Source organism: Microbacterium sp. NPDC008134, from assembly GCF_042957055.1.
In the GTDB taxonomy this organism is placed as follows: Bacteria; Actinomycetota; Actinomycetes; order Actinomycetales; family Microbacteriaceae; genus Microbacterium.
The window spans coordinates 110194-221896 of the sequence record NZ_JBIBHO010000002.1 but is presented as its reverse complement, the minus strand read 5'-3'; the positions used below and the strand labels follow the sequence as shown (position 1 = coordinate 221896).

General features: G+C 69.4%; 110 protein-coding genes, 4 tRNA genes and 1 other RNA gene (2 of these 115 running past the window's edge). 29 read left to right on the top strand and 86 right to left on the bottom strand.

Translation table 11 applies throughout. The features are described from left to right. From ACFY9N_RS11615 to ACFY9N_RS11550, 14 genes are all read right to left on the bottom strand, one after another. On the bottom strand, window positions 1-404 hold the 5' portion of the coding sequence (locus tag ACFY9N_RS11615) for a helix-turn-helix domain-containing protein (RefSeq protein ID WP_391478742.1). Its footprint begins 232 nt before the window's first position; 404 of the gene's 636 nt are visible here — the first part of the coding sequence; the start codon lies at window positions 402-404; its stop codon lies off the left edge, out of view. Next, the gene (locus ACFY9N_RS11610) at window positions 401-1300 is read right to left on the bottom strand and encodes a PD-(D/E)XK nuclease-like domain-containing protein (RefSeq protein WP_391478740.1); all 900 of its coding nucleotides are present in this window, start codon (window positions 1298-1300) and stop codon (window positions 401-403) included. The genes ACFY9N_RS11615 and ACFY9N_RS11610 overlap by 4 nt, the downstream gene beginning before the upstream one ends. Then, on the bottom strand, window positions 1297-1461 hold the full coding sequence (locus tag ACFY9N_RS11605; RefSeq protein WP_391478739.1) for a hypothetical protein: 165 nt from the start codon (window positions 1459-1461) through the stop codon (window positions 1297-1299). The genes ACFY9N_RS11610 and ACFY9N_RS11605 overlap by 4 nt, the downstream gene beginning before the upstream one ends. After that, entirely contained in the window at window positions 1458-1640 is a 183-nt protein-coding gene (locus ACFY9N_RS11600) for a hypothetical protein (protein WP_391478737.1), read from the bottom strand. The genes ACFY9N_RS11605 and ACFY9N_RS11600 overlap by 4 nt, the downstream gene beginning before the upstream one ends. Next, on the bottom strand, window positions 1637-1816 hold the full coding sequence (locus tag ACFY9N_RS11595) for a hypothetical protein (RefSeq protein ID WP_391478736.1): 180 nt from the start codon (window positions 1814-1816) through the stop codon (window positions 1637-1639). The genes ACFY9N_RS11600 and ACFY9N_RS11595 overlap by 4 nt, the downstream gene beginning before the upstream one ends. Beyond that, entirely contained in the window at window positions 1813-2070 is a 258-nt protein-coding gene (locus tag ACFY9N_RS11590) for a hypothetical protein (protein WP_391478734.1), read from the bottom strand. The genes ACFY9N_RS11595 and ACFY9N_RS11590 overlap by 4 nt, the downstream gene beginning before the upstream one ends. Continuing rightward, window positions 2067-2426 (bottom strand): hypothetical protein, encoded by a 360-nt coding sequence (locus ACFY9N_RS11585; protein WP_391478733.1) that lies wholly within the window; start codon window positions 2424-2426, stop codon window positions 2067-2069. The genes ACFY9N_RS11590 and ACFY9N_RS11585 overlap by 4 nt, the downstream gene beginning before the upstream one ends. Next, entirely contained in the window at window positions 2426-2629 is a 204-nt protein-coding gene (locus tag ACFY9N_RS11580) for a hypothetical protein (RefSeq protein WP_391478732.1), read from the bottom strand. Before ACFY9N_RS11580 ends, ACFY9N_RS11585 begins: the two co-directional genes overlap by 1 nt. A 35-nt stretch (window positions 2630-2664) precedes the next feature. After that, window positions 2665-3207, bottom strand: coding sequence for a hypothetical protein (locus ACFY9N_RS11575; protein ID WP_391478731.1), 543 nt, complete (start codon window positions 3205-3207; stop codon window positions 2665-2667). Beyond that, window positions 3197-3346 carry a hypothetical protein gene (locus tag ACFY9N_RS11570; RefSeq protein ID WP_391478729.1) on the bottom strand — a complete coding sequence of 50 codons (150 nt, stop codon included), beginning with the start codon at window positions 3344-3346 and terminating at the stop codon, window positions 3197-3199. The genes ACFY9N_RS11575 and ACFY9N_RS11570 overlap by 11 nt, the downstream gene beginning before the upstream one ends. 165 nt (window positions 3347-3511) lie before the next feature. Further along, window positions 3512-4102: a hypothetical protein gene (locus tag ACFY9N_RS11565; RefSeq protein WP_391478728.1), complete on the bottom strand. Its 591-nt coding sequence runs from the start codon at window positions 4100-4102 to the stop codon at window positions 3512-3514. Continuing rightward, entirely contained in the window at window positions 4099-4302 is a 204-nt protein-coding gene (locus ACFY9N_RS11560) for a hypothetical protein (RefSeq protein ID WP_391478727.1), read from the bottom strand. The genes ACFY9N_RS11565 and ACFY9N_RS11560 overlap by 4 nt, the downstream gene beginning before the upstream one ends. Before the next feature lie 575 nt (window positions 4303-4877). Then, window positions 4878-5096 (bottom strand): hypothetical protein, encoded by a 219-nt coding sequence (locus tag ACFY9N_RS11555; protein WP_391478726.1) that lies wholly within the window; start codon window positions 5094-5096, stop codon window positions 4878-4880. Continuing rightward, window positions 5093-5269, bottom strand: a complete 177-nt coding sequence (locus tag ACFY9N_RS11550; protein ID WP_391478725.1) for a hypothetical protein — start codon at window positions 5267-5269, stop codon at window positions 5093-5095. The genes ACFY9N_RS11555 and ACFY9N_RS11550 overlap by 4 nt, the downstream gene beginning before the upstream one ends. A 246-nt stretch (window positions 5270-5515) precedes the next feature. Between ACFY9N_RS11550 and ACFY9N_RS11545 the strand changes: the two genes are divergently transcribed. After that, window positions 5516-5950, top strand: coding sequence for a hypothetical protein (locus ACFY9N_RS11545; RefSeq protein ID WP_391478723.1), 435 nt, complete (start codon window positions 5516-5518; stop codon window positions 5948-5950). Then, window positions 5947-6393, top strand: coding sequence for an ImmA/IrrE family metallo-endopeptidase (locus tag ACFY9N_RS11540; RefSeq protein WP_391478722.1), 447 nt, complete (start codon window positions 5947-5949; stop codon window positions 6391-6393). Before ACFY9N_RS11545 ends, ACFY9N_RS11540 begins: the two co-directional genes overlap by 4 nt. 10 nt (window positions 6394-6403) lie before the next feature. Here ACFY9N_RS11540 and ACFY9N_RS11535 read toward each other — a convergent pair whose 3' ends face one another. The 12 genes from ACFY9N_RS11535 to ACFY9N_RS11480 all read right to left on the bottom strand — a co-directional run bounded on the left by ACFY9N_RS11535 (window position 6404) and on the right by ACFY9N_RS11480 (window position 17524). Then, window positions 6404-6826 carry a DUF2510 domain-containing protein gene (locus ACFY9N_RS11535; RefSeq protein WP_391478720.1) on the bottom strand — a complete coding sequence of 141 codons (423 nt, stop codon included), beginning with the start codon at window positions 6824-6826 and terminating at the stop codon, window positions 6404-6406. Between the two features lie 10 nt (window positions 6827-6836). After that, on the bottom strand, window positions 6837-8111 hold the full coding sequence (locus ACFY9N_RS11530; RefSeq protein ID WP_391478719.1) for a tyrosine-type recombinase/integrase: 1275 nt from the start codon (window positions 8109-8111) through the stop codon (window positions 6837-6839). Window positions 8112-8237: 126 nt separating this feature from the next. Beyond that, window positions 8238-8313: transfer RNA gene (locus ACFY9N_RS11525), tRNA-Thr, on the bottom strand. Between the two features lie 81 nt (window positions 8314-8394). Then, window positions 8395-9954: an alpha/beta hydrolase gene (locus ACFY9N_RS11520; RefSeq protein WP_391478717.1), complete on the bottom strand. Its 1560-nt coding sequence runs from the start codon at window positions 9952-9954 to the stop codon at window positions 8395-8397. After that, the gene (locus tag ACFY9N_RS11515; protein ID WP_391478716.1) at window positions 9951-11108 is read right to left on the bottom strand and encodes a DNA polymerase III subunit delta'; all 1158 of its coding nucleotides are present in this window, start codon (window positions 11106-11108) and stop codon (window positions 9951-9953) included. The genes ACFY9N_RS11520 and ACFY9N_RS11515 overlap by 4 nt, the downstream gene beginning before the upstream one ends. 68 nt (window positions 11109-11176) lie before the next feature. Beyond that, window positions 11177-11806, bottom strand: coding sequence for a dTMP kinase (gene tmk, locus ACFY9N_RS11510; RefSeq protein ID WP_391478715.1), 630 nt, complete (start codon window positions 11804-11806; stop codon window positions 11177-11179). Beyond that, window positions 11803-14616: a type I DNA topoisomerase gene (gene topA, locus ACFY9N_RS11505; protein ID WP_391478713.1), complete on the bottom strand. Its 2814-nt coding sequence runs from the start codon at window positions 14614-14616 to the stop codon at window positions 11803-11805. Before topA ends, tmk begins: the two co-directional genes overlap by 4 nt. Window positions 14617-14695: 79 nt before the next feature. Next, window positions 14696-15025, bottom strand: coding sequence for a helicase (locus tag ACFY9N_RS11500; protein ID WP_391478712.1), 330 nt, complete (start codon window positions 15023-15025; stop codon window positions 14696-14698). Beyond that, entirely contained in the window at window positions 15025-15381 is a 357-nt protein-coding gene (locus tag ACFY9N_RS11495; protein WP_391478711.1) for a TadE family type IV pilus minor pilin, read from the bottom strand. Before ACFY9N_RS11495 ends, ACFY9N_RS11500 begins: the two co-directional genes overlap by 1 nt. Continuing rightward, the gene (locus ACFY9N_RS11490; protein WP_391478709.1) at window positions 15381-15578 is read right to left on the bottom strand and encodes a DUF4244 domain-containing protein; all 198 of its coding nucleotides are present in this window, start codon (window positions 15576-15578) and stop codon (window positions 15381-15383) included. The genes ACFY9N_RS11495 and ACFY9N_RS11490 overlap by 1 nt, the downstream gene beginning before the upstream one ends. 45 nt (window positions 15579-15623) lie before the next feature. Then, complete coding sequence (locus ACFY9N_RS11485) at window positions 15624-16514, bottom strand: type II secretion system F family protein (protein WP_391478708.1); 891 nt, start codon at window positions 16512-16514, stop codon at window positions 15624-15626. After that, a complete protein-coding gene (locus tag ACFY9N_RS11480; protein ID WP_391478707.1) occupies window positions 16511-17524 on the bottom strand; it encodes a TadA family conjugal transfer-associated ATPase in 1014 nt (337 codons plus the stop codon). Before ACFY9N_RS11480 ends, ACFY9N_RS11485 begins: the two co-directional genes overlap by 4 nt. 360 nt (window positions 17525-17884) lie before the next feature. Here ACFY9N_RS11480 and acs point away from each other — a divergent pair, with 360 nt between their 5' ends. Continuing rightward, window positions 17885-19852 carry an acetate--CoA ligase gene (acs, locus tag ACFY9N_RS11475; protein ID WP_391478705.1) on the top strand — a complete coding sequence of 656 codons (1968 nt, stop codon included), beginning with the start codon at window positions 17885-17887 and terminating at the stop codon, window positions 19850-19852. Between the two features lie 63 nt (window positions 19853-19915). Here the strand turns inward: acs and ACFY9N_RS11470 are convergent, their stop codons facing one another. After that, window positions 19916-20374 carry a RidA family protein gene (locus ACFY9N_RS11470; protein WP_391478704.1) on the bottom strand — a complete coding sequence of 153 codons (459 nt, stop codon included), beginning with the start codon at window positions 20372-20374 and terminating at the stop codon, window positions 19916-19918. Beyond that, window positions 20371-20595 (bottom strand): hypothetical protein, encoded by a 225-nt coding sequence (locus ACFY9N_RS11465; RefSeq protein ID WP_391478703.1) that lies wholly within the window; start codon window positions 20593-20595, stop codon window positions 20371-20373. The genes ACFY9N_RS11470 and ACFY9N_RS11465 overlap by 4 nt, the downstream gene beginning before the upstream one ends. Window positions 20596-20684: 89 nt before the next feature. Between ACFY9N_RS11465 and ACFY9N_RS11460 the strand changes: the two genes are divergently transcribed. The 6 genes from ACFY9N_RS11460 to ACFY9N_RS11435 all read left to right on the top strand — a co-directional run bounded on the left by ACFY9N_RS11460 (window position 20685) and on the right by ACFY9N_RS11435 (window position 26491). Next, entirely contained in the window at window positions 20685-23222 is a 2538-nt protein-coding gene (locus ACFY9N_RS11460) for a transglycosylase domain-containing protein (RefSeq protein WP_391478702.1), read from the top strand. Then, window positions 23219-24154 carry a metallophosphoesterase gene (locus ACFY9N_RS11455; RefSeq protein WP_391478701.1) on the top strand — a complete coding sequence of 312 codons (936 nt, stop codon included), beginning with the start codon at window positions 23219-23221 and terminating at the stop codon, window positions 24152-24154. Before ACFY9N_RS11460 ends, ACFY9N_RS11455 begins: the two co-directional genes overlap by 4 nt. A 53-nt stretch (window positions 24155-24207) precedes the next feature. Then, a tRNA-Pro gene (locus ACFY9N_RS11450) sits at window positions 24208-24284 on the top strand. Window positions 24285-24364: 80 nt separating this feature from the next. After that, a complete protein-coding gene (locus tag ACFY9N_RS11445; RefSeq protein ID WP_391478700.1) occupies window positions 24365-24841 on the top strand; it encodes a VanZ family protein in 477 nt (158 codons plus the stop codon). Next, window positions 24838-25593, top strand: coding sequence for an HAD-IIB family hydrolase (locus ACFY9N_RS11440; RefSeq protein ID WP_391478698.1), 756 nt, complete (start codon window positions 24838-24840; stop codon window positions 25591-25593). Before ACFY9N_RS11445 ends, ACFY9N_RS11440 begins: the two co-directional genes overlap by 4 nt. Before the next feature lie 55 nt (window positions 25594-25648). Beyond that, window positions 25649-26491, top strand: a complete 843-nt coding sequence (locus tag ACFY9N_RS11435; RefSeq protein WP_391478697.1) for a DUF1295 domain-containing protein — start codon at window positions 25649-25651, stop codon at window positions 26489-26491. Window positions 26492-26532: 41 nt separating this feature from the next. Here ACFY9N_RS11435 and ACFY9N_RS11430 read toward each other — a convergent pair whose 3' ends face one another. From ACFY9N_RS11430 to ffs, 16 genes are all read right to left on the bottom strand, one after another. Beyond that, complete coding sequence (locus tag ACFY9N_RS11430; RefSeq protein ID WP_391478696.1) at window positions 26533-27813, bottom strand: alpha-hydroxy-acid oxidizing protein; 1281 nt, start codon at window positions 27811-27813, stop codon at window positions 26533-26535. Window positions 27814-27823: 10 nt separating this feature from the next. Then, window positions 27824-28570, bottom strand: coding sequence for a FadR/GntR family transcriptional regulator (locus ACFY9N_RS11425; RefSeq protein ID WP_391478695.1), 747 nt, complete (start codon window positions 28568-28570; stop codon window positions 27824-27826). Window positions 28571-28679: 109 nt separating this feature from the next. Further along, on the bottom strand, window positions 28680-29339 hold the full coding sequence (locus ACFY9N_RS11420; protein WP_391478693.1) for a thymidine kinase: 660 nt from the start codon (window positions 29337-29339) through the stop codon (window positions 28680-28682). Between the two features lie 9 nt (window positions 29340-29348). Then, window positions 29349-30818: a malate:quinone oxidoreductase gene (locus ACFY9N_RS11415; RefSeq protein WP_391478692.1), complete on the bottom strand. Its 1470-nt coding sequence runs from the start codon at window positions 30816-30818 to the stop codon at window positions 29349-29351. A 141-nt stretch (window positions 30819-30959) separates the two neighbouring features. Further along, window positions 30960-32024, bottom strand: a complete 1065-nt coding sequence (locus tag ACFY9N_RS11410; RefSeq protein WP_391478690.1) for an aspartate-semialdehyde dehydrogenase — start codon at window positions 32022-32024, stop codon at window positions 30960-30962. A 129-nt stretch (window positions 32025-32153) separates the two neighbouring features. Then, complete coding sequence (locus ACFY9N_RS11405) at window positions 32154-33434, bottom strand: aspartate kinase (RefSeq protein WP_391478688.1); 1281 nt, start codon at window positions 33432-33434, stop codon at window positions 32154-32156. A 105-nt stretch (window positions 33435-33539) separates the two neighbouring features. Next, complete coding sequence (locus ACFY9N_RS11400) at window positions 33540-34463, bottom strand: DMT family transporter (RefSeq protein WP_391478687.1); 924 nt, start codon at window positions 34461-34463, stop codon at window positions 33540-33542. Window positions 34464-34485: 22 nt separating this feature from the next. Next, a complete protein-coding gene (recR, locus tag ACFY9N_RS11395) occupies window positions 34486-35079 on the bottom strand; it encodes a recombination mediator RecR (protein WP_391478685.1) in 594 nt (197 codons plus the stop codon). Continuing rightward, entirely contained in the window at window positions 35079-37481 is a 2403-nt protein-coding gene (locus ACFY9N_RS11390; RefSeq protein WP_391478684.1) for a DNA polymerase III subunit gamma and tau, read from the bottom strand. Before ACFY9N_RS11390 ends, recR begins: the two co-directional genes overlap by 1 nt. 69 nt (window positions 37482-37550) lie before the next feature. Beyond that, entirely contained in the window at window positions 37551-40058 is a 2508-nt protein-coding gene (locus ACFY9N_RS11385) for a glycoside hydrolase family 65 protein (protein ID WP_391478683.1), read from the bottom strand. Continuing rightward, on the bottom strand, window positions 40055-40816 hold the full coding sequence (locus ACFY9N_RS11380; RefSeq protein ID WP_391478681.1) for a beta-phosphoglucomutase family hydrolase: 762 nt from the start codon (window positions 40814-40816) through the stop codon (window positions 40055-40057). The genes ACFY9N_RS11385 and ACFY9N_RS11380 overlap by 4 nt, the downstream gene beginning before the upstream one ends. Before the next feature lie 105 nt (window positions 40817-40921). Then, window positions 40922-42142, bottom strand: coding sequence for an acetate/propionate family kinase (locus ACFY9N_RS11375; RefSeq protein ID WP_391478680.1), 1221 nt, complete (start codon window positions 42140-42142; stop codon window positions 40922-40924). Beyond that, a complete protein-coding gene (gene pta, locus ACFY9N_RS11370; protein ID WP_391478679.1) occupies window positions 42139-44256 on the bottom strand; it encodes a phosphate acetyltransferase in 2118 nt (705 codons plus the stop codon). The genes ACFY9N_RS11375 and pta overlap by 4 nt, the downstream gene beginning before the upstream one ends. A gap of 61 nt (window positions 44257-44317) precedes the next feature. After that, window positions 44318-44884 (bottom strand): hypothetical protein, encoded by a 567-nt coding sequence (locus ACFY9N_RS11365; protein ID WP_391478678.1) that lies wholly within the window; start codon window positions 44882-44884, stop codon window positions 44318-44320. Window positions 44885-44994: 110 nt separating this feature from the next. Continuing rightward, window positions 44995-45591, bottom strand: coding sequence for a rhomboid family intramembrane serine protease (locus tag ACFY9N_RS11360; protein WP_391478676.1), 597 nt, complete (start codon window positions 45589-45591; stop codon window positions 44995-44997). Window positions 45592-45632: 41 nt separating this feature from the next. Then, window positions 45633-45729: signal recognition particle sRNA small type (ffs, locus tag ACFY9N_RS11355), an RNA gene on the bottom strand. A 50-nt stretch (window positions 45730-45779) separates the two neighbouring features. Here ffs and ACFY9N_RS11350 point away from each other — a divergent pair. The 4 genes from ACFY9N_RS11350 to ACFY9N_RS11335 all read left to right on the top strand — a co-directional run bounded on the left by ACFY9N_RS11350 (window position 45780) and on the right by ACFY9N_RS11335 (window position 53237). Further along, a complete protein-coding gene (locus tag ACFY9N_RS11350) occupies window positions 45780-48671 on the top strand; it encodes a DEAD/DEAH box helicase family protein (protein WP_391478675.1) in 2892 nt (963 codons plus the stop codon). Window positions 48672-48786: 115 nt separating this feature from the next. Further along, window positions 48787-49770 (top strand): AAA family ATPase, encoded by a 984-nt coding sequence (locus ACFY9N_RS11345; RefSeq protein WP_391478673.1) that lies wholly within the window; start codon window positions 48787-48789, stop codon window positions 49768-49770. A 7-nt stretch (window positions 49771-49777) separates the two neighbouring features. Next, window positions 49778-50968: a DUF58 domain-containing protein gene (locus ACFY9N_RS11340; RefSeq protein ID WP_391478672.1), complete on the top strand. Its 1191-nt coding sequence runs from the start codon at window positions 49778-49780 to the stop codon at window positions 50966-50968. Continuing rightward, the gene (locus ACFY9N_RS11335; protein ID WP_391478670.1) at window positions 50955-53237 is read left to right on the top strand and encodes a DUF3488 and DUF4129 domain-containing transglutaminase family protein; all 2283 of its coding nucleotides are present in this window, start codon (window positions 50955-50957) and stop codon (window positions 53235-53237) included. Before ACFY9N_RS11340 ends, ACFY9N_RS11335 begins: the two co-directional genes overlap by 14 nt. Window positions 53238-53293: 56 nt before the next feature. Here ACFY9N_RS11335 and ACFY9N_RS11330 read toward each other — a convergent pair whose 3' ends face one another. Beyond that, entirely contained in the window at window positions 53294-54184 is an 891-nt protein-coding gene (locus tag ACFY9N_RS11330) for a rhodanese-related sulfurtransferase (RefSeq protein ID WP_391478668.1), read from the bottom strand. 92 nt (window positions 54185-54276) lie between these two features. Between ACFY9N_RS11330 and ACFY9N_RS11325 the strand changes: the two genes are divergently transcribed. Beyond that, on the top strand, window positions 54277-54513 hold the full coding sequence (locus ACFY9N_RS11325; protein ID WP_391478667.1) for a hypothetical protein: 237 nt from the start codon (window positions 54277-54279) through the stop codon (window positions 54511-54513). A 19-nt stretch (window positions 54514-54532) separates the two neighbouring features. Next, window positions 54533-54620, top strand: a tRNA-Ser gene (locus ACFY9N_RS11320). 61 nt (window positions 54621-54681) lie between these two features. On the opposite strand, the gene ACFY9N_RS11315 is transcribed toward ACFY9N_RS11320, so the two are convergent. The 8 genes from ACFY9N_RS11315 to ACFY9N_RS11280 form a co-directional block, all read right to left on the bottom strand. Beyond that, window positions 54682-55284: a GNAT family N-acetyltransferase gene (locus ACFY9N_RS11315; RefSeq protein WP_391478665.1), complete on the bottom strand. Its 603-nt coding sequence runs from the start codon at window positions 55282-55284 to the stop codon at window positions 54682-54684. Window positions 55285-55293: 9 nt separating this feature from the next. Further along, window positions 55294-55959, bottom strand: coding sequence for a phosphatase PAP2 family protein (locus ACFY9N_RS11310; RefSeq protein WP_391478664.1), 666 nt, complete (start codon window positions 55957-55959; stop codon window positions 55294-55296). A gap of 52 nt (window positions 55960-56011) precedes the next feature. Then, window positions 56012-57382 carry a multidrug effflux MFS transporter gene (locus tag ACFY9N_RS11305; protein ID WP_391478663.1) on the bottom strand — a complete coding sequence of 457 codons (1371 nt, stop codon included), beginning with the start codon at window positions 57380-57382 and terminating at the stop codon, window positions 56012-56014. A gap of 85 nt (window positions 57383-57467) precedes the next feature. Beyond that, a complete protein-coding gene (locus tag ACFY9N_RS11300) occupies window positions 57468-58622 on the bottom strand; it encodes a cystathionine gamma-synthase (RefSeq protein WP_391478662.1) in 1155 nt (384 codons plus the stop codon). A gap of 55 nt (window positions 58623-58677) precedes the next feature. Continuing rightward, window positions 58678-60054 (bottom strand): cystathionine beta-synthase, encoded by a 1377-nt coding sequence (locus ACFY9N_RS11295; RefSeq protein WP_391478661.1) that lies wholly within the window; start codon window positions 60052-60054, stop codon window positions 58678-58680. Window positions 60055-60139: 85 nt separating this feature from the next. Next, window positions 60140-61111 (bottom strand): carbohydrate ABC transporter permease, encoded by a 972-nt coding sequence (locus ACFY9N_RS11290; protein ID WP_391478659.1) that lies wholly within the window; start codon window positions 61109-61111, stop codon window positions 60140-60142. Beyond that, complete coding sequence (locus tag ACFY9N_RS11285) at window positions 61111-62451, bottom strand: carbohydrate ABC transporter permease (protein WP_391478658.1); 1341 nt, start codon at window positions 62449-62451, stop codon at window positions 61111-61113. The genes ACFY9N_RS11290 and ACFY9N_RS11285 overlap by 1 nt, the downstream gene beginning before the upstream one ends. 109 nt (window positions 62452-62560) lie before the next feature. Next, window positions 62561-63886: an ABC transporter substrate-binding protein gene (locus ACFY9N_RS11280; RefSeq protein ID WP_391478656.1), complete on the bottom strand. Its 1326-nt coding sequence runs from the start codon at window positions 63884-63886 to the stop codon at window positions 62561-62563. Window positions 63887-64190: 304 nt separating this feature from the next. Here ACFY9N_RS11280 and ACFY9N_RS11275 point away from each other — a divergent pair, with 304 nt between their 5' ends. Further along, window positions 64191-65195 (top strand): LacI family DNA-binding transcriptional regulator, encoded by a 1005-nt coding sequence (locus ACFY9N_RS11275; protein WP_391478655.1) that lies wholly within the window; start codon window positions 64191-64193, stop codon window positions 65193-65195. A 70-nt stretch (window positions 65196-65265) separates the two neighbouring features. Here ACFY9N_RS11275 and rplL read toward each other — a convergent pair whose 3' ends face one another. The 3 genes from rplL to ACFY9N_RS11260 all read right to left on the bottom strand — a co-directional run bounded on the left by rplL (window position 65266) and on the right by ACFY9N_RS11260 (window position 67545). Further along, entirely contained in the window at window positions 65266-65649 is a 384-nt protein-coding gene (gene rplL, locus ACFY9N_RS11270; RefSeq protein WP_391478654.1) for a 50S ribosomal protein L7/L12, read from the bottom strand. Between the two features lie 48 nt (window positions 65650-65697). After that, window positions 65698-66186, bottom strand: coding sequence for a 50S ribosomal protein L10 (rplJ, locus tag ACFY9N_RS11265; protein WP_391478652.1), 489 nt, complete (start codon window positions 66184-66186; stop codon window positions 65698-65700). A gap of 372 nt (window positions 66187-66558) precedes the next feature. Then, window positions 66559-67545, bottom strand: a complete 987-nt coding sequence (locus tag ACFY9N_RS11260) for a hypothetical protein (RefSeq protein WP_391478651.1) — start codon at window positions 67543-67545, stop codon at window positions 66559-66561. A 245-nt stretch (window positions 67546-67790) separates the two neighbouring features. On the opposite strand from ACFY9N_RS11260, the gene ACFY9N_RS11255 reads away from it, so the two are divergent. Then, on the top strand, window positions 67791-68471 hold the full coding sequence (locus tag ACFY9N_RS11255; protein WP_391478650.1) for a YqaJ viral recombinase family protein: 681 nt from the start codon (window positions 67791-67793) through the stop codon (window positions 68469-68471). A gap of 27 nt (window positions 68472-68498) precedes the next feature. Here ACFY9N_RS11255 and ACFY9N_RS11250 read toward each other — a convergent pair whose 3' ends face one another. The 5 genes from ACFY9N_RS11250 to ACFY9N_RS11230 are packed head-to-tail and all read right to left on the bottom strand — an operon-like array spanning window position 68499 to window position 71650. After that, complete coding sequence (locus ACFY9N_RS11250; protein WP_391478649.1) at window positions 68499-69035, bottom strand: hypothetical protein; 537 nt, start codon at window positions 69033-69035, stop codon at window positions 68499-68501. Continuing rightward, complete coding sequence (locus ACFY9N_RS11245; protein WP_391478648.1) at window positions 69032-69706, bottom strand: LPXTG cell wall anchor domain-containing protein; 675 nt, start codon at window positions 69704-69706, stop codon at window positions 69032-69034. Before ACFY9N_RS11245 ends, ACFY9N_RS11250 begins: the two co-directional genes overlap by 4 nt. Continuing rightward, window positions 69703-70317 carry a signal peptidase I gene (locus tag ACFY9N_RS11240; RefSeq protein WP_391478647.1) on the bottom strand — a complete coding sequence of 205 codons (615 nt, stop codon included), beginning with the start codon at window positions 70315-70317 and terminating at the stop codon, window positions 69703-69705. The genes ACFY9N_RS11245 and ACFY9N_RS11240 overlap by 4 nt, the downstream gene beginning before the upstream one ends. A gap of 33 nt (window positions 70318-70350) precedes the next feature. Then, window positions 70351-71007 carry a SipW-dependent-type signal peptide-containing protein gene (locus ACFY9N_RS11235; RefSeq protein WP_391478645.1) on the bottom strand — a complete coding sequence of 219 codons (657 nt, stop codon included), beginning with the start codon at window positions 71005-71007 and terminating at the stop codon, window positions 70351-70353. 7 nt (window positions 71008-71014) lie between these two features. Continuing rightward, window positions 71015-71650, bottom strand: a complete 636-nt coding sequence (locus ACFY9N_RS11230) for a SipW-dependent-type signal peptide-containing protein (RefSeq protein WP_391478644.1) — start codon at window positions 71648-71650, stop codon at window positions 71015-71017. Between the two features lie 281 nt (window positions 71651-71931). Here ACFY9N_RS11230 and ACFY9N_RS11225 point away from each other — a divergent pair, with 281 nt between their 5' ends. Together ACFY9N_RS11225 and ACFY9N_RS11220 are read left to right on the top strand one after the other, a co-directional pair. Then, complete coding sequence (locus tag ACFY9N_RS11225; protein ID WP_391478643.1) at window positions 71932-73629, top strand: MDR family MFS transporter; 1698 nt, start codon at window positions 71932-71934, stop codon at window positions 73627-73629. Next, window positions 73616-74140: a MarR family winged helix-turn-helix transcriptional regulator gene (locus tag ACFY9N_RS11220; protein ID WP_391478642.1), complete on the top strand. Its 525-nt coding sequence runs from the start codon at window positions 73616-73618 to the stop codon at window positions 74138-74140. Before ACFY9N_RS11225 ends, ACFY9N_RS11220 begins: the two co-directional genes overlap by 14 nt. Here ACFY9N_RS11220 and ACFY9N_RS11215 read toward each other — a convergent pair. Continuing rightward, window positions 74131-75009 carry a LysR family transcriptional regulator ArgP gene (locus ACFY9N_RS11215; RefSeq protein ID WP_391478640.1) on the bottom strand — a complete coding sequence of 293 codons (879 nt, stop codon included), beginning with the start codon at window positions 75007-75009 and terminating at the stop codon, window positions 74131-74133. The genes ACFY9N_RS11220 and ACFY9N_RS11215 overlap by 10 nt on opposite strands. Window positions 75010-75079: 70 nt before the next feature. Between ACFY9N_RS11215 and ACFY9N_RS11210 the strand changes: the two genes are divergently transcribed. Beyond that, complete coding sequence (locus ACFY9N_RS11210) at window positions 75080-75733, top strand: LysE/ArgO family amino acid transporter (RefSeq protein ID WP_391478639.1); 654 nt, start codon at window positions 75080-75082, stop codon at window positions 75731-75733. Between the two features lie 24 nt (window positions 75734-75757). Here the strand turns inward: ACFY9N_RS11210 and ACFY9N_RS11205 are convergent, their stop codons facing one another. The 8 genes from ACFY9N_RS11205 to ACFY9N_RS11170 form a co-directional block, all read right to left on the bottom strand. Beyond that, window positions 75758-76585 (bottom strand): amino acid ABC transporter ATP-binding protein, encoded by an 828-nt coding sequence (locus ACFY9N_RS11205; protein ID WP_391478637.1) that lies wholly within the window; start codon window positions 76583-76585, stop codon window positions 75758-75760. Beyond that, window positions 76572-77237: an amino acid ABC transporter permease gene (locus ACFY9N_RS11200; RefSeq protein WP_391478636.1), complete on the bottom strand. Its 666-nt coding sequence runs from the start codon at window positions 77235-77237 to the stop codon at window positions 76572-76574. Before ACFY9N_RS11200 ends, ACFY9N_RS11205 begins: the two co-directional genes overlap by 14 nt. A gap of 3 nt (window positions 77238-77240) precedes the next feature. Continuing rightward, complete coding sequence (locus ACFY9N_RS11195; RefSeq protein WP_391478634.1) at window positions 77241-78059, bottom strand: amino acid ABC transporter substrate-binding protein; 819 nt, start codon at window positions 78057-78059, stop codon at window positions 77241-77243. 210 nt (window positions 78060-78269) lie between these two features. Next, entirely contained in the window at window positions 78270-78959 is a 690-nt protein-coding gene (gene rplA / locus ACFY9N_RS11190; RefSeq protein WP_391478633.1) for a 50S ribosomal protein L1, read from the bottom strand. An 11-nt stretch (window positions 78960-78970) separates the two neighbouring features. Then, window positions 78971-79402, bottom strand: coding sequence for a 50S ribosomal protein L11 (gene rplK, locus ACFY9N_RS11185; RefSeq protein WP_050722550.1), 432 nt, complete (start codon window positions 79400-79402; stop codon window positions 78971-78973). A gap of 215 nt (window positions 79403-79617) precedes the next feature. Beyond that, window positions 79618-80643, bottom strand: a complete 1026-nt coding sequence (nusG, locus tag ACFY9N_RS11180) for a transcription termination/antitermination protein NusG (RefSeq protein ID WP_391478631.1) — start codon at window positions 80641-80643, stop codon at window positions 79618-79620. A gap of 42 nt (window positions 80644-80685) precedes the next feature. Continuing rightward, window positions 80686-80958: a preprotein translocase subunit SecE gene (gene secE / locus ACFY9N_RS11175; protein ID WP_391478630.1), complete on the bottom strand. Its 273-nt coding sequence runs from the start codon at window positions 80956-80958 to the stop codon at window positions 80686-80688. 39 nt (window positions 80959-80997) lie between these two features. Beyond that, window positions 80998-81070: transfer RNA gene (locus ACFY9N_RS11170), tRNA-Trp, on the bottom strand. A gap of 190 nt (window positions 81071-81260) precedes the next feature. Here ACFY9N_RS11170 and ACFY9N_RS11165 point away from each other — a divergent pair. Both ACFY9N_RS11165 and ACFY9N_RS11160 read left to right on the top strand, forming a co-directional pair. Continuing rightward, the gene (locus ACFY9N_RS11165) at window positions 81261-83093 is read left to right on the top strand and encodes an HSP90 family protein (protein WP_391478629.1); all 1833 of its coding nucleotides are present in this window, start codon (window positions 81261-81263) and stop codon (window positions 83091-83093) included. 22 nt (window positions 83094-83115) lie between these two features. Continuing rightward, window positions 83116-85926 (top strand): hypothetical protein, encoded by a 2811-nt coding sequence (locus ACFY9N_RS11160; protein ID WP_391478627.1) that lies wholly within the window; start codon window positions 83116-83118, stop codon window positions 85924-85926. Between the two features lie 112 nt (window positions 85927-86038). On the opposite strand, the gene poxB is transcribed toward ACFY9N_RS11160, so the two are convergent. The 7 genes from poxB to gabT all read right to left on the bottom strand — a co-directional run bounded on the left by poxB (window position 86039) and on the right by gabT (window position 96163). After that, window positions 86039-87763 (bottom strand): ubiquinone-dependent pyruvate dehydrogenase, encoded by a 1725-nt coding sequence (poxB, locus tag ACFY9N_RS11155; RefSeq protein WP_391478626.1) that lies wholly within the window; start codon window positions 87761-87763, stop codon window positions 86039-86041. 215 nt (window positions 87764-87978) lie between these two features. Continuing rightward, on the bottom strand, window positions 87979-89343 hold the full coding sequence (locus ACFY9N_RS11150; protein ID WP_391478624.1) for an NAD-dependent succinate-semialdehyde dehydrogenase: 1365 nt from the start codon (window positions 89341-89343) through the stop codon (window positions 87979-87981). A 22-nt stretch (window positions 89344-89365) separates the two neighbouring features. Continuing rightward, the gene (locus ACFY9N_RS11145; RefSeq protein ID WP_391478622.1) at window positions 89366-90841 is read right to left on the bottom strand and encodes an NAD-dependent succinate-semialdehyde dehydrogenase; all 1476 of its coding nucleotides are present in this window, start codon (window positions 90839-90841) and stop codon (window positions 89366-89368) included. Between the two features lie 24 nt (window positions 90842-90865). Next, complete coding sequence (locus tag ACFY9N_RS11140) at window positions 90866-92425, bottom strand: APC family permease (protein WP_391478621.1); 1560 nt, start codon at window positions 92423-92425, stop codon at window positions 90866-90868. Continuing rightward, window positions 92425-93309 carry a universal stress protein gene (locus ACFY9N_RS11135; protein WP_391478619.1) on the bottom strand — a complete coding sequence of 295 codons (885 nt, stop codon included), beginning with the start codon at window positions 93307-93309 and terminating at the stop codon, window positions 92425-92427. The genes ACFY9N_RS11140 and ACFY9N_RS11135 overlap by 1 nt, the downstream gene beginning before the upstream one ends. Further along, entirely contained in the window at window positions 93306-94685 is a 1380-nt protein-coding gene (locus ACFY9N_RS11130) for a flavin monoamine oxidase family protein (RefSeq protein WP_391478618.1), read from the bottom strand. Before ACFY9N_RS11130 ends, ACFY9N_RS11135 begins: the two co-directional genes overlap by 4 nt. Window positions 94686-94801: 116 nt before the next feature. Beyond that, window positions 94802-96163: a 4-aminobutyrate--2-oxoglutarate transaminase gene (gene gabT, locus ACFY9N_RS11125; RefSeq protein ID WP_391478616.1), complete on the bottom strand. Its 1362-nt coding sequence runs from the start codon at window positions 96161-96163 to the stop codon at window positions 94802-94804. A gap of 95 nt (window positions 96164-96258) precedes the next feature. On the opposite strand from gabT, the gene ACFY9N_RS11120 reads away from it, so the two are divergent. Then, window positions 96259-97797, top strand: a complete 1539-nt coding sequence (locus ACFY9N_RS11120; RefSeq protein WP_391478615.1) for a PucR family transcriptional regulator — start codon at window positions 96259-96261, stop codon at window positions 97795-97797. Window positions 97798-97812: 15 nt separating this feature from the next. Here ACFY9N_RS11120 and ACFY9N_RS11115 read toward each other — a convergent pair whose 3' ends face one another. Genes ACFY9N_RS11115 through ACFY9N_RS11090 form a run of 6 tightly spaced genes read right to left on the bottom strand, consistent with a single transcriptional unit; the run spans window position 97813 to window position 102779 of the window. Next, complete coding sequence (locus tag ACFY9N_RS11115) at window positions 97813-98670, bottom strand: MurR/RpiR family transcriptional regulator (protein ID WP_391478614.1); 858 nt, start codon at window positions 98668-98670, stop codon at window positions 97813-97815. Then, the gene (gene phnE / locus ACFY9N_RS11110; protein ID WP_391478612.1) at window positions 98657-99472 is read right to left on the bottom strand and encodes a phosphonate ABC transporter, permease protein PhnE; all 816 of its coding nucleotides are present in this window, start codon (window positions 99470-99472) and stop codon (window positions 98657-98659) included. Before phnE (ACFY9N_RS11110) ends, ACFY9N_RS11115 begins: the two co-directional genes overlap by 14 nt. Next, window positions 99469-100281: a phosphonate ABC transporter, permease protein PhnE gene (gene phnE, locus ACFY9N_RS11105; protein ID WP_391478610.1), complete on the bottom strand. Its 813-nt coding sequence runs from the start codon at window positions 100279-100281 to the stop codon at window positions 99469-99471. Before phnE (ACFY9N_RS11105) ends, phnE (ACFY9N_RS11110) begins: the two co-directional genes overlap by 4 nt. Beyond that, window positions 100278-101102 (bottom strand): phosphonate ABC transporter ATP-binding protein, encoded by an 825-nt coding sequence (gene phnC, locus ACFY9N_RS11100; RefSeq protein ID WP_391478609.1) that lies wholly within the window; start codon window positions 101100-101102, stop codon window positions 100278-100280. Before phnC ends, phnE (ACFY9N_RS11105) begins: the two co-directional genes overlap by 4 nt. A gap of 1 nt (window position 101103) precedes the next feature. Further along, the gene (locus ACFY9N_RS11095) at window positions 101104-102093 is read right to left on the bottom strand and encodes a phosphate/phosphite/phosphonate ABC transporter substrate-binding protein (protein ID WP_391478608.1); all 990 of its coding nucleotides are present in this window, start codon (window positions 102091-102093) and stop codon (window positions 101104-101106) included. Window positions 102094-102140: 47 nt separating this feature from the next. Further along, window positions 102141-102779, bottom strand: coding sequence for an HAD family hydrolase (locus tag ACFY9N_RS11090; protein WP_391478607.1), 639 nt, complete (start codon window positions 102777-102779; stop codon window positions 102141-102143). A gap of 118 nt (window positions 102780-102897) precedes the next feature. Between ACFY9N_RS11090 and ACFY9N_RS11085 the strand changes: the two genes are divergently transcribed. After that, window positions 102898-103551 (top strand): amino acid deaminase, encoded by a 654-nt coding sequence (locus tag ACFY9N_RS11085; RefSeq protein WP_391478606.1) that lies wholly within the window; start codon window positions 102898-102900, stop codon window positions 103549-103551. A 12-nt stretch (window positions 103552-103563) separates the two neighbouring features. On the opposite strand, the gene ACFY9N_RS11080 is transcribed toward ACFY9N_RS11085, so the two are convergent. Together ACFY9N_RS11080 and ACFY9N_RS11075 are read right to left on the bottom strand one after the other, a co-directional pair. Next, on the bottom strand, window positions 103564-104595 hold the full coding sequence (locus tag ACFY9N_RS11080; protein ID WP_391478605.1) for a DUF6226 family protein: 1032 nt from the start codon (window positions 104593-104595) through the stop codon (window positions 103564-103566). Between the two features lie 28 nt (window positions 104596-104623). Beyond that, window positions 104624-106066 (bottom strand): helix-turn-helix domain-containing protein, encoded by a 1443-nt coding sequence (locus ACFY9N_RS11075; protein ID WP_391478603.1) that lies wholly within the window; start codon window positions 106064-106066, stop codon window positions 104624-104626. Window positions 106067-106230: 164 nt separating this feature from the next. Here ACFY9N_RS11075 and aceA point away from each other — a divergent pair, with 164 nt between their 5' ends. The 3 genes from aceA to ACFY9N_RS11060 all read left to right on the top strand — a co-directional run bounded on the left by aceA (window position 106231) and on the right by ACFY9N_RS11060 (window position 109724). Next, a complete protein-coding gene (gene aceA / locus ACFY9N_RS11070; RefSeq protein ID WP_391478602.1) occupies window positions 106231-107559 on the top strand; it encodes an isocitrate lyase in 1329 nt (442 codons plus the stop codon). A gap of 30 nt (window positions 107560-107589) precedes the next feature. Beyond that, a complete protein-coding gene (aceB, locus tag ACFY9N_RS11065) occupies window positions 107590-109215 on the top strand; it encodes a malate synthase A (protein ID WP_391478601.1) in 1626 nt (541 codons plus the stop codon). A 77-nt stretch (window positions 109216-109292) separates the two neighbouring features. Further along, complete coding sequence (locus ACFY9N_RS11060; protein WP_391478600.1) at window positions 109293-109724, top strand: hypothetical protein; 432 nt, start codon at window positions 109293-109295, stop codon at window positions 109722-109724. Window positions 109725-109745: 21 nt separating this feature from the next. Here the strand turns inward: ACFY9N_RS11060 and ACFY9N_RS11055 are convergent, their stop codons facing one another. Further along, complete coding sequence (locus ACFY9N_RS11055) at window positions 109746-110264, bottom strand: Lrp/AsnC family transcriptional regulator (RefSeq protein ID WP_391478599.1); 519 nt, start codon at window positions 110262-110264, stop codon at window positions 109746-109748. Between the two features lie 107 nt (window positions 110265-110371). Between ACFY9N_RS11055 and ald the strand changes: the two genes are divergently transcribed. Further along, window positions 110372-111457: an alanine dehydrogenase gene (ald, locus tag ACFY9N_RS11050; protein WP_391478597.1), complete on the top strand. Its 1086-nt coding sequence runs from the start codon at window positions 110372-110374 to the stop codon at window positions 111455-111457. 85 nt (window positions 111458-111542) lie between these two features. Continuing rightward, on the top strand, window positions 111543-111703 hold the 5' end (the start) of the coding sequence (locus tag ACFY9N_RS11045) for a pyridoxal phosphate-dependent aminotransferase (RefSeq protein ID WP_391478596.1). It continues 1060 nt past the right edge of the window; the window shows 161 of its 1221 coding nt (coding positions 1-161); its start codon is at window positions 111543-111545; its stop codon lies beyond the right edge, outside the window.

Genomic DNA, 111703 nt, shown 5'->3' with positions numbered 1-111703 from the left:
TCCGGCTCATTCGGCTTCGGTGCCGTCGCGAGGATGCCGAGGTTCCGGATCGCGCGGGAGATCGCCGAGGTCTCGGCCGTCTCCTGCGCGTACCGTCGCACGTACTCGTCCTCGTCGCGCTCGCTCCGCGTGGCGTGGGCGACGACATCGGCACGCTCCGAGCTGGCGTCCTTTCGGACGTACGCGCGGGCGGTGTAGCTCCGATAAGGGATGCCGTCGGCGTCGGCGAGAGTCTCGATTTCGACCTCGGGGAGGATCGAGCCGTCCGGATGCTTCTCCCAGAAGGCCTCGATGCGGTCAGCGGCCCGAATGACGTCGTCGGGCGTCTCGGCGCGCGGAGGGCGGTTGATCCGGGACTGTCGGTCGTCGATCGGGAAGTGGATGTCGTCTTCGGTGATGCTCATGCTGCTGATCCTTCGAAATCGTCGATGTACTGGTTCACGTGCCACACGGGCGCGCGGAGGATGCCGATCGGGCTGTCGCCGCGGTTTCGGTAACCCGGCCACTTCCCCGTCTCGAGACCGCGTGCGTAGCGCTCGCGCGCCTCGCGAGCACGACGTCGCGCCATCAGCAACTCGTCGTCGCCGAGGCGGAACACGTTGGTGAGGAAGGGCGCGGACGACTCGACCACGACCCAGAGGTACGGCAGGGTCTCGCCGGTGATGAGGTGGTAGAGGTGCTCGTAGTGGGCGAGCTGGACGTCGTACCCCAGGCGGAAGATCGCCTTGCCGAACGCCTCCTCCGAAGCGTCGTCGCCGGTCGTCTTGAGATCGAGGATCATCCGGCCGAGCCAGTCGAGCCGGCCGCGGTTCAGCGTCCCGGTAGCGGGGTCGGTCGCGAACATCGACACCTCGGGCGCGCCCGTCTCGAGGAGCTTCTTCGCGGTCGGGTTCGCGAGCACCGACTCGACCATCCGGTCGACGGTGAGCGTCGTCGCGCGCTTCACGGGGATGAGTCCACGTTCGCGGGCGTCCGCCTCGAACGCCTTCGCGGCCTTCGTGCTCGCCGCGCCGTTCGAGCCGAGCACGTTGTCGAGCTCTTTCTCCTCGAACTCGAACGTCTCGTCGCCGGTGCCGTCCGGGTAGATCGCGGTGTACGCGCCGACGCCGAGCACCTTCGAGTGCACCGCGGAGCCGAGGTCGAACTCTGCGCGCGGCTCCTCAGGGTGCGTCGCGTAGTGGTGGAAGTGCGCGGGCGACCGGAGGATGCGCTTCGCGCCGGTCGAGCTGAGGCCGGGGAGACGGTGGTAGGTCGCTTCGTCGAGGCCGTGGACGAGGCCGTCGTATTCGATGTCGGTCATGCTTCCTCGTTCTGTCGGTACTTCGGCCACTCGACGACTCCGTTGAGCCAGTCGACGTCCTCGGGCTCCCAGGGGAATCGGCTTACGATCCACGGCCCTCCCGGCTCGTCCTGGTACTCGATCACTGCGGTGGTCTCCTTCGATGCGGTCGACGCGCTCACGGGGCACCCGCGATCAGGTAGGCCGAGCCCATGCCGACGATCGCCAGCGAGGCGGCGGCGATCGCGAGCGTCGCGCCCATGGCGGCCCGCGAGACGCGTGTGCGCCCCATCGGGAGCGGGGTGCTGTCGGTGCGCGGTGCGTTCACGGGCGGCGATACTTCGATCGCTGTGTCGGTCATCGCTTCTCCCCCTCAGGACGGTGGACGATGATGTTGTACTCGCCGCGTGCGGTTCGACCGCGCTTCACGCTGCGGACGATCATGATGATGAGCGCGGCGAGGAACGCGATGACGGCGAGCGAGGCGATGGCGATGACGACGGCGAGCGCCCAGAGCATGATGTCGAACGGGGTCACGATTCTTCCCAGGTGATTCGGGCGCCGGAGGGCGCGGTGATGGTGGTGCCGTTGGCGAGGTAGTAGATGCTGTTCGGGCCGTCGTGGACGATCCGGGCGATGCGCTCGGCCGGCGAGAACTCGATGGCGAGGCCGAGCGACTGCATCGACTGGACGCGATCGTTCTCGGCGGGTTGAGCGACCGAGCGCGCGCCTACCCAGCCCGTGCGCACGGTGCGCTCCCGGAAGCGGGAGGGGCGACGTGGCGCGGTCATGTGTCGTCACCCTGCATGTGCGCGGTGATGCGCGCGTGGGCGCTGAGTGGCTCGGCGGCGAGTTCGATTCGCTCCGCTCCGCCCCACCGGATGCCGGTGCCGCGGAGGACCCCGATGTGCTTCTTCATCTGCGAGGCCCGCTTGTGCACGCTGTAGAACGCGACGATCGGCCAGTCGTTCTTCGCTCGACGGGACTGGTAGACGTGCTCGAGTTCGGCGGGCGTCTGCGGGCCGAGCTCCTCGAGGAGGTCGACGATCGCGTGCATCACCTTCTCGGTGTTCGTGCCGGTGAGGCTGATCGCCGCGGTGCGGGAGACATCGGGGTCGTCCGAGTGGACGAGTGCGTTGGTCTTCATCACTGCTCCTGTTCTTCGGTCTTCGAGGTGAGGTAGCGGCCGCTGAGTGCGCTCCGGCGCGCACCGGTGACGCGGTAGGTGCCGCCGCCGAGGTCTTGGAATGCGGTCGGGGCCGCCCGAACGCCGGTGCCGCCGCAGTCGAGGCAGTCGCGCTCCTCGTCGGGGTCTTTCGAGACGGAGTAGAAGCCCCACCCCTGACACATCGGGCAGGGATTCTCGACGCCGGGCCGCGGGGCGCTCACACCCCCCCGCTTCGCTCTGGGCGCGGGTTCTGCTCCCAGAGATCGCTCGTGGCCCACATGATCGTGCGGATCACGTTGATCCCCTGGTCCGTCTCGGCGACCGCGACGATGACGCGCCCGCGCACCCACATCCACGACTCGTGCGTCGGCGACCAGAGCACCTGCTCGGGAAACCTCAGCGCGTCGCCGATCTCTCGGCGATCGAGGCGCGCCTGCGTCGCCATGAGTTCGAACCGGTCGTTGGCGTGCCGGGACATGGCGATCGTGTCGGCGTTGATGTCGGGCGCGCCATCGCGCTTCATCGCCGAGCGCAGCGGGTCGTCCTTCGGCCGGATGTCACGCGTCGCGTATCGCTCCTGGACGGAGACGAGAATCGCGCGGGCGCGGCCGGGCATGACGTCGGCCGGCACATACTGGACGCCCCCGTCGGGGAAGATGTAGCGCGTGCCGCCGGGGCTTCGATCGAGGCGACGACCGCCGAGCGCACGGAACTCGCGATCAAGACGCTTCGTCGGCTGACGGAAGAACTCACTGCCCATCGGACGCCGCCCATGCGCGGCCGAGCGCGTTCCCTGCGGGCACCGTGGCTACGGGCTGGCAGAACACGATGCGACCGTCGAGGTACAGGGTGACTTTCGGCTTCCGCTGACGCGTCTTACCGACCTTCCATGTGCGCATCGGCACTCCTCTCATAGAAAGGCCCGGGCGGTTTCACCTCGCCCGGGCCTGATTCCTCGGTTGGCGATCCGTTCGACGGAGGATCAGTCCGACCAGTCGCGGCGATGCCGTTCCTGGGTTTCGTGCCCATGGGCGATCTGCGAGCGCACGCACGGGCTGAGTGAGTCAGAGGGACTCGAGCAGGGCGACCGTTGACTCAGCACGGCGAAGCTGGTTCGCGTAGTAGTCGTCCTCGCCCTTGCCGTACTGCTCGATGAACTCGGCACGCTCCTGCAGGTGGCTCTTGGCTCGTGCGACAGCTTCCGAGCGCTCGCTCTCGGTGAGAACGTCCCAGAGAGGCGGCTTGACGATGTCTCCGTCCCCGTAGACGAGGTGGAGGGCGATGTCGCTACCGACATACTTCACGTGCATGTTCGCCCAGCGGTCGTAGTACGCGGCCTTGTAGCCGATGCTCACGCGCTCGACGCCACGCTCGTCCTTGATGACCGAGTACATCGAGTGATCGGTGGGTTCCTTCGTCCAGCCGTCCGGTATGGTCGCGTACACGAACAGGTCGTCGCCGGGTACTGGGTCGCCCTTGGTGAACCCGAGCGCGGTGAGCGCATCCCAGTCGGCTTCGGTCGGGAGCTGCTCGCTCGCGACGACCTGCGCCTGACCGCGCGCCTCTTGAGCCTCGACGAATCCGCCGGGATTCCCCAGCGCCTCAGCGAAGAGGATCAACGGATCGGTCGCGCTGGTGTTCTCGATACCGGTCACGACGCGCTCGCTTCGTTGCCGGTCTCCTTCGTGACCGAATCCCAGCGCCCGGGCGCGAAGATGGCGACGATCGGCGATGCGAACGTTCCACCATCTTCGGCGACGTGCAGTTCGCCGTTCTCGGTATAGATCGCCGCGCCATCCACCTTGACGGTTTCCGTCGGGGTCTCGACGATCCACTTGTTCTGCGTATCTGACATGCGGTTCCTCCTGGGTTGCGGTGATGGAAGTGCCCGCCGTGGACTGGCCCACGGTGTACTGCCTGGTTCGGGCGCCGGCGATATCTCGTCGCCGGTCGGAAATCAGTGGGCTTCCCTTCGATGAGTCACCCGCGTCCTGTTCAGCGCTTCGCGCGTCACGGTCGCTGCGGGGCGTCGGCGCGACATAGCGTCTCCCCCGCTCGAGCGCACCTTCTCGGCTTGACCTTCGGCGCGCGTTCCCCCCGCACAGTCGTCCTCCGCATCGTCTCGGGCCTGCCACGGCCCGCCGAAGCGAGTGCATGAGGGGTCGCAGCATCGTGGCGTCGACTGGCCCCTCGTATCCCTGTGCGGGATTCGGTCTGTGTGGAGTTGAGTTGGTGCACGTGCTGATCCCCTCGCGGAGAGCGCACTAAGTACCGGCCCTGTCGCATGCGGCAGGGATCGCGGCGACCCGGTTTAGCGACGCGGGCGGTCAGAGGTGGCGCGGAAAGCGCGGATCAGGCGGAAGGAGAGGTCGGCCCAGAGCACGACACCGAGCGGGAGCCAGAACCAGACCGGGAGGGTGTCGGGCGACATCAGCGGCCCTCGGCGTCCCGCTCGGGGAGCGAATCGACGTAGCGGTCGAGTTCGGCCTTGGTGAACTTCACCCGCTTCCCGTCGCCGACGGGGATGAGTTCCCCCTTCGCACGGAGGTCGTCGAGCTCGCGGAGCGAGACGGAGAGGTAGAAGGCGCCGAGCTCGCGGGTGAACAGCGCCGGCGGGAATTCGATGCGCTGGACGACGCCGGCGCTCATGCCGCTGCTCCGACCGGGGCTTCGACGACAGCGGCGTCGTGGACGATCTCGAACGCTTCGCCCATGCCGAGGCCGAAGGCGACGCAGAAGCTCGCGATGAACGCGCCGGACGGCTGCGATCCTCGCTGGACGCGGCGGAGGGTCGTGCGATCGGTGCCGATCAGACGAGCCATGGCTTCCTCGGAGGGAAGATTACGGGCCTCGCGGAGGCGGTCGATGAGACCGTCTCGGATTCGGATGGAGACTGACATCTCACTCCCTTCGTGTTGCATTCCTGCCTTGTGATGAGGCAACTCTGCCACACAATTTCAGTTAAGCAAGTCATATCCGCACCACTTGGGCGAAGGTGTGTCGCGCATCCGCTCCATTACGAGGATGTTCGGGTTGCATGTGATGCAAAAGTGCATCAAACTGAGTTCATGCCAGTGAACATCAGCGACTACTTCCTGCGAGCTACCGGATCGCGGAGCGTGCGCGCGATCGCCCTGCGGGCAGGACTCGAGCCGTCAACGCTGAACCGTCAGCTCACGGGGTCGACGAACCTCCCGGTGGAGACTGTCGTCTCGATCTGTCGGGCGTTCGACCTCGACCTCGCGGACGCCTTCGTCGCCGCTGGCTACATCACCGACGAAGAGGCGAATCGCCTGGGCGCGCGAGTCGCGCTCTCCGCCTTCGACGACCTCGAGCTGGCGCGCGAGATCGTCGTGCGCATCGAGAACGCCACGGCGACCGAAGACCTCACGGGCGACCTGCCGATTCCGATCGGTGTCCGTGGCCCCGTGCAAGATGACCTTCGAGCGGTCGCGTCCGAGAGGGAGGACGCCGACGAAACGGACGAGGGGTACGAGGGATGAGGGGAAAGCTCGAGGACATGGCGGCGAGCCTGGGGGTCACGATCGAGTATGTCGACCTGGCGACCCGCGACGGCGAGTACCGCCACGACTTGAAGCGCATCCGCCTGCGCAACGGCATGACCCTACGCAAGGAGATCTGCGCGCTCGCGCACGAGCTCTGTCACGCGGTGTGGGGCGATGTGCCCTCGAAGTTCGGCCCCGTGCACGCGAAGCAGGAGCGCCGCGCCGATGAGTGGGCGGCGATGCTCCTCATCACGCCGGAGCGCTACCGCGCCGCGGAGGAGCGCTGGGACGCGCACGTCGGCGCGATCGCGTACGACCTCGGCGTGACTACGAAGATCGTCCTCGCGTTCCAGCGTCTCCTCGCGCGCATCGGGGACGACGTCTACGTCGACCCGCGCATGGGACTCGGCCAGTGGGCCGAGAAGGTGCCGGCAGGCTGACCCGCCGCCCTCACTTCCGGTGGTCAGTCCAGGATTGGCCGTTCCACCAACGCAGGTTGGGCGTGCCGTCGGGGTCGGAGTACCAGCCGGCTGCAGGGCCGCCGGCGATCGGCGGAGCGGCATGCTGCGCTGGCGTCGCCTGCCCCTCGTAGAACGACGGCGGGAACGGGCGTCCGTCGGCGTTGGGGCCGGGGTCGAAGACTGCGCTCATCGCGCGGCCGACGAGGCTCTGCGCACCGGGACGGTCGTGGAGCGACATCTGGTGCCCGCAGGTGTTACAGGTGCGGGAGAGCGCCATCGCGGCCTCGGAGAGCCCGACGGTCGCGACCGCGGCGCCGACCCGGCCGGTGTTACGGACGCCGACTGCGGCCCGGCTCGTCGTGCACTTGTGGCAGTCCGCGCATCCGGTGAAGACGCGCTGTCGTTTTCCCATGGTCGAGAGCCTACCTTTCGAGCGCGACGGCGAAGTGGTCGCCGAGGGCTTGAAGCGCGCGACGCGCCTCGGCAGACGAGACGTGCTGGTAGCCGCGAGTGGTGCGCACGTCCACGTGGCCCACGATCTCGCCGATGACCTTCGCGTCTACGCCGAGCTCCATGAGCACAGTCGCGGTCGTGTGGCGCGCGAAGTGCGTCGTGGGGGTGTCTGGCGTGCCCGCGGGACGCTCGCGCGGCGGAAGCGCCTGCTCTGCGGTGATGACGCCCGCCTCGAGGAGGATCGAACGCCACTCGGCCTGATCCTGCTCTGGCGTGATCGGTGAGCCGTCGTCGTTCCGCCAGATGAGGCCGTGCGGGTTCGGCCGGGTGTCGGCGGCGAGGTAGGTGGTGAGGACGTTCTCGAGCGCGGGGATGAGGGGGAACGTGCGGACGTTGCCGGACTTCGGTCGCACGATGCAGAGGCGTCCGTCGAGCTGACGATGCACGAGGCCTGGGCCGACCATCAGTTTCCGGTTCGGGCACGCGCCGGCGCGCTTCTTCGCGCACGGCTCGCTGCATCCGTGTCGGAAGCGCACCTCGGTGAGCGACCACTGGACGGTGAAGTCGTGCGCGGCGAAGTCCGCGCTGTCGATCGTCGCGCCGAGGCGCTCACCCTGCCGCATGCCGGTGAGGATCGCGAACCACCACCGGGAGCCGTCGGGCCGGCTGAGAGCGGTCTGCAGGACGCGGAGGGCGACGTCGGTGTCGAGCGCGCCGCGGCCGCCCTCACCCCGCCCGGGAGGCGTGACGTCCTGGGCGACGTTCTTCGCGCAGACGCCGTCCATGCGCGCGGCCTCAAGCATCGAGGAGAGCACCGCGTGCACCTTCTGCGCGGATGACACGGCGCGGCCCGCGTCGGTGACGGACTTCGTGACCGCGCGCACGTCGGACGGCTTCAACGCGGAGACGCGCTTCTTCCGCAACGCGGGCAGAACCCACTTCCGAACGGCGGACTCGTAGCCGGCGAGAGCCGCGGGCTTCATGCTCGGCTCGCAGACGGTGCGGAGCCAGTGCTCCGCCCACGTCTCGACGGTCACCGCTTTATCGAGCGGGGCGCCGAACTGGTCGATCTCGGCGCGGAGGGCGTCGAGCTTCTTCCGCGCTTCGGCCTGGGTGCGCCCGGCGACGTAGCGCTGACGCCTTCGTCCGTCGGGGTGAAAGCCATCGTCGACCACACCGCGCCAGAGTCCCCGGCTCTTGATGTAGTAGAGCCCTCCGTCGCCGTGGCTGCGCTTCTTCGGCATCGTTCGTCCTCTCGTCGGAGCAGTGCACACATAGGTGCACACATGCACTCGCAATCGCTACGTTTGCAGGTGCTACCGACATAAACGACGAAACCCCCGGAATCACGGGGGATTCCGGGGGTTTGATGGAGCCGCTTGTCAGAATCGAACTGACGACCTTTTCATTACGAGTGAAATGCTCTGCCGACTGAGCTAAAGCGGCGTGCGACGGACGAACCGGCGCGATCACCGATATTACCCTGTCTCGCGCTCGCTCGCGAATCGAGCGCGACTCACGCGCGTGTCACTCGCAGCGAAGGCCGTCTTCGGGCACCACGTCGTCGAGGAAGAACGCCTCCACGGCGTTGTCGACGCATCCGTTGCCCTTGTTGTATCCGGTGTGCCCCTCGCCCACTCGCGTGATGAGCACGCCCTCGTCGAGCTGCTCGGCGAGCGCCTCCGACCACTCGTACGGCGTGGCCGGGTCGTTGGTCGTGCCGACGACCAGGATCGGCCCGGCGCCCTCGGCCGTGATCTCGCCGCGGGTTCCCGTGGGCGGGTAGGGCCACACCTCGCAGGAATCGGGTCCGGTCCAGTACGGCGCGATGGTGGGCGCACCCTCTTCGATCTTCTTCGTCGTCGCGGCCTCGGCGTCGGGGTCGTCTTCGACCGGGTAGTCCATGCAGTTGTACGCGCGGAACGCCTCGGTGGAGTTGTCGAGGTAGGAGCCGGCTTCGCGACCGTTGTAGAAGTCCGCCAGCACGAATGCCGTCGAGGGGTCGCCCTGAAGCGCTTCGTCGAGCGCCTGCGTGAGGAACGTCCAGCTGTCCTGCGAGTAGAGGGCGGCGATGATGCCCGTCATGAGCGAGTCGGCTCCGAGCATCCTTCCGTCGCCGTTCTCCAGCGGCGTGCGATCGACGCTCGCGAGCAGCGCGCCGAGATCCGCCATCGCATCGTCGACCGAACCGTTGAACGGGCAGCTGCCGGAATCGAGGCAGTCCTGCATGTAGGCGCGCAGGGCCGATTCGAATCCGAGCGCCTGCGTCGCGCCGACTTCGAGCCCGGGCACCGAGGGGTCGATCGCACCGTCGAGCACGAGGCGTCCGGCCTTCTCGGGGTACAGGTTGGCGTAGGTCGCGCCCAGGAAGGTGCCGTAGGAGTAGCCGAGGTAGTTGAGCTGCGAGTCGCCGAGCACCGCGCGGATAAGGTCCATGTCGCGGGCGGAGTTGACGGTCGTGATGTACGGCAGGATGCCGTCGCTGTTCGCGTCGCACGCCTCGGCGAACGCGGTGTTGCGCTCGGTGAGCTCGGCCTCCCACTCGGCGGTGCCGCGGGGCGAGGCCGGGATGTCGTAGAGGTAGGCGTCCATGTCGGCTGCGTCGAAGCAACGCACCGCCGTCGACCCGCCCACGCCGCGCGGGTCGAAGCCGATGACGTCGTAGTTCTCGATGAGGTCGGCTCCGACCGCGTAGTCGAGACTGTCGCGGATGAGCTCGACGCCGCTGGCCCCGGGACCGCCGGGGTTGGTGAGGAGCGACCCCATCGGCGTCTGCTCGGCCTGGTGCCGGATCACGGAGAGCTCGATTTCGCCCTCGGCGGGGTTCTCCCAGTCGAGCGGGGCGGTGATCGTCGTGCAGTCGAAGCCGGCGCCGCCGCACGAGTCCCAGCTCAACTCCTGCGAGTAGAACGGGAGGAGCTCCTCGGAGACACCCTCGGTGTCGGGGGCGTTCGTCGCCGACGGACGCGTCGCCGTCTCCTCCGGGATCATCGAATAGAGGCAGCCCGAGAGCGCGACGGACGCGACGGCGAGGCCGGCGATGAGCGCGGCGGCGCGGCGGAGGCGGGAAGTCTGACGGATGTTCACGGTGTCCTCCCGCTCGCGATGGTCACGAGCAAGCTCTCGAGGGCGAGCAGTGGGGCGACATTTCGCTCCAGCGCCTGCCGCGTATCGGCGAGGTGGTCGAGTACGACCAGCGTACGGGTCTGGGGCCAGGCTTCGGCGAGGGCGCTCAGTTCGGCCTGCAGTTCACGGTTGATCAATGCGTCGCTGCGGCCGAACTGCAGCATCACGACGTCGCGGAAGAGCGACTGCAGATCGGTGAGCACGCGATCGATGCCATCGCGCAGGCTTCGGGTGGCGCGCTTCTTCTGGTCGTCTTCCAGGGCTGAGAGCTGGGAACGCAGAGCCGGGGGAACCGCCTGTCCTTCGGCGACGCCGACCATGCGCAGCAGGTTCGCGCGCTCGGCCGCGTCGCGTTCGGCGGTCAATGCCTTGGCGTCTTCGGTGGCGGCCTGGATGATGCGCCCGGCGACCTCGACGGCGTCACCGACTCCGCGCACGCCGATCACCGAACGGAGCGTGTCGTCGCGGCGGCGACGGGCAGCCTCGTCGGTGGCGAGCCGCTGCGCCATGCCGATGTGTCGCTGCGAGTGCCGTGCCGCCTGCTCGGCGACGACCTCGTCGACCCCCGTGCGCAGACCGATCAGCCGCGCGACGTCGGCCACGTCGGGTTCGCGGAGTCTCAGCGACCGCACCCGCGAACGGATGGTCGGGAGCAGATCGGCCTCGCTGGGAGCGCAGAGGATCCAGACGGTCTTCTCGGGCGGCTCTTCGAGCGCCTTCAGCAGCACGTTCGAGGTGCGCTCGACCATGCGATCGGCATCCTCGACGACGATGACGCGATAGCGCCCGGCCGACGGAGCGAAATACGATCGCTCGACCAGGGCGCGGGCCTCGGCGATCGTGATGATGACCTTGTCGGTGCGCAGCGCCGTCACATCGGGGTGCGTGCCCGCGAGCACCTGCCGCATGGTCGCCTCGTCGTGGGGCCCCTCGGCGATCAGCGCCGCCGCGAAGGCGTAGGCGAGAGTGGAGCGCCCGGACCCCGGTGGGCCCGTGAGCAACCAGGCGTGCGACAGCGCAGACGGATCGGATGCCGCATCGCGCAGCGTCTCGACCGCGGCATCCTGCCCCCACACATCGGCCCACGGGAAAGGGGCGGCGATGGTCTCGGGCATGCACTCAGCCTAATCGGCACCGCCGACACCGACCGAACAACGGGGCTTCCCTGTGCGGACGATGCGGCTCAGGCCAGGAACGATGCGACGCGCGCGCGGATCTCGGCGGCGATCGCGCCGGCGGGTGCGGATGCGTCGATCACGAGGAAGCGCTCGGGTTCCGCCGCCGCCAACCCGAGGTACGCGTCACGCACGCGGCCGTGGAACTCCGCCTTCTCGGCCTCGAGTCGATCGAAGGGCTTGTCGGCCGAGTCGAGCCGGGTGCGCGCAGTCTGCGGGTCGAGGTCGAGCAGCACCGTCAGGTCGGGAAGCGCGCCTTCGGCGGCCCAGAGCGACAGGTCGCGGATCTCGGTGGCATCGAGCACACGGCCCGCCCCCTGGTACGCGACGGATGAGTCGAGGTAGCGATCCTGCAGCACGATGTCGCCACGCTCGAGTGCGGGGCGGACGACGGTCGCGACGTGGTGCGCCCGGTCCGCCGCGTACAGCAGCGCTTCGGCACGGGGAGCGATGTCGCCGCGGTGGTGCAGCACGATATCTCGGATCAGCTGGCCGACCTCCGACCCACCGGGCTCGCGCGTGCGCACGACCTCGTGCCCGGCATCCGACAGCCAGGTCGCGAGCAGATCCGACTGCGTCGTCTTGCCCGAGCCGTCACCGCCCTCGAGCGTGATCCAGCGACCGCGGACTGCGGTCACGAACCGGCCTTCTTCGCTGCGGCGTTCGCGGCGCGCGTCGCCGCCGCCTTCTTGGCGGCCGCCGATCGGGCCGCCGACTTCTCGGCATCCGTCGGGGCCTTCTTCGCCGACTTCTTGGCGGGAGCCTTCTTCGCCGGCGCCTTCTTCGCCGCCGCTCGCGAGCCTCGCTTGGGGGCGGGGCCCTTCGCGCGCTTGTCGGCCAGCATCTGCACGGCGATCTCGAACGTGATGTCCTCGGGCTTCTGGCCGCGCGGGATCGTGACGTTGGTCTCGCTGTCGGTCACGTAGGCCCCGAAGCGACCGTCGCGGATGCGGATCGGTTTGCCGCTGACCGGATCGGCGTCGAACTCGGCGAGCGCGCTGGAAGCCCGGCGAGCTCCGTACTTGGGCTGCGTGTAGATCTCGAGCGCCTGCTCGAGGGTCACGTCGAAGATCTGGGACTCGCTCTCGAGCGAACGTGAGTCGGTGCCCTTCTTCAGGTACGGCCCGAAGCGTCCGTTCTGCGCCGTGATCTCGTCACCCGACTCGGGGTCTACACCGACGACGCGCGGGAGGGTGAGCAGCTGCAGGGCGGTGTCGAGATCGATCTCGTCGACCGACATCGACTTGAAGAGCGATGCGGTGCGCGGCTTGGGCGCGGCTTCCTTCTTCGTGCCCCGCTTCTTCGGGGCTTCGACGACCTCACCGGTCGCCTCGTCGACCGCCGCGTCCTCGGACACCGGGTCGTTCTCCTGTACGTACGGCCCGAAGCGCCCGTCCTTGACGACGACGATCTTGCCGTTCTCGGGGTTCTCCCCCAGGACGCGGTCGCCGGCGACGGGAGCGTCGATGAGTTCCTGCGCCTTCGTGGCCGTGAGCTCGTCGGGTGCGAGATCCTCCGGAACGTTGACGATGCGCGGCTTGGCCTCGGGATTCGCCGGGTCGGCGACCTCGAGGTAGGGGCCGTACTTGCCGAAGCGCAGCGTCGCGGTGTCGGTGATCGGCGTCGAGTTGAGCGCACGCGCATCGATCTCGCCGAGGTTGTCGACCACCTTGCGCAGACCGACGTGCGCGTCGGAGCCGAAGTAGAAGCCCTTCAGCCACTCGACGCGGTCCTGCTCGCCGCGCGCGATCGTGTCGAGGTCGTCTTCGAGCGCGGCGGTGAAGTCGTAGTCGACCAGTTCGGCGAAGTGCTCTTCGAGCAGGCGGACGACGCTGAAGGCGAGCCAGGTGGGCACGAGCGCCTGACCGCGCTTGACCGCGTACCCGCGATCGAGGATCGTCTCGGGAATCGTCGCGAACGTCGACGGACGCCCGATGCCCTTCTCCTCGAGCACCTTCACGAGCGATGCCTCGGTGTACCGCGGCTTCGGCGTCGTGCGGTGGCCCTTGGCCTCTGCCTCGGAGACCGCCAGCTCGTCGCCCACGGCGACGGCCGGGAGCGACTGGTTCTCGGCGGCATCCGCATCGCCGCGCTTCTCGTCGCGACCCTCTTCGTACGCCTCGAGGAAGCCCTTGAACGTGTAGACCGTCCCGGACGCGGTGAACTCGGCGAGCTGGTCGGCTGCCTGCACCGCGATGGTGACGGTCGTCGTCTCGTACTTGGCGTCGGCCATCTGGCTGGCGACGGTGCGCTTCCAGATCAGGTCGTAAAGGCGCTGCTCGTCGCGGTCAAGCTCGGATGAGAGCGACGCGGGGGTGCGGAAGTTGTCGCCCGAGGGACGGATCGCCTCGTGGGCCTCCTGGGCGTTCTTGCTCTTCGACTTGTACACGCGGGGCTTGAGCGGCACCGCCGAGTCGCCGTAGAGCGCGACCGCCTGGCTCCGCGCCGCCTGCACCGCCTGGGTGCTCAGCGACGTGGAGTCGGTACGCATATAGGTGATGTACCCCTTCTCGTAGAGGCGCTGGGCGACGCTCATCGCCTGCTTCGCCCCCATCGAGAGCTTGCGGCCCGCCTCCTGCTGCATCGTCGAGGTGGTGAACGGGGCGTAGGGGCTGCGGGTTCCGGGCTTGGCCTCGACCTTGGTCACCGTGCCTGCGCCTGCCGACTCGACCGCCTGAGCGAGAGCGTGCGCCTTCGCCTCGTCGAGCACGACGACGGCCTTCTTCAGGGCACCGCGGTCGTCGAAGTCGGTCCCGCGGGCGAGCTGGCCGCCGTCGACGCGCACGAGTCGGATTCGGAACGAGGTTCCGGTCGCGGCCGCTGCGGCGTCGACGTCCCAGTAGTCGGCCGAGACGAACGCCATGCGCTCGCGCTCCCGATCGACGATCAGGCGGGTCGCGGCGGACTGGACGCGCCCGGCCGAGATGCCGGTCTTGACCTTGTACCAGAGGACGGGCGAGACGTCCCAGCCGTAGAGACGATCGAGGATGCGACGGGTCTCCTGCGCATCGACGAGCGCGTGGTCGAGTTCGCGGGTGTTGCCGACCGCCGCCTGGATCGCGTCCTTGGTGATCTCGTGGAAGACCATGCGCTTGACGGGGACCTTCGGCTTGAGGGTCTCGAGCAGGTGCCAGGCGATCGCCTCGCCCTCGCGGTCCTCATCAGTGGCGAGCAGGAGCTCGTCGGCGGTCTTCAGGGCGCGCTTGAGCTCGGCGACCGTCTTCGTCTTGCGATCGGAGACGACGTAATAGGGGTCGAAGCCGTTCTCGATGTCGATCGAGTACTTCCCGTAGGCCTCCTTGTCGGCGGCCGGGATGTCGCGCTTGTCGGCGAGATCGCGGATATGGCCGACGGAGCTGAGCACCTCGTAACCGTCGCCGAGGTATCCCTGGATCGACCGCATCTTCGTCGGAGACTCGACGATGACGAGCTTCTTGCCTTCAGCCAAGGGTGCGTCCTTTCTTCGAAGCACACCATACACACCCCTGCTATCCGGGTGTGTCGCAGTGAGGAGGTACGTTCTGCCGTCATTCGCCTTCGGGTGGCCCGGCGCGGGCTCGGGAGACGGCAGCGACTCCAGCGTACGCCGACTCGACCTGCACGGTCGCCACGAAGCCGTCGATCGAGCATCCGGTGAGGGTCGCTCCCCCGGCCGCGGCCACCCGCGCGGCGAAGGCGCAGGGGTCGTCGGCGACGACCACGGCGCCGCTGACGGCGTCGGCCGCGGCGAGCGCCGCCGCATCCGCCGCGCCGGCGACCCGCTGCGCCGTGACAGCCGCTCCGCCGACCGCGGCGAGCCCGAGGGCGAGGCCCGTGGCCGCGACGAGGATGCCGGCGGCGAGCGCGGAGCCCGCCATCAGAGCCCACCGGCCAAGGCGCAACTCGAGGCTTGGAGAGGCACGCTGATGAGGCTCCCGACGGCGACCGTCGCGTGCGCGGTGACGCAGACGAAATCACCCGAGTTCGACGATGACATGCTGGCACCGGGTGCCGCACGCCCGACGGCATCGGCGGCGCGCCCCGAGTCTTCTCCTCTTCCGAGGAGGCGCGCGGCATCGGCTGCTGCGTCCTGCAGCGACACCTGACGGGCGGCGGCGCCGAGCGCTCCGGCACCGAGCGCGAGAACGAGCACGACCGCCGGCAGAGCGAGGGCCAGCTCGGCGGCGACCGATCCCCGGTCGCCGCCGAGCCGCGTGAGTCGCATGCGAGGCATCACGCCACGGTCAACGCCCGGCGTACGAGATCGGTGAGGATGCCGCGCACCTCGTCGGAGCGCATGATGACCACGAGCAACCCGGCGAAGGCGACGGCGGCCATCGTGGTGATTGCATACTCGGCCGTCGCCGCGCCGGATTCGTCGCCGAACAGCGAGGCGGCCCGGCGCCGGTCGAGAGGGGGAAGTGGGTTCATGGTGTTCCTTCTTTCTGATGTGACGCGGTCGCGTCGTCGTTCCGCTCATATCGGGAGCGGTGTGGAGGTCAGGACGGCGAGAAGCATCGGGGCGATTCCCAGCAGCAGGAAGGCGGGGAGCGTGCAGACGCCGAGCGGGAGGAGCAGCCGCGTCGACAGCCGCGATGCACGCAACCTGCCCTCGACCCGTGACGCATGCCGCTCCTGGGCGGCCGACGCGCGGAGGAGTTCGACGGCGGGGACACCGGCGGCGCGAGACAGCTCGATCACGTCGAGCGCTCGATCCGCTCCCCCGTGGGCGACCGCTCCCACCTCATCGAGGAGGCTCAGCGCCCGATCGATCGACGCTCCGCCCGCCAAGGCCACGGCGATGAGTTCGGCGGGCATGCCGGGCGTTCCCGGGGACGGACGTGCCCTCCGGAGGAGGCTCGCCGTCCAGGCTCGCGCCAGGAGAACGAGACCTCCTCCGACGACAACGCACGCGGTGCCGATCGGATTGCGCACGATCACGCCGATCGTGTCGAAACCGAGGGCGAATCCCAGGAGCAGGCCGGCGAGCGGCATCCAGAGCAGCAGACGCGCCGTGCCGGCGGGCTCTGCGAGCGCGACGCGCACGTCGTCGGCCGCGGACGCGGCGTCGCGCAGCGTCTCGGCGAGCGTGCGCAGCACGTCGGCGAGCGGGGCACCCACGATGGTCGCGATCTCCCAGGCCGCGGCGAGGTCGCGCCATACCCCGCCCTCCGCCTCGATCGCGGCGGCGATCTGATCGCCCGCGTCGATGCGCGACACGATCGCGATCGCGTGACGGTCACCGGTGTCGGCGAGATGGCGCCACGCGACGGTCGGTATGGCTCCTGCGTGCAGCAGAACGGCCAGCATCAGAACGGAGGTCGCGGCATCCGTATCGTGCACTTCCGTGCGTGATCGACGCCTCACCACGGCCGCACCTCCTCGATCGTCAACCGCTCGTCCGTGAGCGCGAACGCCCCGGCCTGTGCGATGCGCCTGGTTCCGCAGGGGTCGCGCACGAGGTGGAGCACGATGCTGAACGCGCTCACCGTCTGCCGTGCCAGCGCCGTGGCGTCCATCCCCGCGAGCGCGCCGAGCGCCTCCAACCGTGCGGGCACGTCGGTGAGTCCGCTCGCGTGCAACGTGCCCGCGCCGCCGTCGTGTCCGGTGTTGAGTGCGGTGAGCAGCTCACGGATCTCCTCGCCGCGGCACTCGCCCACGATGAGCCGATCGGGCCGCATGCGCAGCGACTCCCGCACGAGCCGGGCGAGGGTGATTCCTCCCGCGCCCTCGAGGTTGGCCTGCCGCGCTTCCAGGGCGACATGGTGCGGATGCCGCGGCCGCAATTCGGCGACGTCTTCGATGGTCACCAGACGCTCCGAGTCCGTCGCCTCCGACAGCAGCGCGGAGAGCAGCGTCGTCTTCCCCGTGCCCGTTCCGCCGGTGATCAGCAGGTTCGCTCGTTCCCGCACGAGCGTCGTGAGCCACCGGTGCATCCGCTCGTCGAAGCACCCGAGGGCCGCGAGCGCATCGAGATCGGCAGCCCGCACCCGCGGGATGCGGATCGAGATCGCGGTTCCGCTGGCCGCGACGGGCGCCAGCACGGCGTGCACGCGGATGCCGGAATCGAGCCGTACGTCGACGCACGGCGACTGGTCATCGAGATGACGCCCACCGAGGCCCACGAGCGCGACCGCGAGATCGCGGACCTCGCGCTCGGACGCCCGCCACTCGGGCACGGGCTCGGCACCGTCTCCACGATCGAGGAACAACCCGCCATCGCCGTTGACGAAGAGGTCGGTGACGGAATCGTCGGCGCAGTGCTCGGCCAGCATCCCGAAAGCGGGATCGATCCGCAGCGGATCGGGCCCCATCGGCGCGGAGGCACCGTGCGGACTCTCAGCGCCCCGGGGCTGGAGGATGAACGGATCGGCCATGCCCCGACGATAGGCAACGACGGAGGCCCCGCTGATCCGCGGGCGCGGTCACTGTGCAGAACCTGCAGCATTTCCGCGCCGTGCAGAAACAACCACGGCGTGCGGCCGGCAACGAGAAAGGCGGCACCTCACGGGGGGAATGAGGTGCCGCCCGGGGCGGGCACCGATCGGGGGAATCGGGCGCGCCAAGGCCGGAATGAGTATTCGGCTGAGGTCGAGTGTACGCAAGGCAACCGTACTGACAAAACCGACGCGACTACCGACTTTCGGCAGTATTGGTCCTCCGTGGGCGAGACTAGATTCGCCCTGTCCCGGACGCACCACCCGGGATCGACCCCAGCCGCAAAGGAGCGTCTGCCGATGAGCAGTCAGATCGACCACCTTCTCGATGAGAACCGTCAGTTCCCACCGTCCGAGGAGTTCGTCGCCCAGTCGATCTCGTCCCCCGAGCTCTACGAGCGCGCCGCCGCCGACCGCGAGGGCTTCTGGGCGGATCAGTCGCGCGAACTGCTGCACTGGCACACGCCGTTCACGCAGGTGCTCGACTGGTCGGCGCCGCCGTTCGCCAAGTGGTTCGACGACGGCGAGCTCAACGTCGCGTACAACTGCCTCGACCGACACGTCGAGCAGGGCAACGGCGATCGCGTCGCGCTGCACTGGGAGGGCGAGCCCGGCGACAGTCGCAGCATCACTTACGCCGAGCTGACGGATGAGGTCAAGCGCACGGCCAACGTGCTCGCCGATCTCGGCGTCGGCCAGGGCGACCGCGTCGCCATCTACCTGCCGATGATCCCGGAGGCCGTCGCCGCGATGCTCGCGGTCGCGCGCCTCGGCGCCATCCACTCGGTCGTCTTCGGCGGGTTCAGCGCCGACAGCCTGCGCGCACGCATCGACGACGCCGGCGCGAAGGTCGTCATCACGGCCGACGGCGGCTACCGCAAGGGACGCGTCTCGGCCCTCAAGCCCGCCGTCGACCAAGCACTGAGCGACCGCGGCGACGGCGAGCAGCTCACGGTCGAGCACGTGCTCGTCGTCAAGCGCGGCGGCAACGACGTCGACTGGGTCGAGGGACGCGATGTCTGGTGGCACGAGGCCGTGCCCGCGGCATCCGCCGATCACACCGCCGAGGCGTTCCCCGCCGAGAACCCCCTCTTCATCCTCTACACGTCCGGCACGACCGGGAAGCCGAAGGGCATCCTGCACACGTCCGGCGGATACCTCACGCAGGCCGCGTACTCGCACAAGTACGTCTTCGACCTGCACGCCGAGAGCGACGTCTACTGGTGCACGGCCGACATCGGCTGGATCACCGGGCACTCCTACGTGACCTACGGTCCGCTCGCGAACGGCGCGACGCAGGTCATCTACGAAGGAACGCCGGATGCCCCGCACCCCGGGCGTTGGTGGGAGATCATCGAGAAGTACGAGGTGTCGATCTTCTACACCGCTCCGACCGCCATCCGCTCGTTCATGAAGATCGGACGCAGCGTCCCGCAGAAGTTCGACCTGTCGTCGCTGCGCGTGCTCGGATCGGTGGGAGAGCCCATCAACCCCGAGGCCTGGATGTGGTACCGCGAGGTCATCGGCGGGAATCGCACGCCCATCGTCGACACGTGGTGGCAGACCGAGACGGGCGCGATCATGGTCTCCCCGCTCCCCGGCGTGACCGCCACGAAGCCGGGCTCGGCGCAGGTGCCGCTGCCCGGCATCCGCATCGACGTCGTCGACGAGCAGGGCCACGACGTCGGCAACGGCAACGGCGGCCTGCTCGTGGTGACCGAACCCTGGCCGAGCATGCTGCGCGGCATCTGGGGCGACCCGGAGCGTTTCCGCGAGACCTACTGGGAGAAGTTCGAGGACAAGGGCTACTACTTCGCCGGCGACGGCGCGCGCCTCGACGACGACGGCGACCTCTGGCTGCTCGGACGTGTGGACGACGTGATGAACGTCTCGGGCCACCGCCTCTCGACGGCCGAGATCGAGTCGTCGCTCGTCGCGCATGAGGCGACAGCCGAGGCGGCCGTCGTCGGAGCATCCGACGAGACGACGGGGCAGGCGGTGGTCGCCTTCGTCATCATCAAGGAGAGTTATCTCGCAGCCCATGACCCGGCCGGCCTCGCCCAGCAGCTGCGCCTGTGGGTCGGTGAGCAGATCGGCGCGATCGCCCGCCCGCGCGACGTCTACGTCGTGGGCGAGCTGCCCAAGACCCGCTCGGGCAAGATCATGCGCCGCCTGCTGCGCGACGTCGCCGAGGGGCGCGAGGTCGGCGACACGACGACACTGGCCGACACCGCGGTCATGACGATCATCTCGTCGCAGGTCAAGTAACGCCGGGATACGAGAACGCCCCCTTCGATTCGGAAGGGGGCGTTCTTCGTGACGAGCGGATGCTCAGGCGAGGACGAAGGTGACCTCGACCTCGACGGGGCTGTCGAGCGGCAGCACGGGCACTCCGACGGCGGCGCGCGCATGGCGGCCCGCGTCGCCGAAGATCTCGCCGAGTACCTCGCTCGCGCCGTTGATGACTCCGGGCTGACCCGAGAACTCGGGAACGGATGCCACGAACCCGCCGACGCGCAGGACGCCGGCGATCCGGTCGACACCGCCCGCGGCGTCCGCAGCGGCGGCGAGAGCGTTCAGCGCGCAGGTGCGCGCGTAGGACTTCGCCGCATCGGCGTCGACCGCCGCGCCGACCTTGCCGGTCGCCGGAAGAGCGCCGTCGGTGAACGGGAGCTGACCGGACGTGTAGACGAGACCCGAGTGCACGACGGCCGGGACGTACGCGGCGACCGGGGCGGCGACGGCGGGAAGCTCGATGCCGAGGTCGGCGAGGCGGGCGGAGATGCTCACGCGGCACCGCCCTCGAACTGGCGGGCGGCCTGCGCCGCGGCCGCGAGACCGGTGTCGTTGGAGCCGTCCTGCGTGACCGGACGCTTGAAGTAGGCGACGAGTCCGCCCTCGGGACCCTGCACCACCTGGACGAGCTCCCAGCCCTGCTTGCCCCAGTTGTTGAGGATCGCAGCGGTGTTGTGGATCAGCAGCGGCGTGGTGAGGTATTCCCACGTGGTCATGGCACTCCATCGGATCGTCGTGCGGGCGCGGCGGACGAACGCGGGCCCGTCAAAGGCGGTATTCAGGGAACTCCCCTACGATCAAGCGTATGCCTCAAAAGAACCGTACGGTGAAAGGCGTGCTCGGTGGTCTGCTCGGGCTCGTCGGCCTGAGCGCCGTCGCCGGCCTTCTTGTCACCACCAGCGTCACGCCCGTCCTCGCGATGGCCGGCATCGCCGGCAACAGCGCGGTGACGCTGTTCGAAGACCTCCCCGCGAACCTCGACGTCAACGCGCCGATGGAGCAGTCGACCATCTACGCGACCAACCCGGACACCGGCGAGAACATCGCTCTCGCGTCGTTCTACGAGCAGAACCGCGTGCCGGTGACGTACGAGCAGCTCTCGCCGACGCTCATCAACGCGATCCTTTCGAGCGAGGACAAGAACTTCTACAGCCACGGCGGCGTCAACCTCGGCGCTACCGTCAAGGCCGTCATCGACAACGTCCGCGGCACCTCCTCCCGCGGTGCATCGACCATCACGCAGCAGTTCGTGAAGAACGTGCAGATCCAGGAGTGCGAGCAGAAGGCCGACACGGCTTCGGAGACGTACTCCGAGGACCTGCAGCAGTGCTGGCTCGACGCCACCAACGCCAGCGGTGCCGACGGCATCGAGCGCAAGCTGCAGGAGATGCGCTACGCGATCCAGATCGAGAAGACGTCGTCGAAGAACGACATCCTGCTCGGCTACCTCAACATCGCGAACTTCGGTGGAACCGTCTACGGCATCGAGGCAGCAGCCAAGTACTACTTCTCGGCCTCCGCGTCGAATCTCACGATCGCCCAGGCCGCGACGCTGGCCGGTATCGTGCAGAACCCGAACACCCTGCGCATCGACCGCGCCGAGGGCGAGAACTCCGCGGCCGACGGCTATGCGGACACGCTTGTCCGTCGGCACTACGTGCTCAACCGGATGCTCATCGACGGAAAGATCACCCAGGCAGAGTTCGACGAGGCCGATGCATCGCCCATCGAGCCCAAGATCACGCCGACCGTGCAGGGCTGCGCGACCGCCGGCCAGAACGCCTACTTCTGCCAGTACGCCAAGTCGATCATCGAGAACGACCCGATCTTCGGCGAGACCCGCCAGGACCGCAGCGAGCTGCTGCGCCGCGGCGGACTGAAGATCTACACCACGCTCGACCTGCGCGTGCAGGGTCCCGCCGCCCAGGCCATGGCCGACAACGCTCCCGGCAACATGGACAACCAGTACTTCGGTGCCGCCGGCGTCTCGCTCAACACCACGAACGGCAACATCATCGCGATGACGCAGAACACGACGTTCAGCGAAACGGTGACCGACGACCAGGCGTTCACCTCGATCGTGTTCGCGGGCGACCGCGTCCACGGAAACTCCGACGGCTTCCCGGTCGGATCGACCTACAAGCTGTTCACTCTCATCGACTGGCTCGAGAAGGGGCACTCCGTGCGAGAGACGCTCAACGGAGCCGTGCAGAAGAACCTCAAGATGAACGTGTGCAGCGGAACGCAGACCGTCGACACCGCCAAGATCGGCAACTTCGGCGGCAACCGCGGATACACGAGCAACGTACTCAACTTCACGGCGCAGTCGCTGAACAGCGGGTACTTCGCGATGGCTTCCAAGCTCGACATCTGCGACATCAACGAGGTCGCCGATCGCATGGGCGTCACGTATGGCACGGGTGCGAAGGTCACCGACTCGAACGTGCCCTTCGACGTACTCGGGCCGAAGAACATCTCCCCCATGGCGATGGCTGCGGCCTACGCGACCGTCGCCAACGGCGGCACCTACTGCGCCCCGCGCGCGATCGAGAAGGTGGTGAATGCGGATGGCACCGAGCACGAGATCCCCCCAGTGTCGTGTAAGGAGGGCGTGCTCACGCCCGAGGTCGCCGCGACCGCCGCGTTCGCGCTGCAGGGCGTCATGGCGAGCGGTGGCACCGGCTCTCGGGCCAACCCCTTCGACGGCACGCCGATGATCGGCAAGACCGGAACTCACAACCGCTCGGGCACGATGATGATCGAGTCGAGCACCAATGTCACGACCGCGGTGTGGGCCGGACGCTGGCAGGGCGAGGCGGACATCTTCCAGGTCCCCTCGCAGAAGGGCGGACTTCTCAACGAGATCCGTTACCCCATCGCGAGGGCCGCGCAGGCGGCCGCGAACGATGTGTACGGCGGAAACGCGTTCCCCCAGCCCGACCCGAATCTCTCTCGTCAGATCCTCACGGACGTACCCAGTGTCGTCGGCATGACGATCGAGGAAGCGACCGCTGCTCTCGAAGGCGCTGGGTTCACGGTTTCGGTGGGAGCGCCCGTCGATGGAGCCCAGGCGACGAACATCGTCGCGGCGCAGGATCCGTCCGGGCAGGCCCCGAGTGGGGCGACCGTCACGATCTCGCCCAGCAACGGGCAGGCCGTGGCCGTGCCGGAAGACATCATCGGCAAGTCGAGGACGGCGGCGTTCGCGTCCCTCGCCGGTGTGGGGCTCAACGCCAAGTTCGAAACTTCGTGCAACGAGAACGGCGCGAAGGTCAGCAGCACCGACCCCACGCCCGGATCGGCCACGACCAAGGGCACGACCGTGACCGTGGTCTGCGAGTGACCCGCACTTCTTCGGTGCACCCGGCCCTCATCGCGCTCGGCGCGGTGGGGGCCGTGGGCGTTGCGGCCGCGGTGTGGGGCATCGGCATCGAGCGCTACCTGTTCACGGTGCGCGAGGCCGAGGCATCCGCTCTGCCGCCGGGCTCCGCTCCCCTGCGTATCCTGCACCTCTCCGACGCGCACATGGCGCCCTGGCAGCACCGCAAGCAGGACTGGCTCGCCTCGCTCGCGCAGCTGAAGCCCGACCTCATCGTGAACACGGGCGACAATCTCGGCCACCGCGAGGGGCTTGAGGGCATCCGTCGGGCGTTCGATCCGTTCGCGGGCATACCCGGCGTCTTCGTGCACGGTTCGAACGACGTCAACGAGCCCTCGCCGCGCAACCCGTTCAAGTACTTCACCGGGCCGTCGCGGCACACGAGCGCCCCGAAACTGCTCGACACCGATGCGATGGACCGCTACTTCACCGACGAGCTCGGCTGGACGGATCTCAACAACTCCGCCGCGCGACTCTCGGTGGCGGGGCGCGACATCGACCTCATCGGCGTGAACGACGCCCACCGCGACTGGGACCGCCTCGAAGACCTCCCCGACGCCATCGCGGCGCTCGGCACGGCGACCGCCGGCACGCCGGTGCTCGGCGTGACGCACGCACCGTACCAGCGGGTGCTCAACGGGTTCATCGATCTCGGTGCCGATGCGATCCTCGGCGGCCACACCCACGGCGGCCAGGTGTGCCTCCCCGGGGTCGGCGCCCTCGTCGCGAACTGCGACATCCCGCTGAAACAGGCCAAGGGACTGAGCACGTGGGCGCACGGCGACCGCGCGGTTCCGCTCAACGTCAGCGCCGGCTGCGGTCACTCGATCTACGCTCCGGTGCGCTTCGCCTGCCGACCGGAGGCGACGCTGCTCACGCTCACCGCGCGGGAATGAGCGCTCGATTGGGCGCTCGCGACTTTTCCTTGTAGACTCGGAGGGTTGCAAAACGGGGTGTGGCGCAGCTTGGTAGCGCGCTTCGTTCGGGACGAAGAGGTCGCAGGTTCAAATCCTGTCACCCCGACCAGTAACACCGGAAAGGCCGCCCTGCGGGGCGGCCTTCTCTGTACCCGATCTCTGTACCCCGACCGCGACCGAAGGGACGGCATGGGCTCGCTCCTCCCCCCGCCTCGTCGCGGTACGCGCGCCTGGGCTCTGGGCCTCGGCATCCCTTTCCTCGCAGGTCTCGTCGCGCTCACCCTCACGCCCTCGCGCGTCGAGCAGCGCATGCCCAATCTGCTCGATGTGATCCTCTCGACCGTGCACCGCCTCGGCTGGGCGTCGCTCGACTTCACCCGCCTCGAGATCCTCGCGAACGTCCTCGTGTTCGTACCGGTCGGCATCCTCGCGTTCGTCCTGCTCCCCCGTCCGGCGTGGGGTCTCGCCTTCCTCGTCGGCCCCGCGATCTCGATCGGCATCGAGGTGTTCCAACGGATTGCCCTGCCGCATCGCGCGGCGACCGTGTCCGACGTGATCGCGAACTCGACCGGATCCACGATCGGGGTCGTCCTGGCGGTGTTGTCCACATTCCTCGTCGCCGTACTCTCCGGCCCATCCCCATCTCGTAGGCTGGAAGCATCATGACCGCGCCCTCTCTCGTCGCCTTCGACCTCGATGACACGCTCGCCACCTCGAAGGCGGCGATCACCCCGCGCATCGCCACCCTGCTCCAGGCACTGCTCCACCGGGTCGACGTCGCGATCATCTCGGGCGGAAACGAGACGCAGTTCCGCACCCAGGTCATCGCCCAGCTGACGGATGCGGATGCCGCCACACTCGGCCGACTGCATCTCCTGCCCACTTGCGGCACTCGCTACCTGCGCCACGACGGCACGGAGTTCTCCACGGTCTACGCGCACGACCTCACCGACGACGAGAAGTCCGCCGCCCTCACCGTCCTGCGCGAAGAGGCCGAGCGGCTGGGCCTCTGGGAGGCCGAGCCCTGGGGTGAGATCCTCGAGGACCGCGGCTCGCAGATCACCTTCTCCGCCCTCGGACAGCGCGCGCCGAGCGAGGCGAAGCATGCGTGGGACCCGACGGGAACGAAGCGTGCTGCCCTGCGCGACGCCGTCGCCGCCCGTCTCCCCGGTCTCGAGGTGCGCTCAGGTGGGTCGACGTCGATCGACATCACCCGCGCCGGCATCGACAAGGCTTTCGGCATGACCCGCCTCGCCGACCTCACCGGCATCCCGCTCACCGACATGCTGTTCTACGGCGACCGGCTCGACGAGGGCGGCAACGACTACCCCGTTCGCGCGATCGGCGTTCCCTCGGTCGCCGTCGACGGCTGGGAGGACACCGCCGACAAGCTCGACGCGCTCCTCCCCACCCTCTGACCCGCCCGTCGCGCGGATCCGTCCCTCGCGCCCGCTCCGGGCCTAGCATGGCGGCATGGACGCTCTGCTCATCGTCATCGTCGTCGCTGCCGTCACCAGCCTCGTCTGCTGGGTCCTCTCGCTGATCAGCCGCGACACCTCGTGGGTCGACCGCGCGTGGTCGATCGTGCCGGTCGCCTACGTGTGGATCTTCGTGAGTGTCGCCTTCGCCGAGGGCGACGGCTCGGCCCGCCTCGTCGTGATGGGCGTGCTCGCCGCGGCGTGGGGCGCACGCCTGACCTTCAACTTCGCCCGCAAGGGCGGGTACACCGGCATGGAGGACTACCGCTGGGCGATCCTTCGCGGGCGCATGCGCCCCTGGCAGTTCCAGCTCTTCAACCTGTTCTTCATCATCGCATACCAGATGACCCTGCTCGTGCTCATCACGCTCCCCGCAATGGTCGCGGCCGAGCATCCGTCGGCGATGACCGGGTGGGACGTGCTGTTCATCGCCGCGTTCGTGGCCTTCCTCGCCGGGGAGACGGTCGCCGACCAGCAGCAGTGGGTGTTCCACCAGCGCAAGAAGGCGGCGGGCGGAACGCTCTCCCCCGGCTTCGCGACCACCGGGCTCTTCCGCTACAGCCGCCACCCCAACTTCTTCTTCGAGCAGGCGCAGTGGTGGGCGTTCTACGCACTGGGCGCGAGCGCGGCGGTCGCCGGCGGGGCAGGAGTCGTCGGAGGAGCGCTGAACCCGACGATCGTCGGCGCCGTGCTGCTCTCAGTCCTGTTCATCGGCTCGACGATCTTCACCGAGTCGATCACCGCCGCGAAGTACCCCGCGTACGCCGAGTACCGCCGCACGACGTCGATGCTCGTGCCCTGGCCGCCACGGCGAAGCGCCGTCGCTCCCCAGACCTGAGAAGGGGCGACGGCGCTCGTCGATCGAAAGAGCGGATGCCGTCAGCGCACCAGTGCCTCGGCGGCCGGACGCGACACCGGCACGAGCCGTTGCAACTGCGTGACGTGCCCGGGCTCGAGCTCGGCCAGGGTCGAGACGCCGAGGAGGCGCATCGTGCGCTCGATCTCGCTGCGCAGGATCGCAATCGTGCGGTCGACGCCCTGACGGCCGCCGGCCATCAGTCCATACAGGTACGCACGACCGATGAGCGTGAAGTCCGCGCCCAAGGCCACCGCGGCGACGATGTCGGCGCCGTTCATGATGCCGGTGTCGATCATCACGGTGAAGTCGTCGCCGACCGCCTGTCGTACGCTCGGCAGCAAGTGGAACGGGATCGGTGCGCGGTCGAGCTGGCGCCCGCCGTGGTTCGACAGCACGATGCCGTCGACGCCCGCGTCGCGCAGGCGCACGGAGTCCTCGACGTTCTGCACGCCCTTGATCACGATCTTGCCGGGCCAGATGTCGCGGATCACGGCGAGGTCGTCGTAGCTGATGGTCGGGTCCATCGCGGCGTCGAGCAGCTCGCCGACCGTGCCGCCGGTGGTGCTCAGCGAGGCGAACTCGAGCTTCGGGGTGGTGAGGAAGTCGTACCACCACCACGGGCGCGGAATCGCGTTGACGATCGTTCCGAGCGTGAGCTGCGGCGGGATGCTGAAGCCGTTGCGCTTGTCACGCAGGCGAGCTCCGGCGACCGGGGTGTCGACCGTGAACTGGAGGGTGTCGAATCCGGCCGCGGCGGCGCGGCGGGTGAGCTCGTAGGAGATCTCGCGGTCGCGCATGACGTAGAGCTGGAACCAGTTGCGTCCGGGAACCGGTCCCTGAGGCTCTCGAAGAGTGGCCTCTTTCACGCCCTCGATCGAGGTCGTGCCGAGGGTCGACAGCGTGAACGGGATGCCGGCGGCGGCCGCCGCACCCGCGCCCGCCGACTCTCCCTCGGTCTGCATGAGTCGCGTGAATCCTGTGGGCGCGATGCCGAACGGGAGCGCCGACGGACCCCCGAGGATGTCGACGGTCGTGTCGACCGTCGGCGCCGGACGCAGGATGCCGGGGTGGAACTCGACGTCCTGGAACGCCTGGCGCGCGCGGGTGAGCGAGAGCTCGCCCTCGGCTGCGCCGTCGGTGTAGTCGAAGGCCGCCTTCGGGGTGCGGCGCTTGGCGATCAGACGCAGGTCGTCGATCGTGAGCGCGGCGTCGAGGCGACGCTTGCGTCCGTTGAACTCGGGCTTCTTGAACTTCATCAGGTCGAAGAGCTCGGCGGGCTTGGGCACCTGGCGCTGAACCATGGCGGTCCTCTCAGTGGTCGGGGGTCGTGTCGGGAGTCGTGTCGGTCGGGGCGCCGCGGGTCAGGCCCGCAGCGGTGTAGTAGCCGGTGATGTGCGCGTGCACGAGGGCGCGCGCGGATGCCGCGTCGCCGGCATCGATCGCCGCGACGAGGGCACGGTGCTCGGCGCGCAGCCGGGAGGCCATCCCTTTCCAGTCCGGGATCGACGCGGCACCGGCCTGCACGTACGACTCGATCGACGAGCGCAGGCCCGCCATCATCGCGGCGATCACGGTGTTGCCGCTCGCCTCGGCCAGGGCGAGGTGCAGCTGCGCGTCGAGAGCGAGGAACTCCGCGGGGGTGAGATCCGGGGCCTCCATCGCGGCGAGCATCCGATGGGCGGGCGCGGTGTCGCGGTCGTGCGCGGTCGCGAGCGCGTGCACGACCGCATCCTCGAGCACGAGTCGAGTCTGCACCACATCCGCCAGCGGGAAGCCGTGTGCGGCCACCTGAAGGCGCAGGAGCTGCGACATACCCCCGGAGGGCGTCGCGATGACGATCGCGCCGGCCTGGGGACCGGAACCCGTCGCGGTGCGGATGAGCCCCATGACCTCCAGCACCCGGAACGCCTCCCGCACGCTGGAGCGTCCAACCCCGAGGTCGGCGGCGAGGTCGCGCTCGGAGGCGAGTCGGTCGCCCGGGTTCAGGCGGCCTTCGAGGAGGTCGCGCTCGATGTGGTCGAGAACCACGCGCCATGCGCGCACCGGCTGCTCCGCCATCCACTGTCTCCTCGCTGTGGTCCGACCACACTCTACGCCGTGTGGTCAGACCACGCAACGCGGGTACGCCGAACGCCGCTCCCCGGGGAGCGAACGGGAGACGGCGGACTCAGCCCAGGCGTCCGCCGGACTCCTGGAGGTAGCAGGTGCCGCACAGCGACTCGTAGGTCGTCACCTCGGGGGCCGCCTGACCGTCGGCCCCCTCGTCGATCGCGACCTGGTCACCGTCGGCCCCCTCGTCGATCGCGACCTGGTCACCGTCGAACACGAAACGCCCACCGATCACCCGACCGTTGAACACGGCCTTGCGTCCGCACCGGCAGATGGTCTTGAGCTCTTCGAGCGAGTGTGCGATCGCCAGCAGGCGCGCCGACCCCGGGAACGCGTGCGTGAGGAAGTCGTTGCGGATGCCGTAGGCGAGCACCGGGATCCCCTCCTCGACCGCGATGCGGAAGAGGTCGTCGACCTGCTCCGGCGTGAGGAACTGCGCCTCGTCGATCAGCAGGCACGCGATGTCATCGGCATGCGCCCGAGCATCGTCGCGCCGTGTGACCAAGAGCGCCTTCGCATCGTCGCCCGGCGCGATGAGGAAGTCCACCTCGCGCGTCATGCCCAGCCGACTCGAGATCTCGGAGGCACCCTTGGTATCGATCGCCGGCTTGGCCAGCAGAACCCGCTGCCCGCGCTCCTCGTAGTTGTAGGCCGCCTGCAGGAGCGCGGTCGACTTGCCCGAGTTCATCGCACCGTAGCGGAAGTAGAGCTTGGCCACCGGCCGGCCTCAGACGTTGATGCCGAGGGCAGCCGCCGTCGCCGTCGTCGACTCCCTCGCCAGCTCGGCGTCCTTGTTCAGTTGCTCGCCGAACGTCGGGATCAGCTCACGCAGCTTCGGCTCCCAGCTCGCGTAATCGTCGGGGAAGCAGGTCTTCAGCAGGTTGAGCATGATCGGCACGGCCGTCGATGCGCCCGGCGACGCGCCGAGGAGCCCGGCGATCGAGCCGTCGCCCGCGGCGACGACCTCCGTGCCGAACTGCAGGATGCCGCCCTTCTTGGCGTCCTTCTTCATGACCTGAGCGCGCTGGCCCGCGTTGATGAGCGTCCAGTCCTCGTCCTTCGCGGTCGGCATGAACGTGCGCAGGCTGTCGACCTTCTTACGGTGGTTCTTCATGAGCTCGCCGACGAGGTAGGTGATCAGGTCGGGGTTCGCGAAGGCGACGCGCAGCATCGGCCACAGGTTGTGCGTGCGCACCTGAGACACGATGTCGAGCATCGAGCCGTTCTTGAGGAACTTCGGGCTGAACGTCGCGAAGGGGCCGAACATCAGCGAAGCCTCGCCGTCGACCACCCGCGTGTCGAGGTGCGGCACCGACATGGGCGGTGCACCGACGGATGCCTGCGAGTAGACCTTCGCCTTGTGCTGCTCGACGATCTTCGGGTTGCTGGTCTTGAGGAACTGTCCGCCGATCGGGAAGACGCCGTACCCCTTGATCTCGGGGATCCCCGAGTTCTGCAGCAGCTTGAGCGCCCACCCGCCCGCGCCGACGAAGACGAACTTCGCCTTGATCTCGTTCGGGGTACGGCCGAGCGTCGTGCGGTACTTGACGAGCCAGGTGCCGTCCTTCTGCCGCTTGAGGGAGCGCACCTCGTGGTTCGTGCGCAGCGTCACGCCCGAATCGGTGAGGTGGTCGAAGAGCTGGTGGGTGAGGGATCCGAAGTCGACGTCGGTGCCGGCTGGCACGCGCGTCGCGGCGAACGGCTCGCCCTTGCGGCGCTTCTGCATGAGCAGCGGGGCCCACTGGTTGATGACGCGCGAGTCCTCGCTGTACTCGATGCCGTCGAACAGAGGCTGCTTCTTCAGCACCTCGTAGCGCTCCTTGAGGTACGCGACGTCCTTCTCACCGCGCACGAAGGTCATGTGCGGGGTGGCGTTGATGAACGTGGAGGGGGCGTCGAGCACCCCCTTGTCGACGAGCGACGACCAGAACTGACGGCTCTGCTGGAACTGCTCGTTGATCGAGACGGCCTTGGCGGGGTCGAGCGGACCCGTACCCTGCGGCATGTAGTTGAGCTCGCACAGGGCCGCGTGCCCGGTGCCGGCGTTGTTCCAGGGGTTCGAGCTCTCCTGGGCGACATCTGAGAGTCGCTCGAAGGCGACGATCTTCCACTCCGGCTGCAGCTCGTGCAGCAGAGTACCCAGGGTGGCGCTCATGATGCCACCGCCGATCAGGACGACATCGACTGTTTCGGTCACCACGACAGTCTAGTTCGCGGACGCGGTCGGGCCGACCACGAGGGCCGGCCCGACCAGACCGCTTCCGCATCGCGGGGATGCCGTGACGCTATCGCGCAGATGCCCGGCTACGCGTGCTCAGGCGCTCAGGCGCTCAGGCGCTCAGGCGCTCAGGCGCTCAGCGAGGATCTCGGCGATCTGCACCGCGTTCAGGGCCGCGCCCTTGCGCAGGTTGTCGTTGCTGACGAAGAGCACGAGGCCCTTGCCCGCCGGAGCCGACTGGTCGGCGCGGATGCGACCGACGAAGCTGGGGTCCTTGCCGGCGGCCTGCAGCGGTGTCGGAACCTCGTCGAGCACGACGCCGGGAGCAGCCGAGAGGAGCTCGGTGGCACGCTCGGGCGTGATGTCGTTCGCGAACTCGGCGTGGATCGAGAGCGAGTGCCCGGTGAAGACCGGCACGCGCACGCACGTTCCCGCCACGAGCAGATCGGGCAGTTCGAGGATCTTGCGGCTCTCGTTGCGGAGCTTCTTCTCCTCGTCAGTCTCGTTGTCGCCGTCGTCGACGAGGTTGCCCGCGAAGGGGATCACATCGAAGGCGATCGGGGCGACGTACTTCTCGGGCTCGGGGAAGTCGACCGCCGAGCCGTCGTGCACGAGGCGCAGGGTGTCGCCCTGCGCGAGCACACCCTCGACCTGGCCGAGCAGTTCCTGCGCACCCGCGAGGCCAGAGCCCGAGACCGCCTGGTACGTCGAGACGATGAGGCGTTCGAGGCCGGCCTCGGCGTGCAGCGCCTTGAGCACGGGCATCGCGGCCATGGTGGTGCAGTTCGGGTTCGCGATGATGCCCTTGGGGCGCTCATCGATCGCGTGCGGGTTGACCTCGCTGACGACCAGCGGCACCTCGGGGTCCATGCGCCACGCACTCGAGTTGTCGACCACGACCGCGCCTGCGGCGGCGAATCGCGGCGCGTAGGCGCGGCTGGCGGTCGCGCCGGCCGAGAAGAGGGCGATGTCGATGCCCGCGGCATCCGCCTGCTCGACGTCCTCCACGATCACCGGGGTGCCGCCGAACTCGATCGCGGTGCCCGCCGAGCGCGCCGACGAGAAGAGCCGCAGCTCGCGGATCGGGAAGGACCTCTCGGCGAGAATCTCGCGCATCACGGTGCCCACCTGGCCGGTGGCGCCCACGATGGCGACGGAGAGTCCTGAGTCGGAGATGCGGGTCATGATGTTCCTTGGCGTCGTGCGGTACTGCGTACGAGGCGCTCGGCGCGGCGTCGGGATGCGGATGCCGCGCCTGGCGCCGATGTCAGGGTTCCGGCGAGTCTATCGCGCAGCCGGAGCCCGGGCGGCGGGTCAGCGACCGGTGCCGGCGTGGACGACGGCTTCGGTGTCGCCGTCGAGACCGTAGGCGGTGTGCACCGTGCGGGCGGCCTCGAGGAGGTCACTGCCGCGCAGCACCACCGAGATGCGGATCTCGGAGGTCGAGATCATCTCGATGTTGATCCCACCGGCCGACAGGGCTTCGAAGAGCACCGCCGAGACACCGGAGTGCGTGCGCATGCCGGCGCCCACGACCGAGAGCTTGCCGATCTGGTCGTCGTGCACCAGGTTCTGGAAGCCCACCTCGGCCTGGTCGCCGGCGAGGGCCTTCAGCGCCGCCGCGGCATCCGCCTTCGGAACCGTGAACGAGATGTCGGTGCGCCCGGTGGCCGAGACGTTCTGCACGATCATGTCGACGTTCGCGCCCGACTTCGCGACGATCTTGAAGATCTCCGCGGCCTTGCCCGGCACGTCGGGCACACCGGCGACGGTGATCTTGGCCTGGCTGAGGTCGGTGGCGACGCCTGCGACGATCGGTTCTTCCATGGCTGCTCCCTCGGCTTCGCGGGGGTTCTTCATACCCTCGCCCAGAACGTAAGTACCCTCGGACGACGAGAACGACGACCGGGCGTGGATGAGGACGCCGTGACGGCGTGCGTATTCGACGGCGCGGATGTAAAGCACCTTCGCCCCGTTGGCGGCGAGCTCGAGCATCTCCTCGCTCGAGACGTGGTCGAGCTTCTGCGCCGCGGGCACGACCCGCGGGTCGGAGGTGAAGATGCCGTCGACGTCGCTGTAGATCTCACAGACATCGGCCTTGAGTGCGGCGGCGAGGGCGACGGCCGTGGTGTCGGAGCCGCCGCGGCCGAGCGTGGTGATGTCGCGGGTGTCGCGGTTGAAACCCTGGAATCCGGCGACGATGACGATCGCGCCCTCGTCGAGGGCTTCGCGCAGACGGATAGGCGTCACATCGACGATGCGAGCGGCGCCGTGCTGCGAGTCGGTGATCATGCCGGCCTGGCTGCCGGTGAAGGAACGCGCCTCGAAGCCCATCGAGTGGATGGCCATCGCGAGCAGCGCCATCGAGATGCGCTCACCGCTCGAGAGCAGCATGTCGAGTTCGCGCGGCGCCGGGATCGGCGCCACTTCGTTCGCGAGGTCGAGGAGCTCGTCGGTGGTGTCGCCCATCGCACTGACCGCGACCACGACGTCGTGACCGGCACGACGGGTGTCGACGATGCGCTTGGCGACGCGCTTGATGCTCTCTGCGTCGGCGACGGATGAGCCGCCGTACTTCTGCACGATGAGGGCCACGTTCACTCCCGGGGATGTCGGGCGGATCCGCCCACCGCTCATTCTACGATCGCGCCATATGCTCCGCTGCGCATGTGACGCCGGGCGACCGGATGCGATCGCGCGTCAGGGAACCGCCGGCGGAGGGAGAGCGGATGCCGGGGGCCGCAGCCGCCCGCCCGTCGCGGCGAACCAGCACCCGGCGATCACGAGCGGGAATCCGATCAGCAGCCCGGGGGTGAGCGGCTCGGCGAGCACGATCGCGCCGAGCACGATCGCCACGATCGGGTTGACGTAGGTGAACAGCGGAGCGCGCACCGGGCCGACCTCGCGGATGAGTTCGAAGAAGGCGAGGAAGGCGACCGCGGTGCAGATCACCGCGAGGGCGAGCAGGGCCCCGATCGCGGGGAGGGTCGGCACCTCGTGCTGAGTGAGCAGGCCGATCGGCAGGTAGAAGACGCCGACCATCAGGAGCGAGAGCGTGATCGTGCCGAGCGACGGCACGTCGGCAAGCTTGCGCGCGACGATGAACGGCGCGGTCGCGTAGAGCACTGCGACGAGGAGCACCTCGCCGGCGGCCAGCAGACTGACCTCGCCGCCGAACAGGCCGGGGCCGGCGACGACGATCGCGACACCGAGGAATCCGACGAGGAGACCGATCGATCGGGCCGGCCGGAGCACTCCGCGGTCGCCGCCGCCGAGCGCGATGAGCGCGGCGAAGAGCGGCACGGTCGCGACGAGGAGGCCGGTCATCCCGGAGGGTAGGGTCATCTCGGCGTGCCCGAGGAGCAGGAAGGGACCGGCCATCTCGACGGCGCCGAAGGCGAGCACCCACGGCCAGTGCCGCCATGCCGCTTTCAGCGCACCGTTGCGTAGCGCGAAGGGCAGCAGGAGGAGCGCGGCGATGAGAGTTCGACCGGCGACGATCGCCGGCGGCGAGAACGATTCGACCGCGATGCTGATGAACAGGTACGGCACTCCCCACAGCAGCGCCATCGCTCCGAAGAGCAGCCATCCGCGCCGCGAGAATCCGGGGTGCTGCGCGTTCATCGTCGAGCCGCGCGCGAGGTCGTCACAGCACGCGCCGCCCTTCGAAGGCGCGGCCGAGGGTGACCTCGTCGGCGTACTCGAGGTCGCCGCCCACGGGGAGCCCCGAGGCGAGACGCGACACCGTGATCTGCATGCTGGTGAGGTAACGGCTCAGATAGCTCGCGGTCGCCTCGCCCTCGAGGTTCGGATTGGTGGCGAGGATGACCTCTTGCACCGTGCCGTCGGCGAGGCGGCTCATGAGCTGCGCGATGCGCAGGTCGTCGGGACCGATGCCGGCGATCGGGCTGATCGCGCCGCCGAGCACGTGGTAGAGCCCGCGGAACTCGCGCGTGCGCTCGATCGCCGCGACGTCCTTCGCGTCTTCGACCACGCAGATGAGCGCCTGGTTGCGACGGGGGTCGCGGCAGATCGCGCACCGTTCCTGCTCGGCGACGTTTCCGCAGATCTCGCAGAATCGCACGCGCGTGCGGATCTCGCTGAGCAGCTCGGAGAGGCGTGCGACATCGAACGTCGGAGTCTGCAGGATGTGGAAGGCGATCCGCTGGGCGGACTTCGGACCGATGCCGGGCAGACGCCCGAACTCGTCGATCAGTTCTTGAACGATTCCGTCGTACATCAGGCGAACCTCGTCGGGGGCTCATAGGGCTCTTCGCGCACGAACGTCGCGCCGAGCACCTGGCGGATCACGGCCTCCCCGTAGCGCTGCACTCCCCCGGGTGCCGGAGCGCGCTCGGTGAGGCGCGGGGCGGCGTTCGCCGAGGACACCTTCACCGGGGCGCTCGCGGGCGCCGGGGCGGTCTGCGCCGATGCGGCCTGCATCGGGGCGGCGGGTGCCGGTGTTGCAGGTGCGGACGAGGCGGGTGCCGACGAGCCGGAGTACGGCGCAGGCTCGTAGGACGGGTCGTACGGCGGTTCGTCGTCGGGGAACGGCGCCTCGTCGTCGCCCGGAAGGGGCGGCTCGTCACGATCGATCGCACCGTCGGTCGGAGGCGTCGGAGCGGATGCCGCCGCCTCGACCTCTTCGGGCTCGTCGTCGACGGGAAGAGAGGGAGCCGCGGCAGCGGGGGCCGCCCCTGCGTCCGCCGCGGCGGCGGGAGCCCCGGTGGGGGCGGCGTCGGACGTCGGAATCGCGGCCACGGCCCACTCCGTCACCGCCCTGGGCGCGGACGCGGGAGTGGACGAGGAACTCGGGTTCTGCGGTCGGGAGGAACCCGCCGGGGCAGGCTCCGTCGGGGCGGGCTCGGCCGGAGTCTGCGCTCCGGCCGAGGATGCCGAGGATCCACCCGAGCGCGGCGCTCCCCCGGTCGACGCGGCACCGCTGGCCGGAAGCGGCGCGGGGCGGTACTTCACGACCACTCCGAGCTCCTGCTGGAGCGCGGTGCGCAGGTGGTCGGACGTGCCGGCCCCTGGGGTCGTGCCCTTGAACTTCGCGACATCATGCTGGCTCGCGAAGCCGATCGTGAGCACCTCTGACTCGGTGTCGTATGCCAGGGGCTGCACGGTCGTGACCACCAGCCACGACGAGCGGCTGATGCTCTCGAGCCGCGTGAGAACGGCCGGCCACGCGGCGACGATGCGGTCGAGGGTCACCGGGCCCGAGGGCACCGGAGCCGGCGCGGGCACGGGCTCGGCAACCTGCTCTGCGGCCGGTCCCACGGCGCGGGAAGCCGACTCCGCGGCAGGAGCGGCCGGGGCGGCAGACGCCACCGGCGTGGCGGGGGCGGATTCGGTCATGGTCTCCGCCGCGGGCGCCGGAGCGGCCACCGGTTCGGCGGCGCGCGAGGAAGCAGCGGGCGCGGGAGCAGTCGGCGCGGAAGCAGTCGGCGCGGAAGCAGCGGGCGCGGGCGTCGCCGGCGCGGCAGGGGCCACAACCGCGGGTACAGCACCGGCTGCGGCATCCGCTCCCCCGGCCAGCACGCGGGCGACCATGAGTTCGAGGTGCAGGCGCGGCGACGTGGCTCCCGACATGTCGTCGAGCGCGGCGCTCACGACGTCGGCGGTGCGCGAGAGACGAGCCGCGCCGAAGGCGGCGGCCTGCGTGCGCATGCGCTCGAGCTCGTCGTCGGCGATACCGCGGAGCACCGCGGAGGCGCCGTTGCCGACGGCGGCGATCACGATCAGGTCGCGGAGGCGCTCGAGCAGGTCGTCGACGAAGCGGCGCGGATCCTGGCCGGTCTGCACCACCCGATCGATGGCGGGGAACGCGGTGGCCGCGTCCGCGATCGCGAGCGCATCGACGATCTCGTCGAGCAGAGCCGCGTGCGTGTAGCCGAGGAGGGCGACGGCGCGCGCGTAGGCGACCGTCACCGTCTCGGAGCCCGCGGGCGAGTCGGAGCCGGCGATGAGCTGGTCGAGAAGCGAGAGCGTGTCACGGGGCGAGCCCCCACCGGCGCGCACGACGAGCGGCAGCACGCCCTGCTCGACCACGACGCCCTCTTCGGCGCAGAGCTTCTCGACGTACTCGAGCATCGCGGCCGGGGGCACCAGGCGGAACGGGTAGTGGTGCGTGCGCGAACGGATCGTGCCGAGCACCTTCTCGGGCTCGGTGGTCGCGAAGATGAACTTGACGTGCGGCGGCGGCTCTTCGACGAGCTTGAGCAGCGCGTTGAAGCCCTGCGGCGTCACCATGTGCGCCTCGTCGAGGATGAAGATCTTGAACCGGTCACGGCTGGGGGCGAACGTCGCCCGCTCGCGCAGATCGCGAGCGTCGTCGACACCGTTGTGGCTGGCGGCATCGATCTCGACGACGTCGAGCGATCCGCCGCCGGCGCGAGAGAGTTCCACGCAGCTCGGACAGGTGCCGCACGGGACGTCGGTCGGCCCCTCGGCGCAGTTCAGGCAGCGCGCGAGGATGCGCGCCGACGTCGTCTTGCCGCACCCGCGCGGGCCGGAGAAGAGGTAAGCGTGTCCGACCCGATCGCCGCGCAGTGCGGTCATGAGCGGGTCGGTCACCTGGGACTGCCCGATCATCTCGCCGAACGTCTCGGGGCGGTAGCGGCGATAGAGGGCTGTGGTCACCAGAACAGCCTACGGCGTGCCACGGACATCGCGGCAGGTGCGTCACTCGGACACACCCGCCGCGAGCGGTCACTCCGGCGGAGCCAGCACCGGGATCGACGTGGTGATCACGGGAACGGATGCCGAGAGACGCGTGCCGTCCTCGCGGCGCGCGTCGGCGAACTGGCGCAGCGTCGGGCGACCGGGGATCAGCGGACCCTGATCGGCGAGCGGGACGACGACCTCCTCGCCCTCGGTCGCGATGTAGGCCTCGTCGCGCACCGTGAACGGCACCGGTGCCCCCGAGCGCACGCGCAGACGCAGTTCGTGGGCCGTGATCGTGACCGTCACCTCGGACTCCTTCCACCGCATCGGGAAGGTCAGCGACGGCCAGGCCGCGGGCAGACGCGGGTCGAAGCTCAGCTCGCCCTCGTAGTCGCGCATGCCGCCGAAGCCGCACACCAGAGCCGTCCACACGCCACCGGCGGAGGCCACGTGCACGCCGTCGGCCGCGTTGTTGTGCAGGTCGTGGAGGTCGACGAAGATCGACTCCTCGAAGTACTTCAGCGCGAGGTCCTGGTACCCGACCTCGGCCGCGAGGATCGACTGCACGACCGCCGACAGGGTCGAGTCGCCCGTGGTGAGCGGGTCGTAGTAGTCGAAGTCGGCGCGCTTCTCCTCGGGCGAGAAGTGATTGCCCTGCAGGAACAGCGCGAGCACGACATCCGCCTGCTTGAGCACCTGGAACCGATAGATCACCAGCGGGTGGAAGTGCAGCAGCAGCGGCCGCTGCGACGACGGCGTGTGCGCCAGGTCCCAGACCTCGCGCTCGAGGAACAGGGAGTCCTGCGGGTGGATGCCCAGGCTCTCGCTGTAGGGGATGAACATCGCCTCGGCGGCACGCTCCCACGACTCCGCCTCGCCCTCGAAGAGACCGGTGCGCTCGACGAGATCGCGATAGTCCTCGGGGTACGTCTCGCGGATCTCGCGCACGACCTCGGCCGCGAAGCGGAGGTTGTAGCGCGCCATGACGTTCGTGTAGAGGTTGTCGTTGACGACGGTCGTGTACTCGTCGGGGCCGGTGACGCCGTGGATGTGGAAGGTCCGCAGCCCGTCCACGGCATCCGCGTTCTCGACCACCTGCGCCGAGCGCCAGAATCCGAGCGTCGCCCACAGGCGCGCGGTCTCGACCGCGATGTCGGCGCCCTCGCGACGCAGGAACTCCGTGTCGCCGGTGGCGCGCACGTACTTGCCGAGCGCGAAGCTCACGTCGGCATTGATGTGATACTGCGCGGTACCGGCGGCGTAGTAGGCGGATGCCTCTTCGCCGTTGATGGTGCGCCAGGGGAAGAGGGCGCCCGCCTCGTTGAGCTGAGCCGCGCGACGGCGGGCCGCCGGGAGCATGAGCACGCGGGCACGCAGCGCGTTACGCGCCCACTGCGGCGACGTGTAGGCGAGGAACGGGAGCACGTAGATCTCGGTGTCCCAGAAGTAGTGTCCGCTGTACCCCGAGCCCGAGACACCCTTCGCCGGGACTCCGGTGCCGTCGGCGCGGGCGGCGGCCTGTGCGAGCTGCAGGAGGCACCAGCGGGTCGCCTGCTGCAGGTCGTCATGACCGCCGATCTGCACGTCGCTGCGCTCCCAGAACGCATCGAGCCAATCGCGCTGGCGCTGGAACTGCGTCTCGACCCCTTCGACCGCGACGCGGTCGAGCGAGCGGCGGCAGCGGTCGACGAGCTCGCGCGGGGGGACACCACGGGAGGTGTGGTAGCTGACGAGCTTGGTGACGGTGATCGGCACCCCGGCCTTGGCCTGCACGCGGAACACGTTCTTCGCGATGTCGGCCTCGACGAGAGCGCGGGCGCTGTACTCGTTCTCGGTCTCGACGATGTGGTCGGCGACGACCGCGACGGTCATCCCGGAATCGGCGACGCGGTACGACAGCGCCGAACGCAGGCCGTCCTGCCAGTGCTCGCCGGGCTCGAGCACGCGATCGGCGATCTTCTCGGCCTTGCGCGGATCGAAGCCCGCTTTCTGCGCGGCGACCGGGGTGCCGGCGTACACACCCGCACCGTCCTGGCGGTTGAGGATCTGGCAGCTGATCGTGACGGGGGCGTCGGAGTTCTCGACCACGACCTCGAGGCGGAGGATCGCGAGGTGGCGCTCCTCGAAGCTGACGATGCGCTCGTCGCGCATGCGCACGCGCTTGCCCGACGGCGTCTCCCACACGACGAGGCGCTCGAGCACGCCCGTGCGCATGTCGAGCGTGCGGCGGTACTCGCGCACGTCGGCCTCGTCGAACGAGATGGGCTCGTCGTCGACATAGACGCGCATCACCTTGGCGTCGGGGGCGTTGACGATGGTCTGCCCCACCTCGGCGAAGCCGTAGGCCTGCTCGGCGTGACGGATCGGCCACGTCTCGTGCAGGCCGTTGATGAACGTGCCGTGCTCGTGGGCGCCGCGGCCCTCGATGTGATTGCCCCGGAGCCCGAGGTATCCGTTGCCGACCGAGAACAGCGTCTCGCCGACGCCCTCCTCGGAGTAACGCGTCTCGATGAGGCGCCACGGGTCGACGGGGAAGCGGTCGCGGTCGATCATGCGGTGGTCTCCGGTGCAGAGTTCGGGGTGGACGGGAGGAAGCGGTCGAGGTCGTCGACGACGACCGTGGCGCCGGCGGCGCGAAGAGCATCGGCGCCGGTGCCGCGATCGACGCCGACGACGTGCGCGTAGCCGGCGGCGGCAGCGGATGCCGCACCGGAGGTCGCGTCCTCGACGGCGACGCTGCGGGCCGGGTCGACGCCGAGCGCCACGGCTCCGGCGCGGAACATGTCGGGGGCGGGCTTCGACGCCAGGCCATCGCGCTCGGCGACGACGCCGTCGACCACGATGCGGAAGTACTCGCGGAGGTCGGCGGCGGCCAGTACCTCCTCGGCGTTCTTCGAGCTCGACACCACACCGAGCGGGATCCCCGCCGCGTGCAGGCGCTCGACCAGCGCGAGCGAGCCCGGGTAGGGAGCGATGCCGTCACGGCGCAGCTCAGCGGCGAAGGCGTCGTTCTTGCGGTTGCCGATGCCGCAGATCGTGTCGGCCGAGGGCGGGTCGTCGACCTCGCCCCACGAGATCTCGACGTTGCGGCTGCGCATCAGGCTCGCGACGCCGTCGTAGCGCTTCTTGCCGTCGACGTAGTCGAAGTAGTCGGCGTCGGTGTAGGCCGGGGTGATTCCCCACTCGGCGAACACGTCGTCGAAGACGGCCTTCCAGGCGCGCATGTGGACCTCTGCCGTCGGCGTGAGCACGCCGTCGAGGTCGAACAGCACCCCTTCTGCGGCGAGCAGATCGGGCAGGTTTTCCGGCACAGAAGCCTCCAAGGAGAAGGTCGAGGGTTTCGGCACTCCTCCGTGCCACCATGACAGCGTAATGGGGAGCCGCGACCCAGAGTAACCCCTGTGGATAGCGTGCGCTCAGAGCATGTCGGCGGTCTGCCGGGCGATCTGCAGTTCCTCGTTCGTCGGCACCACCAGAACCGTCACGGCGGAGGCATCCGTGGAGATCCTCCGGATGCCGCGACCGCGCTCCGCGTTGCGCTCGTGATCGACCTCGACGCCCGCGAACCCGAGCGTCGCGAGGGCCTCCGCGCGCACCCGCGCGGCGTTCTCGCCGACCCCGGCGGTGAACGAGATCACGTCGACGCCGCCGAGCTGCGCGATGTACGCCCCGGCGTACGCCCGGAGTCGATGCACGTAGACGTCGAAAGCGAGCGTCGCCGCCTCCTCGCCCGCTTCGACGCCCGCGAGGATGTCGCGCATGTCGCTCCGACCGGCAAGTCCCTGCAGCCCGCTGCGGGTGTTGAGCAGCGCATCGAGCTCGTTGATCGAGAGACCGGCACGACGCGACAGGTGCACCAGGGCCGCCGGGTCGAGGTCGCCGGAACGCGTGCCCATCACGAGACCCTCGAGCGGCGTCAGCCCCATCGACGTCTCGACCGAGCGTCCGCCGTCGATCGCCGTCACCGACGCCCCGTTGCCCAGGTGGAAGACGAGCTGGCGGAGTTCGCCGAGATCGCGGCCGAGATACGCGGCGGCCGACTCGCTGACGAACTGGTGGCTGGTGCCGTGGAACCCATAGCGGCGCACCCTGTGCTGCTGCGCGAGCTCGGCGTCGATCGCGTACGTGTACGCGGCTGCGGGCAGCGTCTGATGGAAGGCGGTGTCGAACACGGCGACGTGGGGCACCCCGCGGAAGACGGCCTGCGCCGCGAGGATGCCGGCGAGGTTCGCCGGGTTGTGCAGCGGCGCGAGGACCGACAGCTCCTCGATCTGCCGCTCGACGTCGGCGTCGATGAGCGTCGGGGCGAAGAATCGGGCGCCACCGTGCACCACGCGGTGCCCGACGGCGACGGGCGGATGCTCGGCCAGCGAGGGACCGTGTTCGGCGAACTGCTCGAGCATGACTGCGAAGGCGGCATGGTGGTCCGGGATCGAGCGCTCGTCGCTGTACGTCGCGTCGAGCATCGTGGGCACGGCATCCGCAGTGCTGTCGGGGCGCACCGTATGCGAGGCGGCTCCCGTCTCCTGACCGATCCGCTCGATGAGTCCCGAGGCGAGCTCGTGCTCGCGCTCGATGTCGAGGAGGCTGTACTTCAGCGACGACGAGCCACTGTTGATCACGAGGATCGCGCTCATGCGGTCTCTCCCTGCGCCTGGATGGCGGTGATCGCCACGGTGTTGACGATGTCCTCGACCAGCGCTCCGCGCGAGAGGTCGTTGATCGGCTTGTTGAGGCCCTGCAGAACCGGGCCGATGGCGACCGCGCCGGCGGAGCGCTGCACGGCCTTGTAGGTGTTGTTGCCCGTGTTCAGGTCGGGGAACACGAACACGGTCGCGCGCCCGGCGACGGCGGAATCGGGCAGCTTGGCCTTCGCGACTGCGGCGTCGGCGGCCGCGTCGTACTGGATCGGCCCCTCGACGAGCAGTTCGGGGTCGCGCTCGCGCACGAGCGCGGTGGCCTCGCGCACCTTGTCGACATCGGCACCCGACCCGGACTCCCCCGTCGAGTACGACAGCATCGCGACGCGCGGATCGATGCCGAACTGACGGGCGGTCGCCGCCGACGAGATCGCGATGTCGGCGAGCTGGACGCTCGTGGGATCGGGGATCACGGCGCAGTCGCCGTAGACGAGCACCCGGTCGGCGAGCGCCATGAGGAACACGCTCGACACCACGTTCACCCCCGGCTTCGTCTTGATGATCTCGAACGAGGGACGGATCGTGTGCGCGGTCGTGTGCGCGGCACCCGACACCATGCCGTCGGCGAGCCCCAGGTGCACCATCATCGTGCCGAAGTACGAGACATCGGTCACGGTGTCGGCGGCCTGCGCGAGGGTGATGCCCTTGTGCGCCCGCAGCCGTGCATACTCCTCGGCGAAACGCGCGACGTACTCGGGGTCGGTCGGGCTGATCACCTGGGCCGCGGCGATCTCGATGCCGAGCTCGACTGCCCGTGCCCGCACGGCGCTCTCGTCGCCGAGGATCACGAGGTCGGCGACCTCGCGGGCCAGCAGCGTGGCGGCGGCGCGGAGGATGCGGTCGTCCCCGCCCTCGGGCAGCACGATGCGCCGGCGGTCGGCGCGGGCGCGTTCGATGAGGCCGTACTCGAACATGAGCGGCGTCACGACCCGCGACTCGGCGAGTCCGAGCTGCGTCGCGAGCTCGGCGATGTCGACGTGGGTCTGGAAGAGGCCGAGCGCCCGGTCGTACCGCGCCCGCGAATCGGCGGAGAGCCGGCCCCGCGCGCCCATGACCCGCACGGCGGTGTCATAGGTGCCGAGATCGGTGGCGATGATCGGCACCGTCGAGGGGAACCCGTCGAGCAGCTGCGTGATCGGCTCGGGCAGATCGAAGGGTCCGTTGAGGATGATCCCGCTGACCCGGGGGAAGGTGCCGGATGCATCGGCGAGCAGGGTAGCGAGCAGCACCTCGGTGCGGTCGGCGGGGATCACGACGACGGATTCCTCGGTGATGCGCGGCAGCACATTGACCATCGACATGCCTGCGACGACGATCGACAGCGCCTCGCGGGTCAGCCGTCCCTCGTCGCCCTTGATGAGGCGGCCGTCGACGGCGGCGAGGATGCCGCGGATCGACGGAGCCACCAGCGTGCGGTCCTCCGGGATCGCCCAGACCGGCGTGCGCTTCTCGGGGCGCACCCCGCGCACCGCCTCGATGATGGCGTCGAGGTCGGCGGGGTCGGCGCGGTTGACGATCATCGCGAACAGTTCAGCGCGCTCCTGCTCGAGCTCCGTGAGCGCGAGCGCGGCGATCTGCCCGACGGCGGCGGGGACACGGGCGGTCGTGGTGCCGAGCTGCTCGGCCTGCCGCTGCTGGTCGCGTCCCGACAGTACAAGCAGCACGGGGGCGCCGAGGTTCGCGGCGATCCGCGCGTTCACGCCGAGTTCGGCGGGGCTGGCGACGTCGGTGTAGTCGCTGCCGATGATGACCACGGCGTCGCACTGTGCCTCGACGGCTTTGAACCGCGCGACGATCGTCGACAGCGCGCGCTCGGGGTCGTGGCGCACGTCGTCGTAACTGACGCCGATGCAGTCGTCGTAGTCGAGGTGCACGCCGTCGTGGGCGAGCAGGAGTTCGAGGATCTCGTCGCGCTCGGTCACCGAGCGCGCGATCGGCCGGAAAACGCCGACCCGCGGGGTGACCCGCATGAGCGCGTCGAGCACGCCGAGGGCGATCGTCGATTTTCCGGTATGGCCTTCGGCCGAGGTGATGTAGATGCTCCGCGCCACGCCTCCAGCTTAGGCGAACCTCACTTCGGTGCGACCTGAGAGCGACCGGGAAAAAGAAGTGTCAGCACGGCATCGACAGCGCGTCGACGACGGCGGTCGCATCGGCGGCGTACCGCGAGTAGTACGTGGGGTCGAGATTGATCTGCACGCGGTGGATCGCGAGCGACGGGTCCATCGACGGCCAGTCGGGCACCCGCGCCAATCGCTCGTAGAAGAGCGTCGCGGAGGTGGCCGGGTCCATGCGCTGCTCGACGCTCCCCCACCACTCCTGCTGCTGGAAGAGACCGATGCTCGTGGTGCGCGAACCGTCGGGATTCGTGAACCCACTCGTCTCCCAGTCGCCGTAGTCGATGTTGCGCAGGCTGCTCTCGCCCATCGCGGTCATCACGCCGAGGATCTGGCCGTCGCGCGCGAACCCGAGGTCGGATGCCGTCGCCATGATCGTCGCGGCGTTCTCGAGCTGCTCGCCGCGCCACCCCTCGATGCCCGCCGACGGGTAGGTGCGTGGATCGCTCGCACAGATCGCCAGTGGCTTCTCGTGCGCGAGCCCGAGCGGCACGAGCGCGGCGATCCCCGCGACGAGCGCGACGACGCCGACGCCGATCAACACGCGTCGGAGGAGCAGCATCCGCCGCCGACGCCTCGCGGCCCGGGCGCGGACGCCCGGTCGGCGCCGCGCCGCCGGTCGACGCTTCTTCCGGCGGCGCGCGGGCGTGCGCGCACGCGATCGGGGCCCTCTCACTCCGCGGGACCCCCGCGGCGCCCGACGAACACGGCGAGCGCGCCGCCGATCGCGCCGAACAGGTGCGCCTGCCAGGAGATGCCCTGACTCACGCCCACGACGCCCGCGAGCATCGTCGCCCCGTAGACCCCGATCACGACGAGCGCGATGAGCGCGTATCCGATGCGGTGGGCGACACGGCCCGGCGCGAAGACCCGAACGACCGTGTAGCCGAAATAGCCGAACACGAGCACGGATGCCCCGACCGTCACCGTTCCCGGGGCGTTGAAGATCCAGGTGCCGAGGCCGCCGACGACGGCGACGATCGCGGTGACCGTCCAGAATCTGCGGGTGCCCTCGACGGCGACGAGCAGCCCGAGTACGAGGAACGGCACGGAATTGCCGATCAGATGCGCCCAGCTCGCGTGGAGCAGAGGTGCGAGCACGATGCCGAGGAGGCCCTCGGGATCCCAGGAGCGGATGCCGAACCCGGTGAACGATCCGGGAAGCAGCGCATCGGCGAACTGGATCGCCCACATCGCGGCGAGCAGCAGCACGGGTGAGGCGAAGCGCGAGAGAGCGTTCTGCCGCAGAGGAGTGGTGGCGCCGGTCACATCACGATCCTGGCAGGACAGCCCCGGAGGAGGCTGAAAAAGAAAGTGACCCTCCGCGCACCCAGCAGAGCCCGGTTACCCTTGCTGCGTTTCCGCCCTGGGGGAATTGGCCTGGATGCCGCCACGCGGAGAGCCGTCGACAAGTCTAACCGATGCGCGGGCGCACCTTTTGACAGACTGGGGAGATCATGCCGCCCGAGCCCGCAGAATCCCCGCTCGCGGGCTGGCGATTCACGGGCGAGCTGCGCACGTATCAGGCGGAGGTCCTCACTCGCCTGCCGGTCGGCGGACGCGGCCCGCTGCACGTCGTCGCCCCTCCCGGATCGGGCAAGACCCTGCTCGGTCTGCTGCTCGCGGCACGCGAACGGCACCGGACGCTCGTGCTCGCGCCGACCGTCACGATCCGGCACCAGTGGGTACGTACCGCGCGGGAACTCGCGCCGGACCCGGCATCCGTCTCCGACGACCCCGACAGGATCGCCGACCTCACCGCGCTCACCTACCAGGCGCTCAGTGTCACCGGCGACGGCTCCCCCTTCGACGATCTGGCCCGGGTGGTCTGGGCCGAGGAACTGGTCGAGGCGGGGCGAAGCGAAGCGGACGCCGGGACCTGGCTCGCGGAACTCGAGATCGACAATCCGGCGCAGTACCGTTCCGGCATCCGTCGTCGCACACGCCGGTTGCGCTCGCAGTTCGCCCGCCGCAATCCCGCCGAGCTCGCTCGAGTGCTGCACCCGAACGCCACGGCGCTCATCGACCGCCTCGTCGACGCCGGGGTGCGCACGATCGTGCTCGACGAGTGCCATCACCTGCTCGACCACTGGGCGTTGGTCGTCGCGTATCTCGCCGCGCGGATCCGCGAGACGGGCGTCGAGCCGCTCCTGATCGGACTCACCGCGACCCTGCCGTCGCCCGACGACGAGACCGAGTTCGAGAACTACAACGGGCTGCTCGGCGAGGTCGACTACGAGGTCCCGACCCCGGCGGTGGTGAAGGAAGGGAACCTCGCGCCGTACCGTGACCACGTGCTGTTCACCGAGCCGACGCCGGCGGAGGCCGGATTCATCCGCCGGCACGAGGAGCTGCTCCATTCGACGATCGTCGACGTGCTGTCGACCGCCGACGGCATCGCCTTCCTCGAGGAGCAGCTGCAACCGGTCGGCGACGACGCCGACGACGACACCCTCACCCGAGTCGACCGCGCGTTCTCCGCGGACTTCGCTCTGTCCCGGTCGTGCGCGGTGGTACTGCGCGAGGTCGTGCCGCAGCATCCGCTCGTCGCCGCGATCCCGCAGGTGCTGCTCGACCGCTGCACGACCGACGATCTGCTCACCGTGCTCGTGCGGTTCGCGCAGGCCCGTCTGCTGGCCGATCCCGCCGCGTCGAATCAGTGGGAGTACGTGCGCCGCTCGCTCGCCGACTTCGGCTATCTGCTCACCGATCGGGGGCTGCGCCGCGGCCGGAACCCGGTCGAGACGACGCTGGCCTCGTCGGCGGCGAAGGACGCCGCGGCCGTCGAGATCCTGCACCGCGAACTCGCGAGCGACGACGGCGAGCGCATCCGAGCCGTCGTGGTGACCGATTTCGTGACCCACGGAAACCGGCGCGGAGCGGATGCCGCCGCCGGCGCACTGCGCACGTTCGACGCCCTCGCGGCCGACCCCGTGATCGCGCCGCTGCGACCGGTGCTGCTGACGGCGCAGCACCTCCGCGTGCGGGCCGACGACGCCGCGATGCTCGCGCCGATGCTCGCAGACCTCATGGGCGCCCCGGTCGACATCGGCGATGACCTCGGCGCCACCCGAGATCTGCGCGCAGCGGGTGTCGGCACCGGACGCATCGTCGCCGCGGTGTCGGAGCTCCTCCGTCGCAGCGAGGTGCGCGTTCTCGTGGGCACGCGCGGCCTGCTCGGCGAGGGGTGGGACTGCCCCGCCGTGAACACGCTCATCGACCTCACCGCGGTCGCGACGTCCTCCGCGACGCAGCAGTTGCGGGGCCGCACCCTGCGCCTCGACCCGGAGTGGCCCGAGAAGGTGGCGCACAACTGGTCGGTGGCGTGTCTGATCCCCGCCGATGTCGCTCTCGACGACACGAGCGAGCCGGATCGTCTGCGTCGCAAGCACTCGCACCTGTGGGGACCGAGCGGCGACGGCGACGGGCGGATCGTGAGCGGGCTCGCCCACGCGATGCCCTCGGACGCCATCCGCGAACTCGAGGACGTGCTCGACAAGCATCCGGATGCCTCCATCCGCGGCGTCGACGACCGGCTGCGGGCCGCGTGGCCGGCGCGAACGGCTACACGGTCGGAGTGGCGCATCGGCGAGCCGTACGCGGCGCGCGAGCGCGACGAGATCACGGTGCGGCAGGTGGCGTCCGCTCCCCTGTTACGCACCGCCGATGTCGCGCGCGCCGACGGCACCACCTCGGCCGCGGGAGGAGCGCTCGGCGTCGGTATCCTGCTCGCGGTACTCGCGGGGCAGGGACTCGTCGTGCATCCGTTGCTCGGTGCCGCTCTCATCGCGGCAGGCGGTGCGCTGGCCGCCGCGACCACGCTCCTTCCGTTGCTCGGGCGCACCCTGCGCGATCGCCGTCATCCCGCCGAGGTGTATCGGCTCGCCGCGCTGGCCATCGCCCGCACCCTCCGCGATGCGGGTCGTATCGGTCTCTTCGACGAGACCGACATCGTCGCGCGCGTCGGCGCCGACTCCCGGGTGCGCATCGAACTGGGCGGCACGGCCGGAGATCGCCGGCTCGTGACGGATGCCGTCGAAGAGCTGTTCTCGGCGGTGCGCACACCCCGGTTCCTCCTGCGGATCGACCGCGGGGCCGCCGGATCCACCCGCCTGCTCGAACGGCTCGCCGACCGTCTCTCTCCCGGGCGCACACTCCTTCCCGTCCCGCGCATGATCGGGCGACGGCGCAGCGATGCGGAGCTCTTCGCACGCCAGTGGACCCTGCTCATCGGCACGTGCACCCTGCACGAGCTGCAGGGTGCACAGGGACTCGCCCTGCTCCGCGTCGCCCGCAGCAGCGAAGGGCGCCTCGACGCCGCGCAGCCCCGCGCCCGCGTCTGGGGGTGAGAGCGCAGGCGCTCACGGACGTGCCGCGAAGCACAGTGTTCTGCCAGCCCCACGCCGCTCCCGTGCGGGTTACGATCGAGTAACGCGCGCTGCAGCGCCGACCGAGAGGGAACGCATGACGGACAACTCCCCCCTGATCACGGCCGAACAGTTCGCCGCCCAGACCTCCGCGATCCTCACCTCCGTGGGAGAGGTGATCGACGGGAAGCCCGATGCGGTGCGCAGCGCGCTGATCTGCCTGCTCGCCGAGGGCCATCTCCTCATCGAGGACGTCCCCGGAGTCGGCAAGACCATGCTGGCACGCGCCCTCGCGGCGAGTGTCGACGCGACCGTGCGCCGCATCCAGTTCACCCCCGATCTGCTCCCGGGTGACGTGACCGGCGTCTCGGTCTACAACCCGGTGGACCGCGAGTTCGAGTTCAAGCGCGGGGCGATCTTCGCGCACATCGTCATCGCCGACGAGATCAACCGCTCCTCCCCCAAGACGCAGTCGGCTCTGCTCGAGGCGATGGAGGAGCGCCAGGTCACGGTCGACGGTTCGACGCACGCCCTCCCCTCGCCGTTCCTGGTCGTCGCGACCCAGAACCCGCTCGAGATGGAGGGCACGTACGCCTTGCCCGAGGCGCAGCGCGACCGCTTCATGATGCGCATCTCGATGGGCTACCCGGATGCCGCGGCCGAGGCGTTGATGATCCGCCAGCGCGACGTGGTGAACCCGCTCGCGGCCGTGGCCGCGGTCGCCGACGCCGACGCCGACACGATCTCGCAGCTCATCGCGTGGGCGCGCGCCGTGCACGTGGCCCCCGCCCTCGAGGAGTACACCGTCGCCCTCGCGCAGGCCACGCGCTCGGACCCGAGCCTGCACCTCGGGGCGAGCCCCCGCGCGACGCTGCAGCTGATCCGGGCCGCGAAGGTCTGGGCGGCGCTCGACGGCCGCGACTTCGTGATCCCCGATGACGTGACCGCTCTCCTCATCCCGGTGTTCGCGCACCGGCTGCTGCCCGCCCGTGGCGCGCACCGTGCGGGAGCCCAGCCGGTCGAGACGGCGCTCGCCCACATCGTCGAGCGCGTGCGCGTGCCCGTCGCGAGCCGCGTCTGAGCGCATCATGCCTCGCCGCCGATCCCTGACCCGCCGCGGTGCGGGCGCCCTCGTGGCGGCACTGCTGTGCGTGATCGGGGCCAACGTCGTCGCCGCACCGATCCTGCTCCACATCGGCATCCTGCTCGCTCTCGTCACCGCGTTCTCGGCCCTGATGGCCTGGCTGCCACGTCGCACGGGTACCGTCGCCCGGCAGGTCTCGACCGACCTGCTCACGGTGTCGGAGACCTCGCACGTCAGCATCCGCTTCGCCCTGCGCTCGCTGCGTGTGCCGCACGCGCTGTGGCACGACACCCTTCCCGACGCCGTCAGCGGCGATGCCGGCGGCGAGTACCCGCCGGCGTCCGGGCAGCTCGGGTACCGCATCACGGGTGTGCGCCGCGGGGTCTGGCCGATCGGTCCCCTCGTGCTGCGCACCGTCGACCCGTTCGGTCTCGCGCAGCGCGAGCAGGAGTTCGGTGAGACGCGCACGGTCACGGTCGTGCCCGAGGTCTTCGCACTCGCGCCCCTCGCCGTGCGTGTCGGTGCGGCCGGTGGCACGGCCCACACGTCGTCGACGCGCCTCGGCCAGGGCAGCGACAATCTCTCGCCGCGGTTCTACCTGCCGGGCGACTCGATGCGCCGCATCCACTGGCGAGCGACCGCGCACCGGGGGCAGCTCATGGTGCGGCAGGAAGAGGAGGAGTCGAGCCCGGACGCGATCGTCGTGCTCGATCGCAGCGCCGAGCGCTGGGATCGACCGGGGGAAGAAGCGGATGCCGCGTTCGAGGCGGCGGTCTCGCTCTGCGCCTCCGCCGCCGTGCACCTCGCCGACGAGGGCTACGGCGTCGACGTGATCGACAGCGCGGGCGTGCTCCTCGGCACCCTGCGCGGCCACGAGGACGACCGCGATGCTCTGCTCGTGGCCCTCGCGCTGATCGCCCCGCGCGGCGACCACCGCGATGTGGCGACGCTCATCGGCGGCACCCCGCCCGGCCCCCTCGTCTACATCACGGGCCGACTGTCGGAGGACGACGCCGCCGCGTTGCGCACGGCCGGAGCGGCCGCGGGCATCCTGCTCGCCACCGGGCCCGAGCAGGGTGCGGCCGAGGCCGCGACGCGCAACGGCTGGTCGTTCGCGCCGCTCGGCGACGACGTCGCCGCGGCGTGGGCGGATGCCCTTCCGGAGCGGATCGGAGTCGGCGATGTTCCGAGCTGAGCAGTCGGCGAGCAGCTCCTCCCGACGACCGGGTTCCCGCTCCCGCACGAGGATCCCGTGGCATCGCGACGAGGAGACCCCGGCAGCCGTTCTCGCGCCGTCGGTTCTCGCCGCGGTCGGCGGCCTCGTCACGATGTGGCCCTTCACCTCGGTGATCGAGCCGGGATCCTGGTCGTTCGCGGTCGTCTCGGCGGTCACGCTCATCCCGCTCGCCGGTCTCGTGATGCGTGTGCTGCTGCGGTACCGACCCGCGTGGCTGCGCGACGTCGGCACCCTGCTCGTGCAGCTGTTCGTGGCCATGGCACTGGTCACACACGTGACGGCGGGCGACACGGCGTTCTTCGGGGTCGTCCCGTCGCCCGCCACGCTCTCGACCTTCGGGGCGTTGACGGGCGCGGCCTGGCAGGAGGTCGCCGTCGGCTCCGCGCCCCTCGCCGCCTCGCACGGGCTCGCCGCGACGATGGCGCTCGGATTCGCACTCGTCGCCGTGCTGCTCGATCAACTCGCCACGGCGCGTGCGGCGATCCTCCCGATCCTTCTGGTCGGCCTCGTCGGGTCCATCCCGATGATCATCACCCTCGGCGACGCGAACGTCGTCTGGTTCGTGCTCTTCGCCCTGTTCGTGCTCGCACAGTTGCGCTACGCGACGCGGACCGATCCGCGGACACCGCGTCGTACGTCGGCATCCGTCGGGGTGGGTATCGGCGCCGCGGCCATCGCCACGACCCTCGTCGTCGTGCCCGGCCTGCCGCTCGCGGCCGGACTCACCGGCACCGGAACGGGCATCACGGTCGACGCGTCGCTGAGGTTGGGCGACGACCTGCGTCAGCCGAATCCGGTCGAGGTGCTGACGGTGGCGACCGCGGGCGGTTCGGCGCCCTACCTGCGTCTCACGACCCTGTCCGACTTCGACGGAGAGGTGTGGCAACCCGATCGCGGAGGTCTGCAATCGCAGGCCGACGGCTTCGGCGACCCCGAGTGGGGCGCCGACGTCGAGGTGACGGAGGCGACGACCTCGATCCGCATCCTGCGCATGTCGAGCTCCTGGCTGCCGGTCCCCTATCCCGCGACCGACATCCAGGGCGTTCCCCGCGCGTGGCGGGTCATGCCCGACAACCGCACACTCGTCTCGCGCAATGCGGATGCCGTCGGCGCCGACTACACGGTCTCCTCGGTGCGCGTGAACCCGACGCTCGAGCAGATCCGCGCGGTCGATGCGGCGGCCCCGAACATCTCGGACGACGACGCCGACGTCGAGATCCCCGAGATCGTCGGAGAGCTTGCCCGGGAGGTCACGGGCGCCGAGGTCACGGACTACGACCGTCTACTCGCTCTGCAGGATTGGTTCCGCAGCGAGTTCACGTACTCGCTCGACACCCCGGTGGAAGAGGACTTCGACGGCACCGGAGCGGATGCGGTCGCCCGGTTCCTTGACGTGCGTTCGGGATACTGCGTGCACTTCGCCGGCGCCTTCGCCCTGATGGCCGAGAGCCTGGGCATGGAGACCCGGATCGTGGTGGGGTATCTCCCCGGATCGCTCACCGGCGAGAAGCGCGGCGACGAGTCGATCTACTCGGTCACGAGCGATCGTCTGCACTCCTGGCCCGAGGTGCTCTTCCCCGGCATCGGCTGGGTGCCCTTCGAGCCCACGGCCTCGCTCGGGGTGCCGACCGACTTCCGTGCGGCGGTGACGGGCTCGACCAGTTCCGACAACACCCCGTCCGACGCTCCGGAGTCGACCGCGCCGCAGGCCGAGCAGACGACGGCCCCCGAGGTCGATCGCGAGGATGCCGGCGACAACAGCTCGTCGTCGACCGAGCTGCGCACGGTCGACCCGACGCCGGTGCTGTTCGTGGTGCTCGGCGCGATCGTGGTGCTGCTGCTCCCCGCGCTCATCCGCACCGTCGTGCGGGCCCGCCGCCGGGATCGGGCTCGCGACGGCGATGCCGGGGCCGCGTGGACCGAGGTGCGGAGCACGCTCATCGATCTCGGCATCCCGCCCTCCGACGCCGAGTCTCCGCGGGTGAGGGCGGCCGGGCTGATCCGCGAGCGGGGAGTCGACGCGGCGGCGATGGAGCGCCTGGCCGATGCGGTCGAGCGTGCGACCTACGCGCGCTCCGGAGCGGATGCCCCCGACCTCGCGTCGGATCTCCGCACGGTGCTGCGCGATCTCCGGCGCAGCGTCGATGCGCCGTCGCGCACGCGTGCGCTCCTGGTGCCCCGCTCACTCTTCGCGGCCCCAGGAATCGACACGCTCACCGCGACATAGACACAACCGTGCCGGCCGGCCCGATCGCGGAGGCGGCCGTCGCACGGAGGCGACCGTCAGGCGGCGTGCTGCGCGCAGGCGACCCGGTCGCAGTCCGCGCAGACCACGAACTGCGTGCGACACGAGAGGTCGGGGCAGTTCGCGGTGCGCGAGGTCGCGGCGCCGCATCCGACGCACTCCCCGATGACCGCCGCGTGGTCGGAGAAGTCGACCGATCCGCGCTTGTCGAAGACGTACAGCGAGCCGTCCCACAGGCCGTCGTCGCCGTACGTCTCGCCGTACCGCACGATCCCGCCCTCGAGCTGGTAGACCTCGCCGAACCCGCGGGCGGTCATGAGGCTCGACAGCACCTCGCAGCGGATGCCGCCGGTGCAGTAGGTCACCACGGGCTTGCCCTTGAGGCCGTCGTAGGCGCCCGAGTCGAGCAGGTCGACGAAGTCGCGGGTCGTCTCGGTGTCGGGCACGACCGCCCCGCGGAAGCGTCCGATCTGCGCCTCGAGCGCGTTGCGTCCGTCGAAGAACACGACGTCGTCGCCGCGCTCGGCGACCAGTGCGTGCAGGTCTTCGGGGCTCAGGCGCGTGCCGCCGCCGATCACGCCGTTCTCGTCGACCGCCAGCTCACCGGGGGCACCGAACGACACGATCTCGTCGCGTACCTTCACGCTCAGCTTCGGGAAGTCGAGGCTGCGCCCCTCGGCATCGACGCCGGTGCCCTCGCTCCACTTGATGTCGGTGTTCGCGAAGAGGGCGTAAGAACGGAAGGAGCGCGCCCACTTCTTGAGGACCGGAAGGTCTCCGCCCAGGGTGCCGTTGACGCCGTCCTTCGAGATGATCAGCCGGCCGCGCAGGCCGAGTGCCTCGCCGAGGTCGCGCTGCCACACCCGGATCGCCTCGGGATCGGCGAGCGGGGTGAACACGTAGAAGAGGACGATCTTGGGGGTTGCCACCTCAAGATCGTACGCCGACCGAATGCAGGGGCGACCTCGTCATGTGTGTGGAGGGTGACTGCCCTCGCTTTGACGCCGACGGGGGGGAATCTATGAAGTCATACCAATGGAACGTCGTGACGGGCGTCCTCTACCTGCTGACGACGGTCTTCCTATTGCTCCAGAGCGACGCCTTCACGATCGGCTGGTCGAATATCGCCTGGTACACCGTCGCGACGATTCTCGTGACGGTCACTGCCTCAGTCGTCAGTTTCGTCACCGCCTGGCTCGATCGCAGACGATCACGCGGCGTAGAGGCGGCGTCACAGGACACGCCGCGCATCGGATAGGATGGACAAGTTGTTCCCTGGTGACGTGTCCGAGCGGCCGAAGGAGCACGCTTGGAAAGCGTGTGTTGTGCAAGCAACCGCGGGTTCGAATCCCGCCGTCACCGCCAGATGACGAAGAAGGCCCCGCATTCGTGCGGGGCCTTCTTGCATCTCCGGCGGTAACCGCGCTCAGCCTGCGAAGGTCACCCCGTAGCTCTGCCCGCCGGGCGCTGCGGGCAGCGGCGTCATGCCGAGGCGCTCGTAGAACGCCGCGGCGCCGGTGTTCGCCGGGTCCATGCCCAGGTGCAGGCCCTTCACCCCACGACGGGAGAGCTCGTCGAACAGCGTCTCGATGAGGCGGCGTCCGAGGCCCTGTCCCTGCGTCTCGGGCAGCAGGTCGATGTGCAGGTGCGCGGGATACGCGGCGGCGTTCGCCTCGGCGCCCGGGCGGCGCCCGTAGGCGTACGCGAGCATCTTCTCCTCGCGCGTCTGCGGGTCGACGGGCTGTGGGAAGCGATCGGCGAACCGCGGCCACCATTCGTCGCGGAACCACTGCTCGAAGGCATCCGTGTCGTCGGTCGCGACGATGTACCCGATCACCCGCTCGTCCTCGGTCTCGACGACCCAGGCCAGGCTCGGGTCGCGCTCGACATACGGCACGGCGAACAGCAGACCCCAGAGCTCGTCGTCGGAGAAGACCCCGGTCGCGTCCTCCCCCGCATCGGCGGTGCGTACGCAGACTTCGAACAGCGCGGCGCGATCGGACGGACGGTACGAACGGATGCTCGACACGGGAACTCCTCAGTGAGTGGGGGCGTCGGTGGGTGGCGCGTCGTCCAGACTATCGGCGGGCGGCTCGGCCTCTCCGGGGCGCCGTACCCACGGCAGCAGCCACGCCGCGAGCAGGAGCACGACCCCCGCACCGAGCAGGGCTCCGCCGATCGTGTCGGTCGCCCAGTGCACCGACAGGAAGGTGCGCGACAGCGCCATCAGCACGATCCAGACGGCGCCCGCGACACGGACCCATACGTTCGGGAACAACACGGCGAACACGAACGCGAGGGTCGCAGCATTGGCGGTGTGACCGGACGGGAACGACCCGTAGTCGCTGAGCACCAGCATGTCCTCGGGGCGTGCGCGTCCGAAGAGGTGCTTGAGCAGCTGCACCGCGCCGGCACTCGCGAGGAAGGCGAGCGCCGCGAAGACGGCAGAGCGCCAGCGGCGCGCCAGCAGAAACGCGATGATCACGACGAGAGGCACGAGGTAGACCGCGACCCAACCGCCGCCGACGGTGTCGAGTGCATGGGCGAAGGCGATCATCCCGTCGGAGCGGAACGACACGACCAGGTCGTTCCACCATGCGTCGAAGACGAACGGATGCGCCACACCGAGGGTGATCAGGGCGCCGAGTGCGAACACCAGCACGAGGCATCCGACACCCGACCACACCAGCATCCGCCTGTTCATCGCCCCATTCTGTCGGATGCCCCCTGAGAATCCCGGCGAAGCGCCCGACCGCTCAGGGAGTGAGCAGGCCGACGGTGCGCGGGCGCACGACGAACCAGAGCGCGAGGATGCCGATCGCGGCGCACCCGGCCATGACCGCGGCCATCGTCGTCGCCGTGATCCCCGCATCGTGCGAGACCCAGCCGACGACCGGCGAGATGAGTCCCGCGACGCCGAAGTTCGTGGCGCCGAGGATCGAGGCCGCGGTGCCCGCCGCCTTGCCGTGACGGTCGAGGGCCAGCACCTGCACATTCGGGAACGTGAAACCGCACGCGGTCATGAACACGAACAACGGGATGACGGTGCCCCAGAGCCCGAGGCCGAGCTGGTCGGTCACGATGATGGCGGTGCCGGCGAGCAGCAGTACCGATGTCGAGTACGCGAGCACCCACTGCGGGCCGAAGCGCGCCGCGAGCCGCGACGCGGTCTGCACGCCGACGACGACGCCGAGCGAGTTCACGGCGAAGAGCAGACCGTACTGCTGCGGGTCGAGCCCATGCGTCTGCTGGAACAGGAACGGCGACGCCGACAGGTACGAGAAGAGGCCCGAGAAGGTCATGCCGCCGACCACGAGCACGCCGAGGAACACCCGATCCGAGAGCACCGAGCGGTAACGCTGCAGCACCGTGGCGCCGCCGCCCTGACGACGGGCGGCCGGGAGGGTCTCAGGGATGAAGATCAGGGTCGAGACCAGCATCACGACGCCGTAAGCCGCGAGCACGCCGAAGATCCCGCGCCAGGGCATGAGCGTCAGCAACCACGATCCGATCAGCGGCGCGACGACGGGCGCGACGCCCGACACGAGCGCGAGGCGGGAGAGCATCACGACGAGCCGGCGCCCGCCGAACAGATCGCGCACGATCGCCATGGCGACCACACCGCCCGCCGCGGCACCCATTCCCATGAGCACGCGCGAAGCGCTGAGCAGCTCGAGCGTGGGTGCGAACGCGGCGGCGAGGCTCGCGAGCACGTGCAGCGCCGTCACGATGATGAGCGGGAGCCGTCGACCGATCTTGTCGCTGAGGGGGCCGACGAGCAGCTGCCCGACCGCGAAGCCGATCATGGTGCCGGTGAGCGTGAGCTGGATCGCGGCGGCGGTCGTCTGGAAGTCCTCTTCGAGCACCGGGAAGGCCGGCAGGTAGAGGTCGATCGTGAACGGACCGAGAGCGGTGAGCGCGCCGAGCAGCACGATGTAGAGGGCGCGTCGGCCGTTCGAGATCGAGTCGCCCGGGTGCAGCATGATCGGCGCCGTCGACGGGTTGGATCCGAGCGTGCGGATCGCTCCCGTCGAAGTGGGGATGCGGATGCTGCCGGTCGCCGTGCGTTCGGGCGCAGCGGGCGCGGGAATCGTCGGGACGGAGTCGGTGCGAGGAGCGTCGGGCACGACGGCCTTTCGGAGCGAGGGCGGATGGTCGAATCGATTCGAACCAGCCACCCATTCTACGGGCACACCCGCACCCCGGGTGCCCTCAGGCGTCGATGCGAGCGAGTCCCTGCTCGAGGTCGGCGATCAGGTCGCGCACGTCCTCGATGCCGACCGACAGGCGCACCACGTTCTCGGGAACCGCGAGAGCGGTGCCGCGCACCGAGGCGTGCGTCATGTCCGGCGGGTAGCCGATCAGCGACTCGACACCGCCGAGCGACTCCGCGAGCTGGAAGATCTCCGTCGACTCCGCGAAGGCCTTGGCGGCGGCGGGGCCTGCGACGAGGGCGAGCGACAGCATCCCACCGAAGCCGCTCATCTGACGGGCCGCGATGTCGTGGCCGGGGTGCGAGGCGAGACCCGGGTAGAAGACGCGCTCGAACTCGGGGCGGCTCTCGGCCCACTCGGCGATCGCCTGCGCGTTCTCGGAGTGCTGACGCACCCGCACCGCGAGCGTCTTGATACCGCGGGTGGTGAGCCAGGCATCGAGCGGGGCCGACACGGCTCCGACCGCGAACTGCTGGAACTTGATCGCGTCGTAATGCGTGTCATCGCCGAACACGACCGCGCCGCCCAGCACGTCGGAGTGCCCGCCGAGGTACTTGGTCGTCGAGTGCACGACGAGGTCGGCACCGAGGGCGAGCGGCTGCTGCAGCGCCGGCGAGGCGAAGGTGTTATCGACCACCACGACGGCACCGGCCGCATGCGCGACCTCGGCGACGACCGCGATGTCGACGATCTTGAGAAGCGGGTTGCTGGGGGTCTCGAGCCAGACGATCTTCGTCTCGGGGCGGATCGCCTGGCGCACCGCATCGAGGTCGCCGAGCTCGACCGTGGTCGTCTCGATGCCCCACGGTGCGAGCACGCGGGTGAGCAGGCGGTACGTGCCGCCGTAGACGTCGTTGCCGAGGACGACGTGATCGCCCGGCTTCAGGATGCCGCGCAGCAGCGCGTCTTCGGCGGCCAGCCCCGAGGCGAACGAAAGCGCCGAGACGCCGCCCTCGAGCGCCGCGAGCTGGATCTCGAGCGACGACCGGGTGGGGTTGCCCGCTCGGTTGTACTCATAGCCCTCGCGGAAGCCGCCGATGCCGTCCTGCACGTGGGTCGACGCCTGGTAGATCGGCGGGATGATCGCGCCGGTACGGGCGTCGGGTTCCTGACCTGCGTGGATGGCTCGGGTGGCGAAGGAGTGCTCGGACATGCCCCTCAGCCTACGTGCGGGCTCCGCGGCTGCGGCGATCCTGTTACGTCGCGCGTCACTTCGAGAGGTACGCGAGCAAGTCCTGTCGGGTCAGAACGGTGTGCGGCTTGCCGCCCTCGGTGACGAGCAGCGCATCGGCGTCGGCGAGCGCGGCGCGCGCCTGCGCGACCGACGCATGGATGCCGATGAGCGGCAGCCGCTCCCCCACGTGATCGCCCACGGCGTCGGTGGCATGACCTTCGCCCCGGAACAACAGGTCGAGCAGACCCTTCTCGTCGACCGTTCCCACGACCTCGCCCATCATCACCGGCGGCTCGGCGCTCAGCACCACGAGCTGCGACACCTCGTACTCGGTCATCATGCCGATCGCCTCGAGGACGGTGTCGGTCGGGTGCGCGTGCACGAGGTCGGGGATCGCCGATCCCTGCCGCGCGGCGCGGGCGGAGATCACGTCGGCGACGGTCTCGCCCTCCTCCACCTCGCTGAAACCGTAGGAGCGCATCCACCCGTCGTTGAAGATCTTGCCGAGGTACCCGCGTCCGCCGTCGGGAAGGAGCACGACCATCACGGCATCCGCGGGCAGATCCTTCGCGATGCGCAGCGCGCCCACGACGGCCATGCCGCTCGATCCGCCGACGAGGATGCCCTCCTCGCGAGCGAGGCGGCGGGTCATCGCGAACGACTCGGCGTCGCCGACCGCGACGATCTCGTGGGGCACCTCCGGGTCGTACGATCCGGGCCAGATGTCCTCGCCGACGCCCTCGACGAGATACGGCCGCCCGGTTCCGCCGCTGTAGACGCTGCCCTCCGGATCGATGCCGATGATGCGCACGCGGTCGTCCGAGACCTCGCGCAGATAGCGCCCCGTGCCGCTGATGGTGCCGCCCGTGCCGACGCCGGCGACGAAGTGCGTGACCGTGCCGTCGGTGTCGCGCCAGATCTCGGGACCCGTCGTCTCGTAGTGGCTGCGCGGACCGTTGGGGTTCTCGTACTGGTTGGGCTTGAACGCGCCCGGGATCTCGCGCGCCAGCCGGTCGCTCACGCTGTAGTACGACTCGGGGCTGTCGGCCGGCACCGACGTCGGCGTCACGACGACCTCGGCCCCGTAGGCGCGCAGCACGTCGATCTTGTCGTCGCCGACCTTGTCGGGCACGACGAAGACGCAGTTGTAGCCGCGCTGCTGCGCGACCAGGGCGAGACCCACGCCGGTGTTGCCGCTCGTCGGCTCGACGATCGTGCCACCCGGCTTCAGCTGACCCGCCGCCTCCGCCGCATCGATGATGCGCGAGGCGATGCGGTCTTTCGACGAGCCGCCGGGGTTGAAGTACTCGAGCTTCACGAGCACCGTGCAGTCCACGCCCTCGGTCACGTGCTGGAGCTTCACGAGGGGTGTGTCGCCGACGAGGTCGACGATCGAATCTGCGTACTTCATACGTTCAGCGTAGAACGACGGATGCCGTGGCGCAGAAGTGTTGCGCCACGGCATCCATGTGTTGGTTCCTGAGCCTGTCGAAGGGCTAGCCCTTCGTCGCGCCGGCCAGCAGGCCGCGCACGAAGAAGCGCTGGAGGGCGAAGAACACGATCAGCGGGATGATGATCGAGATGAACGTTCCCGCGGACTGCAGGAACCACTTGTTGCCCCAGGTGCCCGACAACGAGTTGAGGGCCTGGGTGATCGGCAGCGCGCCCGGCGAGGCGAAGATCGTCGCGACGAGCAGGTCGTTCCAGACCCAGAGGAACTGGAAGATACCGAACGACGCGATCGCCGGAGCCGCCAGCGGCAGGATGATCCGGAAGAAAACCTGACCGTGACCGGCGCCGTCGACGCGGGCCGCCTCGATGATCTCGCCGGGGATCTCCGAGATGAAGTTGTGCAGCATGAACGTCGCGAGCGGGAGCGCGAAGATCGCGTGCGCGATCCAGACGCGGGCGAAGCTGTACTGCACGTCGTTCAGCCCGAAACCGGGGAAGATCGGTACGTCGTTGATCGTGAGCCCCTCCGAGAACAGGCTCAGCAACGGCACCAGGGCCATCTGCAGCGGCACGATCTGCAGCGCGAAGACGAACACGAACAGCATGCTGCGACCCTTGAAGTCGATCCACGCGAACGCGTAGGCGGCGAGCGCCGCCATCACGATCGGGAAGACCGTCGCGGGGATCGTGATCGCCAGCGAGTTGACGAACGCCGAGGCGAGCGTGGTCGAGGTGCCGCCCGAGTTCCACGCCTGGACGTAGTTGTCGAGCGTGAATTCGGGGTTGGTGAAGACCGTCCACCATCCCGAGGTCTGCGTGTCGGCACCGGGACGGAACGAGGTGACGAACAGTCCGAAGGTCGGGATCGTCCAGAAGATGGCGATGATCGCGGCGGCGATCGTCGCGCCCTTCGACGTCAGCTTCTTGTGGGCGATCGCCTCGTTCTTGCGGGTGTCGCGAGCGACCTGCCGCTTGGTGCGGTTGTCCTTCGTGACGAGGAGTTCTGTGGCGCTCATCAGCGGATCTCCCTCTGCTTGGCCATCGATCGGGCGTTGTAGACGATCAGGGGCAGCACGAACAGGAACAGCACGACGGCCAGAGCCGAGGAGTGTCCGTAGCTCTGGAACCTCTGCTGCTGGTTGACCATCTCGAATCCGAGCACGCTGGTCTCGTCACGTCCACCGGTCATGACGGCGACGATGTCGTACACCTTCAGCGAGGCGATCGTGATCGTGGTGAGCACGACGATCAGGGAGGAGCGGATGCCGGGAACGGTGACGTTGCGGAATCGCTGCCACGCGTTGGTGCCGTCGAGCTCGGCGGCCTCCATCTGCTCGATCGGCACGGCCTTGATCGCCGCAGACAGGATCACCATCGCGAAGCCCGTCTGCGTCCAGATGAACACGATCAGGAGCATCAGGGTGTTGATCACCGGCTTGATGGCGAGCCACTGCACCGGGTCACCGCCGAACGCGGTGACGATCGCGTTGAGCAGACCGATCTGGTCGCCCTGGCGGGCGTCGTACATGAATTTCCAGATGATGCCGGCGCCGACGAACGAGATCGCAACGGGCATGAAGACGAGCACCTTGAGGATCTTCTCGCCGCGGGCCCGGTCGATGAACACGGCGTAGGCGAGACCGATGATCACCGAGATCACCGGGGCCAGCAGCGCCCACAGGAGCGTGTTGATGACCGAGGAGGTGCCGACCGGGTTGGTGAAGACCCAGACGTAGTTCTCGAACCCGACGAAGTTCGCGCCGGTCTTGTCGAAGAACGACTTGAAGATCGTCGAGATCGCCGGGTAGATCAGGCCCAGGATGAGCATGATCGAGGCCGGGGCCATGAAGAGCACGAGCTGGAAGAGATAGCCGGCTCCCTGACGGGCACGGAAGTCGGCGAAGAACAGCAGCGCGCCGACCAGCAGGGCGATCGCCACGACGTACAGCACGGCGTTCTGATAGGGGCGCAGCAGCAGGAACGCGAGCACCGGGATCACCAGGCAGGCCACCAGCCGCATGATGAAGTACCCGCGACCCGGGCGCGGGGCGAACTCGATGAGCACCAGGATGATGCCGACGACCACGCCGAAGACGACGAGGATTACGGGGATCTGCACGAGCGGGTGCATGCCACCGAGAGCCACGAAGAAACTGTTGAGCGAGAACCCGATCGTCGTGCGTGCGGACTCTTCGGTGGACGTGGTGAAGACGAGGAGGAGGGCGAGGGCGACGAGCACGACGAAACCGATCGCGAGAACGGTGCGCGTGATCGCGCGCCCCTTCGGATCGGCGCCGTGCCTCGTCACCGGAAGTTCGTCGGCCTCGACGGACTTCTCGATGGTCGCTTGCGACATGGGAGTCCCCTTCTGAGTACTGCTGCGTACTCGGGCGATTGGATGGGAGGAGCGGGGCCGGGCTTCTCAGCCCGACCCCGCTCAGCTCACGCTGATCGTAGCGAGACGATCAGTTCTCGTAGCCGGCCTGGATGTCGGAGAGCACCGTGTCGGTGTCCTTGCCGTCGATCCAGTCGACCATGCCCTTCCAGAACGAACCCGAGCCGACGGTGGCCGGCATCAGGTCGGAGGCGTCGAAACGGAACGTCGTCGACTCGTTCTGCATGATCTTCATCGCGTCGGTGAGGAACTGGCTCGAGGCGAGGGTCGCGTCGGCGTTCTTGTTGGCGGAGATCACGCCGCCGAGCGACACTCGTGCGTCGGCGAACTCCGGCGAGGCCATGAACTCGAGCACCTGCTGGGTCGCGTCGTCGTCGGAGAAGGCCGCGACGAACTCGCCGCCGCCCTCGACCTGCAGCTCACCGGCCTTCTCGCCCGGCATGATGAACGCGTAGACGTCGCCGTCTTCCGCGACCTCGGGAACCGCGCCCTCGGCCGTCTCGGTGTCGAGGAAGTTCGCCGACAGGAACGAGGCCTGGTGGGTGAGGGCGCAGTCGCCCTTCGCCACGGCCGAGGCCACGTCACCGAAGGCGGTGGAGTTGATGCTCTTCACATCGCCGTATCCCGCGTTGACGTAGTCCGGGTTGAGCAGGATCTCGCCGACCGCGTCGAACGCCTCCTTGATCTCCGGGTCGGTGAACTTGACCTCGCCGTCGACCCACTGGTCGTAGACCTCGGGGCCGGACTGACGGAGCACGAGGTCCTCGATCCAGTCGGTGCCCGGCCAGCCGGACGCCGCCTCGGACGAGAAGCCGGCGCACCAGGCAGGGCCGCCGGTCTTGTCGACGATCGTCTGGGTGAGGGTCATCATCTCGTCCCACGTGGTCGGGACCTCGACACCCCACTCGGCGAACTGCTTGGGCGAGTACCAGACGTAACCCTTGAGGTTCGCGAGCATCGGCGCCGCATAGAACGTGTCGTCGAAGGTGCCGTACTTCTTCCAGTCCTCGGACCAGTTCTCGTCGACCGCGGCCTCGACGGCCTCGGGGGCCGCCATGACCTTGCCCGTGTCGACGAGGGTCTTGAGCAGACCCGGCTGGGGGACGATCGCGATGTCGGGGGCGTCGCCACCGGTGACCTTGGTCACGATGTTGCCCTCGAAGCCCTTGTCGCCCGTGTACTCGACGGTGATGCCGGTGTCTTCGGTGAACTGCTCGAAGGACTTGTTCAGGTCGTCAGCCTCGACGCCCGTGATACCTCCGGAGATGCGGACGGTGGTCTTCGCATCTCCACCGCCGTCGCCGCTGCCGCCCTCGGCGCAGCCGGCCAGAACCAGGGTCGCCGCTCCGACGAGCGCGATCGGTGCAAGAAGGCGGTATCGCTGTGACAAAGCCATTTACTTCTCCTCTTCAGGTGGATCATCCGTCCGCCCAAGGGAGCAATCGCCGCAACCATTGGGGAACCGATTCCAGGTAAACCTACAGACCTTTCCTCCCGCGGCACAACTGGGGAATGTCACAAGATCGCATCCTTTCGAGGCATATCGGGATGCGAGATGGGAGCGCTCTCATCCTTTTCCTGTGGAACCGGTTCCTTTTCGGCGCCGTGACCGGTTACGCTGACTTCGGCGCGTCCCCCCGCGCGCCGGCGTCGATGTGCGGAACGGACCCCTCGATGCCGAGGGTGGTCGAGGAGGACCGATGAGCAAGATCGCCGACGTCGCAGCCCGCGCCGGCGTCTCGAAGGCCACCGCCAGCAGGGCCCTTAGCGGCCGGGGCTACGTCTCGGAGGAGACACGACAGCGCGTGGAAGAGGCCGCAGCCGAACTGTCGTACGTCGCCCACTCCTCCGCCACCAGCCTCGCCACCGGGCGCACACAGACCGTCGGGGTCGTCATGCCCCCGGTCGACCGCTGGTTCTTCGCCGAGCTTCTCGCCGGCATCCAGGAGGCGCTGTTCGCCCTCGACTACGACCTCGCCCTTTACGGGGTACCCGAAGGGTCCGAGACGCGCGAGCGCCTGTTCTCGAGCGTGCTCCCCCGCCGCCGCTTCGACGGGATCATCGCCGTCGGCATCCAACCCAGCGCCCACGAACTCGAGCGCCTGCAGCAGACCGGACGCCCGCTCGTCAGCGTCGGACCGTACAGCGAGGGGTCGAGCGCGGTGTCGATCGACGACGCCGCCGCCGCGCGCATCGCCACCGAGCACCTCATCGAGCTCGGACACACATCGATCGCCTTCGTCGGCGGAACGACGGATCCCGCCGCCCTCAGCTACGGCGACGAGAAGCGCATCGACGGCTATCTCGCCGCCCTCGGCACCGCCGGCATCGCCGATGAGGCCCGCGTCGCGGGCTCGGGCCCGACGCTGTCCGAGGGGTACGCCGCGGCGGTCGGCCTGCTCGGTGATCGGCGCCACCGCCCGACCGCGATCGTCGCGGTGTGCGATGAGGCCGCGATCGGCACGATCATCGCCGCCCGGCGCCTCGGCATCGCCGTGCCGACGGAGCTCAGCGTCGTGGGCATCGACGATCACGAGCACGCCGAGCTGTTCGCCCTGACGACGATCCGACAGTCACCGCGCGACCAGGGGCACGACGCGGTCCGCCTCCTCACGCGGAGGATGGATGACCCGGATGCCGCCGTCGAGCAGGTCGCCGCGGCATCCGCTCTCGTGGTGCGCGGCTCGACCGCCGCGCCGCGCTGACACCCGACCGCGCCTTAACGCACGAATGCCCCGACCGGAGCCGGGGCATTCGTGAAGCGTTCAGACGCGATTACTTGAGGGTAACCGTGGCGCCTGCCTCTTCGAGAGCAGCCTTCGCCTTGTCGGCGGTCTCCTTGTTCGCGCCCTCGAGCACGGCCTTGGGAGCACCGTCGACGACGGCCTTGGCCTCGCCGAGGCCCAGCGAGGTGAGCTCGCGGACCGTCTTGATGACCTGGATCTTCTTGTCACCGGCCGACTCGAGGATGACGTCGAAGGAGTCCTTCTCGTCCTCAGCCTCGGCAGCGCCAGCGCCACCCGCAGCGCCGGCGACGGCGACGGGTGCAGCAGCGGTGACCTCGAACTTCTCCTCGAACGCCTTCACGAACTCGTTGAGCTCGATGAGGGTGAGGCCGGCGAACTGCTCGAGCAGCTCCTCGGTGGAAAGCTTCGCCATGATGTATCTCCTAGATAGATGGGGTTTGTAGACGAGATCGCCGGTCGCTTACGCGGCCTCTGCGGTCTCCAGCTTTTCGCGAAGCGCGTCGATGGTGGCGGCAGCCTTGCCCATCGTCGCCTTCATCATGCCCGCAGCCTTCGCCAGCAGAACCTCACGGCTCTCGAGCGAGGCGTACTTGTTGACCTCGTCGGCGGTGAGGGCGTTGCCCTCGAAGATGCCGGCCTTGATCACGAGAAGCGGGTTGGCCTTGGCGAAGTCACGCAGAGCCTTGGCGGTGGCGACGAAGTCGCCGTGCACGAACGCGACGGCCGACGGACCCTTGAGGTCGTCGTCGAGCGCCGTGATGCCGGCCTTGTTGGCCGCAAGCTTGGTCAGCGTGTTCTTCACCACGGCGTACTCAGCGTCCTGACGGATGCTGTTGCGCAGCTCCTTGAGCTGGGCAACCGTCAGACCGCGGTACTCGGTCAGCAGGACGGCGGACGAGTTCTCGAATGACTTCGTGAGCTCGGCAACCGATGCATCCTTCTGCGCCATGGTCACTCCTTGGTGTGTACGAGGCGCCGCACGGTGGTGGGGCGCCGACCTGGACCGCCCGCAACAACGAGAAAAGCTCCGGCGCAAGCGCACGGAGCTTTGAGAAGATCGTGACACCTGCGCGGGCCCCTGCGATGCAGAGCTTCGATCGGCGAGTGCCTGCGCACTCATCGATGACCGGCGGTCTTCGGTTGGTATAACTCTACCCCACGGCATCCGCTCCCCCAAATCGCGGCGGTCTCCCGAGTACACCTCGCTGCCAGGGCCGCCGAGACCCCCGCTTCTTGCCGACGCCCCCGCTCAGAAGCGCGCGCAACAGGGGGCGTCGGCGGAAGACGGGGGCGTCGACAAGGCGAAGAGCAGCACTCGTGATTAGCCGGGCGGGTGGACGCCGAAGGCCGAGAGTCGCGCACCGAGGATGCCTGAGCTGCGGATGTGCTCGTTCCCCCACCTGATCAGGCGCCACCCCGTCACTCCCCGAATGTCGTCCTCGCGCCGTTTCTCCTCCAGAAGGACTTCCTGCGTCGACCTGCCTTGAAGGAGATCGGGATCCAGGTATTTCCCTTCGCCGTCGAACTCGCCGAACACGCGAGCCCCGCGGAAGGCGAAGTCCAGCCAGTACTGGTTGCCTCTCGCGCCGACGACGGACTCTTGAAGACTGAGGTTGCGGAAGCCGAGCCGCGCGAGATGGAGCCGACTGACGCTCTCTCCCGGAAGTTGCGCGCGACCGTCGGCGAAGGCGATCACGCGGCGCGCCACTCGCACCCCGCGCGCACGGCTTTCGCCGAGACGGGATCCGAGCCGCTCGCGCCAGTCGCCCGCAACCTCGGCATCCTGCTCGTGTTCTCTGACCGCGACGTGACGGAGCGCGGCATCCGCCAGAGATACCGCTGCTGCCACGGGCAGCGTGCGTGCGGCGTCGATGACCGTGCGATCCATCGACGTGCAACGGATGCCGTCGACCGTGACGATGTCGTGCAGATCGATCTCGCTCCGAGGGTGCCACAGGATGCCCGCACGCGTGCGTCCGTGACGAGTGCCGTCGAGGAGCGCGTGCACAACGGCGGGCCTATGCCGGTAGAGCGGCAGTCCCCAGAGCACAGCCGCAGATTCCCCGGAGAAGACCGGCCCCTCTCCATCGGCATTGAGATGCGCGGCGAGGACCTTCAGAAGATGCTGTCCCTCACTCCACAGACCTCGCCATGCGTCACCCTCGACGTACCACCCGCGTCGAACCCGGACGAGATCTCCCTCCGCCACACCTGTGCCGATCTGACGATCCGTCCATTGCTGGGACAGCAACTGGTCGCGGGAAGCGAGCAGTGGTCGTGCCGTGGAGAGGTCGAGCGTTCGGGGCATCCGTCGATCCTGCTCCTTTCTCCGGCACCCCGCGCAGCCAGATCGCTCGCAGGCCGCTCCACAGCGACAATTCGCCGAGTCCCCTGCATGTGCAGACCAAGTGCCCGCGCCGACACCGCCCCCATGTGTTGCCCGCGCCCCCTGTTGCGCGCGCACGTAAGCGGGGGCAGCGACGAGAACAGGGGGCGACGGAGAAGGCGGCGTGTGGGGGCGGGGAGGTCGGAGGGCGGGGTTAGGCTCGATGGGTGACCCCCGAACTCGCCGCACGCATCGTCGCGGACTCGCGCGACCGCGTCGCCTGGCTGCGGGCCCGGTCACGAGGGATCACGGCGACCGATGTCGCCGGCCTCACCTCCGAGAAGTCGATCGCGCGCGCGGCGGAGTCCAAACTCGGGGGCGGCCCCCGCTTCGGCGGCAACGCCTACACCGACCACGGTCGGCGCCGCGAACCCGAGATCGCCGCCTGGGTCGCGGCGACCCACGGCATCCTGCCCTCGTCGGCCCTGTTCCGGGCCGAGGTCGAGCACCGGCACCTGGCGACCCCCGACGGCATCGCGGTCGACGCCGACGGCCGCGTCAAGCTCGCCGAGATCAAGACGACGAACAAGGCGTTCCGCGGCATCCCCCGCACGTATCTCCGCCAGGTGTGGTGGCAGCAGCACGTCCTGGGAGCCGAGCGAACCCTCTTCGTCTGGGAGGAGCACGTCGACTTCGCCCCGATCCACGACGAGCCGCGGTGCGTGTGGATCGATCGCGACGACCGTGAGATCGCGAAGCTGGTCGGCCTCGCGACCGACCTCATCGACGAGCTCTACCGCCGCACGACCGGTCAGCAGGTGCCGAGCCGCACACCGGATGCCGTGGCCAGCCGCCGCGAGCAGTTGCGCGAGCGCGACGCGTTCCGCGCCCTCGCCCTCGCCGACTGAGCAAGCGACGGCTCGACGCCGCCGGTCTCAGGTGCAGGACGAACCGATTCCCAGCGCGCCCACATTGAGCGTGCGCACCGCGCCGACGGACACCCACGATGTACCGACGAGCAGGTTGTTCACCGTCATCGTCGTCGAGCTGCCGAGCAGGTTCGCGAGCAGGCTCACCAGAAGCCCCTGGTTGAGGAAGGCCGTGTGCGTGTAGAGCCCGTTGGACGGACCGGTGGTCGTGATGTTCGCCGTCGGAACGACCGCGGTCGTCGTACCCTGCTGCAGTGTCAGCCGCACGCCGTTCGCGGGGTACGGCGAGGTCCACACCAGCGTCACGCTCTCGAAGATGCCCAACGCGTTGTTCACCGCCGTGCATCCCGTGATCGTCGGCGCCGGCACTCGGAACGCGGTGAAGGTTCCCGACGCGACGAACTCGGTGTCGGTGAACCGCGCCTCGGTGGACTGCACCGTCGCGACCGTGCCGCCGGCGGCGAGCAGCGACAGTCCCAGGACGCCGGCGAGAATCCGCCGTCTCCGTCCGCCCGGCGTACGAGACCGCTGCCGCCCGGTCATGCGCCACCCCCGGGCGTCTGCCCATCCCGGCCGTCGCGCCGGCGCAGCACCGCCAACCCGACTCCGGCCGCGGCCAGACCGGCACCCGCACCGATCACCCACGGCGCGACTCCGCCTCCCGTCGCCGGGAGGGGAAGCGGGAGCGGGTCGCCGGGACCGGTGACGACGGCCTCCCCCACGCCTTGCGCGTGCACCCTCACATCGGTGACGCCGTTGTCGTCGTCGGCGCCGAGGGTGATCCACAGCCGCAGATGAGCGACGTCGGTCGAGGGGAACGCGGCGAGCGCGACCTCGGAACCGTCCCGCGGGATGCTCCACTCCGATTCGAGCTCTTCGGCGCCGCCCGGGCATCCGCTCTCCTGCCACTCCCGCATGCAGAGAGCCGCGTCGACGAGAAGGGGTGCGTCGCCTGCGGCGCTCACGGCGATCGTGACGGTGCCCGGGTCGGGCGGGTCGGCGCTCACCGCGATGTCCCACTGGACGGGCTCGCCAGGCAGCAGCCGCGAGGCCTGCGCCCAGTCGGCGACCGAGACGAGGCGCAGTACGCGTCCCTGGATCACCTCGGTCGTCGGAGCGGCCCAGGCAGGACCGGCGACCAGGATTCCGGGCGCGGCGACGAGGATGCCGGCGGCGATGATCGACGGCACGAGTAGCACGGGACGACGCGTCATACGACACCGTCCTGCCTGCGGCTCGCGGCCGACCCCGACCGCGGCCAGAATGCCCAGATCACGAGCACCGTTGCCCCCGCGGTCAGACCGCCGAGCACCCACGGGTCCCCCATCCCGACGATCACCGAGGCGATGCCGGGGATCGAGAAGAGCACGGTCCGCACCGAGGTCACCGGGTACGGGAAGGGGTCGTCGGTGGCGTTGGCGTCACCGCGCATCGTGATGACGCGCTCGGCGTCGCTCGCGCCGGGTTCGATCGCGGTGACGCGGTGCGTGACGGGCAGTTCGCCCTCGCGATCGACCGTGACGACGTCGCCCACCTGCACCTGAGCGGCCTCCACCCGCTGCACGACGGCCACGGACCCGGCGGGGATCGTCGGCGACATCGACCCCGTGCGGAACATGATGAGCGTGATGTTCGCCGTCATCGCGAGGATCACCAGCACGATGCAGACGACCCCCGCCACGGCGGCGATCCACAGGGCGAGGTCGCCGAGCATCCGTCCGACGCCTCCGCGACGGCGCGGTGCGGCGGGTGCCGGTGCCATCGCGGGCGCGCCCGACAGGGCCGCCTGCTCGCGCAGGCTCCGCCTCGTGGTCGGCGTGCTCATCAGCCCTCCTCGCGTCGTCACCCGTCGGCGCCGTCAGCTCGACGTCCCCTGGATCTGCCAGGTCTGCGTCATCGTGAGCCCCTGCGCCGCGTTGACCGCTGTCGTCGGAAGAGTCACGGCGACGCAGTAGTTCAACTGATTGGCGCCGTTCGCGGTCACCGCCTGCGGCACGGTCGTCGTCGCGGCGCCGTTGGTCGTGAGCGCCGATCCGTCGGCGACGACGACTGACGTCGAGGCGGATGCCGCGGCGTACGTCGCGGCCGTGCACGACAGACTGGGGGTCGCCGCCGTCGGCACGAGCCGGACCCCGTAGGTGAGGTACGTGGCGAGGCCGGTACCCCCGGGCGTGCCCGCGGTCAGTTGCAGCGTGCCCGCACCGGACGGGTTCGCCGTCTTGACACTGAACAGCGCGTACGTCGTCGTGCCGGGCACCATGGCCGTGGGCGCGACGGCGAAGCTCAGTGTCGCCGCCGCCCCTGCCGTGGCATGGCTCGAGAACGTGGCGCCATCGGTCGCGCCGACGATGTCGAATCGTCCGGCGGTGAACGTCGCGGTCGCGTACTCGGAGTCGTTCCAGGCGGCGAGCGTCATCGCCGCGCCCACGCCGAAGACGAGCCCGCCCGCGAGGACGGACCGTATCCGGCGGGAGCGGAGTCGCTTCGCCTCCCGCATCGCTCTGCGGGTCTGCATGACGGACTCAGCTCGTCGACGTCGCCGTGAACTTCCAGGTGGTGGTGGTCGCGACGCCCTGCTTGAGCGCCGTGCCCGCCGTCACCTTGAAGCACAGCTGCACGGCCGTTCCGGCCGTCGCCGCGTCGGCACCCTTCGTCAGCGTCATCGGGTTCACGCCCGTCTGCACGTCCATCGTCGCTCCCGCCGCGACCGGGGTACCGGTGGCGGATGCCGCGTTGCAGGTCGCTCCAGGAGCCAACTGGTACACCTGGTACGACAGGTTGCCGGAGTTGGTCGTCGCCGCGGCTCCCGTCGTGGTGCCGGCGGCGGAGAGACTCGCTCCCGTCGTCGTCCCGGCGGCGAGCCGCACCCAGAACCCGGCGTACACGGAGTCGCCCGGGGCCATGTTGCTCACGACGCCGGTGGGGAGCGTGAAGGCGAGCGTGGCCGCCGTCCCCCCGGTGTCGACGTTGTGGTCGCTGTAACTGGCGCTCACGTCGCCGGCCACAGAGCCCTGCAGATTGAACGATCCGGCCGTGAACGTGCCGGTCGCGAACTCGGAGTCGTTCCAGGCGGCGAGCGTCACCGCGACACCGACGCCGAGCACGAGCCCGCCCGCCAGCACTGCCAGAGTCTTGCGCTTCCGATCCTTCGTAACCATGTGCGATTCCCCCTCAGGAATACTTGTCGGTCGCTCCGGTACGTCGAATGGCCACCCCTCAGAGGCCACGCACCATCGCGTTGCCGCCATCCTTCCCGAGACTGCACGGTCGTTCAAGACTCATTTGCGCGACGGCATCCGATCGTTGCGCGTTCGCGACCCGCCAGGGCGTCAATAGTTGACGAACATCAACCACCGGCCTATAGTTGACGAAGTTCAACCATCTTCTCTGCGCGCCAGTGCTGTCGCGGCATCGGCTCTCCGACCGTGAAAGGTCCTGCATGTCCACGGACTCCGCTCCCGCCAAGATGACGCACCGCCAGGTGTTGGAGGCTCTCACCGGCCTCCTGCTCGGCATGTTCGTCTCGATGATCGCCACCACGGTCGTCTCGACCTCGATGCCCGTCATCGTCCACGACCTCGGCGGCGACCAGGCCGCCTACACCTGGGTCATCACCGCGACGCTGCTGACCACGGCGATCTCCACCCCGATCTGGGGAAAGCTCGCCGACCTGTTCAACCGCAAGCTCCTGATCCAGATCGCGCTCATCATCTTCGTCGGCGCGACCGCCGCGGCCGGATTCGCGCAGGACACGAACACCCTCATCGCGTTCCGCGCCATCCAGGGTCTCGGAGGCGGCGGTCTCGCCGCCCTCAGCCAGGTCATCATGGCCGACATCATCAGCCCCCGCGAGCGCGGCCGCTACATGGGCCTCTTCGGTGCGGTCATGGCCGTCGCGACCGTCGGCGGTCCGCTGCTGGGCGGATGGATCACGGATGCCGCGAACTGGCGCTGGAACTTCTTCGTCTCCCTGCCGTTCGCCGTCGCCGCACTGATCATCCTGCAGCGCACGCTGAAGATCTCCACCGAGCGCACCCGCAAGGTGTCGATCGACTACGTCGGCATCGTGCTGCTCTCGGCCGCCGTGTCGCTCATCCTCATCTGGATCACCAACGCCGGCTCGACCTTCGACTGGTGGAGCCTCGAGACCGGCCTCATGGTCGGCGGTGCGATCGTCGCGACCATCGCGTTCGTGATCGTCGAGCTGAAGGTGCGCGAGCCGCTCATCCCGCTCACGCTCTTCCGCGGGCGCACGTTCACGCTGTCGGTCGTCGCGTCGATCTCGATCGGCGTCGCGATGTTCGGCACCTCGGTCTACCTCGCGCAGTACATGCAGCTCTCGCGCGGCGCGACTCCCACCGAGGCGGGCCTCATGACGCTGCCGATGATGGCGGGCCTGCTGATCTCGTCGATGGTGATCGGCCAGCTCGTCACCCGCTTCGGCAAGTGGAAGGGCTACCTGGTGCTCGGTGCGGTGCTGCTGATCGCGGGCTCGGTGACCCTGTCGACCCTCCACTACGACACCCCGTTCGCCCTGGTCTCGCTCTACATGTTCCTCATGGGCGCCGGGGTCGGCATGACGATGCAGAATCTCGTGCTGATCGTGCAGAACGTCGCGAAGCCCAGCGAGATGGGCGTCGCGAGCTCGGGTGTCACGTTCTTCCGCAGCCTCGGCGGCACGGTCGGCGTCTCGGTGATGGGTGCGGTGCTCGCCAACTCGCTCACCGGCCTGTTCGCCGACGGCAAGGAGCGTCTCGGTGCCGCGATCGCGAAACTCGGCGAGAAGGGCGCCGACGTCGCCGCGCAGCTCAGCGGCGGAACGCTGCCCGAGGTGCGCCTGCTCCCCGAGCCCGTGCGCTCGATCATCGAGGACTTCTACGCGCAGGCGATCTCGCACGCCTTCGTCATCGGCATCCCGCTCGCCATCATCAGCCTCGTCGCGATCCTTTTCCTGCCGAACCGCCCGTTGACGACGATGACCACGAGCGAACGGGCGACGGCGGATGCTGCGGCCGACGGAGTCGGCGAGACGGCCATCGCCGACTCCGTCGCCCTCTCGGGTGCGCCGACGACCGGCACGCTCACCGTGGTCGACGGGCGCGGCCCCGGCGCGGCGGCATCCGATGACCGACGCTGATCACGCACTCGACGCCTCGGAGGCGCGGACCGCTGCGGTCCGCGCCCTCGAGGCGGAGTTCAGCGATCTGATCACCCACTTCCGCCGCCTCATCCTGGAGAACGCGAACCGCGTGAGCCCCGGCATGCTCCCCGGGGCGTACAAGGCGTTCACCACGATCGCGCGGTGCGAGCAGGCGACCGTGTCGATGCTCGCCGAGCGGATGCTGATGGACAAGGGGCAGGCCAGCCGCACGGTGCGCGAGCTCGAGGAGCTCGACCTCGTCGAGCGGACGGCCGATCCGAACGATCGCCGCTCGTCGATCCTGCGCCTCACCGCCCACGGACACGAACGGTTGGCGCTCGCCCGCAAGCCCCAGGAGGGCATGCTGATGGAGTCGCTCATCGACTGGGACATCGACGACATCGAGAGCCTCACCCGGCTGCTGCACGCTCTCGCGTCCGGCGGTACCCCCGGCATGCCGGCGCCCGGTGTGCCGGCGCCCGCTATACCGGCGCCCGCTCAGGGCTGAAGGACCGCCCGGGCCTCGGCGGCGATCTCCGCGGCGATCGTGTCGAGCAGGGCGGATCGCAGGTTCCACTGCTGCCAGTACAACTGCACGCGCAGCGCCGGGGCGCCGAGGTGCACGAGCCCGTCCGCCTCCTGCACGGCCGGGACCATCCCCCACCCGAGGCCCAGCTCGACCGCACGGGCGTAGTCGTGGGATGCCGGAACGTAGTGCCGGGGGACCCCTTCCGGCGAGACGCCCTGCGTGCGCAGCCACTCGTGCTGCAGTGTGTCGCGGCGGTCGAAGTCGACGAAGGGGGCCGCGGCGAGAGCATCCGCCGTCACTCCGTCCGGGAACCAACGCTCCGCATAGCCGGGAGCGGCCGCCGCCCGGTACTCGAGCACCCCGAGAGGCGTGACCGAGCACCCCGCCACCGGCGTGCGCTCGCTGGTGACCGCGGCCATCACGTCACCGGATTCGAGCAGACGCGCGGTGAAGTTCTGATCGTCGCGATGCAGATCGAAGTCGATGCCGTGCCGCTCCGAGAGGCGGGCCAGCGGCGGCAGGAACCAGGTCGCCATGGAGTCGGCGTTGACGGCCAGCGGGATGACCGGTCTGGTGCTCGGGATGCCGTCGTCGACGCCGAGCCCGGTCAGGGCATCCTGTTCGAGCAGGGCGATCTGGCGGGCGAGGCGCACGACCGACTCCCCCGCCTCGGTGAGGCGCACGGGTTTGGTGCGCACGAGGAGGATCCGCCCGAGTTGCTGCTCCAGCGTCTTCACGCGCTGACTGACGGCCGACGGGGTGATGCGGAGGGCGCGGGATGCCGCATCGAGGGTTCCCTCGTCGGCGACGGAGGCGAGCGTGGCGGCCAGTTCGGGATCGATCCTCACATTAGCGATGCTAATGGTTCTGAAGGAATCTGCGCTGGTTCTTTATCGATGCACTTCCTACGCTGAGATCATGCTCTCGATGCTCTCCGGCCTCGGCCTCGGCCTCTCCCTCATCGTCGCGATCGGCGCGCAGAACGTCTTCGTGTTGCGCCAGGGCATCCGCCGCGAGCACGTTCTCGCCGTCGTCGTGATCTGCGCGCTCTCGGATGCCGCGCTCATCATCGCCGGGGTCGCGGGGCTGGGATTCGTGATCGCCGCCGCGCCGTGGCTCGTCGTCGTCGCCCGCTGGGCCGGGGCGCTCTTCCTGCTCACCTACGGCATCCTCGCCGCCCGCCGTGCCTGGCGCGGAGACGGGCAGGTGCTGGATGCCTCGGAGCCCGTGAGCCGCACAGCACCGTCCGCCGGCGGGACGATCACCACCACGCGCACCGCCCTCGCACCCGTGATCCTCACCGTGCTCACCCTCACCTGGTTGAACCCGCACGTCTATCTCGACACCGTGCTCATGCTCGGATCGATCGCGGCGACCCACGGCGAGGAGCGCTGGCTGTTCGCCGCCGGAGCGGTGGCCGCCAGCATCCTGTGGTTCACCGCCCTCGGTTTCGGGGCACGCTATCTCGGTCGCTGGCTGCGGACGCCGCGATCGTGGCGGATCCTCGACGCGCTCATCGCCGTCGTGATGATCGCTCTCGCCATCAGCCTGGTGCTGCCCGTTCTGGGCTGAGCCCCCTCCACCGAGCGCTCTCGCTCAGATGCCGTCGAGCGGGCGCAGGATGCGGGTGAGGAAGCGCTGCGTGCGCTCCTGCTTCGGGGCGCTGAAGAGTTCTGCCGGCGGTCCCTGCTCGACGATCACGCCGCCGTCCATGAACAGCACGTGATCGGCGGCCTCACGGGCGAAGCCGAGCTCGTGCGTGACGACGGCCATGGTCCAGCCCTCGTCGGCGAGCTCCTTGATCACCAGCAGCACCTCGCCGACGAGCTCGGGGTCGAGGGCGCTGGTCGGCTCGTCGAAGAGCAGCAGGTCGGGCTTGAGCGCGAGCGCACGCACGATGCCGACGCGCTGCTGCTGACCGCCCGAGAGCTGATGCGGTCGAGCATCCGCCTTGTCGGCGAGCCCCACACGCTCGAGCAGCGCCCGCGCCTCGGCCACGACCTCGGCCTTCGGGCGGCCCTGCACGCGCCAGGGCCCCTCGATCACGTTCTCGAGCACGGTGAGGTGGGGGAAGAGGTTGTGGTGCTGGAACACCATGGCCGAGCGATCGCGCAGCGCGAGACGCTTCTGCTTCTGCACGCGCGGCTTCGGGCGGGCCTCCGGCGCGAAGTCGATCTCGGGCCCACCGGCGACGGTGATCGTGCCGGCATCCGGCGTCTCGAGGCCGTTGAGCGCGCGCAGCACGGTCGTCTTGCCGGACCCGCTGGGGCCGACGAGCACGACGACCTCGCCGCGGTGCAGGGTCAGATCGATGCCGCGGAGCACCTCGTTGTCGCCGAAGCTCTTGCGGATGCCGCGGGCCGTGAGAAGCTCCAGGCCCTGCGGGGCCTGCGGCGGGAGTGCGATCGGATCAGTGGGCGACACGGCTGTCGAGCCTCCTCTCGAGGGCGCTCTGCCCGAACGACAGCACGAGGCAGAACACCCAGTAGACCAGCGCGGCAGCGAGGTACAGCACCATGAACTCGTAGGTGCTCGACGCGATCTGCTGCGCGACCTTGAACAGCTCGGTCACGAGGATCAGCGATGCGAGCGACGTGTCCTTCACGAGCGAGATGAACGTGTTCGACAGCGGGGGAACCGACACGCGCGCGGCCTGCGGCAGGATGATGCGGGTGAGCGTACGGGTGCGGTTCATGCCGACCGTGTACGCGGCCTCCCACTGCCCCTGGGGCACCGAGAGGATCGCGGCGCGCACGACCTCGGCACCGTATCCGCCGACGTTCAGCGAAAGGGCGATGATCGCACTCGGCCACGGATCGATCGTGATGCCGATCGACGGCATGCCGTAGAAGATCACGAACAGCTGCACGAGCAGCGGGGTGCCGCGGATCACCGAGATGTAGAACCGGGCGATACTCGAGACGATCGGGTTCACCGAGATGCGCATCAGGGCGACACCGATCGCGATGAGGAGCCCCAGGGCGAACGACGCCAGCGCGAGCGGAACCGTCGCCGTCAGACCCGCCAGGGCGATCGGCCCGAGCGACTCCAGGAACAGCTGCCAGGGGCCCTCCATCGGTTACTGCGAGACGTCTTCGCCGAAGTACTTCTCGCTGATCTCGGCGAGGGTGCCGTCCGCGCGCAGCTCCTCGAGGGCGGCGTCGACGGCGTCGACGAGCGATTCCTTGTCCTTCGTGAAGGCGAAGGCCTGCTCGCCCGCCTCGTCGGTCTCGGCCGCGATCTTGAGTCCCGTGGGGCTGTTGGTCGTCTCGTAGTCGAGGAAGGTGAGCTTGTCGTTGATGGTCGCGTCGACGCGGCCCTGACGCAGCAGCTCGACGGCCTGCGCCCAGCCCTCCACGCCCTCGACCTTGGCGCCGGACTCCTCGGCGAGGTCCTTCCAGTTGCTCGTGAGCGACTGGGCGGTCGTCTTGCCGTCGAGGTCGGCGAACGACGAGATGGAGTCGTCGTCATCGGCGACAACGATCACTCCGGGCGAGACCGTGTACGGCGTGCTGAAGAGGTACTTGGCCTCGCGCTCGTCGTTGATCGTGACCTGGTTCGCGATCACGTCGAAGCGGCCGGCGTCGAGGCCTGCGAAGATCGCGTCCCACTGGGTCTCCTCGAACTTCACCTCGAGACCGAGCTTGTCGGCGACGGCCTCGATGATCTCGACGTCGTAGCCGGTGAGCTCGCCCGCGCCGTTGTCGGCGTGGAAGCTGAACGGGCGGTAGGTGCCCTCGGTACCGACGGTGAGCGTGCCCTCCGTCGCGAGACCGAACTCGGAGGATGCCGAGCTCTCATCGCTCGAGGTGCCGGCGGGCGCGCTCGAACCGCTGCAGGCGGTGAGCGCCGCGGCGCCGACGACGAGTGCGGTGACGGCGATGAGACGACGGGACATGAACCCTCCTGGGGCGTAAGGTGCGCGGTGCGATTTTACGCGACCGCGACGGGACACTTCCCAGCGTACGTGGCGTGGAAGCCGGACCGCCCGTCCCATGACGCCGCATTGCACCGATATGCCGACTCACCAGGCGCTCCCGTCGACGAGCGGATGCCGGGACGCAGAAACGCCCCCGGGCGAACCCGGGGGCGTTTCGGTGACTCAGCGTCAGATGGCGTTGACGTCCAGCGGGATGCCGGGGCCGAACGTGGTCGACACCGCACCCTTCTGGATGTAACGGCCCTTCGAGCTGGACGGCTTGAGGCGAACGATCTCCTCGAGCGCTGCGCCGATGTTCTCGTCGAGCTGCTCAGCGGTGAAGGATGCCTTGCCGACGACGAAGTGCACGTTGGCGTGCTTGTCGACGCGGAACTCGATCTTTCCGCCCTTGATCTCCTCGACGGCCTTGGCCGTGTTCGGGGTCACGGTGCCGGTCTTCGGGTTCGGCATCAGGCCACGGGGACCGAGGACCTTACCGAGACGACCGACCTGGCCCATGAGCTCAGGGGTGGAGACGGCCGCGTCGAACGCGGTCCAGCCGCCGGCGACCTTCTCGATGAGCTCGGCGCCGCCGACCTCATCGGCGCCAGCGGCGATCGCCGCCTCGGCCGCGGGGCCGGTGGCGAAGACGATGACGCGGGCGGTCTTACCGGTGCCGTGGGGCAGGATGACGGTGCCGCGCACCATCTGGTCCGCCTTGCGGGGGTCGACCGAGAGCTTCAGCGCGACCTCGACGGTCGCGTCGAACTTCGACGAGCCGGTCTCCTTCGCGAGGGCGACGGCCTCGGTCGGGGTGTAGAAACGGTCTGCCTCGATCTTCTCGGCGGCAGCCTTGTAAGCCTTGGACTTGGTAGCCATGATTATTCTCCTCAGCCCTCGACCGTGATGCCCATGGAACGGGCGGTGCCGGCGATGATCTTCGAGGCGGCCTCGATGTCGTTCGCGTTCAGGTCGGCCTGCTTCTGCTCGGCGATCTGACGGACCTGGTCCTTGGTGATCTTCGCGACCTTGACGGTGTGCGGGGTCGACGAGCCCTTGGGCACGCCGGCGGCCTTCTTGATGAGCTCCGCAGCCGGCGGGGTCTTCAGGATGAAGGTGAAGCTGCGGTCCTCGTAGACGGTGATCTCGACGGGGATGACGTTGCCGCGCTGCGACTCGGTCGCGGCGTTGTACGCCTTGCAGAACTCCATGATGTTGACGCCATGCTGACCGAGCGCGGGGCCGATCGGCGGCGCCGGGTTGGCTGCACCGGCGTTGATCTGAAGCTTGATCAGGCCGGTCACCTTCTTCTTCGGTGCCATTTCCTCTTCCTTTCCTCGAACGGATGCCGGATGCATCCGCTCTCCCGCGATCCGGCCATTCCGGACAGCGGTGATGTTCGCACGCACGCAGAAACGGCGCACAAACCATAGAAGTCTACCGGATGGAGGCCGCGGCGCGCACCTCGAGCCAGCCGCGAGACGCAGAACGCCCCGCCGGTCCAGCCGGCGGGGCGTTCTGCGTGAGAGGTTCTGGGTCAGATCATCTTCGTGACCTGGTCGAACGACAGCTCGACCGGGGTCTCGCGCTCGAAGAGCGAGACGAGGACCGTGAGCTTGCCGCTCTCGGGCTTGATCTCGCTGATCGAACCGGGAAGACCCGCGAACGAGCCCTCCTTGATCGTGATGGTCTCGCCGACCTCGAAGTCGACCTCGGCCGGCAGCGGACGAGCGACGGCGACGCCGCCCTTCGACGCGATGTTCTTCGCGGTCGGAACGTCCTTGACCTCGACGAGCGACTTCAGCATGTTGAAGGCCTCTTCGAAGCGCAGCGGCGTGGGGTTGTGGGCATTGCCCACGAAGCCCGTGACACCCGGGGTGTGGCGCACGACCGACCAGGTGTCTTCCGTGAGCTCCATGCGCACCAGCACGTAGCCGGGGATGCGCACGCGGGTGACCATCTTGCGCTGGCCGTTCTTGATCTCGACGACGTCCTCCATCGGGACCTCGACCTGGTAGATCTCGTCCTCGACCTCGAGCGTCGACTTGCGCTGCTCGATGTTCGCCTTGACCTTGCGCTCGAAGCCCGCGTACGAGTGGATGACGTACCACTTGCCGGGAAGCATCCGCAGGTCGAGGCGGAACGCCTCGTAGGGGTCTTCCTCGGAGTCGTCATCCGCCTCGACGTCGGCGGCGGGGCGGTCTTCCTCGCCGTTCACGTCGGGACCGTCGTAGGGGGTGACCTCGTCGGCCTCGGCGGCCTCGAGTTCGGCCGTCTCTTCGGCCACTGCGTCGTTGAGGACCTCGGCGGCGGCTTCGGACTCCGCTGCTTCGTCCAGGTTGAGAGCGTCGTTCACGATCGCGTCCGCCTCCGGGTCTTCGATTTCGATGTCGTCGTCGGTGTCATCGCCGTCTTCGTCCTCGACGTGCACGGCCACGTGCTCCGCCGACTCGGATGCACGCTCTTCCTCGGCGAGGATGTTGCCCTCCTGGGCCTCGTCCTCTTCGCTGGACTGCTCTGCGGCAGGTGCCCAGTCGGCGTCGTCGGAATATCGTTCAGACACGTTGTTCTTTCCAATCACTGCGGCGGGAGCCGCGGGGCGTCATCAGCCAGGGATACCGAACACGTAGTGCGTCACGAACGCGAAGAACGTGTCGAGGCCGTAGACGATACCCATCACGATCAGGACGAACACGAGCACGACCGCGGTGAACTTGAACAGCTCCTTGCGGGTCGGAGTGACGACCTTGCGCAGTTCGGCGATGACCTGGCGGATGAACAGGGCGATGCTTCCGAAGAACCGGGAGAAGGCGTTGCCCTTCTTCTCGCGGGCGGCGCCAGCCGCGATGACCTCGCCGCGCGGTTCGTCCTGACTCATCCTGAATGTACCTTTCGTGTGTCAGCGTGCGCTGACGCGCAGGGCGGACAGGAATCGAACCTGCAACCTGCGGTTTTGGAGACCGCTGCTCTGCCAATTGAGCTACCGCCCTAGAGACCGTGAGGTCTCGGGGTGTTCCCCCATCCTTTCACAGATGACCCGGAGCGACCCGGGGCACGGCGAAAGAATGCAGAGAACAAACTGCTCCCTCAGTGTACGGCATCCGACGTCGACCGCCGAACCGGGTGGGCGTCCGCCCCCTCTTGTAGGCTCGGTGCGGGGATTCTCTGGGAGGGGTGTCGATGGCAGCGGATGTGCAGCAGTTCCAGGTCGATCTGCGAGGCGTCGTCGACCTCCTCAGCCGTCACATCTACTCGAGCCCCCGTGTCTATCTGCGCGAACTGCTGCAGAACGCCCGTGACGCGATCACCGCGCGCCGCGAGGTGGACGGCGGCGGCGGACACATCCGCATCACCCCGCTCACGGCTGAGAACGGCGAGTTCGTGCTGCGCGACGACGGTGTGGGCCTCACGCTCACGGAGGTCGCCGACCTGCTCGCCACGGTCGGCCGCAGCTCCAAGCGCGACATCTTCGACCTGCCCCGCAGCGACTACCTCGGCCAGTTCGGGATCGGACTGCTGAGCTGCTTCATGGTCGCCGACACCATCGTCATCCGCTCGCGCAGCGCCAGGGGCGGCGCATCGGTCGAGTGGACCGGGAGCTCCGACGGCACCTTCCAGGTGGTCGAGATCGACGAGGAGCTGCCGATCGGCACGAGCGTGCACCTCGCACCGCGCTTCGACGCGGGCGACCTGCTGCGCCCTGCCGCGGTCACCGAACTCGCGACCGCGTTCGGCGAGTTCCTCCCCGTGCGGGTCACGATCGATTCCGGGGCGGGCGAGGTCGACATCACGCACCCGGCTCCGTTCCTCGACGGCACCCCCGAGACGGTCGTCCAGTACGGCCGCGAACTGCTCGGCGCGGCGCCGCTCGACGTCATCGAACTGCACGAGCCCGCCACCGGCACGCGCGGGCTCGCCTACGTGCTGCCCTTCGCGCCCCCTCCCGGAGCCCGGCAGGCGACCCGCATGTACCTCGGGCGGATGCTGCTCTCGGAGCGCGCCGCGGACGTGCTCCCCGACTGGGCGTTCTTCGTGCGCGCGGTCATCGACTCCACCGGTCTCGCGCCGACCGCGAGCCGGGAATCGCTCGTCGAGGACGCGGCGCTCGAACGCGTGCGCGAACAGCTCGGCGCCGGCATCCGTCGCTGGATCCTCGAGCTCGGCCTGCGCGAGCCGCACCGACTGGCGCAGTTCGTCGCGATCCACGAACTCGGACTCAAGTCGCTCGTGCGCCACGACGAAGAGCTCGCCCGGTTCATCACCCGCTGGCTGACCGTCGAGACGACCCACGGCACGATGCAACTCGGCGACCTCGTCGAGCGCTACCCGCACGTGCGGTACGCCTCGTCGGTCGACGAGTTCCGCCAGGTCGCGGGGATCTCGCCGGCATCCGATGTACTCGTCAACGGGGGCTACCTCTACGACGCCGACCTCGTACGCATGCTGCCCGACCTGTACCCCGCCGTGACGATCGAGAAGGTCGACGTCACCGGCGAGCTCGACCGCCTCGACCCTCCCCCGCTCGACGACCGCGACGCCGCCGTCGCCCTCGAGGCGCGCGCGAGCGCCGTACTCGCGGCGTCGTCGTGCGCCGTCGTGGTGCGCTCGATCGACCGCCCCGATCTGACCGGCCTGTACGTCGCCGATCCCGATGTGCTGCGCGCGATCGACCGCGGCCGCACGAAGGGCATCACCGGTTCGCTCTGGGGAGGCGTGCTCGACCGCATCGACCAGACGCTCTCGGCCGCCCGCGACGACGATCTGAGCGCGCGCCTGTGCCTGAACTGGTCGAATCGCGTCGTGCGGGCCCTCGTGCGCGTCGACGACGACGCCGTGTTCGCCCGCACCCTCCAACTGCTCTACATCCAGGCCCTGCTCGCCGGACACCACCCGCTCAGCGACGCGGACCGCACGCTGATGACGACCGCTCTCAGCGACCTCGTCTCGCTCTCGGCCGGTCTCACCGACGACACGTTCCCCGCCGGCGACGACGCCGATGACACCGCACGCTGATTCCCCCGCCGAGGAGATGACCATGACCCGTCCGAAGAAGCGCTTCTCGCAGCTCGTCGAAGAGATCGACCGCACGCCCTGGGGCCCCGCCGAGCAGGCTCTCGTCGCCGAGGCCGTTTCGCTCGCGCAGGAGATCGGCGACGAGCAGCTCGAGTACCAGGCGCGCATGCGGCAGACGGCCTCGGCGAACATGAACGGCGCGACCGACGTCATGCTCAACTCGTTCGCGTGGTGCCTCGCGCGGCACGACGCCGACCCGGGCCGCTTCCCCGCAGACCTCGAGTACGGCGGCGCCGACCTGATGTGGCAGTTCAAGTGGATGGCGTCGTCGCTGCGATCCTCCCCCGCGTTCTCGCAGGAGCAGATCGCCGCCGTGCTCGACGACATGGAGGCCCATTACCGCGCGGCCGATCTCGGACTCAGCGGCGTTCTCACCGCCCGCTTCGAAGACGCCTGGGACGCCGGCCGCATCGACGACGCCGAGGCGCTGCGCGTGCAGCTCGAGGCCACGCCGCGCGACGAGCACAGCCACTGCGACGCCTGCGGTCGCAGCCAGTTCGCCGGGTTCTTCGCCGAGACCGATCGGGATGCCGACGCCATCCGCCTCGTCGAGGAGATGATCGAGGGCGGGTTCTCGTGCGGCGAGGAGCCCGAGCACGCCCTGTCGCGCGTGCTGGTTCCGTACCTGCGCAGCGGCCGCGGCGACGAGGCGAAGACCGCGCACCTGCGCAGCTACCGGCTCGCGAAGGACAACCCCGACAACCTCCGCATCGTCGCGAACAACATCGTCTTCACCGCCATCACCGGCAACGAGGCACGGGCGCTGTCGCTCGTCGAGCGACACATCGGCTGGCTCGCGCACGACGGCCTCAACGTCGACGCGCACTTCGCCGCCCTCGCCGCGTTCGCCGTCGCGCTCGACCGCGTCGCCGCGACCGGCCACGGCGAGACGCCGGTGCGGGGAGCGGATGCCGCGGCTCTCGTCGCGTTCTTCGGGGCTCACGACGGCCCGTGGAGCGCTTCCGACCTCGCCGCGGCCGCCTGGGCGACCGCCGAGCGGCTCGCTGCGGAGTTCGACAGCCGCGACGGCACCGACGGTCACGCCCGCGCGCTCGAGCGGATGCGGGCACTCGGAACCGAGACCTACGACGTGCCGATCCGCTCGGACGCGTTCGTCCCCCAGACGGCGACCCTCGATCCCACGGATGCCGACGGCTGGTACGAGCGCGCGATGCAGCTCGCCCAGTACGGCGACGAGCAGGGCACCCTCGCGGCGCTCCCGCACGCCCTCGAGGTCGCCGATCCCGAGAAGCGCGCGCAGCTGCTCTCGATGCGCCTCGGCATCCTCGTCGCGCTCGAACGCGCCGAGGAGGCATGGCCGTTGCTGCCCGAGCGCATCGCCGCGTTGCGCGCCGCGGGGAAGCCGGAGCAGGCCGATCTCGAGGAACGTCTGGGCCTCGCGACCTTCGGGCTCGCCACCGCCGAGGATGCCGCGGCGCTCGATCGTGAACTCGCGGGCGCCGATGCGCTCCCCGCGTGGTCGCGCGGAGACCTCGCGCTGAGCCGCGCCTCGCTGCACCTGCGCGGCGACGACGCCGATGCCGATGCCGATGCGGCGCTGAACCTTGCCGAGCAGGCCGCGCGCGCGTTCGCGGAAGCAGAGGACGCGCGCCTGTCGAACACGACGACGCTCGTCGCGACCTCGGCGTTGCTGCACAAGGGCGACGCCGAGGCGGCATCCGCTCTGCTCGACCGCCTGCTCTCGCAGGACGACCTGAGCACGGGACATCGGGCGCACGCGCTCGAGACGCGCGCACGCATCCGTGGCGGCGGCGGTGCCTTCACCGAGGGCGCCGCCGACGCCGACGAGGTCTGCCGACTGCTCGCGAGCCTCGGCGCGACGCGCGCTCTCGGTTCGGCGCACCTGCTCGCGGGCGCGCTGTGGGAGGACGCCGGCGAGCCCGAGAAGGCCGTCGCACGGTTCCGGGTGCTCGCGCGCGTCGCCGCACAGGAAGGGGCGGATGCCACGGGCGCCGACTTCCGTCTGGCGCGCGCGATGCTCGCCGCCGGAGATGCCGAAGAGGCGGCAGAGCTGTTCGGCACGGTTCTCGAGCGCGAGGAGAAGGCCGAGGTCGAGCCGGCGTCGCGGGCCGCCACGGCGATGCTGCTGGCTCGCTCGCTCGCCACGGCGGGAGAGTTCGGCCAGGCGGTCGGCGCCTACGGTTACGCCGCCGACCTGTTCGGCCAGGGCGAGGAGTTCGCGGATCAGGCGAGCGCCATGAGCGAGCAGGCGAAGATCCTCGCCCGGTTCGACGAGAACGACGACGCGCTCGCGCTGCTCGAATCGGCCGCCGAGATCGTGCGCCGCGCGCCCGACGCCGTGGGGGTGGTGGCCGATGTGCTGCACAACCTCGGGCAGGCCTACGGCGGACGCGGTGACGAGCGCGCGTTCGCGCTCTTCGACGAGGTCGCCGCCCTCGCGACCGAGCACGAGGCCGACTGGCTGCGCGCCGACGTCACGGACTCCCGCGGCCGCGCGCTCGCGCAGCTCGGCCGGATCGACGAGTCCGTTGCCGCAGCACTCACCGCCGCCGATGCCTTCGCCACGATCGGCGACCTCGGCTCCGCCGGCGGCTCGGAGTTGTTCGCCGCACGTGTACTCGTCGCGAACGAGCGCGGGTCCGACGCCGTGGCCGTGTACCGCAGTGCGATCGAGCACGGTGCGGAGTTCCCGCAGCTGCGCCAGGTCGCGGCTCTCGAACTCGGCGACGTTCTCGAAGGGCTCGGTCGCCACGGCGAAGCCGCCGAGGTGCGAGCGCTCGTCGAGAGCTGACGTTTCGCGTGCGGGGCCCTTCGACAGGCTCAGGGACCCGGTATCTCGCTCAGGGCCCCGGTTGCCGGCTCAGGGCCCCAGTATCTCGGCCCCTGAGCCGGCGGAATGAGGGTCAGAGGAACTGACGCCAGTTCGCGCGGGCGAGGTCGAGGAGCTCATCGCCTCGGCCCGACATGACCGTGCGGATGGCGTAGAGCGCGAAACCCTTGACCTGGGCCGCCTCGATCGCCGGGGGCATCGACAGCTCCTGGCGCTCGGTCACGACATCGAGCAACGCGGGACCGTCGTGCGCGAGCACCTCGCGGACGGCACCCGGCAGGTCTTCGCTGTTCTCGACCCGGCGCGCGAAGATGCCCATCGCCTCGGCGATCGCCGCGAAGCTCGGGTTCTTCAGGTCGGTGCCGTAGGTGACGAACCCCGCCGCCTTCATCTCGAGCTCGACGAAGTTGAGCGAGGAGTTGTTGACGACGATCGTCTTCACCGGCAGGTGATTCTGGGTGAGCGTGATCAGCTCGCCGAGCATCATCGCGAGTCCCCCGTCGCCGGCGAGCGCGACGACCTGGCGATCGGGATGCGCGACCTGCGCGCCGATGCCGTGCAGCAGCGCGTTCGCCATGGAGCCGTGCGTGAACGAACCGATGAGTCGCCGGTGTTCGGTCATGTGCAGGTAGCGGGCGGCCCAGACGGTGGGAGACCCGACGTCCGCGGTGAAGATCGCGTCGTCCGCGGCGTGGTCGTTCAGCAGCTTGGCGAGATACTGCGGGTGGATCGGACGGCCGGGTTTGGTCGGCACCGCGAGGTCGTCGAGCTTCGCGCGCGTCTTGCGGTAGTGCGCGAGCGCATCGTCGAGGTGGCCGCGGTCGTCCTTGCGCGCGATGCGCGGGAGCAGGGCCTCGGCTGTCGCGCGTACGTCACCGACGAGACCGAGATCGAGCGGATGCCGCTTGCCGAGCTGAGAGCCGCGGATGTCGACCTGGATCGTCTTCGCCTTGTCGGGGTAGAACTGCTCGTAGGGGAAGTCGCTGCCGAGCACCAGGAGAGCATCGGCGGACTCCATCGCGCGGTACCCCGAGGCGAATCCGAGCAGCCCGGTCATTCCGACGTCGAACGGGTTGTCGTGCTCGATGAACTCCTTGCCGCGAAGGGCGTGGACGATCGGGGCGCCGAGGGCATCCGCGAGGGCGATGACTTCGTCGTGCGCCCCCTCGACGCCGGCGCCCGCGAGGATCGTGACCTTCTTCGCGGCGTTGAGCAGGGTCGCCGCCTTCTCGAGCTCGGCACCGCTGGGCACGACGACGGGTCGGGTGCGCTCGATCACGACGCTGCGGTCGTCGGCGATCTCGGCCAACGCGACATCGCCCGGAATGACGAGCACGGCCACGCCGCGCTTCTCGATCGCCGCGCGCATCGCGATCTCCATCAGTCGCGGCATCTGCTTCGCGTCGGCCACGTACTCGACATACACGCTGCACTCGCGGAACAGCTCCTGCGGGTGCGTCTCCTGGAAGTAGCCCGTACCGATCTCGTTCGTCGGAATGTGGGCGGCGATGGCGAGCACCGGCACGCGCGAGCGATTGGCGTCGTAGAGGCCGTTGATCAGGTGGAGGTTGCCCGGGCCGCAGGAACCCGCGACGACAGCGAGGTCCCCGGTGGTGGCGGCATCCGCGGCGGCAGCGAAGGCGGCGGCCTCCTCGTGGCGCACGTGCACCCAGCGGATCGTGCCGTCCTTGCGGAGGGCGTCGGTGAATCCGTTGAGCGAATCCCCGGGGATGCCGTAGACCCGGTCGATCCCGTTGGCGTGCAGAGTCTTGACGATGTTCTCAGCGACATTGGCCATGCCTCGACCTTACGCCCGCCCGGAGACAGGGGGCCTGGTCGTGTGTCGAGTGCCGACTCGGCATCCGTCCTGGGGGTGCCGGAAAGGCTGAGTCCCTGAGCCTGTCGAAGGGCCCGCCACGGGATGCTTCGACAGGCTCAGCAGCCCATGGCGGACCAGACTCTGTCAGCCGATGCGGATGAACTTCTTGTCAGCCGATGCGGATGAGGTTCTTGTCAGCCGATGCGGATGAGCTTCTTGTTGACGAACTCGTCGGCGGCGAGGTGGCCGAGCTCGCGGGCCGTGCCGCTGCGCTTCACGCCGCCGAAGGGCAGCTCGGGGCTGTCGGCGAGCACGAGGTTGACGTAGACCATGCCGGCCTCGATCCTGTCGGCGACGCGTTCGGCCTGCTCGGCGTCGGTCGTGAAGACGTACGACCCGAGGCCGAAGGTCGTGTCGTTCGCGAGATCGACGGCGGCATCCTCGTCGGCGACGCGGTAGACGACGGCCGCGGGGCCGAAGAGCTCTTCGCGGTAGACGCTCATCGCCGGCGTGACGTCGGCGAGCACGGTCGGCGCGAAGAACGCACCCTCGCGGGTGCCGCCGGTGAGCAGCGTCGCCCCCTGCTCGACGGCCTGATCGATCTGCTTCTGCAGGTTCTCGGCCGCCGTCTCCGACGACACCGGCCCGAGGACCGTGTCGTCGAGCGTCGGGTCGGATGCCTCGACCGCCGCCATCGCCGCCGTGAACTTCTCGACGAAGGCGTCGTAGAGGTCGTCGACGACGATGAAGCGCTTGGCGCCGTTGCACGCCTGACCGTTGTTGTCGAGGCGCGCATCGACACCCGCCTGCACGGTGGCGTCGAGGTCATCGGTCGAGAGCACGATGAACGGGTCGGACCCGCCGAGCTCGAGCGCGACCTTCTTGAGGTTGCGGCCGGCGATTTCGGCGACCGCGGCACCGGCGCGCTCCGAGCCCGTGAGCGAGACACCCTGCACACGCCAGTCGGCGATCATCGTCGCGATCTGGTCGTTGGTGGCGAGCACGTTCTGGTAGGCCCCGGTCGGGAACCCGGCGTCGTGGTAGATCGCCTCGATGGCGGTCGACGACTCCGGGCACTGCGGAGCGGGCTTCAGCAGGATCGTGTTGCCGACGATCAGGTTCGGCGCCGCGAAACGCACGATCTGGTAGGCCGGGAAGTTCCACGGCATGATGCCGACGAGAGGACCGAGCGAGGAACGGCGGATGATCGCCGAACCGTCGCCGAGGATCGCGATCGGCTGGTCGGCCATGATCGACTCCGCCTGATCGGCGTAGTACTCGGCGATGTCGGCGGCGAAATCGACCTCGCCGAGGGCGGCCTCGCGGGGCTTGCCCATCTCACGGACGAAGATGTCGGCCAGCTCCTCGCGGCGCTCGCGGTGCAGCTCGGCCGCACGACGCAGGAGCGCGGCGCGCTCGGCGACGGTCGAGGTGCGCGACCACTCGCGGTGAGCCTCGTCGGCGGCGACGAGCGCCTCCTCGATCTGCGCGTCGGTGAACGTGTCGAAGGACGCCAGCGTCTCTCCGGTGGCGGGGTTGATGACGGCGTAGTCGGTCATGGCGTGTCCTCTTCTCGAGCGGTCAGGAGACCGGGATCAGCGTGTACTTGGTGGACAGGTATTCGTGGATGCCCTCGAGGCCGCCCTCGCGGCCGACGCCGGACTGCTTGACGCCGCCGAACGGCGCCGCGGCGTTCGAGACGACGCCCACGTTGAGACCCATCATGCCGGTCTCGAGGCCGTCGATCATCCGCTGTCCGCGTTGCAGGTTCTCGGTGAACACGTACGACACGAGCCCGTACTCGGTGTCGTTGGCGAGGCGCACGGCCTCCTCCTCGGTCGAGAAGGTGGAGATCGCGAGCACCGGGCCGAAGATCTCCTCGCGCAGGATCGCACTGCCGGCGACGACATCGGTGAGGACGGTCGGCTCGTAGTAGGTGCCGATGCCGTCCAGCGCCTTTCCGCCGGCGAGCAGCTTCGCCCCGCGCTCGACGGCATCGCCGACGAGTTCTTCGGCCTTCGCCACCGCACCCTCGTCGATGAGCGGTCCGATCGCGACGCCCTCTTCGGTGCCGCGGCCGACCTTCATCGCCTCGACACGCTCGGTGACCTTGCGGGCGAACTCCTCGGCGACGCCCTCGTGCACGATGAAGCGGTTCGCGGCGGTGCACGCCTGTCCGATGTTGCGGAACTTCGCCAGCAGCGCGCCCTCCACGGCCTTGTCGAGGTCGGCGTCGTCGAACACGACGAACGGGGCGTTGCCGCCGAGTTCCATCGAGACCCGCAGCACGCCCTCGGCGGCCTGCGCGATGAGCTTGCGCCCCACCTCGGTCGAGCCCGTGAACGACAGCTTGCGCAGTCGCGGGTCGGCGATGATCGGAGCCGAGAGCGCGCTCGACTTCGACGTCTGGACGACGTTGACGACGCCCTTCGGGAGACCCGCCTCTTCGAGCAGCTTCGTGAAGAAGATGGTCGTCAGCGGCGTGAGTGCCGGCGGCTTGATGACGACGGTGCATCCGGCGGCGAGCGCCGGGGCGATCTTGCGCGTCGCCATCGCGAACGGGAAGTTCCAGGGGGTGACGAAGAACGACGGCCCGACCGGACGCTGCGAGACCACCATGTGCCCGGTGCCCTCGGGGTTGATGCCGTAGCGGCCGCTGATGCGCACGGCCTCCTCACTGAACCAGCGCAGGAACTCGCCGCCGTAGACGACCTCGCCACGGGCCTCGGCGAGCGGCTTGCCCATCTCGAGGGTCATGAGCAGCGCCAGGTCTTCCTTGTGCTGCTGCACGAGGTCGAACGCCCGGCGCAGGATCTCGCTGCGCACGCGCGGCACGGTCGCCGCCCACGACTCCTGCGCGGCGACCGCCGCGTCGAGGGCGCGGATGCCGTCGTCGGGCGTCGCGTCGGCGATCGTCCGGATCACGGCCCCGGTGGAGGGATCGATGACGTCGAAGGTGCCGCCGGCGGAGGCATCCGTCCATTCACCGCCGATGAAGAGCCCGGTGGGGATGCCGTCGAGGAGGGCCTGTTCGGCCGGTGCGAGGTGCGTGGTCATGTTTCTCCTTCTGGGGGATGTCGGTCAGCGGCGGTTGCTCGGCGGAGCGTCGAGGCTCAGCGTCTTGCCGCGGAAGAAGTCGGGGTTGACGATTCTCTGGATGATCATGAGGACGGCGCCGAAGACGAGCAGCCCGACCCCGATGAAGAACACGATCCCGATGCCGCCTTCGCCGTTGGCGTCGGCGCCGATGGCGATCGATCCGTAGTCGGGAGCGAGGCTGTCGTACGCGGTGATGACGAAGAGCACGAGCAGGATGATCCCGCCGACGAGCGGGCTGGCGAACTTGAAGACGAAGTCCTTGCCCGAGTCGAACCACTGGTGCCGGAAGTACCAGACGCACGACAGCGCGGTGATCCCGTAGTAGAAGCAGATCATCATGCCCAGTGCGAGGATCGTGTCCCACAGCGCGTCCTCGCTGAGGAAGCGCATCACGGCGTAGAACCCTCCGGCGACGACGGCGGAGGCGATCGTGGCGAAACCCGGCGTGAAGAAGCGGGCGCTGACCCCGGCGAACCGACGGGGCATGGCGCCGTAGTGCCCCATCGCGAGCAGGGTGCGGGCGGGCGAGATGAACGTCGACTGCAGCGACGACGCCGAAGAGGTGAGCACCGCCAGCGAGAGCAGGAAGGCCAGTCCGCCCATCACGGGACCTGAGAGGGCGAAGAAGACGTTTCCGCCGATGTCCTCGTTCGTGAGTCCGAGCCCCTCGTCGCCGATGCCGGAGTACATCAGGCTGCTGACGGTGAGCAACAGGTAGATCGCGATGATCGAGAACACCGTGAGCATCGCCGCGCGTCCCGGTGTGCGCTCGGGGTCCTTGGCCTCCTCGTTCATGGTGAGGGTGACGTCCCAGCCCCAGAACATGAAGACGGATGCCGACAGACCCATCACGATGGCAGAGATACCGCCCTCGATCGCGAAGGGGTTGAACCACGCGAACTCCGGCATGTGCGGCTCGAAGGAGTTGCCCTGAACGGCCTGGACGATCGCCATGACGGCGAACGCCACGAGGATCACGACCTGGAACGCCACGAGACCGTACTGCAGTTTCTGCGACGTCGACACGTCTCGATACGACACCCAGGCGGCGAGCGCGACGAAGAGGAGACACACGCCGACGTTCACGAACGGGTTGCGGGTGATCTCGGCGATGGCCTCGTCGCCGGAGATCTGCGAGATCAACAGGAAGAGGAAGTCGACGGCGATGCCGGCGAGATTGGAGAGCACCAGGATCGTCGCGACGATCAGGCCCCAGCCGGCCATCCAGCCGACGTACGGGCCGAAGGCGCGGGTGGCCCAGGTGAAGCTGGTGCCGGAATCAGGCATCGCCTTGTTGAGTTCGCGGTATCCGAACGCGACGAGGAGCATCGGGATGAATCCCAGCAGCAGGATCGCCGGCACCTGGAACCCGACCGCGCCGACCGCGCCGCCGATGCCGGCCGTGTAGGTGTAGGCCGGGGCGATGCACGAGACGCCCATCACCAGCGCACCGAGCACACCCACGGTGCCGACGCTCAGCCCCTTGCTCGACAGGCCGGTGGTCACTGCTTCGGGCTCCGTCGCCCGATTCGTGCTGCTCATCAGCGGTCTCCTGCTTCCCCGCGCGTGCGCGGGACGACGATCATGGGAACGGGCAGCTCGTGCAGCATCTTCGCCGCCGTGCTGCCGAGGAACAGACGTCGCGGCTGCGCGAGCCTGCTGGAGCCGACGAGAGCGACCTCGCCGGGGATCCAGGAGAGATTCGAGACGGCGTCCTCGACGCTGTCTCCGGGAGCCTCCTCGACCGCGGCTCCGACGGTGTCGGGCAGGCGGTCCTTCGCCCGGGTGAGCACCTCGTGGGCGTGCTCCTGGCCGACGACGCGGATCGCGCCGGTGTCGAGTCCCGGGGGGACGTCGAAGGGCACGAGCGAGACGAGCCGCAGGTCGACGTGGGCGTCGGAGGCGAGGGCCGCCGCCTCGTCGAGCAGGAGCTCGGCGCCGGGCCGGGTGCCGACGGCTGCCGTGATCCGCGGGAGCACGTGGTCGTCCTGCGTGGCCGTGCCTGCAGGGGCCAGAGCGACCGGAATGGTCGACGAGTGCAGCAGCTCGGACGCGACGGTGCCGAGACGGTGCCGACCGAACAGGCCGCCGGATGCCGCGCCCACGACGATGAGACGGGCGCCGAACTCCTCGCCGGCGGCGACGAGCCCCTCGGCGAACGATTCGGCGATCCGCACATGACCGCGGCTGTGCACCTCGTGCGGGAGGCGGAGGATCGCGTCTTCCAGCCAGCGCTTCGCCTGGGCGCGGATGTGGTCCTCATAGGCCCGCTCGGGCGGGACGACGGGACTCCGCGTCCCCTCGGCGGGGAGCACGATCACCAGGTGGAGCGTCGCATCGATGCTTCGCGCGAGCCGCGCGCCGAGGGCTGCGGCATCCGCCCCGGCATCCGTCGCCGTGTACCCGACGACGATAGCGGAGGTCATGCGCCGCTCGCTGCGGTGGCGGCGCGACCGGCGTCGATGATGTTCTCGGCGGCGAGGTGACCCATGCGGATCGCACCGTCGACGTGCTGGTACCCCGCGCCGGCCATGTCGCTGCAGGCGAAGTGGATCGGCCCGACGGCCGCCCGCAGATCGGCACCGTAGCGGTGCAGCCCGCCCATGTCGAAGCTCGCGGCGTAGGCACCGCGCGTCCACTCCTCGGTACCCCAGTCGCTCTCGTAGTAGACGACGGGGTTCTTGGCCTCGGGCCCGTAGTAGTGCGAGAGCGACTCGAGGATGCGCTCCTTGCGCTCCTCGGCCGAGAGCTCGAACAGATCGTCGGCGTTCTGGTCGGAGACGAAACCGACGAGGGTTCCGCGCTCGTCGCCGTGGTTGGTGTTGTCGTAAGCCTCGTGCGACAGCTCGTACGGGCTGAACGCCGTGCCGCTGAGCCCCTGCTCGCGCCAGAACGGCCGGTCGTAGACGGCGTGCACCTTGATCACGAAGCCCATCGAGAGGTGCTGGTGGAGCTGGTGCTGGCGGCGCGGCAGCGACGGCACGAACGAGATCCGGCTGTAGAGCACGGGTGCGTGGGCGAGGATAGCGAACCGCGCACTCACCGTCAGGTCGTCGGTCGTCGCGGTCACCCCGGACGGACCCCACTCCAGCGAGCGCACCGGCTGATTCAGGAACACGTCGTCGCCGAGCCGCTCGGCGAGCAGGATGGGCACGCGCTGCAATCCGCCGACGACTCGCTTGTCGAGGATGAAGTCGGCGTCGACGAGGTGCGAGTAGGAACCGGCGGATGCCGCCATCAGCAGCGACTGCAGGAGCGAGAACGCGTGGGTCGGCTTGGTGAGCATCGCGGAGCCGGTGGCGAAGGCCAGGTTGCTCACGGCCTCGTCGTCGTCGGTCTGCTGGCGCAGCCAGGCGTCCCAGGTGACGGCATCCCATTCGGCGGCCTTCGGGTGCGCCCACGGACGGTCGGGATCGATCTCGGCGACCATCGCGTCGAGGCGCTCGGTGATCTCGGCGATCGCCTTCTCGGTGTCGGCCGAGACCGGGAACATCTCGCCCGTGAAGCGCGAGGTCGTGCCGTCGGGGCCGACGTAGACGCTGTCGCCCTCGCGGTAACGGCTGTAGGTCTCGAGGCCGAGCTCGTCTATCGTGTCGATGAGCGCCTGCTGGTCGGGCGAGACCCACTGGCCGCCGATCTCGAGCATGGCTCCGTCGATGACGTCGGTCCACAGTCGTCCGCCGACGCGGTCGCGCGCCTCGAGGACGGCGACCGACAGCCCCGCCTTGCGCAGATCGTTCGCGGCGGTGAGCCCGGCGGCGCCGGCGCCGATGATGAGGACGTCTCTCGTGATCTCTGCCATGGTGTCCAACTCCTTCGTCGTGAAGCCTTGCGGTGAAGAGTGCCGGCCGCGACCCCCAATCCCCCGATCAGGGTCGCGGCCGGACGTTTCCGGATGGCGCGAGCGCGCCCGTCGACCTACGCCGCGGCGAGCGCCGCGGCGACGATGTCGAGTCCTTCGTTCAGCAGCTCGTCGCCGATCGAGAGCGGCGGCAGGAAGCGGATGACGTTGCCGTAGGTGCCGCAGGTGAGCACGATCACGCCCTGCGCGATCGCGGCCTTCGCGACCGCGGCCGTCAAAGCCGCGTCCGGTGCCTTCGTCTCGGGATCGACGAACTCGGCGGCGATCATGGCACCGTGCCCGCGCACGTCGCCGACGCGCGCATCGCTCTTCTGGATGTCGAGGAGTCGCGCGGTGAGGATCTCGCCGATCTCCCGTGCACGCTCGATCACGCCGTCGTTCTCGAAGACGTCGATCGAAGCGAGGGCCGCGGCGCAGGCGATCGGGTTGCCTCCGTAGGTGCCACCGAGACCACCGGCGTGCGACGCGTCCATGATCTCGGCGCGGCCCGTGACGGCGGCGAGCGGCAGACCGCCCGCGATGCCCTTGGCGGTCGTGATCAGGTCGGGCTCGATGCCGAAGATCTCGCTCGCGAACATGTGCCCGGTGCGGGCGAAGCCGGTCTGCACCTCGTCAGCGATGAAGACGACGCCGTTCGCGCGGCACCACTCGGCGATCGCGGGCAGGAAACCCTCGGCGGGGACGATGAACCCGCCCTCGCCCTGGATGGGCTCGATGATGACGGCGGCGAGGTTGTCGGCGCCGACCTGCTTCTCGAGCTGCAGGAGGACGCGGGCCGCGGCCTCGCGCCCGTCGAGACCGTCCCGGAACGGGTACGACATCGGCGCCCGGTAGACCTCGGGCGCGAAGGGACCGAAGCCGCTCTTGTACGGCATCGACTTGGCGGTGAGCGCCATGGTGAGGTTGGTACGGCCGTGGTAGCCGTGGTCGAAGGCGACGACCGCCTGGCGACCGGTGTACTTGCGGGCGATCTTGATCGCGTTCTCGACCGCCTCTGCCCCGGAGTTGAACAGGGCGCTCTTCTTGGCGAAGTCGCCGGGCGTGATGCGGTTGAGCGCCTCGGCGACGCCGACGTAGGACTCGTACGGCGAGATCATGAAGCAGGTGTGCGTGAACTGCGCGGCCTGCGCGGCGACGGCTGCGGCGACCTTCGGGTGCGCGTTGCCGACCGAGGTCACGGCGATGCCGGACCCGAGGTCGATGAGCGAGTTGCCGTCGGCGTCGAGGACCACGCCGCCGCCTGCGGCGACCGCCGCCACGGGAACGGTGTGACCGACACCGGCGGCCACGGCATCCGCTTTGCGCGCCAGCAGCTCGGCCGAGCGCGGGCCGGGCAGGTCGGTGACCAGACGACGCTCCTGAGGGAGCTCGGGTCCTCCGAGGGGGACGACGGGGGATGCGGTGTCGAGGAGTGCCATGTCGCGAGCGTACGACCGGCCACGGACATCGTGCATTCGCCGGACTGTACAATCGACGACGATACTTCGCCGATACGTACAAGGAAGGCATCGACGTGGCCGATCAGCCCACCCTGCGGGCGCTCCTGCGTCGCCGCGATCTCGAGCTCCGTCTCGTGTCGCAGCCGACAGCGCTCCCGGTCGGTGCCCTCGAGAGGCCGCTGCGCTGGGTGCACAGCTCGGATCTCGCCGACCCCACCCCGTTCCTCTCCGACGACCTCGCCCTCCTCACCACCGGCACGCAGTTCGACGCCGCAGTCGATGGGAACGGGACAGCCGGCACGAACGGGGCATCCGATATCGATGCCTACGTCGCGCGCCTCGCCGACCGCGGCGTGCTCGGGCTCGGCTTCGGCACCGAGGTGCACCGCTCCGGCATCCCCGACGCCCTCATCGACGCCTGCGCCCTGCACGGCATCCCGCTTTTCGAAGTGCCCTATCGCACGCCGTTCATCGCGATCGCGCGCGCCCACTCGGAAGCCATCGCGGCGCAGGCCTACGCCCGACGCTCCTGGGCGCTCGATGCGCAGCGCGGGCTCGCCCTCGCCGCCCTCCGCCCCCGCGGACTCGAGGCGATCATCACCGAACTCAGCCGACGGCTGGGTGTCTGGGCCGGGATGTTCGACGCCGCCGGCGCCCTGCTGCACTCCCCCTCACGCGACGCGGTCGACCGCGAACTCCTCGACACGCTCGGCGAGCGCGTCGGCGACGTGCTCGCCCGCGGACTCGAGGCCGGGCAGTCGCTGACGATCGACGACCGTACCTTCCTGCTCTCGACCATCGGGCGAGGCGGTCATCTCCGCGGGGTTCTCGCCCTCGAGATCGACACGCTCGATGCCGAGGCCCGCGCCGTCGTGACCTCGGTCATCGCGATGTCGGGTCTGGCTCTCGAGCAGAACGAGCAGTCGGCGCGCAGCCGCCGCCGCCTGCACTCGCAGCTGCTCCGCTCCCTGCTGTCCGACGATCCCTCGATCGCCCGCCGCGTGCTGGGGTCGCTGCCCGTCGCGCCCGTCGTCGTGGCCGTCTCCGGCGACGCCCCGGCCGCGGCGCTCATCGACTGGTGGGAGCGTCAGCGCACCGAGCACGGTGTCGCGTCATTCCTCGCCGAGTCGGACGACGGCGTGACGATCTGCGTGGCGGCCGAGGACGAGGCGCTCATCGACGAACTCGCGGCGCGGTTCGGCATCCGTATCGGCGTCTCCGAACCCGATGCGTACGCCGCGTTCTCCCGATCGCACGCCCAGGCGCTCGCCGCGCTGCGTCAGCGGGGCGCCTCGGGCGTCGCCCGATACGCGGATGCCGTCGGCTCCAGCATCCTGTCGGCCCTGGCGACCGACGAGGCCCGCCTGGTCGCCGAGTCGCACCTCGCCCCGCTCCGCGCCCACGACATCGGCACCGGATCGGCGCTGGAGCAGACGCTCCGGGTGTGGCTGGAGCACGACGCCCGCGCGGAGCAGGCCGCGACCGCCCTCGGAGTGCACCGGCACACACTCCGTTCGCGCATCGCCCAGGCGGGCGCGCTGCTCGACATCGACCTCGCCTCGTTCCCGGCGCGCGCCGAGCTCTGGGCGCTGCTCGAGACGGCGCGGGACTGACCGGGCGTCCCGCTGTCAGGCTCCTTCGCCGAGGTTGTCGGAGACCACCTCGAGCGCGTGCGCACGCGCCTGCACCGCGTCGTCGCCGCGGGCGGTCGTGACCGCCGCGGCGAAGACTTCGGCGAACACGAGGTACGCCACGCGCGAGGTGTGCTCGAGCTCGTCGCGGAAGCTGACTCCCGTCGGAGCGATCACGAGCGACAGCGTGGCGACCTCGGTGAGCGCCGACGACGCGAACGAGGTCAACGCGATCACCGTCGCGCCACCTCGCGCCGCCGCGGTCGCGACGCGCAGACTCGCCTCGTTGGCGCCCGAACCGCTCACCACCAGGCAGACGTCGTCGGCGGTGAGGTGACGGGCGGCGATCTGCTGGGCGATCGCATCGGCGATGAACTCCGCCGCCCGCCCCGAGGCGGTGAGCCGCATCGCGAGATCGTTCGCGATCGGCGACGAGAGGCCATTGGCGAGCACCAGCAGTCGACGGGCGGATGCCGCGGCGCGCACGGCCTGGTCGACGGCATCCGCATCGAGCAGGCTGGCAAGGGCGGGCAGCGACGAGGCGAGTCGATCGATCTCGCCCCGCATACGCCCGAGCACTCCCGGCCCGTGATACGACGTCGCCTCCGGGGCGCCCCCCAGCTCGGCTGCCAGCGCCACCCGCAACTGCGGATAGCCGCGGTAGCCCACGGTCTGGCAGGTGCGCACGACGGTGGCGCGGCCGACGCCCGCGCGGTCGGCGAGCTCTTGCGCTGTCCACTCGACGACGGCATCCGATGCCTCGACGATCAGTTCGGCGACGCGGCGCTCGGCCGGCTGCAGGGTGTTGAGCACCGCCGCGATGCGCGCGGTGGGCGGGGCGCTAGGCGAGAACACGGGCGCGGGCTCCCTCCATGATCCGGCGGCGAATGGCGCCGGAGGCCGCATCGATCAGCATCGTCACCACGACGACCACGATGAGCAGAACACCCACCGTCGACCACTCACGGTACTGGGTGTACGAGGTCAGCATGTCGCCGATTCCGCCGACGCCGATCAGACCGAGCACGGCCGACGACCGCACGTTGATCTCGAAGCGGTACAGCCAGAACGACCAGAACGCGGGTTCGGCCTGCGGCCACACGCCCCAGCGCAGCACCTGCGACGTGCCGCCACCGGCCGCGCGCGCGGCTTCGATGGGTCCGCGCGGCACGGCCTCGACGGCCTCGTAGCCCCACTTTCCGAGCGTGCCGATGCCGTTGATGGCGAGAGCCAGCGCTCCCGTGAACGGGGTGAGCCCGGTGACCGAGAGGATGATGATCGCGATGATGATCTCGGGCACGGCCCGGATCAGCGAGAACAGACCGCGCAGCAGCGTGCGGAGCCACGCCGGGCCGAATCCGCGGGCGGCGAGCAGGCTGAGCGGGGTCGCGAGCAGGATGCCGAGGATCGTGCCGACCCAGGCCATCTCGATGCTGCGCCAGGTCTGCCAGAGCGCCTCGGGCAGCTTCTCCCAGTTCGGGTTCGCGAACATGAGGCCGAAGTAGCGCATGATCTCGGCGGGCAGATCGCCCAGACGCGCCCAGTTGATGTCGATCGACCAGAACGCGAGCACCACGACGCCGGTGACGACCAGCCATCCGGCGATCAGCCACGGTCGGCGCGGGCGGTCGGGGATGACGGTGAGCGCCGCACTCATACGAGCCTCCGTCGGATGGCGTCCGAGACGAGGTCGATCACGATGACGACGATGAGGATCTCCAGGATGATGAGCGACAGCTGGTCGTAGCGGTAGAAGGTGCGCACCGCGTCGATCAGCAGTCCCATGCCGCCGGCACCGACGAGACCGAGCACGGTCGAGGCGCGCACGTTGAGCTCGAACACGTACAGCGTCTGGTTCGCGAACGCGGGCCAGGCGTCGGGCAGGGCGAGCGTGCGGTTGATCTTCGCCTGCGTCGCTCCGACCGCGCGGCCGGCTTCGAGGGGGCCGCGGTCGTTGGTGTCGATCGCCTCGGAGACGAGCTTGACGATGATGCCGACGTTGAACAGCAGCAGGGCGAGGATGCCGGGGAGCGCACCGACGCCCACCATCGCCACGAGGATCGCGGCGTACAGCAGGTCGGGCACGCTGCGGACGACGTTGAGGATGCCGCGCACGGCGATCCGCGCCGGCGCGTTCGGGTTGGTGGCGCGGGCGGCCCAGAAGCTCAGCGGCAGCGAGACCGCGGCGCCGATCACGGTCGCGATGACCGCCATCTGCAGTGTCTCGATGAGCGGCGGCAGCGTGCGCGGGAAGAAGTTCCAGTCCGGCACGAGCAGGTGCACGATCTTGTCGGCGCCGTTCTGCCAGTTGCGGCCGATCGCCGCCAGGTCGACGCCGATCCCGATCCCGGGCAGGCACATGACCACGGTCACCACGACGACCGCGCCGACGATCACCGGCGCCTTCCACGCGCCCGGCGGACGGGCGGGGATCTCGAGGACGGATGCCGGCGCGATGCCCGTCACGCGTCCAACCGATCGTCGGGGGTGAGCGAGCGTCCGTAGATGCTCTCGAAGTCGGCATCCGTCGCGCTCGTCGCGGGCCCGTCGTAGACGACCTCACCGGCCCGCATGCCGATCATCCGCGCCCCGTACTCGCGCGCGAGGTCGAGCAGGTGCAGGTTGACGAGCACGGTGATGCCGAGGTCGCGATTGATGCGGCGCAGATCGTTCATGACGCCGTGCGCGGTGGGCGGGTCGAGGCTCGCGACGGGTTCGTCGGCGAGCACGATGCGCGGCTCCTGGGCGAGGGCTCGCGCGATCGCGACGCGCTGCTGCTGCCCACCGGAGAGGTCCGACGCACGCGAGTGCAGCTTCGGCAGGATGCCGACGCGGTCGAGCGCGTGATAGGCGAGCTGCTTGTCGGCCTCGGGGTACGCACCGAGCAGCGTGCGCCACAGCGGCGTGTGGGCGAGGCGCCCGACGAGCACGTTCTGCAGCACGCTCGCGCGGCCGGCGAGATTGAAGCCCTGGAAGACCATCCCGATGTCGCCCCGCAGGCGGCGGAGGGTGCGCGGCGAGGCGCCCGAGACGCGGTGCTCGCCGACGTCGAGGGCGCCGGAGGTGACGGGCACGAGGCCGTTGATCGTGCGGATCAGCGTCGACTTGCCCGAGCCGGACAGCCCGACGACGGCGACCATCTCGCCTGCGGCGATGTCGAGCGACACCCGGTTCAGTCCGATCGTGCCGTTCGGGTAGCGGACGACGACCTCGTCGAGGCGGATGGACCACGGCGTGGACGCCGCAGCCTGGGCTGCGGCGTCCACATGCTGGATCTGGTCGGACAACTTACTGGAGCCCCAGAGCCTGTGCGGCGCGCGCGACGACGTCGAGCGAGTCGGGGTCGGCCGGTGCGAGCTTGGTGATCGAGTAGATGCTCGTGAGGATCTCGGAGCCTTCCTCGGTGTTCGAGAAGTCCTCGAGCGCGGTCGTGATGCGCTCCTGCAGCTCGGGCGAGAGCTCCGACGACAGCGCCACGCCATCGTTCGGGATCTCCTCCGTCATGGCGAAGACGACGACCTTCTCGCCCACGTCGGGGGTGTCCTTCTGCACGATGGTGCGGGCATCCCAGAAGCTGAAGCCGACCTCGGCGTCGCCGTTGTAGACCGCGAGAACCGAAGCGTCGTTCGCCGTGACGGGGATCTGCTGGATGTCGGCGTCGGTGTCGAGACCTGCCTCCTGCAGGGCGAGGATCGGGTAGATGTAGCCGGCGGGCGAGCCGGGGCCGAGAACGGCGACCTTCGCCCCCTCGACCTTCGTGATGCTGTCGAGGCCGGCAGGGCCCGTCATCGCGTCGGCGCCGTTGCAGAACAGCATCCCGTCGCGCTCGACCGGCTCGTCGTCGCAGTACTTGTCGGGGTTGTTCGTCATGAACTGCGCCGGGTAGGTGATGTTGCCGTTGCGCTCGGTCTGCAGCACGACCGAGGCGTCGTACATGTCGTTCGCCTGCCACAGCTGCAGCGAGGGCAGGAAGCCGATCTGGGCCTGGCCGGCACCCATGGCCTCGACGGCGGCCTGATAGTCCTTCGACACGACGCCGGTGACCTCGATGCCGAGCTCCTCGGTGAGGTAGTCCGTGAGCGGGGCCGCGGTGTCGACGAGACCGTCCTGGTCCTGCGAGGGGACGAGCGCGAGCACGAGCGAATCGGGATCGGCGGCCGGGGCGGACGAGTCGTCCGGCGCTGCGGAGCTGCTGGAGCAGCCCGCGAGCACGACGGTCAGGAGCGCGCCGGCGGCGACGAGTCCCGCGGCGGAGCGACGGAAGGGAGAGGTACGCATTGTCATCCTTCGATGGGGTGTGGGAGGAGTGGTGGAAAGGTGAGGTCTCAGCCGCGCAACCACGCCTCGAGCTGGGGAACCAGCGTCGAGAACTCGGCGGCGCGGAAGGTCGGGGTGGCGTGCGGGTCGGGGAAGCCGCCGATCAGCGCCGTGGCGTGGCCGCGTGCGTGCGCAGGGGCGAGGTCGTTGTGCCAGATGTCGCCGACGCTCAGCACGCGGGCGCCCGCGGGAAGGTCGGCGAGTACGGCCTCGAGTCCTGCGGGCTTGCGGGCATCGGTGACGACGCGATCGAACAGTCCGGCGAGACCGAGCGCGTCGAGGGCCTCCGCGATACGGATGGCGGGGGCGTTCGTGACGAGCACTCGTTCGGCGTCGGCATCCGCCAGGAATGCGGCGAGGCCCTCGGGAGCCTCGATCGGGGCATCCACGGTGGCGAGCTGGGCGCGGCTGGCGAGGTAGGCGGTGCTGAGCAGCGCGGCATCCGCGCCTCGCTCCTCCGCCGCGCGACGCACAGCGTCGTAGCCGTCGAGCGATTCCTCGTCGGCGGAGGCGAGTTGCGCACGGATGCCGTCGACGAAGCCGTCCTGGTCGCCGAGGGCATCGGCCACCTGCTGCGCGTAGGCGAGGACGGGGCCGTCGCCGAGGGCGATCGTGCCGTCGAAGTCGAAGAGGAGAATGGAGTTCACGGATTTCTTTCTGTGGGGACGCTCCGTCCAGCATGGGCAACGATTGTGGACAGAAAGTCCCCGGCGTGTGAACGCCGCGTGAACAATCCGTCCATCTGACTCACGTATGGTGAGCGCCGTGTCCGAACTCGATGACCTGACCGCTGCTGCGACCCTCGCCGCCGACGGCACCCCCGCCGGTGCTCGCGCCGCGATCGATGCACTTCCCTGGCTCGACCGGGCAGTCAACGACGACCGCGCCTCCGGACGGTTCGCCGCGTGGGGCCCGTCGACCGTCATCGATGAGAACACCGGCACGGCCGTGATCGCGCGGCCACTGTTCGAGGAGTTGCATCGACGGGCCGGCCTCGCCGCGACCTGGCCGATCGGCAATGCCGGGCTGATGCACTGCTACGGATATCTGCTGTCGCTCGAGGTCACGCCCTACGGACTCAAGCGCGATCGCTGGGTCGAGGGTGCGCTCGCGCACGCCTGCGGACTGACGGCAGATGCCTTCCACCCCTGGCACGAGGGACCGACCCTGCTCGCGCGGGCGACGGCCGCGGCATCCGCTGTGCTCGCGCACCCCGCGGCGAGCGCGACGGCGGAGATCGATGGGCGGGAGACACGTCTGGCGCTGAGTTCCGAGGCCGGATCCGCCGCGCTGACCTACGCGGTCGCACCCACCCCGGGAGGCGCTCACCTGTTGGTGACGATGTTCCCCGTCGCCGAGGCATCCGCCCCCCGCACCGAGTTCACCGCCGCCCCGCGCCTGCGCTGGAACGCGGTCTGAGCGGCCGAAGCACTATGCGGGCGACGCCGTCCTGAGCAACCAGGCCGGCCACCAGCCGTCGTCGAGATCGCGCAGGACGGAGGCCGTCCGCTCACGCACCTCTTCCGGCATCTCCGCAGTCGGCCCGGCGCTGCTCGACCGCCCCTCCCCCTCGGGCGATACCAACTCCGTGAGCTGCCACGCGCGGCGTCCGACGGGGAACCTCTCGCGGAGCCCACCCGCGGCGATCGCGAGGAGCGTGCGCTCGAGCTCGTCCGCCGCCGACTCGGCGGTCTCGTCGCAGGCGTCGCACGTGCAGGAGGGAATGACCGTGCGCAAGAGCTCACCGGCCTCCACCTCGACGACCGGGCCCGTCACCGTGAGGGTGATGGGGGCACCGGTGAGCGGCTGCATCACGATGCGCCGAGCATCCTCGCCCGCACTCTCCGCGCTCACCTCGACCGTGTACGAATCGCCGAGGTGCTCGACGAGGGCATCGACCACCCCTCGAAGCGGCGCGAAGCGTTCCGGGTGCGACTCCCGCGAGTACGCCTCCTCCGGAGGGACGCCGTCCGGCCACCGGCGTCCGTACCGGATGATGCGGCCGTCGTCGTCGAGGTACTCGTGCGTCGGAAGAGTCGGACGACGGTACGCGACCGCCGGAACGACCAGCGCTGGCGTCGACGAATCCCGGAGGACCTCCTGCATCTCCTGATCATCGAGGTCGTCCTGCTCCCAGGAGGCGAGCATCTCCTGAAAATCCTCGAGGCGGTCCGGGTGGGCGAGGATCCCCTGCACGAGACCGGCTACGGGGACGGATCGCGTGTTCGTTCCGACCTCGAGCTCGGGCGTCGACCGCCAGGTCGCCGCCGGGTGGACGAGAATGATCGCGTTCCCCAGGAAACGCGCGGCGGATTCTGCCAGCGCGGCTGAATCCGCGATCGTCGGATGTGCCGCGACGAACGTCCATAGCGCCGCCAAGTCCCCCGCCAGCGCGGCCGGATCCACGCCTCGGCGCGCCACGAACTCCGCGAAGGCGTCGCCGCCCTCTCCGTCACCGTTCATCGTGTCGCTCCTCGCATGACGATCATCCTCACTCGGGCGCGTGGGCCTCGAGGAACTCGTACACGTCCGTCGTGTCGACGCCGGGGAACGATCCGGTCGGGAGCGTCGCGAGCAGCGTCCGCGGGGTCTTGACGTTCGGCCAGGAGTTCTCGCGCCAGCGCTCCTCGAGGTCGGCCGGAGCTCGGCGGCAGCACACCTCGACAGAGTGCTTCGAGACGCCGCGGTGCGGGGTGTCGCGCCCGACGAACCACTTGGTGTCGTCGAAGCGCACGCCCACGCTCACCGAGTGCAACCCCTCGCTCGACGCCTCGACGCGGGCCGTGCACCAGTACGTGCCGTTGCCGGTGTCGGTGTACTGGTAGTAGGGGTTGAAACGGTCGTCCTCGTCGAACACCACGCGGCTCGTCCACTTGCGGCAGCACATCTGGCCCTCGATCGCTCCGAGGCGGTCGGCGGGGAAGTTCACGTCGTCGTTCTCGTACGCCTTCGTGATCGTGCCCGACTCGTGCACCTTGAGGAAGTGCACGGGGATGCCGAGGTGCCGGGTCGCGAGGTTCGTGAAGCGATGCGCGGCGGTCTCGTAGGACACCGAGTAGGCGTCGCGGAGATCCTCGATCGAGATCGCCCGTCGCGCCTTGGCGTCGCGGAGCGCGGGAACGACGTGCGCCTCGGGGATCAGCAGCGCACCGGTGAGGTAGTTCGTCTCGACCCGCTGACGCAGGAACTCGGCATAGCTGCGCGGCTCGGAGTGGCCGAGGATGCGACTCGACAGCGCCTGCAGCACGGCGGTGCGGGCGTCGCCCTTCGCGGGAACACTGCTCGACAGATAGAGACGCCCGTGCGCGAGGTCGGCGACGCTGCGGGTGGTCTGCGGCAGGTCGGGCGCGTAGTGCAGTGTGAAGCCCAGGTAGGCGGCGATCTCGGATGCCGTGCGCTGGGTGAGAGGGCCGCCCGGATGCCCGACGGCGTCGAGGATCTCGGCGGCCTTCTGCTCGAGGTCGGCGAAGTGGTTGTCCTGCCGGCGCATGAGGTGGCGCAGCTCGACGTTCGCGCGCCGCGCTTCCTCGGGGGTCGCCGCGCGCTCGTCGCGGAGCCGGTCGATCTCGCCGTGCAGCGCGAGCAGCGCGGTGAGAGCCTCGGTCGGCATCGACTTCGCGATGCGGAAGGGCTCGATCCCGAGTGCCTGGAACGTCTGCCCCTTCATCGCGCGCTCCAGTGCGATCTCGATCGCGCTGCGCTCGTCGAGGGGCTCGCCCTCGAGCAGCGCGTCGAGAGTCACTCCGAGGGCACGCGCGATCGCCTGCAGCTGCGAGAGCTTCGCCTCGCGCTTGCCCGTCTCGATCATCGACAGCTGGCTCGGCGCACGGTCGACGGCGCTCGCGAGGTCGTCGAGGGTCAGCCCTCGCGCCGTGCGCAACCGGCGGATGCGGCGCCCGATCGTGAGGGCATCGGTCTCTTCTTCGGTACCCATTTGGCCCCCTGAGCCTGTCGAAGGGTTTATGACGCCGATTCTGTCACAGAAACAGAATTTCGACCGATCTTCACACCGAAACCCGTCATCGAAGCATCCGTTCTTCACCCACAGTGGATGACACGCCACCCGGCACCGCCGCCGGACCGACCGAAGGAGACACCATGACGACGAACGCACCCCGCCCCGCAGGTCTGCGAGCAGGCGACCAGGTCCAGACCGCCGCCGAGCTCCAGGAGATCTGGGCCACCGACCCCCGCTGGGACGGCGTCGAGCGCACGTACACCGCGGCCGACGTCATCCGCATCCGGGGATCGATCCGCGAGGAGTCGACGCTCGCCCACCGCGGCGCCGAGAACCTCTGGAACCTGCTCCACACCGAGGACTACATCCGCGCACTCGGCGCCTACACGGGCGGTCAGGCCGTGCAGCAGGTGCGCGCCGGACTCAAGGCCATCTACCTCTCGGGCTGGCAGGTCGCGGCTGACGGCAACCTCGCCGGTCAGACCTACCCCGACCAGTCGCTGTACCCGGCGAACTCGGTGCCCGCGGTCGTGCGGCGCATCAACAACGCCCTGCTGCGCCAGGACCAGCTCGAGCACGCCGAGGCCGCCGCCGGCGACGGGGAGATCACGCAGGACTGGCTCGCCCCGATCGTCGCCGACGCCGAGGCCGGGTTCGGCGGGCCGCTCAACGCCTACGAGCTCGCGCAGTCGCTGATCCAGGCCGGCGCCGCCGCCATCCACTGGGAAGACCAGCTCGCGAGCGAGAAGAAGTGCGGCCACCTCGGCGGCAAGGTGCTCGTGCCCACGCAGCAGCACATCCGTACGCTGAACGCCGCCCGCCTCGCGGCCGACGTCGCGGGGGTCCCGACCGTCATCATCGCCCGCACGGATGCTCTCGCCGCCGACCTGCTCACCAGCGACGTCGACGAGCGCGACCAGGCGTTCACGACCGGTGAGCGCACCTCCGAGGGCTTCTACCGGGTGACCCCAGGCATCGATGCGGTGATCAGCCGCGGGCTCGCCTTCGCGCCCTACGCCGACCTGCTCTGGGTCGAGACGGGCGAGCCCGACATCGAGCTGGCCCGCGCGTTCGCGGCGGCGATCCACGCCGAGTTCCCCGGCAAGATGCTCGCCTACAACTGCTCCCCCAGCTTCAATTGGAAGCGCCACCTCTCGGATGCCGAGATCGCGACGTTCCAGCAGGAGCTGGCCGACCTCGGCTACAAGTTCCAGTTCATCACCCTGGCCGGCTTCCACGCCCTGAACTACTCCATGTTCGATCTCGCCCGCGGCTACGCCGATCGCGCCATGAGCGCGTACGTCGAGCTGCAGGAGGCCGAGTTCGCCGCCGAGGCCGACGGCTACACCGCCACCAAGCACCAGCGCGAGGCGGGCACCGGCTACTTCGACGTGATCTCCACGGCGCTCAACCCCGACAGCGTCACCCTCGCCCTCGCCGGCTCCACCGAGACCGCGCAATTCCACTGATCCGCTCCCTCACCAAGAAGGAATGAAGCGATGACCATCACACCCCCCACCTCGACCCTGCAGGGCCCGGCGATCGAGATCACCGGCACGCTGCACGACCGTTACGACGAGATCCTGACGCCTGCGGCGATCGCGTTCCTCACCGAGCTGCACCACCGGTTCGCCTCCCGCCGCCACGACCGCCTCGCCGACCGCATGCGTCGGCGCTTCGAGATCGGCAACGGGCACGACCCGCACTTCCGGGCCGATACGGCACACATCCGCGACGACGCCTCCTGGCGCGTCGCGGGCGCCGGCCCCGGCCTCGAGGATCGCCGCGTGGAGATCACGGGACCGACCGACCCGAAGATGACCATCAACGCCCTCAACTCGGGCGCGCGGGTCTGGCTCGCCGATCAGGAGGATGCCACGAGCCCCACCTGGAAGAACGTCGTCGAGGGGCAGTTGTCGCTCCGCGACGCGATCCGCGGCGAGCTGTCGTTCACGGCCCCCGAGGGCAAGGAGTACCGCGTCACCGCCGAGCGCACGCCGACGATCGTGATGCGCCCGCGCGGCTGGCACCTGCCCGAGAAGCACATCGCCTTCATCGATCGCGCCGGACGCCGCACCGCGGCATCCGGATCGCTGGTCGACTTCGGCCTCTACTTCCTGCACAACGCGCAGGCGCTGATCGAAGCCGGACGCGGGCCGTACTTCTACATCGCCAAGCTCGAGTCGAGCGACGAGGCGAAGCTGTGGGACGACGTGTTCTCGTTCAGCGAGGAGTACATCGGCATCCCGCACGGCACGATCCGGGCCACCGTACTGATCGAGACCCTGCCTGCGGCGTTCGAGATGGACGAGATCCTCTACGAGCTGCGCGACCACTGCGCCGGCCTCAATGCCGGACGCTGGGACTACATCTTCTCGATCATCAAGAACTACCGCGGTCGCGGCGCCCGGTTCGTGCTCCCCGACCGCAGCGAGGTCACGATGACGGTGCCGTTCATGCGGGCGTACACCGAGTTGCTCGTGCAGACCTGCCACAAGCGGGGCGCCTTCGCGATCGGCGGCATGAGCGCGTCGATCCCCAACCGCCGTGACCCCGAGGCCACGGCGCGTGCGATCGAGAAGGTCGCGGCCGACAAGAAGCGCGAGGCCGGCGACGGCTTCGACGGCACCTGGGTCGCGCACCCCGACCTCATCCCGACGGCGCAGGCCGAGTTCGACGCCGTGCTCGGTGACCGACCGAACCAGGTCGACCGGCAGCGCGACGACGTGCACGTGCAGGCATCCGATCTGATCGATCTGCACATCGGGCGTCCGATCACGGCGAAGGGCGTGCGCGACAACGTGTCGGTCGCGATCCGCTACCTCGAGGCGTGGCTGCGGGGGCTGGGCGCGGTGGCCATCGACAACCTCATGGAGGATGCCGCGACCGCCGAGATCAGCCGCTCGCAGGTGTGGCAGTGGATCCACCAGGACCGCACCACGGAGGACGGCACGGCGATCACCGCCGAGTACGTCGAGGAGCTCATCTCCGCGGTGCTCCGCGAGGCCACGCGCAGCGCGGGCGACCGGTTCGACGACGCCGCCGAGATCTTCCGCGAGGTGGCGCTGCGCGAGGAGTTCCCCACCTTCCTGACCCTCGGCGCCTACGCCCGGTTCCTCGACTGAGCGTTCCTGATCACGGGACGAGCGGATGCCGCGGCCGATCCGGCCGCGGCATCCGTTCACGGGCGTAGCCTGAGGGCATGACCGAGATCTGGAACGACATCGCGAGCGAGTTCCTGCACCTGTATCCGAGCGGCGGGCGTCTGCTGGCCGTCGCAGGGGCGGACGCCGAACGCTCGCGACACGCAGCCGATGCTCTCGCCGCGGCGCTCGAAGCGGCGGGGCAGACGGTCGGGCGGGCGCACACCGACGATGGCGACGAGCAGGCGCTGCGGGCCGACGTGATCGCGCCGTTCCGCACCGCCCGCAGCGACCGCGTGCTCGTCGTCTCCGGTCCCGGCGCGCTCGTGAGCGCGAGCGCGCGCGGCCTCTGGAACTTCACGGTCTGGCAGCTCGCCGGCGACGAGCAGCCGCACACCGCGGCATCCGCCATCGTCGACGTCACCGACCCGGATGCCCCGACCCGGCGCTTCGCCGATTACTGCGCCCTCCCCAGCGCTTTCGGCGCCTGACGCGAGTTCCCGTGCCGCGGCTCAGGTGAACGACGCGGCCACCGAGTTGCGGTGGTAGTCGAACACGATGCTCGTGCGCGTCGAGGCGACGCTGCTCTGGGCCGAGAGATGCTCGAGCACGAACTCGCGCATCTCCGAGGAGTCCGCCACGGCGATGTGCAGCAGGAAATCGTCGTCTCCGCCGAGGAAGAACACCTGGATCACCTGCGGCAGCGCCCGCACCCGGTCGGCGAATTCGACGATGCTCTCGCGGCGTGCGCTCGGGCGCAGGCTCACACCGATGATGGCCTGAAGCCCCGCGCCCAGCATCCGTTCGTCGACGCTCGCGTGGAATCCGGTGATCACGCCGCGCTCGATCAGTGATCGCAGGCGCGCGTGCGCGGTCGACGGGGCGACGCCGAGCGTGGCGGCGAGCTCGGCGTTGGTCATGCGGCCGTCCTCGGCGAGCAGCCCGACGATGCGCTGGTCGAGCGGATCGAGCGCCGGGGCCCGAAGGGTGTTCGGCTGATCCGGGGTCGAAGACGTCTCCATGCGAATCATTATTCAGGAATCGGACGATTCGCGAATGATCTTCGTTGAATCTGTTGCCCTGCCGATGTTTCTGCGATCCTGTTCTGCAACCATCCGCCCCGAGCACTGGAGTATCGATGAAGATCGGCGTGCCCACCGAGGTCAAGAACAACGAGAACCGCGTCGCCCTCACCCCCGCCGGCGCGGATCGCCTCGTGCACGAGGGGCACCGGGTGCTCGTGCAGGCGGGCGCCGGGCTCGGCTCGCGCATCGACGACGAGGCGTACCGTGCCGTCGGCGCCGAGATCGTCGAGACCGCCGCCGAGGCCTGGGGCACGGCCGACCTGCTCCTCAAGGTCAAGGAGCCGATCGCGCAGGAGTACGGCTTCTTACGCTCCGACCTCACCCTCTTCACGTACCTGCACCTCGCCGCAGACCGCCCGCTCACCGACGCGCTCATCGCCGCGGGCACCACGGCCGTCGCCTACGAGACCGTGCAACTGCCCGACCGCAGCCTGCCGCTGCTGGTGCCGATGAGCGAGATCGCGGGTCGTCTGTCGGTGACGATGGGCTCGTACTCGTTGCTGCGCTCGAACGGCGGTCGTGGACTCCTGCTCGGCGGCATCGCCGGCACGCCGCGCGCCAAGACGGTCGTGATCGGCGGCGGGGTCGCGGGCGAGCACGCCGCCGCGAACGCGCTCGGCCTGGGTTCGCAGGTGACGGTGGTCGACATCTCGCTCCCCCGTCTGCGCGACCTCGAGCACCGCTACGGCGGCGCCCTGCAGACCCGCGCGTCGAGTCGCTACGACATCGCCGAGGAGCTCGCGACCGCCGACCTCGTGATCGGCTCGGTACTCATCCCCGGCGCGGCCGCTCCGAAGCTCGTCACCGACGACATGGTCGCCGGCATGAAGGCGGGCTCGGTGCTCGTCGACATCGCGATCGACCAGGGCGGATGCTTCGAAGGCTCGCGCCCGACGACGCACGACGACCCCACGTTCGCGGTTCACGACTCGATCTACTACTGCGTCGCCAACATGCCCGGCGCCGTGCCCGAGACCGCGACCCGCGCGCTCACGAACGCGACGCTCCCCTACGTCTCGGCGATCGCCGGGAAGGGGTGGGCGCAGGCATCCGCCGACGACGCATCGCTCGCGAAGGGCCTGAACGTGCAGGGTGGGCGCATCACCCTCGACGCCGTCGCCCGCGCCCACGGCCTCTGAGCGGGTCGCGCACGCCTTAAGAACCCGGGATCTTCATGACGTCCCGGCCCGCACAACTCCCGCGCCCCCGAGTACGCTCGTAATCGTGACCGAACGCGCTCCTCTCTCCCGCAAACTGTCCGCGATCGCCGAGTCCGCGACCCTCAAGGTCGATGCGAAGGCCAAGGCGCTGAAGGCGGAGGGCAAGCCCGTCATCTCGTACGCCGCCGGCGAGCCCGATTTCGCGACGCCGCAGTTCATCGTGGA

Coding starts and splice junctions, on each gene's coding strand:
- ACFY9N_RS11610 (WP_391478740.1), bottom strand. CDS start 1,300: ATGACCGACATCGAATACGACGGCCTCGTCCACGGCCTCGACGAAGCG.
- ACFY9N_RS11600 (WP_391478737.1), bottom strand. CDS start 1,640: ATGACCGACACAGCGATCGAAGTATCGCCGCCCGTGAACGCACCGCGC.
- ACFY9N_RS11590 (WP_391478734.1), bottom strand. CDS start 2,070: ATGACCGCGCCACGTCGCCCCTCCCGCTTCCGGGAGCGCACCGTGCGC.
- ACFY9N_RS11585 (WP_391478733.1), bottom strand. CDS start 2,426: ATGAAGACCAACGCACTCGTCCACTCGGACGACCCCGATGTCTCCCGC.
- ACFY9N_RS11580 (WP_391478732.1), bottom strand. CDS start 2,629: ATGTGTCAGGGGTGGGGCTTCTACTCCGTCTCGAAAGACCCCGACGAG.
- ACFY9N_RS11575 (WP_391478731.1), bottom strand. CDS start 3,207: ATGGGCAGTGAGTTCTTCCGTCAGCCGACGAAGCGTCTTGATCGCGAG.
- ACFY9N_RS11570 (WP_391478729.1), bottom strand. CDS start 3,346: ATGCGCACATGGAAGGTCGGTAAGACGCGTCAGCGGAAGCCGAAAGTC.
- ACFY9N_RS11560 (WP_391478727.1), bottom strand. CDS start 4,302: ATGTCAGATACGCAGAACAAGTGGATCGTCGAGACCCCGACGGAAACC.
- ACFY9N_RS11555 (WP_391478726.1), bottom strand. CDS start 5,096: ATGAGCGCCGGCGTCGTCCAGCGCATCGAATTCCCGCCGGCGCTGTTC.
- ACFY9N_RS11550 (WP_391478725.1), bottom strand. CDS start 5,269: ATGGCTCGTCTGATCGGCACCGATCGCACGACCCTCCGCCGCGTCCAG.
- ACFY9N_RS11545 (WP_391478723.1), top strand. CDS start 5,516: ATGCCAGTGAACATCAGCGACTACTTCCTGCGAGCTACCGGATCGCGG.
- ACFY9N_RS11540 (WP_391478722.1), top strand. CDS start 5,947: ATGAGGGGAAAGCTCGAGGACATGGCGGCGAGCCTGGGGGTCACGATC.
- ACFY9N_RS11535 (WP_391478720.1), bottom strand. CDS start 6,826: ATGGGAAAACGACAGCGCGTCTTCACCGGATGCGCGGACTGCCACAAG.
- ACFY9N_RS11530 (WP_391478719.1), bottom strand. CDS start 8,111: ATGCCGAAGAAGCGCAGCCACGGCGACGGAGGGCTCTACTACATCAAG.
- ACFY9N_RS11515 (WP_391478716.1), bottom strand. CDS start 11,108: ATGCCCGAGACCATCGCCGCCCCTTTCCCGTGGGCCGATGTGTGGGGG.
- ACFY9N_RS11500 (WP_391478712.1), bottom strand. CDS start 15,025: ATGGCGGGCTCCGCGCTCGCCGCCGGCATCCTCGTCGCGGCCACGGGC.
- ACFY9N_RS11495 (WP_391478711.1), bottom strand. CDS start 15,381: ATGCCTCGCATGCGACTCACGCGGCTCGGCGGCGACCGGGGATCGGTC.
- ACFY9N_RS11490 (WP_391478709.1), bottom strand. CDS start 15,578: ATGAACCCACTTCCCCCTCTCGACCGGCGCCGGGCCGCCTCGCTGTTC.
- ACFY9N_RS11480 (WP_391478707.1), bottom strand. CDS start 17,524: ATGGCCGATCCGTTCATCCTCCAGCCCCGGGGCGCTGAGAGTCCGCAC.
- acs (WP_391478705.1), top strand. CDS start 17,885: ATGAGCAGTCAGATCGACCACCTTCTCGATGAGAACCGTCAGTTCCCA.
- ACFY9N_RS11465 (WP_391478703.1), bottom strand. CDS start 20,595: ATGACCACGTGGGAATACCTCACCACGCCGCTGCTGATCCACAACACC.
- ACFY9N_RS11460 (WP_391478702.1), top strand. CDS start 20,685: ATGCCTCAAAAGAACCGTACGGTGAAAGGCGTGCTCGGTGGTCTGCTC.
- ACFY9N_RS11445 (WP_391478700.1), top strand. CDS start 24,365: ATGGGCTCGCTCCTCCCCCCGCCTCGTCGCGGTACGCGCGCCTGGGCT.
- ACFY9N_RS11440 (WP_391478698.1), top strand. CDS start 24,838: ATGACCGCGCCCTCTCTCGTCGCCTTCGACCTCGATGACACGCTCGCC.
- ACFY9N_RS11435 (WP_391478697.1), top strand. CDS start 25,649: ATGGACGCTCTGCTCATCGTCATCGTCGTCGCTGCCGTCACCAGCCTC.
- ACFY9N_RS11430 (WP_391478696.1), bottom strand. CDS start 27,813: ATGGTTCAGCGCCAGGTGCCCAAGCCCGCCGAGCTCTTCGACCTGATG.
- ACFY9N_RS11425 (WP_391478695.1), bottom strand. CDS start 28,570: ATGGCGGAGCAGCCGGTGCGCGCATGGCGCGTGGTTCTCGACCACATC.
- ACFY9N_RS11410 (WP_391478690.1), bottom strand. CDS start 32,024: ATGACCCGCATCTCCGACTCAGGACTCTCCGTCGCCATCGTGGGCGCC.
- ACFY9N_RS11400 (WP_391478687.1), bottom strand. CDS start 34,463: ATGAACGCGCAGCACCCCGGATTCTCGCGGCGCGGATGGCTGCTCTTC.
- recR (WP_391478685.1), bottom strand. CDS start 35,079: ATGTACGACGGAATCGTTCAAGAACTGATCGACGAGTTCGGGCGTCTG.
- ACFY9N_RS11385 (WP_391478683.1), bottom strand. CDS start 40,058: ATGATCGACCGCGACCGCTTCCCCGTCGACCCGTGGCGCCTCATCGAG.
- ACFY9N_RS11375 (WP_391478680.1), bottom strand. CDS start 42,142: ATGAGCGCGATCCTCGTGATCAACAGTGGCTCGTCGTCGCTGAAGTAC.
- ACFY9N_RS11365 (WP_391478678.1), bottom strand. CDS start 44,884: ATGCTGCTCCTCCGACGCGTGTTGATCGGCGTCGGCGTCGTCGCGCTC.
- ACFY9N_RS11350 (WP_391478675.1), top strand. CDS start 45,780: ATGCCGCCCGAGCCCGCAGAATCCCCGCTCGCGGGCTGGCGATTCACG.
- ACFY9N_RS11345 (WP_391478673.1), top strand. CDS start 48,787: ATGACGGACAACTCCCCCCTGATCACGGCCGAACAGTTCGCCGCCCAG.
- ACFY9N_RS11340 (WP_391478672.1), top strand. CDS start 49,778: ATGCCTCGCCGCCGATCCCTGACCCGCCGCGGTGCGGGCGCCCTCGTG.
- ACFY9N_RS11335 (WP_391478670.1), top strand. CDS start 50,955: ATGTTCCGAGCTGAGCAGTCGGCGAGCAGCTCCTCCCGACGACCGGGT.
- ACFY9N_RS11325 (WP_391478667.1), top strand. CDS start 54,277: ATGAAGTCATACCAATGGAACGTCGTGACGGGCGTCCTCTACCTGCTG.
- ACFY9N_RS11310 (WP_391478664.1), bottom strand. CDS start 55,959: ATGAACAGGCGGATGCTGGTGTGGTCGGGTGTCGGATGCCTCGTGCTG.
- ACFY9N_RS11300 (WP_391478662.1), bottom strand. CDS start 58,622: ATGTCCGAGCACTCCTTCGCCACCCGAGCCATCCACGCAGGTCAGGAA.
- ACFY9N_RS11295 (WP_391478661.1), bottom strand. CDS start 60,054: ATGAAGTACGCAGATTCGATCGTCGACCTCGTCGGCGACACACCCCTC.
- ACFY9N_RS11290 (WP_391478659.1), bottom strand. CDS start 61,111: ATGAGCGCCACAGAACTCCTCGTCACGAAGGACAACCGCACCAAGCGG.
- ACFY9N_RS11285 (WP_391478658.1), bottom strand. CDS start 62,451: ATGTCGCAAGCGACCATCGAGAAGTCCGTCGAGGCCGACGAACTTCCG.
- ACFY9N_RS11280 (WP_391478656.1), bottom strand. CDS start 63,886: ATGGCTTTGTCACAGCGATACCGCCTTCTTGCACCGATCGCGCTCGTC.
- ACFY9N_RS11275 (WP_391478655.1), top strand. CDS start 64,191: ATGAGCAAGATCGCCGACGTCGCAGCCCGCGCCGGCGTCTCGAAGGCC.
- rplL (WP_391478654.1), bottom strand. CDS start 65,649: ATGGCGAAGCTTTCCACCGAGGAGCTGCTCGAGCAGTTCGCCGGCCTC.
- rplJ (WP_391478652.1), bottom strand. CDS start 66,186: ATGGCGCAGAAGGATGCATCGGTTGCCGAGCTCACGAAGTCATTCGAG.
- ACFY9N_RS11260 (WP_391478651.1), bottom strand. CDS start 67,545: ATGCCCCGAACGCTCGACCTCTCCACGGCACGACCACTGCTCGCTTCC.
- ACFY9N_RS11250 (WP_391478649.1), bottom strand. CDS start 69,035: ATGACCGGGCGGCAGCGGTCTCGTACGCCGGGCGGACGGAGACGGCGG.
- ACFY9N_RS11245 (WP_391478648.1), bottom strand. CDS start 69,706: ATGACGCGTCGTCCCGTGCTACTCGTGCCGTCGATCATCGCCGCCGGC.
- ACFY9N_RS11240 (WP_391478647.1), bottom strand. CDS start 70,317: ATGAGCACGCCGACCACGAGGCGGAGCCTGCGCGAGCAGGCGGCCCTG.
- ACFY9N_RS11235 (WP_391478645.1), bottom strand. CDS start 71,007: ATGCAGACCCGCAGAGCGATGCGGGAGGCGAAGCGACTCCGCTCCCGC.
- ACFY9N_RS11230 (WP_391478644.1), bottom strand. CDS start 71,650: ATGGTTACGAAGGATCGGAAGCGCAAGACTCTGGCAGTGCTGGCGGGC.
- ACFY9N_RS11225 (WP_391478643.1), top strand. CDS start 71,932: ATGTCCACGGACTCCGCTCCCGCCAAGATGACGCACCGCCAGGTGTTG.
- ACFY9N_RS11220 (WP_391478642.1), top strand. CDS start 73,616: ATGACCGACGCTGATCACGCACTCGACGCCTCGGAGGCGCGGACCGCT.
- ACFY9N_RS11210 (WP_391478639.1), top strand. CDS start 75,080: ATGCTCTCGATGCTCTCCGGCCTCGGCCTCGGCCTCTCCCTCATCGTC.
- ACFY9N_RS11200 (WP_391478636.1), bottom strand. CDS start 77,237: ATGGAGGGCCCCTGGCAGCTGTTCCTGGAGTCGCTCGGGCCGATCGCC.
- ACFY9N_RS11195 (WP_391478634.1), bottom strand. CDS start 78,059: ATGTCCCGTCGTCTCATCGCCGTCACCGCACTCGTCGTCGGCGCCGCG.
- rplA (WP_391478633.1), bottom strand. CDS start 78,959: ATGGCTACCAAGTCCAAGGCTTACAAGGCTGCCGCCGAGAAGATCGAG.
- rplK (WP_050722550.1), bottom strand. CDS start 79,402: ATGGCACCGAAGAAGAAGGTGACCGGCCTGATCAAGCTTCAGATCAAC.
- secE (WP_391478630.1), bottom strand. CDS start 80,958: ATGAGTCAGGACGAACCGCGCGGCGAGGTCATCGCGGCTGGCGCCGCC.
- ACFY9N_RS11165 (WP_391478629.1), top strand. CDS start 81,261: ATGGCAGCGGATGTGCAGCAGTTCCAGGTCGATCTGCGAGGCGTCGTC.
- ACFY9N_RS11160 (WP_391478627.1), top strand. CDS start 83,116: ATGACCCGTCCGAAGAAGCGCTTCTCGCAGCTCGTCGAAGAGATCGAC.
- poxB (WP_391478626.1), bottom strand. CDS start 87,763: ATGGCCAATGTCGCTGAGAACATCGTCAAGACTCTGCACGCCAACGGG.
- ACFY9N_RS11150 (WP_391478624.1), bottom strand. CDS start 89,343: ATGACCGACTACGCCGTCATCAACCCCGCCACCGGAGAGACGCTGGCG.
- ACFY9N_RS11145 (WP_391478622.1), bottom strand. CDS start 90,841: ATGACCACGCACCTCGCACCGGCCGAACAGGCCCTCCTCGACGGCATC.
- ACFY9N_RS11140 (WP_391478621.1), bottom strand. CDS start 92,425: ATGAGCAGCACGAATCGGGCGACGGAGCCCGAAGCAGTGACCACCGGC.
- ACFY9N_RS11135 (WP_391478619.1), bottom strand. CDS start 93,309: ATGACCTCCGCTATCGTCGTCGGGTACACGGCGACGGATGCCGGGGCG.
- ACFY9N_RS11130 (WP_391478618.1), bottom strand. CDS start 94,685: ATGGCAGAGATCACGAGAGACGTCCTCATCATCGGCGCCGGCGCCGCC.
- gabT (WP_391478616.1), bottom strand. CDS start 96,163: ATGGCACTCCTCGACACCGCATCCCCCGTCGTCCCCCTCGGAGGACCC.
- phnE (WP_391478612.1), bottom strand. CDS start 99,472: ATGAGTGCGGCGCTCACCGTCATCCCCGACCGCCCGCGCCGACCGTGG.
- ACFY9N_RS11095 (WP_391478608.1), bottom strand. CDS start 102,093: ATGCGTACCTCTCCCTTCCGTCGCTCCGCCGCGGGACTCGTCGCCGCC.
- ACFY9N_RS11080 (WP_391478605.1), bottom strand. CDS start 104,595: ATGAACGGTGACGGAGAGGGCGGCGACGCCTTCGCGGAGTTCGTGGCG.
- ACFY9N_RS11075 (WP_391478603.1), bottom strand. CDS start 106,066: ATGGGTACCGAAGAAGAGACCGATGCCCTCACGATCGGGCGCCGCATC.
- aceA (WP_391478602.1), top strand. CDS start 106,231: ATGACGACGAACGCACCCCGCCCCGCAGGTCTGCGAGCAGGCGACCAG.
- aceB (WP_391478601.1), top strand. CDS start 107,590: ATGACCATCACACCCCCCACCTCGACCCTGCAGGGCCCGGCGATCGAG.
- ACFY9N_RS11060 (WP_391478600.1), top strand. CDS start 109,293: ATGACCGAGATCTGGAACGACATCGCGAGCGAGTTCCTGCACCTGTAT.
- ACFY9N_RS11055 (WP_391478599.1), bottom strand. CDS start 110,264: ATGATTCGCATGGAGACGTCTTCGACCCCGGATCAGCCGAACACCCTT.
- ald (WP_391478597.1), top strand. CDS start 110,372: ATGAAGATCGGCGTGCCCACCGAGGTCAAGAACAACGAGAACCGCGTC.